Source organism: Streptomyces sp. NBC_01317 (assembly GCF_035961655.1).
In the GTDB taxonomy this organism is placed as follows: Bacteria; Actinomycetota; Actinomycetes; order Streptomycetales; family Streptomycetaceae; genus Streptomyces.
This window is the reverse complement of sequence record NZ_CP108393.1, coordinates 5,596,352-5,711,694: the sequence shown is the minus strand read 5'-3', so window position 1 is coordinate 5,711,694 and position 115,343 is coordinate 5,596,352. Positions and strand designations below refer to the sequence as shown.

Here is a 115,343-nt window from a genome sequence, read left to right as displayed (position 1 = left end):
GCGCTGGAGCCCCTCGTTGAGCCGCTGGACGTAGCCGTCGATGAGCTGGACGACGGCGGGCGAGGCCACGACGTCCTCGTACGCCTTTCCGGCCATCCCGTTCTCCGCCGCCCAGCCGAGGATGGTGGGTTCGTCGAGCGCGATCAGGGCCGTACAGAAGTTACGGTCCGCGCCGTGCACCAGGATGTTGGAGACGAACGGGCACACCGCCTTGAACTGGCCCTCGATCTCGGCCGGCGCGATGTACTTGCCGCCGGAGGTCTTGATCAGGTCCTTCTTGCGGTCGGTGATCCGCAGGTAGCCGTCGACGGACAGCTCGCCGATGTCACCGGTGTGGAACCACCCGTCGGCCTCCAGCACCTCGGCGGTCTTCTCGGGCAGCCTGTGGTAGCCGGACATGATCCCCGGGCCGCGCAGCAGGATCTCGCCGTCGTCGGCGATCCGTACCTCGTTGCCGGGCAGGGGCTTGCCGACGGTGCCGGTACGGTACGCCTCGCCCGGGTTGACGAAGCTCGCGGCGCTGGACTCGGTCAGTCCGTAGCCTTCCAGGATGTGGATCCCTGCGCCGGAGAAGAAGAAGCCGATGTCGGGGGCGAGCGCGGCGGAGCCGGAGATGGCGGCGCGCAGCCGGCCTCCGAAGGCGTCGCGGAGCTTGGCGTAGACGAGCGCGTCGGCGACCTTGTGCTTCGCGGCGAGGGAGACGGGGAGCGACGCCCGGCCCGTACGGCGGAAGTTGTCCTGGGAGATCCTGGCGGACTCGCGGGCGAGTCCGGCGGCCCACTGGAAGATCCTGTACTTGGCGCCGCCGCCGGCCCGCGCCTTGGCGGCGACCCCGTTGTAGACCTTCTCGAAGATCCTCGGCACGGCGGCCATGTAGGTCGGTCTGACCACCGGAAGATTCTCGATGATCTTGTCGACCCGGCCGTCGACGGCGGTGACGTGCCCGGCCTCGATGTGCCCTGAGGTGAGCACCTTGCCGAAGACGTGGGCGAGCGGGAGCCACAGGTACTGCACGTCGTCGGAGCGGATCAGGCCCGTCCCCACGGTGGCCTTGGCCATGTACGACCAGTTGTCGTGCAGGAGCCGTACTCCCTTGGGACGGCCGGTGGTGCCCGATGTGTAGATGAGGGTGGCCAGCTGGTCCGAGCGGATGGCGCCGAGCCGTTCCGTGACGGCGTCCGGGGTCCTGGCGAGCAGCTCGCGCCCGCGGCTCTCCAGGTCGGCGAGGGAGAGCACCCAGCCGTCCGGGTCACCCTCGGCGGGGACCGCGTCGGCCGCGTCGATGACCACCACGTGCGTGAGGTCCGGCAGCTCGGCCCGGCGCTCCCGCGCCTTGGCGAGCTGGGTGGCGTCCTCCGCGATCAGGATCTTGCTCCCGGAATCGGCGAGGATGTACGCGCACTCCTGGGCGTTGGTGGAGGGGTAGACCGTGGTCGTCGCGGCGCCCGCGCACATCACCCCGAGGTCGGTGAGGATCCAGTCGACGCTGGTGGCGGCGGCGAGCGCGACGCGCTCCTCGGGCCGTACGCCCAGCCCGATCAGGCCGGCCGCGACGGCGTACACCCGCTCGGCGGCCTCGGCCCAGGTCAGCGAACGCCAGTCGTCGGGGCCCTCGCCGGAGGCCGGGGGGACCGGGTAGCGGTAGGCCTCCGCGCCGGGCGTGGCCGCCACGCGCTCAACGAAGAGGACCGCCACGGAGGGCGGCCGGTTCCCGATCAAGTTCTGTGTGTCGCTCACGGCATCCTCCGGGCCCGTCCGCAGCGCCATGTGACGGACTGCTGTTCCAACTGTCGAGTAACTAACTCGCGAGTAACTACCGATCTGTGATCAGACTAGAGGCCGCCCGGCCGGTACGTAAGTGCCTGCGCGCCGCCGCTTCCCCGGAAAGCGGCCGGTGGGCCCGCACGCCGTGGCGTGGGGCCCACCGGCGGGGCGCGCGGGCCTATTTCTCCGGGCGCCGGCCTGCTTGTCCGGGCGGCCGGGCCACCTCTCCGGGCGGCCGGCCTACTTCTTCGCCTTGCCGCCCGACTCGTCGCTGGACAGCACCGAGATGAAGGCCTCCTGCGGGACCTCCACGCTGCCGACCATCTTCATCCGCTTCTTGCCTTCCTTCTGCTTCTCCAGCAGCTTCCGCTTACGGGAGATGTCACCGCCGTAACACTTGGCGAGGACGTCCTTGCGGATGGCGCGGATGGTCTCGCGCGCGATGACCCGCGAGCCGATCGCCGCCTGGATCGGGATCTCGAAGGCCTGGCGGGGGATGAGCCCGCGCAGCGTGGCGACGAGCCGCACGCCGTACGCGTACGCCGCGTCCCGGTGCGTGATGGCCGAGAAGGCGTCGACCTTGTCGCCGTGCAGCAGGATGTCGACCTTCACGAGCTGCGCCGACTGCTCACCGGTCGGTTCGTAGTCGAGCGAGGCGTACCCGCGCGTCTTGGACTTCAGCTGGTCGAAGAAGTCGAAGACGATCTCGGCGAGGGGCAGGGTGTAGCGGATCTCCACCCGGTCCTCGGAGAGGTAGTCCATGCCGAGCAGCGTGCCGCGGCGCGCCTGGCACAGCTCCATGATCGAGCCGATGAACTCGCTCGGGGCGAGGATCGTGGCCTTGACGACCGGCTCGTACACCGCGTCGATCTTGCCCTCGGGGAACTCGCTCGGGTTGGTGACGATGTGTTCCTTGCGGTCCTCCATCACCACCCGGTAGACGACGTTGGGCGCGGTCGCGATCAGGTCGAGGCCGAACTCCCGCTCCAGCCGCTCGCGGATCACGTCGAGGTGCAGGAGGCCGAGGAAGCCGACGCGGAAGCCGAAGCCGAGGGCCGCGGAGGTCTCCGGCTCGTACACCAGCGCGGCGTCGTTGAGCTGGAGCTTGTCGAGGGCGTCGCGCAGCTCGGGGTAGTCCGAGCCGTCCAGCGGATACAGGCCGGAGAACACCATCGGCTTGGGGTCCTTGTAGCCGCCGAGCGCCTCGGTCGCCCCCTTGTTCAGGGTGGTGATCGTGTCGCCGACCTTGGACTGCCGGACGTCCTTCACGCCGGTGATGATGTAGCCCACCTCGCCGACGCCGATGCCGTCGGCCGGGGTCATCTCCGGGGAGGAGACCCCGATCTCCAGCAGCTCGTGGGTGGCGTTGGTGGACATCATCCGGATGCGCTCGCGCTTGTTGAGGCTGCCGTCGATGACACGGACGTAGGTGACCACACCGCGGTACGAGTCGTAGACGGAGTCGAAGATCATCGCGCGGGCGGGCGCGTCCGCGTCACCGACCGGCGCCGGTACGTCCCTGACCACGCGGTCCAGCAGCGCGTCCACGCCGACGCCGGTCTTCGCCGACACCCTGAGCACGTCGTCGGGCTGGCAGCCGATGAGGTTGGCCAGCTCCTCGGCGAACTTCTCGGGCTGGGCGGCCGGCAGGTCGATCTTGTTGAGCACGGGGACGATCGTGAGGTCGTTCTCCATCGCCAGGTACAGGTTGGCGAGGGTCTGGGCCTCGATGCCCTGCGCGGCGTCCACCAGGAGGACCGTGCCCTCGCAGGCGGCGAGCGAGCGGGAGACCTCGTAGGTGAAGTCCACGTGGCCCGGCGTGTCGATCATGTTCAGGACGTGGGTCCTCCCCACGTCGTCGCCCGTGTTGGGCGCCCAGGGCAGCCGGACCGCCTGGGACTTGATCGTGATGCCGCGCTCGCGCTCGATGTCCATCCGGTCGAGATACTGGGCGCGCATCTGCCGCGAGTCGACCACACCGGTCAGCTGGAGCATCCGGTCGGCGAGGGTCGACTTGCCGTGGTCGATGTGCGCGATGATGCAGAAGTTGCGGAGCAGCGCCGGGTCCGTACGGCTCGGCTCGGGCACGTGGGTAGGGGTCGCGGGCACGCAGGGTCCTGATTCTTGAGACGCGCGGCGTCTCGTCTCGGGTCGACTCGGATCGATACGTAGCCCCTATCGTCCCACGGGTACGGGGCTGCGACCGGTTTGGGCCGCGTCGGCGGTGACTGGTAGCCTGAGCAGCTGTGTCCCGTGCCGTCTCGGTCCGGGACACTCACTCGAAGATCATCAAACCTGAAAAGGCTCATTCGTGGCGAACATCAAGTCCCAGATCAAGCGGAACAAGACGAACGAGAAGGCGCGCCTGCGCAACAAGTCCGTCAAGTCCGCGCTCAAGACCTCGATCCGCAAGGCTCGTGAGGCCGCTGTCGAGGGCGACGTCGAGAAGGCCACCGCGGCCGCTCGTGAGGCGTCCCGCCAGCTCGACAAGGCCGCCTCGAAGGGTGTCATCCACAAGAACGCCGCCGCCAACAAGAAGTCGGCGCTGGCGTCCAAGGTCGCCGCCCTCCAGGCCTGAGCACCCGCTCCACATGATGTGATCGCCGGAAGGGACCCAGCGGGCCCTCTCTACCGCTCCTGACCGGCGGACCCAGGATTCGCACACGACTGCGTTCGCCACGCGGGTGCGGATCCACCAGGTTTGACGTCGAAGGCCCCGGGGCCGTCCTCTCCCAGGACGGTGCCGGGGCCTTCGTCATGCCGCCGGCCTTCCGGAGTACCTTCCAGCCCGTCCGGCGATTGAGGACACAGCGAGGCCGCAGGCCGAGCCAGTCGCCCGACGGCCACGCGGACGCACACGCACACGTACACGGACCTCGCTACCGACCCGCCCGCGCCGCGCGGGCGATCGCGACGACCGCCTTCTCCAGCGCGTACTCCGGATCGTCGCCCCCGCCCTTCACCCCCGCGTCCGCCTCCGCGACCGCGACCAGCGCCGCCGCCACCCCGTCCGGGGTCCAGCCGCGCATCTGCTGGCGCACCCGGTCGATCTTCCACGGCGGCATTCCCAGCTCGCGGGCGAGATCGGCCGGCCGGCCGCCCCGCGCCGAGGAGAGCTTCCCGATGGCCCGGACGCCCTGGGCGAGCGCGCTGGTGATCAGCACGGGCGCCACCCCCGTCGACAGCGACCAGCGCAACGCCTCCAGCGCGTCGGCCGCGCGCCCCTCCACGGCACGGTCCGCGACCGTGAAGGAGGAGGCCTCCGCGCGGCCCGTGTAGTACCGCGCGACGATCTCCTCGTCGATCGTGCCTTCCACGTCCGCCGCCAGCTGCGAGACCGCGCTCGCCAGCTCCCGCAGATCGCTGCCGATGGAGTCCACGAGCGCCTGGCACGCTTCAGGGGTGGCCGAGCGGCCCAGCGCGCGGAACTCGGAGCGCACGAAGCTCAGGCGCTCCGCGGGCTTCGTGGTCTTGGGACACGCGACCTCCCGCGCGCCCGCCTTGCGCGCCGCGTCCAGCAGCGCCTTGCCCTTGGCCGCGCCCGCGTGCAGCAGGACCAGCGTGATCTCCTCGGCGGGCGCGTCGAGATATGCGTTGACGTCCTTGATCGTGTCGGCGGAGAGATCCTGCGCGTTCCGCACGATGACGACCTTGCGCTCGGCGAAGAGCGACGGGCTGGTCAGCTCGGCGAGCGTGCCGGGCTGGAGCTGGTCGGAGGTGAGATCACGGACGTCCGTGTCGGCGTCGGAGGCGCGGGCCGCCGCCACGACCTGCTGCACGGCGCGGTCGAGCAGCAGGTCCTCCTGGCCCACGGCGAGCGTGAGAGGGGCGAGCAAGTCGTCGGGGGAAGCTTTTCTGGTGGCCATCGCGAACCAGCATGGCACGCCCCACCGACACTCCCCCGCCCCCGGCCACCGACCACGCGCAGGCCGCCGGCCCACCCGCCACGGCGCCTGGCGCCCCTGCGCGGACACCCCCTAGGGCGCCTCGCGCCACCCGTCCCAGTCCGCCACGAACGCGTCCAGCTCGGCGGTGTCCAGGCGGGCCCGGGGGTCCTCCACGACCACGAGCCACTGCGCGTCCTCCGCGTCGTCCTCGCCGGCCAGGGCGTCCCGTACGAGCTGGGGCTCCTCGGTCACGGCGAACCGCTCGCCCAGCTCCCGCGCCACCTCCTCCGCGGCGTCGCGGTCGGGCAGCACCAGCACATGTCTCACGTCGCTCACCCCCGCATTCTCCCCGTTCCCCGTTCCCCGGTCGCCGGTCTCCCGCCTCCCCCGCTTCCCCCGCTACCCCTTGGGGACGATCTGGATGTCGAGGTCGATCTTGATGCTGGAACCGACCACCGCGATCCCCCGCGCCAGCATGGACTGCCAGTTCACCGTGTAGTCCTCCCGGTGCAGCTCGGTCGAGGCACGGACGGCGACCCGGGTCTCGCCCTCCATGCCGTTGCCCATGCCGAGGTACTGCGCTTCGAGGGTGACCGTACGGGTCACCCCGTGCAGGGTGAGCGCCCCGGTGATCGCCCAGTTGTTCCCGCCGCGGTGTGCGAAGCGGTCGCTGTAGAACTCCAGCGTCGGGTAGTTCGCCACGTCGAGGAAATCGGCCGACCGCAGATGGTCGTCGCGCATCTGCACGTTCGTGTCGATCGAGGCTGCGCCGATGATGACGTGCATCGCCGACTGCTCGATCGTCTCGCCGATCCGGATGGCCCCGGCGAAGTTGTCGAACCGCCCGTGCACCCGCGCGAGTCCGATGTGCCGCGCGATGAACCCGATGCGGGAGTGGGCCGGTTCGATCTCCCACTCGCCGGGGGCGGGCAGCGGGAGCGAGGGCGCGATCTGGAGGGTGATGTCGCCGAGCCCGGCGTGCTGGCCGTCGTCGGCGATCGAGACACTGCCCCGGTACGAGCTGAAGCTCTCGGCCGACACCGCGAGCCGGTACTCGCCGTTCGGGACCATCGCCACGATCGTCCCGAACGGATCGGTCTCCCCGCTCACGATCTTGCGCCCGTTCCCGTCGGTGACGGTGAACTCGGCCTGCCGGACGGGCTCGTTGACGGGATCGAGGACACGACAGGTGAGCAGGCCCGCACCGGTGGGCACCGTCAGTCCCGCGAGTGGATTGCTCTTCTGGTGAGCGGCCGTCCGTCGGCCGCGCAGGCGACTGATCATGCGCTACGTACCCCTGTGCGTTTTGGGCTCTGCGGGGCCGCGCACGGCAGTTCGTCCTCGGCAGGGCGGCGGCCCATGACGAATACGCATTCGATCACCCCTGCGTCGTTCGAGGCAAACGTACGCCGGAGTACGGAGTCCGGTATTACCAGCCGTTATTGAACCGTGTCCGATCAAGGTCCCCACACCCCTGTTCCCACCCCCTCGCCCCCTGTCACGTCTGGCCAACGGCCCCAGTCCCGTCCGGAGAGCCGCCGCGCCGGCCCCCGCCCCACCCCTGACCGTGAACAACGAGATCAAGACATTCTCAACGGCCCTCGCTACGGCCCACCACACCCGCATCCCGGTCCTCCTCCCCCGTCATCCCGTCATCCCGGCCGGTCCCTCGGGCCGCGTGGCACCGCACGCAGACCACGCCCGGTCCCGGTGACCGCGATCGCCCCGTCGGTGTCCGTACGGAGCACCGCCGCGCCCCCGGCACGCAGGGCACCGACCGTCCGGGGCGAGGGGTGCCCGTACGGGTTCTCCGCACCGACGGAGATCAGGGCCAGCCGTGGACGGACGGCCCTGAGGAGGCCGGGGTACTGGAAAAGGGAGCCGTGGTGGGCGACCTTGAGGACGTCCACCGGGGGCAGCGCCGGATGGTCACGCAACAGCCCTTGCTGTGCCGGGGGTTCGAGGTCCCCGAGGAGCAACAACGTCGGGCCGCCCGCGACGCGCACGAACAGGGTGACGCTGGCGTCGTTCGGCTCCCCCGCCACCGGATCCCCCCGGGGCCACAGCACCTGCCAGCTCAGCGGCCCGACCCGGCGCCGCTCGCCCTGCCCCGCCCGGACGACGGGGACCCCCGCCACGGCGGCGGTTCTCCTGACCAACGCGCTCTGATCCCGGGGTTCCTGGAGCCGCGTCGTCTGGATCGCGCCGACGGCGCGCCCCCGCAACACCCCCGGCAGTCCGGCGACATGGTCGGCGTGCAGGTGGGTGAGGAGCAGCAGAGGTACGCGCGTGACGCCGAGGTCCCGCAGACAGCGGTCGGCGAGGAGCGGATCGGGCCCGGCGTCCACGACCACGGCCGTACCGTCCCCGGCAGCCAGAACCGTGCTGTCGCCCTGGCCGACGTCGCACATCGCGATCGTCCAGCCCGGCGGCGGCCATCCCGTCACCAGCCGGGCCAGCGGCGGTGGCCGCAGGATCACGAGCAGCAGGAGCACCGCGCAGCCGGCGGCGGTCCAGGGATGGCGCGGGACGCGCCGGGCGGCGAGCAGGACGAGGACCGTCAGGGCGGCCAGCAGCAGCCCGCCCCACCACCCCCCGGGCCAGCCGGCCTCGGCGCCCGGCAGAGCGGCGCCGCGCCGGGCCACCGAGGCGATCCACCCCGCCGGCCACCCCGCGCACCGGGCCAGCGCCTCGGCGACGGGCATCGCCAGGGGCGCCACGGCGAGGGCGGCGAAGCCGAGGACGGTGGCCGGGGCCACAGCCAGCTCGGCGAAGAGGTTGCACGGGATCGCCACCAGGCCGACCCGCGCCGCGAACACCGCGACGACCGGCGCGCACACGGCCTGCGCGGCCCCGGCGGCGGCCAGCGCCTCGGCGAGCCGCGGCGGCACCCCGCGCCGCCCCAGCGCGGCGCTCCAGCGGGGCCCGAGCGTGAGCAGCGCGCCCGTGGCGAGGACGGAGAGCAGGAATCCGTAACTCCGCGCCAGCCAGGGGTCGTACAGCACCAGGAGCAGGACGGCCCCGGCCAGGGCGGGGATCAGCGACCTGCGCCGGCCCGTACCGATGGCGAGCAGGGCGATCGCCCCGCACGCGGCGGCCCGCAGCACGCTGGGGTCAGGCCGGCAGACCACCACGAAGGCGAGCGTGAGCGCCCCGCCGAGCAGCGCGGTCGACCGCAGCGAGATCCTCAGCCTCGGTGCCAGGCCGCGCCGTTCGGCCCTGAGCGCGAGCCCCGGCGGGCCGATCAGCAGGACGAGGACGATGGTGAGGTTGCTCCCGGAGACGGCCGTCAGATGGGAGAGGTCCGTGGCCTTGAACGCGTCCTGGAGGTCGGGCGGGATCCGTGACGTGTCGCCGACCACCAGCCCGGGCAACAGCGCGCGGGCGTCCGCCGGCAGCCCCTCGGTCGCCTCCCGCAACCCGGCCCGGAGCGCCCCGGCCACCCGCTGCGGCCGGGACGGCGGCCCGGTGACCCGGGGCGGCCCGGCCCCCTCCACGCGCAGCGCGGCCGCGTACCGGTCGTCCCCGTACAGCGGCGGTGAGAGCCGCCCGGTCAGCCGCAACCGCGTGGACGGCAGCACCCCCCGCCACCGCCCCGCGTGCGCGCCGGGCGTGGCGAGCACCAGCACCGGCGTCCGCCCCACGGTGACCACACCGCCGGGCGCCGTCACGCGCGTCACCTCCGCCTCCACCAGGAACGCGCCGCCGGACATCCGGTCGCCGAACACCCTGGGCCGGGTGGGCCGCGGATCAGAGGTGACGACCGCCTCGACCGTCACCCGCGCGTACCGCTCCGCGAGCCCCGCCACCGGCCCCCGCCGCAGATCGGCCCCGTACAACCCACCGGAAGCCGCCCCAGCGGCCCCACAGAGCAACACCCCGGCCAGAGCCACCCCATTGACCCGCCCCCACCGCCCCCGGGCCGAGCCGGCCCCGGAAACCTGCCGCCCCCACCACACCCCAGCCGGAACAACCCGGTTGAACCGCCCCCACGACGCCCCGGCCAAGGCAGCCCCGTTGCCCCGCCCTCGCCGGATCCCGGCCGCAGCCGCCCCATCGAGCCGCCGACGCACCCCGCCCGAGGCAACCTCGCTGAACCGCCCCGGCCGCACGTCCGCCGGAGCCGTCTCATCGAGCCGCCCCCGACGCCCGTCTGCCAAGGCACCCCCGTCGAGCCATCCCCACCGCACCTCCGCCGGGGCAACCCCGCCGAGCCGCCCCCGCCGCGCCCCGGTCGGAGCCACCCCGTCAGATCGCCTCCGCCGGGCATCCACTCCCCGGAGCGGGCCACGCCCGCTTCCCCGCCCCGCAGTCAGGCTCCGCGCGGCCTCCCGTTCTCTCCGGCCACCACCGTCCGTCCCCCGCATCGCCGTCCGGATCAGGGTCAGCCCGGCCGCCAGGAGGCAGCTGAGGGCACCCACAGCCGTCCAGAGACCCGGAGCGCCCAGCGCCAGGGCCGCGGCCGCCCAGGCCGCCACGGCGGGTGGCACCAGGCGGAGGTCCGCCGGGCCCTCCTGGTGGGGGTTCGCGGCCCCCAGCGGGTTGTCGGAAGCCGCGTGGACCGCCGGGCGCGCCGGACGGGTCAGGAGGGTCGGGCGCTCCGGGCGCCCGAGGCGCGTCACGGTCGGACCAGGGGGCGAAGGTCCGCGAAGCGGCGGTCACCGATCCCGTTCACCTCGCGCAGTTCGTCCACGGACCGGAAGCCGCCGTGCTCGGTGCGGTAGTCGAGGATGTGCCGGGCGAGCACCGGGCCGACCCCGGGCAGCGTGTCGAGCTGCTCCGCCGTGGCGGTGTTGAGGCCGATTGGTTCCGCGGGACGCGCCGGGCCCCCCGTCGGCGCGACCGCACCGGGCGGGGCCGGTACGCCCACCACCACCTGTTCGCCGTCCATCAGTACCCGCGCCCGGTTCAGCGCGGTCGTGTCCGCGCCCGGCTCGACGCCCCCCGCCGCACGCAGCGCGTCGGCCACCCGCGATCCCGCCGGCAGCCGCAGCACCCCGGGCCGCCTGACCTTGCCGCCCACGTCGACCACCACACGGTCCGTCGCCGTCGCCGCGCCCACCGCAGAGGGTGGTGACGACGGCGGAACCACCGCCGCCGCCCTCACCGTCTGCGGAGCCCGGACCGACCTCGGCCGCGCCGACCAGAAATGCTGGGCCGCCAGGACCCCCGCCACCACCAGGACCACGGCGAGCGCGGCGAGCGTCCTGGGCTCCAGACCACAGCGGAGCTGAAGCCACAACGGCAAGCGCTCGCCCACCGCCTGGGCCACCCGCTCCCGCCTCCGCCCCGTGGGCGGGGTCGGGAGCGGGAGATCCGGCGTCGCCGACGCCGACAGTTCGGCGGGGGTCGCTGACCCGGCAGGAGGCGGGACGCGTCGTGGTCGCGCCGCGACCTCCACGCCCTCCCCCGCACGCCCCGGCGGTGACAGTCCGCCACCCCTCGGCCCGTCGGCGAACAGCGCGTCCGCCCGCCGCCGCAGAGTCGTGGACGTCGTGGATGCCCTCGATGATGCCCTCGATGCCGTGGATCCGCCCCCGCGAGGACGCGTACGGAGACGGCGGGAGCGCCGCGCGCGGCTGTCGGAGCCCGGCGCCCGGCCCGGGCCACTGGTCGGAGAACTGGTCACGGAACGTGTTCGGAAGGTCATGCCTCAACACGTTAGGCACATCCGCCGAACCTCGCGGATCACCCTCAATTCCGGTGGACAACCAACCCGTTGTGGATAACTTCGTCACCCGTACGTGTCACGCACCCGGGTCAGCCACCCGAGCCGGCCACGTGTCAGCGCGGCGAGACCACAGCCCCCAGCAGCCCCGGCCCCGTGTGCGCCCCGATCACCGCGCCCACCTCGCTGACATGCAGATCCACCAGCCCCGGAATGCGCTCCCGCAGCCGCTCCGCCAGCGCCGTCGCCCGCTCGGGCGCCGCGAGATGGTGCACCGCGATGTCCACCTGGCCGGTCCCGGCCCGCTCCGCGACGATCTCCTCCAGCCGGGCGATCGCCTTCGACGCCGTCCGTACCTTCTCCAGCATCTCGATGCGCCCGCCCTCCAGCTGCAACAGCGGCTTCACCGCCAGGGCCGAGCCCAACAACGCCTGGGCCGCGCCGATCCGCCCGCCCCTGCGCAGATAGTCCAGCGTGTCGACGTAGAAGTACGCGGACGTCCCGGCGGCCCGCTTCTCCGCCGCCGCCACCGCCTCGTCCAGCGTGCCGTCCGCCTCCGCCACCTGGGCCGCCGCCAGCGCGCAGAACCCGAGCGCCATCGCCACCATCCCGGTGTCCACGACCCGTACCGGCACCGGAGCCTCCTTGGCGGCCAGCACGGCGGCGTCGTAGGTCCCGGAGAACTCGGCGGACAGATGAAGCGAAACGATCCCGCTCGCGCCGGCCTCGGCGGCCGTACGGTACGCGGCGGCGAAGACGTCGGGGCTCGGCCGGGACGTCGTCACGGAGCGTCGCTTCTGGAGGGCGATCGCCAGCGAGCGGGCCGAGATCTCCGTGCCCTCTTCCCACGCCCGGTCGCCGAGCACGACGGTCAGCGGGACCGCGGTGATGCCGTGCCGCTCCATCGTCTGGGGCGGCAGGTAGGCCGTGGAATCGGTGACGATCGCGACATGGCGGGACATGAGCGGGAGGTTACCCGCCGTCGCCCCCGGTCGGCGCCCCGGGACCGCCTCAATGATCGCTTGCGTCCGGACCGACGTCGAATCCGTCACTTACAGGTCCTGTATCCCGTCACTTCACGATCCCGGTCCCGGTCAGTTCGTGGTCTCCGGGCGGGCCTGCCTGGCCGGTTTCTGCCACGGGTAGACGTTCTGGCGGGGGTCCGGAGGCTCGATCGCCTCTGCCGGCCCCGCCGGCTCCTCCCCCTGCGGGTCCACCGTCGACCAGTGCCGCAGCGCCCCCGACTCCACGTCGATCTGCTCGCTCAGGGACGTCAGGTCGTCCTCCGCGAACTTCCGCGCCCGGTCCCGCGCCGCCCACCGCAGCGAGTCCGCCGAACGCGTGATCCGCTCCGTACGTTCCCGCAGCCCCGCCAGCCGCTCCGCGACCCTCGCCCGGTCCGGGTCACGCTCCATCTGCCTGAGGTCGTCGTCCAGCTCCCTGCCGTGCACGCTCAGACGCTCGAACAGGGCGACCGACTCCGACAGCGAGGCGTCCTCGGCCGCGCCCGCGTGCAGCGCGTCCTGCGTCGCCTTCATCGACGTACGCAACCGGACCCGCAGCTGCGCAAGCTCGCCCGGTACGCCCATCTGTCCCATGCTCCGCGCGCGCAGCGTGGTGTCCTCCACGGTCCTGCGGGCCTGCGAGATCGTACGGTCGACCCCGCGCTTGGCCGCCTTGACCGCCTTGACGCTCGCGAACACCCCCAGCGCCACGAAGGCGACGAAGAGTAGCGCCAGGATCAGGATCACGGCTTCCATGAGCGCCCCTCGGGGGTTGGGTCGGAAACATGTCGTTCGTCCGCTGTGGCTTCAACTGTGCTTCTTCCACCGTAAACGGAACGGGCAGGCAAAGGGTTCCGTAGGAACCCTCAACCTGCCCGTAAGGGGAAGCCCCAAGCGGCCCCGAGCCGCCGGACCCACGCCGTCACACGACGATGTTCACCAGCTTCGGCGCCCTGACGATCACCTTCCGGATCGTCGCGCCGCCCAGCGCCGCGACCACCGTCGCGTCACCCAGCACCAGGGCCTCCAGCTCCGTGTCCGAGATCGACGCGGACACCTCCAGACGCGCCTTGACCTTGCCCTTGATCTGCACCACACACGTCACGGTCTCGTCCACGACGTACGCCGGGTCGGCGACAGGGAAGTCCTGGTGCACCACCGAGTCGGAGTGGCCCAGCTTGCGCCACAGCTCCTCGGCGATGTGCGGGGCCAGCGGCGCGATCAGCAGCACCAGCCGCTCGGCGACCGTCCGCGACACCGGACCGCCCGCCTTCGTCAGGTGGTTGTTCAGCTCGGTGACCTTGGCGATGGCGGTGTTGAACCGCAGCCCCGCCATGTCCTGCGCGACCCCGTCGACGGCCTTGTGCAGCGCGCGCAGCGTCTCCTCGCCGGGCTCCGTGTCGACCACGGTGACCTCACCCGTCGTCTCGTCGACGACGTTGCGCCACAGGCGCTGCAACAGCCGGTACTGCCCGACCACCGCGCGTGTGTCCCAAGGACGCGAGACGTCCAGGGGGCCCATCGCCATCTCGTACAGGCGCAGGGTGTCCGCGCCGTACTCCGCGCAGATCTCGTCCGGAGTGACGGCGTTCTTGAGGGACTTGCCCATCTTGCCCAGCACGCGTGTGACCTTGGCGCCCTGGTACCAGTACCCGCCGTCGCGCTCCTCGACCTCCGTGGCCGGCACCGCGATGCCCCGGCTGTCCCGGTAGACGAACGCCTGGATCATGCCCTGGTTGTAGAGCTTGTGGAACGGCTCGACCGACGAGATGTGCCCCAGGTCGTAGAGCACCTTGGACCAGAACCGCGCGTACAGCAGGTGCAGTACGGCGTGTTCCGCGCCGCCCACGTACAGGTCGACGCCGCCGTGCGGCTGTCCCTCGCGGGGGCCCATCCAGTACTGCTCGATCGCCGGGTCGACCAGCTTCTCGCTGTTGTGCGGGTCCAGGTAGCGCAGCTCGTACCAGCAGGAACCGGCCCAGTTGGGCATGGTGTTGGTCTCGCGGCGGTAGCGCTTGACCCCCTCGCCCCGGCCCAGGTCCAGCTCCACGTCCACCCAGTCCTGCTTCCGCGACAGCGGCGGCTCGGGCTGGGTGTCGGCGTCGTCCGGGTCGAACGTCCGTGGCGAGTAGTCGTCGACTTCGGGCAGTTCCAGCGGCAGCATCGACTCGGGCAGCGCGTGGGCGGTGCCGTCCTCGTCGTACACGATCGGGAACGGCTCGCCCCAGTAGCGCTGCCGGCTGAACAGCCAGTCGCGCAGCCGGAAGTTGACCGTGCCCTCACCGATGCCCCGGGCCGCCAGCCAGTCGGTGATCTTCGCCTTGGCGTCGACCACGCCCAGCCCGTCGAGGCCGATCTCGTCGCTCGTGGAGTTGATGATCCTCGCGTCGTACGAGGCGAACGCGTCGTCCCACTCCGCCGGGTCGGCCGACCGGCCGTCGGACGGCTCGACCACACAGCGCATCGGCAGCTCGAAGGCGCGCGCGAACGCGAAGTCACGGCTGTCGTGCGCCGGTACGGCCATGATCGCGCCGGTGCCGTACCCCATCAGGACGTAGTCGGCGATGAAGACGGGCACGGGCTCGCCGCTCACCGGGTTGGTCGCGTACGCGCCGGTGAAGACACCGGTCTTGTCCTTGGACTCGGCCTGCCGCTCGACGTCGGACTTCGACGCGGCCTGCTTGCGGTACGCGTCGACCGCCTCGGCCGGGGTCGCGTGGCCACCCGTCCACACCTCGTGCGTGTCCGCGGGCCAGGCGGCCGGGACGATCCGCTCGACCAGCTCGTGCTCCGGGGACAGCACCATGTACGTGGCGCCGAACAGGGTGTCCTGACGGGTCGTGAACACCGTGATCGCATCGGCGTCACCGACCGGGAAGTCGACCCGCGCGCCCTCGCTGCGGCCGATCCAGTTGCGCTGCTGCGCCTTGATGGCGTCCGGCCAGTCCAGCGCCTCCAGGTCGGCCAGCAGGCGGTCGGCGTAGGCGGTGATGCGCATGTTCCACTGCCGCAGCTTCCGCTTGAAGACCGGGAAGTTGCCGCGCTCGGAGCGGCCCTCGGCGGTGACTTCCTCGTTCGCCAGGACCGTGCCCAGGCCGGGACACCAGTTGACGGGGGCGTCGGACGTGTACGCCAGCCGGTACTCGCCCAGCACGTCGGCGCGTTCGACGGCGTCCAGCGCACTCCAGGGGCGCCCGTCCGGCGTCGCGCGCCGTCCGCTCTCGAACCGCGCCACCAGCTCGTCGATCGGGCGCGCCTTGTCCGCTTCGTCGTCGTACCAGGAGTTGAAGATCTGGACGAAGATCCACTGGGTCCACCGGTAGTAGTCCGGGTCGATCGTCGCGAAGGAGCGGCGCGTGTCGTGACCCAGTCCCAGCCGGCGCAGCTGGACCTTCATGTTCTCCATGTTGGCCTCGGTGGAGGCCCGGGGGTGCGTGCCGGTCTGCACCGCGTACTGCTCGGCGGGCAGGCCGAAGGCGTCGAAGCCCAGGGTGTGCAGGACGTTGTGGCCGGTCATGCGCTGGTGGCGGGCGAAGACGTCCGTGGCGATGTATCCCAGCGGGTGCCCGACGTGCAGGCCCGCGCCGGAGGGGTACGGGAACATGTCCATGATGAACTTCTTGGGCCGCGCGACCAGCCCGGGATCCCCGGCCAGGTCACCCGTGGGATTCGGCGCCTCGTACGTGCCCTCGGCGGCCCAGAGGTCCTGCCAGCGTGCCTCGATGTCGGCGGCCATGGCAGCCGTGTAGCGGTGCGGCGCGGCCGTCTCGGTGGCGGCCGGGGCCGTCTCGGCGGCAGCGGAATTCGTCTCGCTCATGATCCTTCGAAGCTCCATCGATCGTCTCTGCCTGCGGCGAATGAAAAAGCCCCTCGCACAGGAGGGGTCAGCCGCGCCGATTCCGACCGGATCTTCCATCCGTCGGGACTGATCAGCGCGGCCCGCCGAGCAGAAGGCGTACGGCACGCATGGCGTCAGGGTACCGCAGGGCCCGGACGGCCCGCACCGGAGATCCGGCGGGCGGGTCGGCGGCGCCAAGAAGCGCGGTCGCGACGACCGGCGTGTCCGGAGGTCGGCGAACCTCGATCACTGGGCAGCACCTTACTCCGCGTATCGCCCCTATCCGGGGCAAGCTCAAAGTCGGTTACCTCACCTTCCCTTGGTTAAACCTGAGAATCGGTCTCTGCCTGGTATCGCTCCACTTAGCATGCGGCAACGGGACCGCTTTCCCGAGCCATTCGGAGTCGACCCCATGAACCCTTCTCGCAATCGCAGGATCAGTTCGTCGCCCGCGCTGGACCCCGGCATGAGCCGGCAGGTCCAGGGCGGGCTGACCGTCGCTGCACTGGTACTGGTACCCCTTCTCGCCGTCGCGACAGGCGACGCCTTCCGCGCCGCGCTCGATTTCGCAGCCGGCGTGCTTTCCCTCGTGTCCCTGACGGCAGCCGTCGCGTGGGGGCTGATAGCCACCGACCGGTTGCTGCTCTCCTCGCGGCACCGGTTGCTCGCGCAGGGCATCCACCGGGCGACGGCCGTGGCCTCGCTCGGCTTCCTGCTGCTGCACGTCACCGTCAAGGTGTCGCTCGGGCACGTCTCGCTGATCGGCGCCCTGGTGCCGTTCGGCCTGGGGATGACCGGTACGAACGGTCTCATCGGTTTCGGTTCGCTCGCCGGACTCCTGATGATCGTCGCCGCCACCACCGGGGCGATGCGCAGTGCGTTCGCCACCCCGGGCCGCATCGCCGGCCGCTGGCGGGCGATGCACATGCTCGCCTATCCGGCCTGGTGCTTCGCCCTGGTGCACGGCCTCTACACGGGCCGGCCGGCGGCGACCTGGGTCACCACGATGTACTGCGTCTCGCTCGTCGGAGTGGCGGCGGCCGTGTCCCTGCGGCTCCTCCCCCGCCCGGTCCAGAACCAGATCGCCGACCAGCTCATCGCACTGACCGGCGGGCAGCGCCGTACGACGGAGCCGGAGCAGTCGCTCCGGGACCTGTCGTCGGATCCGCTGCCCGGAGCGACGGGCCTCACCCCGCGGCCCGAGTACGAGCAGCTCCGCCGTGAGCCCTCCTTCTCGGCGCAGCCGCTGGGTGCCCCGCTCGGCCGGCCGCGGACCCCACCGCGGCTCGCCCCGCCGTCCCCGCCGCTGTACGAGGCGGAGCGGGCCCCCATGGGCCTGTACGCGGGCGGCTCAGGCGCCCCGGGCGGCGATTCGCTGTCCGACGCCTTCGCGGACCCGTTCTCGGGCCGCACCCCCGATCCGGTGTCCGGACCCGGAACCGGCCTCTCGGCCGGCTACCGCGCGGTCTCCCTGGGTACGGACCCGACCACCGTTCTCCCGGTCACACCGCCCTACGGCGCGGCGCCAGGATCCCCGTCCGGCCCGCTGTCCGGTCCCCCGTCCGGTGACATCCCGCTCGCCGAACGCATCCCCATGACCGAGGAACTGCCGATCATCACCGAAGAGTCCACCGGCCGTCCCGGCTCCTGGCCGGCGCCCTCCCCGCCGCCGCCCGGACAGGCCTTCGCTCCCCCCGCCCCGGCCCCCTCTCCGTACGACACGGGATCCGTCCCCTCGTACGACACGGGTTCGACGCCGGCGTACGACACCGGGTCCGTCCCGGCGTACGACACCGGTTCCGTCCCTTCGTACGACACGGGGTCGACCCCCTCGTACGACACCGGCTCTGTGCCCGTCTACGGGCCCAACGCGGCCTCCCCGTACGACACCGGCTCGATCCCCGCGTACGACACAGGCGCCCTCCCCGCCTACGACACGGGCAACCTTCCTCCGTACACGGGCCAGGCGCCCGCCTCCCCGGTCGGGCCTTCCTACGAAGGCACGACGTACGACGGAACAGGGCCCCGTCCCGGCAGCGAGCCCCCGCCGGGTCCGCTCTACCAGCCCCCGGCCGGGGAGCCCTGGAACGCACCCGCAGGAGACCGACCGTGAACGCCCCTCTCCCCGACGTCCCCGAAGTCCGCGTCGTCGGCCTGCCCCAGTTGACGCAGGGGTTCGACCTGGTCGAGCGGCTCGACCTGCCCATGCACCTGAAGGTGCACGGGCCGCTCCAGCCGATGACCGGTGAGCGGCTGGCGCAGCTCGCCGAGAACATCACCCTGCGCGGCCGCGGCGGCGCCGGCTTCCCCTTCGGCAAGAAGCTGCGGGCGGTCGCCCAGGCGTCGATCCGGCGCGGGGTCAGGCCCGTCGTGGTGATCAACGGCAGTGAGGGCGAGCCCGCGTGCCGCAAGGACACCGTGCTGCTCAACCGGGCGCCGCACCTGATCCTGGACGGCGCCCTGCTGGCCGCCGAGGCGCTCGGCGCCCGCACCCTGGTCGTCGCCGTCACCCGCAACTCCACGGAGATATCCATGCGGGCGGCGCTCGCCGAGCGCGGTCTGTCCGACCGGCGCGGCCAGCAGTTGCGCGCGCGGGTGGTCCGTACGCCCGAGCGCATGGTCTCCGGCGAGGCCTCGGCGGTGATCCGCGCCATCGGCGGCGGGCCCGCCCTGCCGCCGGGCCGCAGGGAACGCGCGGCGGAGTCCGGCGTCGGCGGAGCGCCGACCCTGCTCTCCAACGCCGAGACGTACGCGCAGTTGGCCGTCGGCGCCCGGATCGGCGCCCGCCGCTACGGCCACACCGGGCTGGAGGACGAGCCGGGCACCGTCATGCTGACCGTGTCGGGCGCGGTCGCCCGGCCGATGGTCATCGAGGTGCCGACCGGTGTGCCGCTGCGGTACGTCCTCCAGATGGCCGGCGCCCCGCCGCTGCCCCAGGGCGTGCTCACAGGCGGCTACCACGGCAACTGGATCGACGCGGTGGCCGCCCATGAGGCGGTCGTCTCCCGGGCGTCCCTGGCGGCCGTGGGCGGCTCCCTGGGCGCCGGGGCGATCCTGCCCATCGGCCCCGAGACCTGCCCGCTGGGCGAGGCCCTGCGGGTGGCCAACTGGCTCGCGGCCGAGACGGCCGGGCAGTGCGGCCCCTGCAAGCTCGGTCTGCCCGCCGCGGCCGGCGGTCTGTCCGACGTGATCAACGGGGGCGGCCCGACCGCCCTGGAGGCGCTGCGCGCGGTCACCCAGGCGGTCAAGGGCCGGGGCGCGTGCAAGCACCCCGACGGCTCCGCGCGCTTCTTCGCCTCCACCCTGTCGGCGTTCACCGACGACCTGGCCGCGCACATGCTGCACGGCGGGTGCGGGCGCGAGACGACCGGGGTGCTGCCGCTGCCGGGTCCCGGCTACCAGGAGGCGGAGGAGTCGATCCCGAGCGGCGAGAAGCTCGCCGTGGACTGGACGCTCTGCCAGGGCCACGGGCTCTGCGCGGACATCGTGCCCGAGCTGATCCGGCTGGGCCCCGACGGCTACCCGGCGCTCGCGGACGCGTCGGTCCCCGTGCACATGCGGGGCCGCGCGCAGCGCGCCGTGCGCCGCTGCCCGGCGCTGGCGCTCCGTATCGAGCAGCCCGAGCCGGAACGGCCCGCACGCGCGGCGCTGCCGCCCGGCGGCGGCCGCAAGGCCCTCGGCCCCGGCCGGGGTTGACCATGAAGAAGCGGGCCACCCGATCCGGGTGGCCCGCTTCTTGATGTGCTCTTCGTTGTGAAGGTGATGCGCTGTGGAGCTAAGGAGAATTGAACTCCTGACCTCTTGCATGCCATGCAAGCGCTCTACCAACTGAGCTATAGCCCCGCGCCGGGTCTCCCCTGCGGTGTCGCCAACATTAACGGTCCCTCCCGCCGAGCACCAAATCGATTCCCCTCCGTACGGAGACGCCCGGTACCGGGCGTCCTCCGCGACCGTCTCGCGAAGGACGTCGTCAGGCGGTCGCGAAGGAGTAGAAGCGTTTGAGCGTGCAGTGTTCGTCGAGGAGACGTCCGTAGATGGGCTCGCCTTCGAGCTCACGGTAGGTCTCGATCGGGTCGCCTTTTATGATCAGTGCCCGTGCGCACTCCTCGCACCAGTACTGGAAGTCGGCGTGGAGCGGATCCATGTCCCTGACGATCGGCGTACCGCTGCCGCACCAGTCGCACTTACGCCTGTGAGCACCCATCACTCAGCTCCGGCCGCGGCCGCGGACCTCCGTCGTGGCAGGCAGGTCATCGTCCCCCTCGACGCCGCTGGCGGACATGCGCGCTCTCCCTCCGGGTCCAGGCCGGCGTCCCCCTCCGGCCGTCCGATTCTGCCACGCCCGCGCAACGGGGTCAGCATGAAAAGGCCTGCCGGTGAAGGCTCATAGCGGACGTCAGCGCACGGTAGGGGCCTTTCGCCCGGTGACGGAACCGGCCGCCGCGCCCAGGACACTCGCGCCGGCGAGCGCGAGCATGCAGATCCACAGCGCGTCCGCGGCCGCGCCGGGTCCCGAGGCGTCCAGACGGTTCAGGAAGAGTGTCCCGAATGTCGCGACCCCGAGCAGCTGGCCGAGTTGGGTGACGGTGGCGAGCAGTCCGCTGGCGTCGGCCGCGTCCTCCTGGCGTACGGTCGCCAGCGCGCGGGCCAGTACGGGGCTGAAGCCGAGCGACAGTCCGCCGCCGAGGCCCATGAACGCGGCGTACATCGCGACACCGCCGTCACCGACGTCGCGCAGCACCCATCCCACGGCGACGGACGAGACGGCGGCCAGCGCGAACCCTCCCGGGACCAGGGCCTTGTGCAACCGCTGGGGCCAGGTGCGCCAGGTCAGGCCGATCACACCGAAGACCACCGCCGTCGGCGCGAAGGACAGTCCCGCGCGCAACGGGCTGTAGCCCAGGGCACCTTGGATGTAGAGGGTGAGGGAGAAAAGGAAACCGGCGTTGACGGCCATGACCAGCAGGATGCGCACGGCCGCCAGGGCCATCCCCGGAATGCGCAGCACACGCGGGGCGATCAGTGGCGCTCCGCCGTTGCGCGCGAGCCGGGACTCGAACACGAGGAAACCGCAGAAGAACACCACGGACGCCCCCAGTGACAGCCAGGACCACAGAGGCCAGCCCTCCTCCTGACCGAGCACCAGCGGTACGGTCAGCAGCGACACGGCCCCGGCCAGCAGCACCAGGCCCGGCAGGTCGAGCGAGCGCGAGCGTTCCGGTTCGCCGCGCCGGTCCTTGGGCAGCACCCGGGCACCGAGCACCAGAAGGACCGCCCCCACGGGCACGTTGACCAGGAAGACCGGCCGCCAGCCCTCCCCGAACAGGTCGGCGCTGACGAGCAGTCCGCCCACGACCTGCCCGGCCGCTGCCCCGGTGGCGAGCACGGCGGCGTACGCGCCGAGCGCACGCCCGCGCCCCTCGCCGGTGAAGTTGCGCTGGATGAGGCTGAGCACCTGAGGGATCATCAGGGCCGCGCCGGCGCCCTGGACCAGCCGGAAGGCGATCAACTGCCCCGTACCCGCGGCCAGTCCGCAGGCGAGCGAGGAGACGGTGAAGACGGCGAGCCCGCCGAGGTACATCCGCCGGTGGCCCAGCAGATCGCCCAGCCTGGCCCCGGTGATCAGCAGGACGGCGTACGAGATGGTGTAGCCGGCGATCACCATCTGCAACCCGGCGCCGGAGGCGTGGAGTTCGGTACGGATCGTCGGAGCGGCGACGTTGACGATGAAGACGTCGAGCAGCGCCATGAACTGGGCGGCGAGCACCACCGCGAGCAGCATGCCGGGCCGCTTGTCAGTGGTACCGGTTTTACTGGATCGAGCAGATCGAACAGATCGAACGGATCCACCGGGATGAGCGGAGGTCGTGGCTGCGGGGCTCGCGGCCGAAGGGGTCGTGGTCATGGCACCGAGCCTGCGGTGCTTCGGATACGGGTAACCAGAGCCCCTTGATGCTGGTACTGGCACCACCTGGCAGCGGCCTCTCCGGAAGCGCACGATGGGGGCGTGACAACGATGACCGTGCGGCACACCACCAGCGGCAGCCGGCGCAGGCCCGAGCTGGCGGCCTTCCTGCGCAGCCGCCGGGCCCGGGTGACCCCCGCCGACGTCGGCATGGCCCCGGGGCTGCGCCGCCGCACCCCGGGCCTGCGGCGCGAGGAGGTCGCCCAGCTCTCCGGGGTGGGTGTGACCTGGTACACGTGGCTGGAGCAGGGGCGCCCGATCAACGCCTCGGCCCAGGTGCTGGACGCCATCGCGCGCACGCTCCGCCTGGACCGTACCGAGCGGGAGCATCTGTACCACCTGGCGGAGGTGCCGCACGACCCGGATCCGGAGACGGACGCGCCGACCGTCACCCCCGAGGTCCAGGGCATCATCGACGCGCTCGACCCGCTCCCCGCGGTGATCTACAACGGGCGGTACGACATCCTGGCGACCAACGGGGCGTACACGGATCTCTTTGAGGAGATACCGCGCCCCGCCGGCCCGTGGAACGTGCTGTGGGTCCTGTTCACCGTGCCCGACACCCGCTGCCCGCTGGTCCATCCGGAGAGGGAGCTGCCGATGATGGTGGCGACCCTGCGGGCCACGTACGGACGCCATGTCGGGGAGCCCGTCTGGGAGTCGTTCGTCCGCCGCCTGGCCCAGGCGAGCCCGTACTTCGCCGAGCTGTGGGAGCGGGGGGACGTGGCGCCGTCGGGCGCCAGGACGAAGACCTTCCACCACAAGGAGGTGGGCGAGATACGGATGACGTCGGTGTCGCTGGCGATCGCCGGCCTGCCCGAGTGCCGGATCGTCGTCTACACCCCGGGCGACGAGGAGAGCCGCGACCGCACGGCGCTCCTGCGCGCACGACGCGCCCCGACACCCTGAGGCACGGCCGCCGCGAGGCCGGGAGGCGCCCTCTACTGAGCCGCGCGTTCCGCAACTACCTTCTACGAAAGGTGTCGTCGCCACAGGGGGGCTTGTGCGAAGAGTGCTGCGCGAATTGCTGGTTCTGCTGGTCGCCGGGGCGGGGCTGGTGCTGGCGGGGCCCCAGGCCGCGTACGCCCACGGGCCCGTCGAGATCCCGGCGAACGCGCCGGGCGGAGTCTCGGCCACGTTGACGTTCGGGGGCGCGGTCGTACCGCAGCCGTACACCCCGGACCCGACCGCCTACTTCGGCCCGAACAAGTGCCAGTTGATCTATCACGACTACAGCCCGACGCCGGGCTGCGGCGGATTCACGTTCCGTACGGAGCTGCATCACGTACGCGAACAGCCCGGCTTCGCCGAGGGTCTGGGCGGAGGGTCCTTCGCGGCGCACGCGGACACGGAGCGCACCTTCGGCTGTCTGGACGGCGCGGGTGCCTTCCGCTGGGACACCGCGTTCGTGGTGCGGACGGAGGAGACCCCGCTGGCGCCGGTCTACTACTTGACCGACATGAGCTACCTCCTCAGCGAGTTCCGCGCCACGGCGTCCGGGGATCTGGGGCCGCCGTACTTCCTCAACTTCGAAGCGGTCCCGTTCACCTGCCCCGCGGGCACGACACCGATCCAGTACGGCCTCAAGGTGACGAACCTGCGGCTGTCCGTGACCGGCTCGCCGGTCTTCGGGACCCAGTCGTGGACGGCCGCGGGCCCCTTCTACGGCTGACGCACAGCAAAAATCCCGTCCCCTGCGGGGGACGGGATCCTGATTCCGTGCGACTGATTGTGGAGCTAAGGAGAATTGAACTCCTGACCTCCTGCATGCCATGCAGGCGCTCTACCAACTGAGCTATAGCCCCTCGTGCCCTGCGCGCTCGCGCGCTTCGGACTAGAAGAACTTTAGCCTGCGACCAGCCCGAAAGTGAAATCAGACGTCGTCGCCGAGAACCGGCTCGGGAAGCGTGCCGGCGTTGTGCTCCAGGAGCCGCCAGCCCCGCGCACCCTCGCCGAGGACGGACCAGCAGCAGTTCGAGAGACCCCCGAGGCCCTCCCAGTGGTGCGCCTCCAGGCCGAGCAGCCGCCCGATGGTGGTACGGATCGTGCCGCCGTGGCTGACGACGACCAGCGTGCCGTCGTCCGGCAGCTTCTCGGCGTGCCGGAGCACCACCGGCGCGGCCCGGTCGGCGACCTCGGTCTCCAGCTCGCCACCGCCGCGCCGCACGGGCTCGCCGCGCTTCCACGCGGCGTACTGCTCGCCGAACCGCTCGACGATCTCCTCGTGGGTCAGCCCTTGCCAGTCCCCCGCGAAGGTCTCGCGGAGCCCGGCGTCGTACGCGATCTCCAGGCCGGTGAGGCCGGCCAGCTCGGCGGCCGTGGCCGCGGCCCGGGAGAGGTCGGAGGCGACGATCGCGTCGGGCCGCAGGGACGCCAGCAGCCGCGCGGACCGCCGCGCCTGGGCCACGCCCGTGGCGGTCAGCTCGATGTCCGTGGAGCCCTGGAAGCGGCGCTCCAGGTTCCAGGCCGTCTGGCCGTGCCGCCACAGGACGATGCGGCGTCCTCTGCCGCGTCCGCTGCCGTTCAGCTCAGCTCACCGTCCGTGTCACCGGCGATCCCGGCGGGCTCGGGGGCCTTCGTGCGGGTCTTCACGGCGTCCTCGGGCAGGGGCAGCTCGGGGCAGTCCTTCCACAGCCGCTCCAGGGCGTAGAAGACCCGCTCCTCGGTGTGCTGCACGTGGACGACGATGTCGACGTAGTCGAGGAGGATCCAGCGGGCGTCGCGGTCGCCCTCGCGGCGCACCGGCTTGACGCCGAGCTGCTTCTGGATCTGCTCCTCGATCTCGTCGACGATCGACTTGACCTGGCGGTCGTTGGGTGCGGACGCGAGCAGGAAGGCGTCCGTGATCGACAGCACATCGCTGACGTCGTACGCGATGATGTCGTGCCCGAGCCGGTCGGCGGCCGCCTGGGCGGCGACGGTGACGAGCTCGATGGAACGTTCGGTTGCGGTCACAAGCAGGCTTTCGTGTCGGCGGTCGTGGAGAGAACCAGGATCTCACGGACCGCCGACACCGGGCGCAGCTCGCCCGCCCCGGCCGGGTCGCGCGCGGCCGGGCCGGGTCAGGACTCAGTTCGGGGAGTAGTCCTGACCGAGGACGACCGACACGTCGGCGTTGGCGGCGGGTGTGCCCTTCTTCACCGCGTCGGTCGGCAGCCCGAGGGTCTTGGCGACCTCCACGGCCTGTTCCTTGATCGCCGCGTCACCGTAGATGACCTGCGAGGACGCCTCCGCGTCCGCCGAACCGCCGTCCACGTAGCTGTAGCCGCCATTGATCACGGCGGTACGTGCGGCCTCGGCCGCGCTCGTGCCGCCGCTGGCGTCCTCGACCCCCACGCGCAGGGCGCTGCCCTTCTCCGGGGCGCTCACCGAGCCGCCGAGAATGTCCTTCACCACACCGGCGACGGCGGAGTCGCTGAGGGTGCCGTCGGGCTGCACGGGCAGGAGGGCCGTCTTGTAGTCGCCCTCCTTCGCGTGCAGGGACAGCTTGGCGAGGGCGGCTCCCAGGTCGGCCTCGGTCAGGGACGGGTCGAGGATCTGCCCGAGGGTCTGCACGGTGACCGTCGCGGCCTTCGGGTCGTCGGACATCTTCCGCAGCACCCCCTGGAGGACCTGGCCGAAGCGCTGGAGCTGCTTGGCCTCGGGCTCGCCGGGTCCGCGGTACGTGGCGTACGCGACGGCCGCCTTGCCGCTGAGGGTCTGGTTCTCGCCCTTCCGCACCACCGGCTGGTCGCCCTTCTTCGCGCCGGGCACGTCCGTGTCGGTGGTCAGGTCGATGTTGCCGACGAGCTGGACGAGGTTGTCCAGGTACGGGGTGTCGAGCCGCCAGGTGCCCGAGATCTCGGTGCCGAGCAGGGTGCCCAGAGCCTTGCGGGTGGTGTCGGAGCCGTCGTCGTCCACGGACTTGCCGAGCGTCACGCCGGAGCCGTCGTCGCCCTCCACGGAGAGGGAGTTGGGCAGCAGGACGGTGGTGCCCTGGCCGGTTGTGGCGTTGTTGACGAGCAGCGCCGTGGAGGTGCCCTTCGCCTTGGTGTTGTGCAGGTGGACGACGATCACGTCACGCTTCTGCGCGCCGCCCGCCGCGGTGCTCCCCTTCGTGTCCGCCCCGGCGGAACCGGGCAGCTTGCCCGCGTACCAGAGGTAGCCGGCCCCGCCGGCGACGACGAGTACGACGGCGACGACCAGGGCCACCACCCGGGACCGGCCCCGGCGTTTGGCCTCCTCGCGCCGCTCGGAGCGGCTCTCGGTGAACTTGAGCCAGTCGATGACGTCCTCGGAGTCCTCGTCGGGCTCCTCCGTGAAAGCGAACTGTTCGTCGACGGCGGGGCGCCGCTGCTCGGGGACGGCGGCCTGGCCGGCCGCGGGGGCGGCCTGCCGCGGCCGCTGCGGCGACTCCTGCTGTGGCTCCTGCTGTGGCTCCTGCTGCTGCGGGATCCACTGCTGGGTGGCGTCGACGGCGACGGGCTGCTGCGCCTGCTGCTGCCCGGTGTCGTAGCCGTACGCGTCGTACCCGTAGCCGTCCTGCTGCTGCGGAGGAGGCTGAGGATGCTGCTGCCCGTAGTTCTCGTAAGGCTGCGGGGCCTGCGGCTGGGCATACGGGTCGTACGTCTGCCGCGGCTGGGCCTGTTGCTGATGCTGCGGCTGCTGCGGCTGTCCGTACGCGTCGTACTGCTGCGTCTGAGGCTGCTCGTACACCGGCTGCCCGTACTCGTCGTACCCGACGATCCGAGGCTGTGCGTAATAGGGGTCGTACGGGTCGTACGGCTGCTGCTGGTCGTTCACCGGTGTCCCTCTCCGTGACTCATTCGCCGCGGTACAACTGCCTCTTGTCGATGTAACGCACCACACCGTCCGGGACCAGGTACCAGACCGGATCGCCCTTCGCGACGCGCTCCCGGCAGTCCGTGGACGAGATCGCCAGCGCCGGGACCTCCACCAGCGAGACACCGCCCTTGGGCAGCCCGTCGTCCGTCAGGTCGTGGCCGGGCCGCGTGACCCCGATGAAGTGGGCCAGCGAGAACAGCTCTTCGTGGTCCCGCCAGCTCAGGATCTGCGAGAGCGCGTCGGCCCCGGTGATGAAGAAGAGGTCCGCGTCGTCGTTGCGGGAGCGCAGGTCCCGCAACGTGTCGATCGTGTACGTCGGCCCGCCGCGGTCGATGTCGATGCGGCTGACCGAGAACTGCGGATTGGACGCCGTGGCGATGACCGTCATCAGATAGCGGTCCTCCGCCGGGGAGACCACCTGACGACTCTTCTGCCACGGCTGTCCGGTCGGTACGAACACCACCTCGTCGAGCTGGAACCGTATGGCGACCTCACTGGCCGCGACCAGGTGCCCATGGTGGATCGGGTCGAAAGTCCCGCCCATCACGCCGAGTCGGCGCCTGCCCCGGCCGGGGGCCGCGACGGGGCCGGCGGGCGTCTGCTGCTCTCCCATGCGTGCAGAGCGTACTTGCACCGGGTTACGTACCGGCCTCAGCGGTCGCGGTTGAAGCGGGTGGTGATCCACAGCAGCAGGAGGAGGCCGAACAGCGCGCCGCCGCCCGTGAGGTACGGGCTGAGGCTTTCGTGGTTGCCGCCGCCGTGTTCGGCGCCCTCGGCGAGCGTGACCAGGTTGGCGGCGGTGCCGGTGAGGCTCATCTTCAGCAGGCCCTTTTCGTCGGGAGTCGGTGAGACGTCGCGCACATCGTATGCGGGCGCGTCGGGCACGCTCACGCCGACTCAGTCGTTGTTGTCCTTGTCGCGGTAACCGCGCAGCAGGAACCAGGCGAGCAGAGCGACTCCGACCAGGGAGACGACGAGCACGATCCGGATCGTATCGCCGGGCCCCTGCTGGTCGGAGGCCGCGGCGAGCAGTGTGGCGGGGAAGGGCATGTCGGCTGTGCTCCTAGCTGTTCTCGGGCTTCACGGGCCCCCGTCACACGGTAGACGCACCACCTAGGGTGGGGCTCGTCAGGGGGACGGGCCTTGGACTCGTACGAACAGGGGGCATCCATGACAGAAGAGATTCACGACAACGTGCCGAGCAGGCAGCGCAAGCGCTTCCCGGGCATCTCCTCACGCGCGTACGAACATCCCGCGGACCGCTCGGCGCTGGTGGCCCTGCGCAAGCTCACCGGTTTCGACACGGTGTTCAAGGCGCTGAGCGGGCTGCTGCCGGAGCGCAGTCTGCGGCTGCTCTTCCTGTCGGACTCGGTGCGCGTGAGCGAGGCCCAGTTCGCGCACCTCCACACGATGCTCCTCGACGCGTGTTACGTACTGGACCTGGCGAAGGTCCCGGCGATGTACGTGACGCAGGACCCGCGGCCCAACGCCATGTGCATCGGGCTGGACGAGCCGATCATCGTGGTGACCACGGGGCTGGTGGAGCTGCTCGACGAGGAGGAGATGCGGGCAGTCGTCGGCCACGAGGTGGGCCACGCCCTGTCCGGCCACTCGGTCTACCGTACGATCCTGCTCTTCCTCACCGGCCTCGCGCTCAAGGTGGCGTGGATCCCGCTCGGCAATGTCGCGATCATGGCGATCGTGACGGCGCTGCGCGAGTGGTTCCGCAAGTCGGAACTGTCGGCGGACCGGGCGGGACTGCTGGTGGGTCAGGACCTCAAGGCGTCGATGCGCGGCCTGATGAAGATCGCGGGCGGGAACCACCTGCACGAGATGAACGTGGACGCGTTCCTGGAGCAGGCGGAGGAGTACGAGGCCGGGGGCGACCTGCGCGACTCCGTCCTCAAGATCCTCAACGTCCTGCCCCGTACGCACCCGTTCACCACGGTGCGGGCGGCCGAGCTGAAGAAGTGGGCCGAGAGCCGTGACCACCAGCGGATCATGGACGGCCACTACCCGCGCCGCGACGCGGACAAGGACACGTCGGTCGCGGATTCCTTCCGCGAATCGGCCTCGCACTACGCGGACACGGTCCGCACCAGCAAGGACCCGCTGCTGAAGCTGGTCGGTGACCTCGCGGGCGGCGCGGGGGACCTGGGCGGCAAGCTGCGCGACCGCTTCACCGGCGGTACGGCGGGGCCGAAGACCCCGCCGAACGGCGAGGCGGCGGAGGGCCAGGCCTGACAGGCAGGCCCGCCGATGGATGGCGCGAGCCGGGCCGGGCCCTTCACGGGTCTACGGCTTCGGCTCCGCCCCCGTCGACAGCATGCCGCACAGGCCCGTCCCGATCGGGCCGGTGGCGAACGGGTTGGTGCCGGGCGGGCGCTCGGCCACCGTGGTCCGCGCCCCCGCCAGGAGGGGCCGCAGCGTCCTGGGCGGCGCGGCCGAGCAGGCCTGCGGCCCGACCTGGGCCTGGCTCAGCAGCAGCTCGGCCTGGTGCTTCGCCAGGTCGTTCTGGTCGAAGCGGAAGCGCAGCTCGCGCCGGACGGTGAACAGCGAGGCGTCCCGTACGGGCTCCGCCGACGACGTGGCGGGCCGCAGCGCGTAGACGAAGGTGTGGTCGGAGCTGACCTCCAGGATGCCCGGCCCCGTCTCCTCGACGCGCAGCGTGCCGTGCACGCGTACCTCGTCGGCGGCCGGGGCCACCTTCGCCGGGTCGAAGCGCACCAGCCACCCCGCAGGGACGTGCCGCCCGTCGTCCGCCGGCGTGCTGAAGCTCCGGTCGAACTGGGTCAGCTGGTCGGGGTCGAGCAGCGCCCGTACGGGCCGCACCGTGCGGCCCGCGAGGACGTCCGGGTCGAGCGAGGACGCCACGAGGTAGTCCTTGACGGTGGTCAGCGCGGCGACGACCTGGCTCTCGGTGAAACTTCTGGTCCCCCGCACACCCGGCAGGGTGATCCCGGAGGCGCCCGCGCGGAACTGCGCGGCCGGACTGTGCGCGAAGAGGTCGTCGGGGGTGCCGCCCGGCACCCGCCCGGCCGGGGCCAGCGGGATGACCGTCATCCGCAGCGCCTCGGCCGTGCCGTGGGTCGAGGGCCGGTACGGACTCCGTACGCCGAGGTAGATCGCGGTACCGAAGGCCAGGGCGACCACCAGGAGCAGGACGAGCGCCTGCCGGGGGCCGCGCATGAAACCGCGCCGCTTGCCCCGCCTGACGTGCTTGGGCGGCAGGCTGCGGACGGCCGCGTGGGCGTGGTCGCCGCCCAGCCGCTCCCGCGCCGAGTACTCCTGGAGCCGCGCAGCGCGGATGAACGATTCGTCGAACACGACGGACCGGTACTCGTCATCGCCGTTGGGGGAGCCCTCGGGTGCCCCTTCAGGTGGCTCTCCGCGCCCTGCCATACCTTCAGGGTAGGTCGGCGGGGGCGAACATAAACGCTCCGCCTCGGGGCGAGTTCCGCCGGACGGCGCTGGTCCGTTCGGGTGAGCGGGTCCCCGGATCACGGGCGAGCCGGCTCCCGGATCACCCCGGCGCGGCGCAGCGCCGGGCGGTGGTCAGGGCGTGTCCGGTACGGCCGTGGTCAGGGCGTGTGCGGTACGGCCGTGGTCAGGGCGTGTGCGGTACGGCCGTGGTCAGGGTGTGTGCGGTACGGCGCCGGTCGCCGGGGCCGTACGGTCCTGGTCCCGGTCCTGGGAGACCCCGCCCCCCGGCCCGATCACGGGACCGATGACCGGCGCGCCCGAACGGGTCATGTCCACCCCGGTCGTGGCCGGCGCGGGTGCCGGTTCCTGGCGGCCGCTCGCCGCCCCCCGGTAGACGGCGCTGAAGGCGAGCGCGACCATCCCGATGCCCAACAGCAGGGCGAGGAGCCAGGCGACGGGCCGGTGCCAGCGGGCGTTGCCTCGGTACGGGCGCAGGGCGCCGCCGTGCGGTCCGTACGGCCCCGCGTACCCGTCCGGGTCGTCGGGGTCGTATCCGTACCCGTCCTCGCGGTCGCATCCGCCGCCGGGCCCGTAGAACTCGTCGTAGAACTCGTCGTCCGGCGGGCCGCCCGACCGCAGGCGGGCCGCCTCCGCGGCGGCGCGTGCCTCGGCGGCGGCCAGCAGCCGCTCGACCGCGCTCGGTTCGTGGAAGGTGGCGGACTTGATGAAGGCCTCGTCGAACACCACGGAGGCGAAGTCCTCGTCCGCGCCTCCGCGGTCGTCGTCGGGCTCCCAGCCGTCCGGGAACGGCCTGCCCCCCACGTCGTCCGGCACGATCCCAGGGTAAACCGGGCGAGTCGTTTTGGGCAGGCGGAGTCCAAAGTCCGGGTCGTCACCTCACCTGGTGTGACCGTCGCCGGTCACGATGTACTTGGTGGAGGTCAGTTCGGGCAGCCCCATCGGCCCGCGCGCATGCAGCTTCTGGGTGGAGATGCCGATCTCCGCCCCGAATCCGAACTGCCCGCCGTCGGTGAAACGGGTCGAGGCGTTCACGGCGACCGTCGTGGAATCCACCAACTGGGTGAACCGTCGGGCGGCGGCCTGCGAGGTGGTCACGATCGCCTCGGTGTGGCCCGAGGACCAGAGCCTGATGTGGGCGACGGCGGAGTCCAGCGAGTCCACGACGGCCGCGGCGATGTCGTACGACAGGTACTCCGTCTCCCAGTCCTCCGCGGTGGCCGCCACGACGGTGGCCTTGGTGCCGCCCGCGTAGGCGAGGACCCGCTCGTCGGCGTGCACCGTCACGCCCGCGTCGGCGAGCGCGTCCAGCGCGCGGGGCAGGAACGCGGCCGCGATGTCCTGGTGGACGAGCAGCGTCTCGGCGGAGTTGCAGACGCTGGGCCGCTGCGCCTTGGAGTTGATCAGGATGTCGACGGCCATGTCGAGGTCGGTGTCGGCGTCGACGTACACATGGCAGTTGCCCGTACCTGTCTCGATGACCGGGACGGTGGACTCCTCGACGACCGTACGGATCAGGGAGGCGCCGCCGCGCGGGATCAGGACGTCGACCAGGCCGCGCGCCCGCATCAGCTCGCGTACGGAGTCACGGCCCTCGCCGGGCACCAGCTGGACGGCGTCGGCGGGCAGCCCGGCGCCTCCGACGGCGTCGCGCAGCACCCGGACGAGCGCGGTGTTGGAGGAGATCGCGGAGGACGAGCCGCGCAGCAGCACGGCGTTGCCCGACTTGAGGCACAGGGCGGCGGCGTCCACGGTGACGTTGGGGCGGGCCTCGTAGATGATCCCGACGACGCCGAGCGGCACCCGTACCTGCCGCAGGTCGATGCCGTTGGGCAGCGTGGAGCCTCGGACGACCTCGCCGACCGGGTCGGGCAGGGCCGCCACGTCCCGTACGTCGGCGGCGATGGCCCGCACCCGCTCGGGGGTGAGGGTCAGCCGGTCGATGACGGTCTCGGTGGCCCCCGCCTCCCGGGCGCGCGCCACGTCCTCGGCGTTGGCCGTGACGATCTCGTGGGTACGGACCTCCAGCGCGTCCGCGATCGCCAGGAGTGCGTCGTCCTTGGCCGCGCGCGGCAGCGGCGCGATGTCGGCGGCGGCCGCGCGGGAGCGGTAGGCGGTCCTGGCGACCGGGGAGAGATTGTCGTACGGCGAGAGCGAGGTCATGCCCGCAGGGTAGTGCGCGCCCTGCGGGCATTCCGCACCTATTCCGCACTCCGAGACACTTCACGGGACACGTGTGGGACACGTGGGACCGGGTGCGGCGGACGGGTCAGAACGGATGGACCCCCACGGGCGCGGCGGGCGGCGGCCCATACCCCTCCGCGATGCGCTGGTGGTACGTCTCGCGGTCGATGACCTCCAGGCCCACGATCTCCCACGGCGGCAGCTTCGCGCTGGACCGGTGCTCCCCCCAGAGCCTCAGCGCCACCGCGGCCGCGTCGTGCAGGTCCCGGGCCTCCTCCCAGTAGCGGATCTCCGCGTGGTCGTTCGCGTACCGGCTGGTCAGCAGGAAGGGATGGTCGTGGGCCAGCTGTTCCAGGCCACGTCTGACCTCCGTCAGCGGAGCCTCGGAGCCCGAGACGCTGAGTGTGATGTGCCAGAGCTTGGACACCTGGCGCTCTTCTCCCCGCGCTTCCTTTCCCGATCCGGCCTCCCTCTGTGGCTCGTCGTCGCCGCCGTCGCGGTCGAAGTCCTGTCCCGCTTCGACGCTGGTCAGGGTTCGTGTCTTCCCCGCCACCCGCCGGGCGTGGGCACTGCCGCCGTTCCCTCGGGGCACCGCCCCCGGGCGCGCTCGTCTCACCAGCGGCCTCCTGTTGTTGCTGCGTCGTCGTGCTGTTCCCCTGTGGACCGACCGGTCCTGCTCCCGGGGATCGCTCCTGGGATCGTCCCCCGGATTACCCCTGCGACAAAGTTGACCAGCCCGGGCGCCGACGTGGGGCGGTTTTCCCCAAGGTCCCTGTTCGACGGTGCCGGTTTCAGCCGTTTCAGGGCCGCGGGCCCGGGTGGAGGATCACCAGATCGTCTCTGTGTACGACCTCGCGTTCGTAGGCGGGGCCCAGCTCACGGGCCAGTTCGCGGGTGGAACGGCCGAGGAGCTGGGGGATCTCTTTCGCGTCGAAGTTGACGAGCCCGCGGGCGACGGCGCGGCCCGCCGTGTCCCGCAGTTCCACGGGGTCGCCGGCGCTGAACTCCCCCTCCACAGCGGCGATTCCGGCCGGCAGCAGCGAGGTGCGGCGCTCCACGACGGCCCGTACGGCGCCGTCGTCCAGGGTGAGGGCGCCCTGCGGGGTGGAGGCGTGGGCCAGCCAGAGCAGGCGGTCGGCCGAGCGGCGTCCCGTGCGGTGGAAGTACGTGCCGGTGTCGCGGCCCGCGAGCCCGTCGGCGGCGTGGCTGGCGGAGGTGAGCACGACCGGGATGCCGGCGGCGGCGGCGATCCTGGCGGCCTCGACCTTGGTGACCATGCCGCCGGTGCCCACGCCCGCCTTGCCCGCGCTGCCGAGGGACACGCCCGCGAGGTCGGCGGGGCCGCGCACCTCGGCGATCCGAGTGGTGCCCGGGGTGCTCGGGTTGCCGTCGTAGAGCCCGTCGACGTCGGAGAGGAGGACGAGGAGGTCGGCACGGACGAGATGGGCGACGAGCGCGGCCAGCCGGTCGTTGTCGCCGAAGCGGATCTCGTCGGTGGCGACGGTGTCGTTCTCGTTGACGACGGGGACGGCGCCCATGCCGAGGAGTTGGTCGAGGGTGCGGTACGCGTTGCGGTAGTGGGACCGGCGGCTGGTGTCGTCGGTGGTCAGGAGCACCTGGCCGACCCGTATGCCGTAGCGGGCGAAGGAGGCCGTGTAGCGGGCGACCAGGAGCCCCTGCCCGACACTGGCGGCGGCCTGCTGGCGCGCCAGGTCCTTGGGACGTCCGGTCAGGCCGAGCGGCGCCAGTCCGGCGGCGATGGCGCCGCTGGACACCAGGACGATCTCCTTGGGGCCGGTCTCGCCCGGCGCCTGCTCGCCGTTCCCGCCGCGCACCGTGGCCAGGACGTCCACGAGGGCGTCTACCCGGTCGGCGTCGAGCCCGCCGGAGGCGGTCGTCAGCGAGGAGGAACCGACCTTGACGACGATCCTGCGGGCCCCTGCCACCACGTCCTGCCGTACCGCTGCCACGTGCCTTGCCTCTGCTCTCACTGTCGAGCCGCCTCCCGGCCGGTCAGCGTACGCGCACCCGGGCGGCGGGCGCCGGGCCTTTTCAGCCGCTGAGACGGCGGCCGCGCAGCTCGCTCCTGAACGACACGCAGTCCTCGTACGCGGGCAGCAGGCCCTGCCGTTCTGCCTCGGCCAGGGTGGGCGCCTCGGCGTCCTTGGGAGAGAGCAGCGGGGGGATGTCGGCGGGCCACTCGACGGCCAGCGCGGGGTCGAGCGGGTGGACCCCGTGCTCGCGGGTGGGCGCGTACCCCTCGGAGCAGAGGTAGACGACAACGGTGTCGTCGGCCAGCGCGAGGAAGGCGTGCCCGAGCCCCTCGGAGAGGTAGAGCGCGTGGTGGGTGTCGTCGTCGAGCCGGACGATCTCCGACTGCCCGTACGTGGGCGAGCCGACCCGGATGTCCACGACGGCGTCCAGGACCGCGCCGCGCACGCACTTGACGTACTTGGCCTGGCTGGGCGGCACGTCGGCGTAGTGGATCCCGCGCAGGGTGCCGCGTCTGGAGACGGAGTAGTTGGCCTGGGCGAGGTCGAGGTCCTGGCCGGTCGCCTCCCGGAAGTCGGCGGCACGGAACCACTCGTGGAAGCTGCCGCGCTCGTCGGGGAACACCTTGGGTTCGTGGATCCAGGCGCCTTCGATGGACAGGGGTCGCATGATGTGTGGTGATTCCTCGCTGTGGCCGTACGGAAGCGGGCGTACGGAAATGGTCGGACGGACTTGGTCAAGCGGAAGTAGGCATGCGGACGGGGTCGGTCACAGGGCGGCCGGAGTCATCGCGCCAGGGCGCGGCGGACCCGGCCGAGCACACGCCGCAGCAGGGACCGCCGGACGGGAGCGCCCTTCGGTGCGGCGGCCTTCTTCCGCTTCGGCAGCGCGGTGGCCGCGACGACCCTCGCCACACCGTCGTCGGTGAACCGCAGGCCGACAGGCAGGACCGTCCAGCGGGGTGTGCCGCGCTTCGCGGACGGCAGTCCCAACTCGACGTGCCAGGCCCGGCCGGTGAGCGTGTCCACGGGCAGCTCCGACGAGAGGAGCGCCCCGTCGCCCTTGGGCACGAGCGTGGCGGGGCTCTCCGCCTTCGCGCCGCTCGTCGCGTCCGTCAGGCGCAGCGCCACATCTTCCGGGTCGGCGGCATGCAGCCGCAGCGGTACGGAGAGGCTGCCGTCGTCGTACGTCACGTGGACGGGGGCGATCCTCGCGACGTCGCGGTCGAAGCGGCTGGTGGCGTGGTCGACGTCCAGCGACAGATTGCCGTACGGCTCGGTCCAGTACGGCAGCACCAGCCGCCGGGGCGTACCGCTGAGGGTCCCCTGGCGGGCCGCGTCCACGGTGTCCGCGCGGACGGCTCCCAGCCGGGCCTCCTTGGTCCACCCGCAGGCGCTGATGCGGAAGTGGATGTCCCAGATGCCGGGGCCGAGGGGGGCGCGGTTGGCGGCGGTCCCGGGGTCCACGGCCGACTCGGCCCGCAGGACGAGCCGGAAGGCCCCGTCGGCTCCGTCGGCCGGCACCCGCTCGCGCGTGAACTCGACGGGCTGGTAGAACTCGGCGGCCGTGGAGCGTTCCCGTACGACGAGGTCGACCTTCGCCTGGTCCACCGGGGCGCGGGTACTGGCACCCGCCTCCCGGATCGCGGCGGCGGTCTCCTCGCCGAAGGGCAGGTCGAGGCGGGCCTCGCCGTCCTCGGTGAGGAACGTGAGCGGGGAGCCGGCCACCTGGTACTCGGCGGTGAAGCCGATCCGCAGCGCCCCGGTCTCCCAGCCGAGCGTCTCCAGCCGTCCGGTGGGCTTGATCCCGGCCTCCCACCGGGCCAGTTCCTCCAGGTCGGCGAACCGGTCGGCGGTCACCAGCGCGGCGACGACCTGCTGGGTGGGCTGGAGCCCGGCGGCGACCCCGGGGCCCATGCGCTCGACGACCACCCCGCGGATCTCGTCGTACAGCTCACGGCGGTAGTCCTCGGGCAGGGCCAGGAGCCGGCGCCCGCGCAGCCTCTCCACCATCTCGTTGCGCAGCCAGCGGCGGTAGAGCTTGTCGCGCAGCGCGCCCGGCTCGGTGTTGCGCTCGACGACATCCAGCGCCTCGCGGAGGTTCTTGAAATAGCCGACCGGGTCGAAGCGCTGGAAGCCGGCGTTCGAGGCGTCCTCACGCTTGACGTGGTAGTAGCAGAGATAGTCGCTCAGCACCGCGGTGTTCGAGGCGAGCAAGTAGGTCTCGGCGACAAAGACATGGTCTTCGAGGCGGCGCCGGCCTTCCTTGAATCGGATGTTGTTCCGGTCGAGGAATTCCTTGCGGAACATCTTGTGCGGGGTGAGGCTGTCGATCAGCGGGGCATTCCCGACGTTCGCGTGCGGCCGATTGACGCGGAACAGTTCCAGCGGGACCGGCCTGCCCTTGCCGGCCATCTTTCCGACGATCACATCGGCATTGTTCTCGACGCCGTATTCGTACATGCGCTCAAGGGCTTCGTCGCCGAGCCAGTCGTCATTGTCGACGAACATCACGAACTCACCCCGGGCCGCGCCGATCCCGACGTTGCGGGGCTTGCCGGACCAGCCGGAAGGCTCCTGGTGGATCACGTGCATGTGGGGGTGCTCGGCGGCGAGCCGGTCGAGCCGTTCGGGGGTTCCGTCCGTCGACCCGTCGTTGACGAAGATGGCTTCGTACGTGTCGTCAGGCAGGCTCTGGCGCAGCAACGAGGCAATGCAGTCCTCGATGTACTGACCGGGGTTGTACACCGGAATAACCACGCTGACCTTGACGGACATGCGATAAGCCCCACTGGTGAAAGCGCCCCGGCGTCTGGTCGCGGGACATCGGAAACCCACAATATCGTCTGGCCGTAAGGCAGCGGGATCGCCGTCCACAGCTTCGGCCGCCCGGTCCGTAAATCATTCCGGACCGGGCGGCCGGCGGTTCAGCGTCCGACGGCCTCGATCTGCTTGCGCAGCGGACCGAACGCGGAGCGCCCGCGGCGCAGGTCACGGGCGCGGGTCAGCTGACGCCAGAAGTCGGCGGTGAGGACGGTCTCGGGGGCGATCGCGTTCTTGCGCACGATCACCTCTTCCGGGACGGCCTGGGGGTCCGGTACGACGTACTCCTCGATGATCTTGTCGTACGCGTCCTTGAGGACCGTGCTCGTCGGGTCGGCGCCGAAGATCAGCACCACACCCGTCGGCTGCGTGTCGACCTCGACGACCAGCAGGTCGGGGCGGAAGCGGCGGAGCACGGTGGCGACCTTGTAGACGTCCCCGGTCCACGCGTCGGTGTGGCGGTCGCGGGCGGCCTCGTCGATGTTGCGGGGCAGCATGTCGTCGAGCACGATCACGCTGGACCAGCGCGCGTGGCGCTCGACGTTCATGAAGTCGCGCAGGGCGAACTCGAAGAGGTGCATGCCGTCGATGAACGACAGGTCGAGCTTGGGGTCGCCGCCGAACAGCGCGAGGGGGTCCTTGCGGGCCAGCGCGCGGAACGGGTTGCGCTGCGGCCGCAGGTGCAGCAGGGGGTCCTTGCGGGCGAAGAAGTCGTCGCTGGTCGCACGCACCAGATGGACGTCGCAGCTGATCGCCTTGACCACCTTGAAGGCGGGGTCGACCGCTACGGAGGGAACGCGGGAGAGAGCCAGGCTGCGACCGTCGTTGACCCCGATCTCCAGGTAGGTACGGGGTTTGTAGACGCGGTGCAGTTGACGCAGGAAGCCGTGGCGATCCACTGAGGGCCCTTCACTCAGAAGCAAACATTGGAGTCGTTAATTCCGAGTGAAGGTAGTCCCTCCGCCGACAAAACGTAAATGGCTACCGGTTGGTAGCAGCGCCTCCGCGCTCGCTCTCCAGCAAGGCGGGGAAGGCCTCCGCGAGAGCTTCACGCCACTCCCTCATCGGTCCGAACCCGGCCTCCTTCCACCGGTCGTGTCCCAGCACGCTGTACGCGGGGCGGGGTGCGGGCCGGACGAAGGCGTCGCTGGTCGTGGGGCGTACCCGGGCGGGATCCGCGCCCAGCAGCCGGAAGATCTCCCGGGTGAGGCCGAACCAGGTCGTTTCGCCCCCGTTCGTCCCGTGGTAGACACCGGCCGGCGCCTCGCCCCGCAGGGCGTGCCGGCCGAGGCCGGCCAGGCGCTCCGCGAGGTCCGCCGACCAGGTCGGCTGACCCCTCTGGTCATTCACCACATCGAGGGTGTCCTTGACACCCTCCAGCTTGATCATTGTTCTGATGAAATTGCCGCCGCCGGCACCGTAGAGCCACGCGGTACGGATCACGAACCCGGTCTCCGGGAGCGTCTCCAGCACGGCGCGCTCCCCGGCGGCCTTCGTACGGCCGTAGGCGTTGATCGGCGCCAGCGGGCTGTCCTCCGGGTACGGGTCCCCGGCGTCGCCCGCGAGGACGTAGTCCGTGGAGACGTGGAGCAGGAGGGCGCCGGAGTCCCGGCAGGCCTCCGCGAGGACCCGGGGTCCCGTGCCGTTGACCGCGAGGGCCGCCTCTTCCCCGGCCTCGGCGTCGTCCACCGCCGTCCAGGCCGCGCAGTTCACCACCACGGCGGGGCGGTGCTCGTCCAGGACGGCCCGTACGGACGCGGGGTCGGTGATGTCCAGGGCGGCCCTGCCGAGCCCCGTGACGGCCTCTCCGTCCGCCGTGAGCCGGGCCAGGAGGTCCTGGCCCAGCATGCCGCCCGCTCCGGTGACCAGCCAGCCGCTCACAGCGCCGCACGCTCCTTGAGGGGCTCCCACCACGCGCGGTTGTCGCGGTACCACCGCACCGTCTCGGCGAGGCCGGTGACGAAGTCCTTGCGCGGCTCGTACCCCAGCTCGGTACGGATCTTGGCGCAGTCGACGGAGTACCGCCGGTCGTGGCCCTTGCGGTCGGTGACGTACTCGACGCTGGTGTCCCAGTCCGCCCCGCACGCCTCCAGGAGCAGCCCGGTCAGTTCCTTGTTGGACAGTTCCGTACCGCCGCCGATGTTGTAGACCTCGCCCGCGCGGCCCTTCGTACGGACCAGCTCGATGCCCTGGACGTGGTCGTCGATGTGCAGCCAGTCGCGTACGTTCCCGCCGTCGCCGTAGAGCGGGACCTTCCCGCCGTCCAGCAGGTTGGTGATGAACAGCGGGATGACCTTCTCGGGGAAGTGGTGGTGCCCGTAGTTGTTGGAGCAGCGGGTCACGCGCACGTCGAGGCCGTGGGTGCGGTGGTACGAGAGCGCGATCAGGTCGCTGGACGCCTTCGCGGCGGAGTAGGGCGAGTTGGGCGCCAGCGGGTCGGTCTCGGGCCAGGAGCCCTCGTCGATGGAGCCGTAGACCTCGTCCGTGGAGATGTGCACGAAGGTCTTCACCCCGGCGCGGTGCGCGGCGTCGATCAGGGTGTGCGTGCCGACGACGTTCGTACGGACGAACTCGGCGCCGCCGTCGATGGACCGGTCGACGTGCGACTCGGCGGCGAAGTGCACCACCTGGTCGTGCTCGGCCATCAGCTTGGCGACCAGTTGCGGGTCGCAGATGTCTCCTTCTACGAAGGAGAACCCGGCGTGGTCGCGGACTTCGTCGAGGTTGGCCGGGTTGCCCGCGTAGGTGAGCTTGTCGAGCACGGTGAGGGCGACGTCACCGGGGCCCTGGGGACCGAGCACCGTACGGACGTAGTGCGAGCCGATGAAGCCCGCCCCGCCGGTCACCAGGATCCTGGTGGGACGGCCGGATGTGGCGGAAGTGGTCATGACGAGATCTGCACCTTGCTGTGGTCGCCGAGGACGAGGCGGTGGGCGGACGGGTGACGGGGGGCGGGGGTGACCTCGACGCTGCGGCCGATCAGCGACGCCTCGACCCGGCGTACACCGGTGATGGAGGCACCCCGCAGGATGATGGAGTACTCGATCTCGCTGTCCTCGATCGTGCACTCCTCCGAGACCGAGGTGAAGGGACCGATGTAGGCGTCGCTGACCACCGTGTCCGCGCCGATGATCGCGGGGCCGACGATCCGGCTTCCGGTCACCTTCGCGCCCTTCTCGATCCTGACCCGGCCGATGATCTCACTGTCCGCGTCGACGGTGCCTTCGCAGAACGGCTCGATCCGCTCCAGCACCGAGCGGTTGACCTCCAGCATGTCGGTGACGTTGCCGGTGTCCTTCCAGTACCCGGAGATGGTCGTGGAACGGACGTCCTTCTTCTGGTCGATGAGCCACTGGATGGCGTGGGTGATCTCCAGCTCGCCGCGCCAGGAGGGCTCGATGGACCGTACGGCCTCGTGCACGGCCGGGGTGAAGAGGTAGACGCCGACCAGCGCGAGGTCGCTCTTGGGCTGCTTCGGCTTCTCCTCCAGGGCCACCACCCGGCCGCCGACGTCGAGTTCGGCCACGCCGAAGGAGGTCGGGTTGGGCACCTGGGTGAGCAGGATCTGCGCGTCGGGCCGGTCGGCGCGGAATCCGTCGACCAGACCGGAGATACCGCCGACGATGAAGTTGTCACCCAGGTACATCACGAAGTCGTCGTCGCCCAGGAATTCGCGGGCGATCAGCACGGCGTGCGCCAGGCCGAGCGGGGCCTCCTGCTGGAGATAGGTGATCCGCATTCCGAATTGCGAGCCGTCGCCGACCGCTTCACGGATCTCGTCGGCGGTGTCCCCGACGATCACCCCGACCTCCGTGATGCCCGCTTCCGCGATCGCTTCGAGGCCGTAGAAGAGCACCGGTTTGTTCGCCACCGGTACCAGCTGTTTGGCGGAGGTGTGCGTGATGGGGCGCAGACGGGTACCCGCCCCGCCGGACAGCACGAGAGCCTTCACGTTTTCCCGACCTCACTGAAGATTGTTCCTGCGCGGGCTGATACGGATCAGCCCGATTTTACCCAGCGTTTCCCCTCAGGGCGGTACACGGCCACGTCCGGACACGCTGCCGGCGGCGCCGGGCACCCCGCCGTCCGGTCATCCCTTCGACGTCAGCTCGCGCATTGTCCTGCGCACTTTGCGCGCCGCCCGCCGTGCCAGCGACGCGGGTCTGCGGATGGTCCTGGCCGGTTCCACCCGCCGCTTGCCCGCCCAGTCGTTGACGGTGATCTCGTACGTCACGTCACGGATACCCGCCCTGCGGGACCCGAAATGCGGGTAGGCCAGATACGTCGTCCCCGTCCGGCCCTTGCGCACCACCTCGGGCGCGGTGCCGGCCCGGATGAAGGTGAGGACGTCGAGGAGGAGGTCGAGCCGCCCCCTGGCCACACACTCCAGGCGCAGCCGCTCGTTCACCTTCAGACGGGCCGCCAGACCCGGTGTCCAGTATTCGGCCATCAGGGGGGCGGCCAGCTCCATCTTGTGGCGCCGGACGTCGTCGGACTCCTTGAGGAGGTGCGGGGTGAACTGCTGGAGCAGGGTGACCGTGAAAGGTCTGGTCATCAGCTTGTCGCGCTTGGCACCCGGGGGTACGAGGTCGGCGATCAGCTTCATCAGGGCCCGCGCGGAATCGAACCGCAGGATGTATCCACCCGACTTGGTGACGTGTTTGCCGTCGTCGCGGCCGACGAGGTAATAGCACGTGTAGTCGGCCACGATGGAGACACCGGAGCCCCGCAGGAACACCTCCAGCGTGAAGAGGGCGTCCTCGCCCGTCCTCAGTTCCTCGTCGAAGCGCAGGTCCAGCCGGGTGAGCAGGTCGCGCCGGAAGAGCTTCTGCGCGCTGAGCGCGAAGATGGCCCGGGAGTTGAACACGTCGACCCGCTCGACGGTCTTCCCCCACATGGAGCGGGGGGCGGTGCGGTTGACGCCCTCGACCTTGCCGAGCACCACGTCCGTACCGGCGCGGTCGGCCATGGCGACCATCCGTTCCAGGGCCTCCTCGCCGAAGTAGTCGTCCGCGTCGAGGAAGAACACATAACGGCCGCGCGCCAGGGACAGCCCCACATTGCGGGGGCCGCTGGGTCCGCCGGAATTGGCCTGGCGCACCACTCTGGTCGGGACGGCGGACTCCGCGGCGAATTTCTCCAGATACTCCCCCGTGCCGTCGGTCGAACCGTCGTCGACGGCGACGATCTCGATTCTTCCGGCGCCCAGCGTCTGTTTCTCCACCGATTCCAGACAGCGGACGAGGTAGGGCATCGCCTCATACGCACCGACGATGACGCTCACATCAGGAACAGCAATGTTGTTCATCGAGTTTTAAGACAATCGCCGCCGAGCATCGGTTGCCTCGCCCTCATCACCTGGAATGTGACGTCCATCACGACTCATTTCCGCCGTACGGTACGACGCGAAAACCCGCGGAACACCGAAGGGTGTTCTGCGGGTCTTCGCTTCATCATGGAGAGAGCGGCGGGCGGGGATCAGCCGCGCAGGGACGGATCCAGATCGTTGTTCTCCGGCTCGACGAAGGCGTCCGCGGCCGTCTCCAGCCCTTCTTCCGCCCTGGCCTCCACCGGGGCCGAGTCGTCCGGCGCCCCCGCGTCGGCCACGCTGTCGGGCTCCGCGAGACGCTGCTCGACGCCCACGTTGCGCGACAGGGACTTGCCGGCCAGCGTGCGGGTGGCCGCGTTGAACTGCTCGATCGACGTGGGCTCGTCGGGGCCCAGCAGATACCGCTTCAGTTCGTGGCGCGCGGCCGACCTGGTGTCCCCGGCCGGGTCCGTCACCGTACGGAGCAACTCGTCCAGCTCCTCCGCGCTGTTGGACAGGATCACCGCGGCCCGTACGGCGGTGTTCTGCCGCTTGAACTCCTCGGCGCCCAGCTCCGCCGAGTCGGTGACCGCGTACGGCTTGCCGCTCGCGATGAAGTCCGAGACCACGCTGGAGATGTCGGAGACCATGGCGTCCGACTCGTTGAAGCAGTCGTACAGCCGCGGCTCGGCGCCGCTGATGACCCGGTGCTCCCACCAGCCGAAGGAACGCCAGTAGGCGGTGTTCCACTCGGCCCTGAGGCGGGTCAGCTCGGCCTGCCGTGCCGGATCGGCCTTGGCGTCACGCGACTCCTCGGCCTCGTCGCGGCTCGCGTCCGCCCCGGCCGTCAGCGCCGTGAGACGGGCCTCGACGCGGCTCAGCTCGGCCCGCGCGGCGGCCTGCTCCTCACGCTGGGCGGCGCTCACCCAGCGGGTGTCCGTGGCGCGCTCCGCCGCGGCCTTCCGCACCAGCGCCACGATGCGCTCGTGGACCGCCTTCGCCTTCGGGCTGCGGGTGCCGGTGAACGGGTGCGGCTTGTACAGGAGCCGTACCGGCTGCTCGGCGGCGAGCAGCCGGTTCACGATGTTCTCGCCGGCCAGCAGCAGCGAGGTGTTGCCCGGGTTGTCGTCCCAGCCCTCCCAGGTGGGCGCGTACAGCACGGTGGGGACGGGGTGGCGCGGTACGCCGGTCCCCGACTCGATGGGGGCCAGCTGCGGGCGGCCCACCTCCACGATGTCCTCGTCGCGGACGCCGACGTCGGCGAGCGCGTACCGGTCACGGCCCGCGCGGCCCGCGGTCCACACCTCGTCGTATGCCTTGCTGAACGGGTTGACGCTGGCGAGCTTGTCGCTGTCGCCGTGGCCGATGAAGACGTGCTTCATGGTCGGCACCCGCAGCATGTGGATGTTCTTGCCCACGTTCGCGGCGTACAGGGCGACCCGGACGGTCGACAGGTCCAGGTTCATCAGGTGCACCCCGCCGGGGACGCACAGCACCGGCACGGCCGTCGGCAGGAGCTGCTGGGCAATGACCCGCTCGCGCAGCAGGACCATCGGCCGGTCCTCCATCTGGTCCAGCGTCTCCAGCCACATGTTGACCTGGTACGCGGACTCCTTGGAGCCGGAGAAGTACAGGATCGTCGTCGGCCGGTAGGCGGCCAGCCAGACGTCCACGGCCTCCAGGACCTTCTCGGCGGAGGGGACGAGCCGACTGGGCCGCAGGTACGGCAGCAGCGCCAGCACGTACCCGACACCGAGGACCAGCGTCAGCGCGAGGCTCGCGTACCCGTACAGGTTCTCGTCCGTGGCCAGGGCGGCGATCACGCCCGCCATGGCGAAGAGGTCCAGGTGGAGCATCTTCTCCGCGGACCGGTGGAGCAGCCAGCGCGGCGGGGCGTCCGGGATCCGGATGGAGCCGAGATCGATGTTCCGTGTGACCACGGGGAGCCTGCGGCGCAGCCGGAGGAGGGTCACGACCGCGCCGTGGGGTGCCTGGAGGCCGTAGAAGACGAGGACCGTCACGACGGTCACGTAGAAGATGCGGTCCTGACCGAGCCCGGAGCGGGCGACGAGCAGCACGAGGAGCAGCTGCCTGATCAGGAAGCGGATGGAGAGACCGGCCCGCACTTTGGCGAGGCGGTTCACCAGATAACTGCCGCGGTGGTGCAGATGCGCGTCCGCGACATAACTGACGGCTGCCGCGACCGCGAACAGCCAAATGTCAGGAATTATCGCGGCGAGCATGATGCACGGGAAACTGAGCACCAGGAGAAGTGCCGCTGCCAGCTCTGATCCGCTGCCTACCCGGGCGAGGCGAATGGCCGTCGAAATCACGAAAAACCTGCTCCAGACCGTGCCGGCTGATGACCTTGCGACGAAAGTGTGAAGACGAAGCTTCACGAACTCGGGCCCCCGCGGTGCGCGTTTCCGCAACCGCGAAGGCCCATATCATGGATTGTCACGAATTATTACACATCTTCCTGACGGTCCAGGACGGCGGCCAGCGCCTGCTCGAAGCCGGAGGCCTCGGACGCGGTGCGTGTCGGGTCCTGCTGCCGTACGTCGATGACGTGGCCGGTCAGCTCGGAGAGCAGCACGTCGAGGGACGTCCTGGCGACCGCTTCGGAGGAGAGCAGGGACCCGGCGGGCTCCTGGCCGAACGCCTTGGTCCGCATGGGGGTCGCGGTGCGCTCGGGGTTCACGCAGTTCACCCGGATGCCGTCGGCGGCCCACTCGTCCGACAGCGCCTGGGTCAGGTTCACCATGGCGGCCTTCGTGGACGAGTAGAGGCTGTACTCCGCGCGGCCCCGCGTGTAGCTGGAGGACGTGTAGAGGAGCAACTGGCCCTTGGTCTCGGCCAGGTACTTGTACGAGGCCCGCGCGATCTGCACCGGCGCCAGGTAGTTGACGTTGAGCGCTTCCTGGATCGTCGTGTTGTCCGTCTCGGCCAGCTTGCCGATGCGCAGCACACCCGCGGTGTTGATCACGTAGTCGATGCGGCCGGTCTCCGAGTACGCCTTCGACAGGGCGTCGTCGACGTGTTCCGGGTTCTCGACGTGCGTACCGGTGGTGGAGCGCCCGAGCGCGTACACCGACGCGCCGTACCGCTCCGCCAGGGCGGCGATGTCCGCGCCGATGCCGTACGAACCGCCGAAGACCACCAGCGTGCGGCCGGAGAGCAGTTCGCGGTAGGCGGCCTCGTCGGCCTGGGCGGGGGCGGCGGTGGAGGCCAGCTGGAAGAGCTTGTCGGCGATGAAGACGTCGACGGGCTGGGTGACCTTCATGTTGTACTCGTCGCCCGCGACGACGTAGATCGGCACGTCGGGCAGGTACTTGAGCACCACCGAGCAGTCGTCCGTGGCCTGGAAGTTGGGGTCGCCGCCGGCGACGGCGTACGCCTTGCGGATCGTGGAGAGCTTGAAGGCCTGCGGGGTCTGGCCGCGGCGCAGCCGGGAGCGGTCGGGGACCTCGGTGATGAACTCGCCGTCGCCGCCGTGCGTACGGGTCACGATGATGGTGTCCGCGGAGGGGATCGCGACGTCGACGGCCTGGTAGCGGTCGAGCGCGTCCACGCAGTCCTGGATCACCCGCTGCGAGAGCAGGGGCCGTACCGCGTCGTGGAACAGGACGTTGGCGTCCTCGCCCTCCGCCAGGCCCTCGCCCAGCGCGGCGATGGCCCGCTCGGTGGTCTCGTTCCGCGTCGCGCCGCCCTCGATCACCCGGGTGACCTTGGTCAGCCCGGACTTGATGACGATCTTCTCCACGTCGGGGACGAAGCCCGGCGCCATGAGCACGATCACGTCGTCGATCGCGTCGGCCTGCTGGAAGATCGACAGTGTGTGCTCGATGACCGCCTTGCCCGCGATCTTCAGCAGCTGCTTGGGGATCGACAGGCCCACGCGCTGACCTGTACCGCCCGCCAGGACGACGGCGGTGGTGCGGGGCCTCGCGTTGGACGCGGAAGTTGCAGACACGTAACTGACCTACCTTGCGGACTCAGAGGATGAATCGATGGTCCCACCCACGGCAATCGTCCCGCAAGGCGGAGCACGGCTGTCAGCCACCCCCACGCAACCCCTGATTCACCTGGACAGGCTACTGCGGCACTGGTCATGACTCGATCGCCGGAGGGGCGGGAACCCACCCCTCCAGCGATCGAGGAGACGCCTGTCACATGTCCGTACGGCTAGAAGGGGTCGAACTCGTCGTACTCCTTCTGGACGTCGTCGCGCTCGGCGTCACGGTCCCTGCGGCGCTGCGACGCGGGACGGGGTGCCTCCAGGCGGTGGTCCTCGCCGCGGCGGCCCAGCATCTCGGCGCCCGCCATCATCGTGGGCTCCCAGTCGAAGACGACCGCGTTGTCCTCGGCGCCGATCGCCACACCGTCGCCCGACCGGGCGCCGGCCTTCATCAGCTGGTCCTCGACGCCGAGCCGGCTGAGCCGGTCCGCGAGGTAGCCGACGGCCTCGTCGTTGCTGAAGTCGGTCTGTCGCACCCAGCGTTCGGGCTTCTCGCCCCGTACGCGGTAGATCCCGTCCTCTTCCAGAGTGACGGTGAAGCCCGCGTCGTCGACGGCCTTCGGACGGATGACGATCCGGGTCGCCTCCTCCTGCGGCTTGTCGGCGCGGGCCTTGGCGACGGCCTCGGCGAGTCCGAAGGACAGCTCCTTGAGGCCGGTGCGGTCGACCGCGGACGCCTCGAAGACGTGGTAGCCGCGCTTCTCCAGCTCGGGACGGATCATGTCGGCGAGGTCCTTGCCGTCCGGGATGTCGACCTTGTTGAGGACGACCATGCGCGGCCGGTCCTCCAGGCCCCCGTACAGCGCCAGCTCCGCCTCGATCACGTCGAGGTCGGTGACCGGGTCGCGGTCGGACTCCAGCGTGGCGGTGTCCAGGACGTGCAGCAGCACCGAGCAGCGCTCGACGTGGCGCAGGAACTCAAGACCGAGGCCGCGGCCCTGGCTGGCGCCGGGGATCAGTCCGGGCACGTCGGCGATCGTGTAGACGACCGAACCGGCCGTGACCACACCGAGGTTGGGGATGAGCGTGGTGAACGGATAGTCCGCGATCTTCGGCTTGGCGGCCGAGAGCACGGAGATCAGCGACGACTTGCCGGCGCTCGGGTAGCCGACGAGCGCGACGTCGGCGACCGTCTTGAGCTCCAGCACGATGTCACCGCCGCCCCCGGGCACGCCGAGCAGCGCGAAGCCGGGGGCCTTGCGGCGGGCGGAGGCGAGGGACGCGTTGCCGAGGCCGCCACGGCCGCCTTCGGCCGCCACGTACGTCGTGCCCTGGCCGACGAGGTCGGCGAGGACGTTGCCGGCCTTGTCGAGGACGACCGTGCCGTCCGGGACGGGCAGGACCAGGTCCTGGCCGTCCTTGCCGGAGCGGTTGGCCCCGGCGCCCGGCTGGCCGTTGGTGGCCTTGCGGTGCGGCGTGTGGTGGTAGTCGAGCAGCGTGGTCACGTCCTGGTCGACGACCAGGATGACGTCGCCGCCATGTCCGCCGTTGCCGCCGTCGGGTCCACCGAGCGGCTTGAACTTCTCACGGTGTACGGAGGCGCAGCCGTGGCCTCCGCTACCCGCGGCGACATGCAGCTCGACGCGGTCCACGAAGGTGGTCATGGGGATTGCCTCCAGTACATACGGAAATGTCTCAACAACAACACGCGAAGGGCGGACCCGCTTCCCGATACTCCGGGAAGTGAGGTCCGCCCTCGCGAAGAAACCCGTTACAGGTGCCTGACGACCGATGGGGTCTCAGGCGACCGGAACGATGTTCACAACCTTGCGGCCACGGCTGGTGCCGAACTCCACCGCGCCGGCGCTCAGCGCGAACAGCGTGTCGTCGCCGCCACGGCCGACGCCGGAACCGGGGTGGAAGTGTGTGCCGCGCTGGCGGACCAGGATCTCACCGGCGTTGACGACCTGACCGCCGAAGCGCTTCACGCCGAGCCGCTGAGCATTCGAATCGCGCCCGTTCCGAGTGGACGATGCGCCCTTCTTGTGTGCCATGTCTCCTCAGTCCCTTACTTCGCAGCCGCGGGGATACCGGTGACCTTGATCGCCGTGTACTGCTGGCGGTGACCCTGGCGACGGCGGTAGCCGGTCTTGTTCTTGTAGCGAAGGATGTCGATCTTGACACCCTTGTGGTGATCCACGATCTCGGCCTGGACCTTGATGCCGTCCAGGACCCACGGGTCGCTGGTGACGGCGTCGCCGTCGACCACGAGCAGGGTCGAGAGCTCGACCGTGTCGCCAACCTTGGCGGTGGGAATCTTGTCAACCTCAACGATGTCGCCGACAGCAACCTTGTGCTGGCGGCCACCGCTGCGCACGATGGCGTACACGCGGAACTCACTCTCGCTCGGAACGGAAACCCCTGACGCCAGCCGCTCGCACGGCCCGGGGCCGTGACGATCCGAAAGGACGAGCGGCCTCCTCCGGCGAGGTGGAGCGGCGCCGGAAGGTGGGTGCTCAGGGATTGGCGCGTACATAAACACGCCGACGGCCAAGAGTACGGGCAGGCCACCGGGGGGGTCAAACCAGCCCGGTGGGGGCAACGGGCTGTGCCCCGCCCCGGGGAGTCCGGGGCGGGGCACAGGCCGTTCAACTGCCGTACACCGGGACGAGCCCGCCGGCTGATTCTGCCGGCGGGGCCGCTCGGCTCAGCTGTCCGTCGACGCCGTGACGGACGGTGCCGTCTGCTCGGCCGCCGACGTCTTCTTCGCCGCCGACTTCGTCGTCTTCTTGGCCGTCGTCTTCTTCGCGACCGTCTTCTTGGCGGCGGTCTTCTTCACCGCCGCCTTCTTGGCGACGGCCTTCTTGACGGTCTTGCGGGCCGTCTTCTTGGCCGGGGCGGCGTCCGCCTCCGGTGTCTCCGGCGTGTCCTGCGCCGCCTGGGTCTCCTGGTCGGACCCGGATGCCTCGGCCGGTACGGCCGCCTCCTCGGGCTTCGACGCGGCCACCACGACAACCGCCGAGTCCTCCGCGCCCGTCGGCGAACCGGCGGGGGCGGTGACCTTGCGGGTCGCCCTGCGGCGGGCACGCGGCGGGGCGGCGTCCGGGGTCGCCTCCGCCTCGGGGGCCGTGGTGGCCTCCGTGGACGGGGCCGGCTCGGGCACGGGCTCGTGCTCGGTCACCGGTACGACGACCTCGGCGGCGGCCTCCGCGTCGGCGGCCTTCGGCGAGCCGGCCGGGGCCGTCGCCTTACGGGTCGCCCTGCGGCGGGTACGGCCCGTGGGGGCCGCCTCCTCGGCGGGGGTCTCCCGCGCGGGCGCCTCCACGGACGCGGCGGTGTCCTCGGCGGGCACCTCCACGACCGGCGGGGCTTCCACCGCACTCACAGCGGGCGTCTCCACGACGATCTCCGCGGCCTCCGCCTCGGCCGCCCTCGGCGAGCCGGCCGGAGCCGACGCCTTGCGCGACGCCCGGCGGCGCGAACGGCCGCGTACGGACGCCTCGGCCTCCGCCACGCTGCTGAACAGCTCCTCGTCCGGCGCGAACTCCGCCACCGCGAACGGGACCGGTGTCGCCACCTCGGCGGCCAGTTCGGCCTCCGTCTCGTGCTCGGGCTCGGTCAGCACGTCGGCGTACTCGTGCTCGTGGTCGTGCTCGTGTCCGTCGTGACCGTGGTCCTGGTCCGTACCCGCCGAGCCGCCACGGCCGCGCTTCTTGGAACGCTTGCCGTTCCCGCTCACCGCGCCGTTGCCGTTGGCGTTGCTGTTCCCGCCACCGCCACCGGACGCCGTCGGCTGTTCCATGTGGACGATCACACCGCGCCCGTTGCAGTGGACGCAGGTCTCGGAGAACGACTCCAGCAGGCCCTGGCCGACCCGCTTGCGGGTCATCTGGACCAGGCCCAGCGAGGTGACCTCGGCCACCTGGTGCTTCGTACGGTCCCGGCCCAGGCACTCCAGCAGCCGCCGCAGCACCAGATCCCGGTTGGACTCCAGCACCATGTCGATGAAGTCGATCACGACGATGCCGCCGAGGTCGCGCAGCCGCAGCTGGCGCACGATCTCCTCGGCCGCCTCCAGGTTGTTCCTGGTGACGGTCTCCTCCAGGTTGCCGCCCTGGCCGGTGAACTTCCCCGTGTTGACGTCGACCACGATCATGGCCTCGGTCTTGTCGATCACCAGCGAACCACCGCTCGGCAGCCAGACCTTGCGGTCCAGCGCCTTCATCAGCTGCTCGTCGATGCGGTACGTCGCGAAGACGTCGACCTCGCTCGTCCAGCGGGTCAGCCGGTCGGAGAGGTCCGGCGCGACGTGCGCGACGTACCCGTGGATGGTCTGCCACGCGTCGTCGCCGCTGACGATGACCTTCGTGAAGTCCTCGTTGAAGATGTCGCGGACGACCCGGACGGTCATGTCGGGCTCACCGTAGAGAAGCGTCGGGGCGTTGCCGCTCTTCGACTTCTTCTTGATGTCCTCCCACTGGCCCTGGAGGCGCTCGACGTCACGGCGCAGCTCGTCCTCGCTGGCGCCCTCGGCGGCCGTACGGACGATGACACCGGCGTCGTCGGGGACGATCTTCTTGAGGATGGACTTGAGCCGGGAGCGCTCGGTGTCGGGCAGCTTGCGGCTGATGCCGGTCATCGAGCCCTCGGGCACGTAGACCAGGTAACGGCCGGGCAGGGACACCTGGCTGGTGAGACGCGCGCCCTTGTGGCCGATCGGGTCCTTCGTCACCTGGACGAGCACCGACTGGCCGGACTTGAGGGCGGTCTCGATGCGGCGCGGGCCGTTGGCCATGCCCAGCGCCTCGAAGTTGACCTCACCGGCGTACAGGACGGCGTTGCGCCCCTTGCCGATGTCGACGAACGCGGCCTCCATGGACGGCAGTACGTTCTGCACCTTGCCCAGGTAGACGTTGCCGACGTAGCTGGTGGCCTGTTCCTTGTTGACGTAGTGCTCCACGAGCACGTTGTCCTCGAGCACGCCGATCTGGGTGCGCTCGCCGTTCTGCCGTACGACCATCACACGCTCGACGGCCTCGCGCCGGGCGAGGAACTCCGCCTCGGTGATGATCGGCACCCGGCGGCGGCCCTGCTCGCGCCCCTCGCGGCGGCGCTGCTTCTTGGCCTCCAGACGGGTCGAGCCCTTGATGGACTGCACCTCGTCGGAGCCGCTGTGGATCTCGCGCTCGCGGTCCGTCTCCTTGGCGCGCCGCTCACGCGGCTCGCGGACCTTGACGACCGTACGCTCCGGGTCGTCCTGGCCGTTCTGCGCGCTCTCGGCCTCGGGGCCGCTGTCACCGCTGCGACGGCGCCTGCGGCGACGGCGGCGGCTGCTGGAGGAACCGGCGCCCGACCCGTTGTCGCCGTCGTCGTAGGAGGCCTCGTCGCTGTCGTCGTACGACCGCTCCGTCTCCTCCTCGGCGTGGTCGTCGCCGCGCGCGCGGTCGGCGGACCGGTCGGCGTGCTGGTCGGCGTGCCGGTCGTCCGACTGCTCGTCCTGGGTGTCGTCCGACTCCGCGGACTCACCGCGACGGCGGCGGCGGCCACCGCGGCGGCGGCGCCGCGACGGGCGGTCGCCGTACTCGTCGCTGTCGTCGAAGGGACCGTCGGCGCCCTCGGCGCCCTGGTCGGCCTCCGGCTCGCTGTCGTCGGCGTGCTGTTCCTGGGCGGCCGGCGCCTCGACGGCGCGCGGGGCCTCGGCGGGCTCGGCGGACTCACCGCGACGGCGGCGCCTGCGGCGTCCCGCCGGCTCGGGGGCGGCGACGGGCTCGGCGGGGGCCGCGTTCTCCGTCGTGTCCGTGTCGAACGTGTCGTGTGTGTCGTCGTCCTCGTCGATGTGGTCGTCGAGGTCGTCGTGTCCCCGCGTCCCGGCGGCGGCGGCCATCGCGGCGGCCGTCTCGGGGGTCTGGAACATCGGCTCGGTGAAGACCGGGGCCTGGAAGACGGCCACGGCGGGCCGCGCGGCGCGGCGGCGCGAGCGCTCGGGGGCCTCGGGCTCCTGAGCGGGCTCGGGCTTCCTGGTGGCCTTGACGGGCTGCGGCTCCGGCGTGGAGACGGGCTCGGAGGCGGCGGGGGTGGTCTCCGGCGCGGCGGCCCTGCGGCGCGTACGGCCACGGGTCGCGGCCTTGCCGGCCGCCTCGACCTGGGCCTCGTCGGCGCTGATCTGGGCGACGGCGTCCTCGGGCAGGCTCTCGCCGGCCACGGGCTCGTTCTCGTCGGGGACCGCTGCGGAGGGTGTGTCGACCGCGGCGTCGGGGGCCGGCGCACCGGCGGGCGCGGTGGCCCTGCGGGTGGCGCGGCGGCGCGGACGGGCGGCGGGCGCCGCGTCCTCGGCGGGAGTCCCGGTCTCGCTCCGCGCCGGGCTGTCGGTCGTGCTCGCGGCTGCTGTCTCTTCCGCCACGGCGGCCTCGTCCTGAGCGGCGGCGGCCTCGGGAGCGGCGACCTTGCGGGTCGCACGGCGGCGGGTGCGCGGCGCGGGCGCCTCGGCGGGAACCTCTGCGGGCGTCTCGGCCGGTGCCTCTTCGGGCGTCACGGCCGCCGCGGCCGCACTCTCCGCACCGTCCTCGGCCTGCGGCGGCCCGGCCGGCGCGGTCGCCTTACGGGTCGCACGACGGCGCGTGCGCGGGGCGGGCGCCTCGTCGGACGCCGCGACTGTCTCTTCCGCCACGGGGGCGGCGACCGGCTCCACGGGGGCGTCCGCCGTCTCCGTGGTCGTCTCGGGCGCGGCCACCTTGCGGGTGGCCCGGCGCCGGGTGCGCGGCGCGGGTGTCTCGTCCGCCGCCGGTGCGGCTGCCGCCGCGCCGTTCTCCGTACCGCCACCGCTCTCCGTACCGCTCACGGCTTCCGCCGTTTCGGCGGACTCACCGCCGGCCGACGGCGGGCCCGCGGGGCGGGACGCCGCGCGGCGCCTGCGCCGGGGGGGCAGCGTGTCGCTGGGTGTGTTGTTGTCTTCTTCGGTGGTCCCGGCCGTACCGGGTTCGTCGTTCTCAAGCATGCGGGGTTCTCCCGTCGCGTTCCCGGGCGCCGCGCCTGATTCCGGTCCGGCCGCGGCTCGCGCATCGCGCGATCGCCGCCGTCCGGGGCGCGGGCGCCGCACGGGAACTGTTATGTCTGGCTCGCCGGTTCCCTACGCGAAGTACGTACGGCCTGGCGAAAGTCTTTTTTGGTGGTACGCGCCGCCCGACCCAGGTGGCTCCCGAGTACCAGGGCTGCGCTGTGACGACCGCCTACGCGGAACCCGCACCTTCCGGCGCTTTCGCGGCGGCGGGTCCGGCGGCCTGTTTCAGGCCGGCCGTGGCTGCCTCGCGGTCGGGCGCGAGCGGGTCGGTCACCGTGCCGGACTCCTCGTCGAAGAGCCCCTGCGCCAGCCTGGTCACCGCTGCGGGGACCGGCGGCGCCAGGTCGGCCACAGCTCGGAGACCGGACAGGACGTCGTCGGGTCGCACGGCAGGTGTCACGTGCCGAACAACCAGGCGCAGTATCGCACAGGGCCCGTCCCCCGGCCTATCGGCCCGGGGCGGGGTGACCTCCAAGGAGACCACCGCGGCGCGTGTGTCGAAGGTCCGCACACCGTTCTTCATACGGCGCTCGACCTCGACCGATTCGGCGGTCAGGAAGACGGACACGGCGTGTCCGGCTTCCTCAGGACGTACGCCCTCCAGCCGCAGCTCCCACACGGAAGCGGTCAGCCGGTCGGCGAGTCCTGACGTACGGGCCTCGACGGCGTCGGTGATGTCGAGACCGGTGGGCAGCGACTCGTCGAGCAGCAGACGCAGCTTCTCCGGGTCGCGGTGCTCCACCAGGGCGATCTCCAGGAACTCGGCCTCACTGCCCGTGCCGGTGGGTGCGGCATTGGCGTACGACACCTTCGGGTGCGGGGTGAACCCCGCCGAGTACGCCATCGGCACCTCGGCACGGCGCAGCGCCCGCTCGAAGGCGCGCTGGAAGTCTCGGTGGCTGGTGAACCGGAGGCGGCCCCGCTTGGTGTAGCGCAAACGGATGCGCTGCACCGCCGGTGTGGCTGGCGGCCCCTCGGGCTGTCGCTTGCCCAGTGGTTCTTCTCCTCGGTGCGGGGCGGTACGCGCTCGCGTGCCGCCCTCGGGCGTCCGGGTGACCCCGGGTCCCCCGGCTCACCCCTGCTTGCGCAAGGAGATCTCAGGTGCGGGCACCGCGCCGGGGACAGTCGTTGTACTACCCAGAGTACGCGCCCGGTGCTCGATAGGTTCCCGGGGCTCGGTCATCCGTGACGTGCCCCGTGTCGTACCGACCAGTGCGCGCCAGGCGTCACGCCGTGTCTGCCGGAAGGTCTCCCGGGCGCTCTCGAGTGTTTCGCGAGCGACGCGGCGGATTTCGCGGGAGGCACGCGCGGCCGGGGCCAGCACATTGTCCCGCAGCCAGTGGCCCACCGGGGTGCACACGTTCCTGTAAGTCCAACGTCCCGGACGCCCCACCGCATTCCAGAGCAGCCAGGCGAGCGCCCTGCCGACGGCGCGCGAGAGGTACCCGGCGATCCGCCAGGCGACGGAGAACGCGGCGGCGATCTCCCGTCCTGCGGGGACGAGGATCCGCCGGACCACCCACCCGCCGGGCGCGACGACGAGGACGAGAGCGAGCCACACGACGGCGGCCCACAGGGCGCGGACACAGTAGAAGAGCCCGTGGCCGAGCCGGCCGAGGAGCCACACGACGCCGGCGCCGAGCGGGACCAGGGCAGAGCGCCAGACCCACACCGAGGGCACGACCACCCCGTACCGCACCAAGGGCACGACGACATACCGCCACGCCCCCACCACCGGCCACACCAGAGCCTTGCCCAGGGGCGTGAGCACGCTCCGACAAGCGGCCACCAGCAACCGGTCCAGCGCCCGCCCGAGCGGACGGAGCACAGCACGCCACACCCACACCACGGGCACCACGAACACCGCGGTGGCCACCCACCACAACGCCGTACCGACAGGTACGACCAAAGTCCTGTACGACCACACCAGCGGGAGGACCACCAGCACGCGCCCCAGCACACCGAGCGCCCGCCCCAGCCACTCCAGCCCCCACAGCAGCCCGCGCCCCAACGGCCGCAGCACCGTACGGTCCACCGCCCTGGCGCCGGCGGCCAGCAGGTCCCACACCACCCGTACGGGCAGGACGAGCAGCAGGACGACGATCCGCACCGGAATCCGGACGGCCACCGTCAGACAGCCCTCACCGCCATCGTAGGACGAGGGCACACCCCGCCCGCCGTGTTCCCCCGCCTTCTCCATGCCCCTGCCCATGTCGACCCCCTGCCCAACAGGACGCGTCAGGGGCCGGTTCGGATCCAGAATCGGAGTTTTCCCCCGCGCTGATCCTCCAGCACCCCGCCCACGGCCTCGATCACCTTCCGCGAGGCGGTGTTGGTGGTGTCGCAGGTGACCAGCACGGAACCGATCCCGATCCGCCGCGCCACGGGAAGCGCCTCGGTGAGCATGGCGGTCGCGTACCCCCGCCGGCGGGCGGTGGGCCGTACGGCGTACCCGATGTGCCCACCCAGCTCGCGCAGGAACGGATTGAGCCGGTGCCGGATCGCCAGCCGCCCGAGAAACGTGTCGCCCTCGACGTACCAGAGGGTGGTGTTGGGCACCCACCCCTCGATCCGAGGCGTCTCCTCCAACGGCTCGGCGTTGAGCTTCTCCACATACCCGGCGAACACCTCGGGCCGATGCCAACTGGCCGCGTACTGCTCCATCTCATGAGCGAGCAACGACCGCTCACCGGCCCCCTCCTCGACGAACTCCTCCATCGCGCCGAGAAACGAGGCATGAACACGGACGTCGGGAGCGATGAGCTGCGGCATCCGCCCAGTCTCCCACCGGGCGCGCGGGCGGGGCCGAAAGCGCCGGCCCGATGCTCGCGAGAGTCACGCACGCCTCGCCGTCCGGGTGGGTGTTGCCGCCGCACGCTTTCGCTCTGGCCGATTTCCTGTTCACGCAAAAGCTCGTCCCGGGTGCCCTCGACCAGGGCCCGCATATCGTCACCGGAAACGGCGGTTTCGCTGAAACCTTCAAACTTGGACACATACAGAGCGATGTCCCTGGGGTCCGTCATCACTGTTTCCGCATGGAGTCGGTCGTGTCAGCTTCACGGACTGTCTCCTCTACTTGACCACCGTGAGCGGCAGCAGTTTCTTGCCCGTCGGGCCGATCTGGATGTCCAGGTCCAGTTGGGGGCACACGCCGCAGTCGAAGCACGGGGTCCAGCGGCAGTCCTCGACCTCCGTCTCGTCCAGGGCGTCCTGCCAGTCCTCCCAGAGCCAGTCCTTGTCGAGGCCGGAGTCCAGGTGGTCCCAGGGGAGGACTTCCTCGTACGTGCGCTCCCTCGTGGTGTACCAGGCCACGTCCACGCCGAAGGCGGGGAGGGTCTTCTCGGCGGAGGTCATCCAGCGGTCGTAGCTGAAGTGTTCGCGCCAGCCGTCGAAGCGGCCGCCGGCCTCGTAGACCGCGCGGATCACCGCGCCGACGCGGCGGTCGCCACGGGAGAGGAGGCCCTCCACGATGCCGGGCTTGCCGTCGTGGTAGCGGAAGCCGATCGAGCGGCCGTACTTCTTGTCGCCCTGGATCTTGTCCTTGAGCTTCTTGAGGCGGGCGTCGGTCTCCTCGGCGCTGAGCTGCGGGGCCCACTGGAAGGGGGTGTGCGGCTTGGGGACGAACCCGCCGATCGACACCGTGCAGCGGATGTCGCCCTGGCCGGAGACGCGGCGGCCCTCGGCGATGACCTTGACCGCCATGTCACCGATCTGGAGGACGTCCTCGTCCGTCTCGGTGGGCAGGCCGCACATGAAGTAGAGCTTCACCTGGCGCCAGCCGTTGCCGTACGCGGTGGAGACCGTACGGATCAGGTCCTCCTCCGAGACCATCTTGTTGATGACCTTGCGCAGCCGCTCCGAGCCGCCCTCGGGCGCGAAGGTGAGGCCCGACCTGCGGCCGTTCCTGGTCAGCTCGTTGGCCAGGTCGACGTTGAACGCGTCGACACGGGTGGAGGGCAGGGACAGGCCGATCTTGTCCTCCTCGTACCGGTCCGCGAGGCCCTTCGCGATGTCGCCGATCTCGCTGTGGTCGGCGGAGGAGAGCGAGAGCAGGCCGACCTCCTCGAAGCCGGTCGCCTTGAGGCCCTTCTCGACCATCTCGCCGATGCCGGTGATGCTGCGCTCGCGCACCGGGCGCGTGATCATGCCGGCCTGGCAGAAGCGGCAGCCGCGCGTGCAGCCGCGGAAGATCTCCACGGACATCCGCTCGTGGACGGTCTCGGCGAGCGGCACCAGTGGCTGCTTCGGGTACGGCCACTCGTCCAGGTCCATGACGGTGTGCTTGGACACCCGCCACGGGACACCGGACCGGTTCGGTACGACACGGCCGATGCGCCCGTCCGGGAGGTACTCGACGTCGTAGAAGCCGGGGACGTACACCCCGCCGGTCTTCGCGAGCCGCAGGAGGAGTTCCTCGCGCCCGCCGGGGCGGTCCTCCGCCTTCCAGGCGCGGACGATGTCGGTGATCTCCAGCACGGCCTGCTCGCCGTCGCCGATGACCGCGCAGTCGATGAACTCCGCGATGGGCTCGGGGTTGAAGGCCGCGTGCCCGCCCGCGACGACGATCGGATGGTCGACCGTACGATTCTTGGCCTCCAGCGGGATGCCCGCGAGGTCCAGGGCGGTGAGCATGTTCGTGTAGCCCAGCTCGGTGGAGAAGCTCAGCCCGAACACGTCGAAAGCGGAGACGGGGCGGTGCGAGTCCACCGTGAACTGCGGGACCCCGTGCTCGCGCATCAGCTCTTCGAGGTCCGGCCACACGCTGTACGTACGCTCCGCCAGCACGCCCTCGCGCTCGTTGAGCACCTCGTACAGGATCATGACGCCCTGGTTGGGCAGCCCGACCTCGTACGCGTCCGGGTACATGAGCGCCCAGTGGACGTCACACGAATCCCACGGCTTGACCGTGGAGTTGAGCTCGCCACCGACGTATTGGATCGGCTTCTGCACATGCGGGAGCAGGGCTTCGAGCTGCGGGAAGACCGATTCGGCACGCATCAGGAAAAGTTCTTTCGTGGGCCGGCTGGATTGACCCACCAGACTACCCCGGTGCTCAGCCGGCCAGCGCCGCCCGCCATTTCCGGTCCGAGGACTCCGCCCACACCTCGGGCAGCTCACGCTCCCTGTCCTCCGCGTGTGCCTCCTCCTGGCCGTACAGGAGTCCCCAGGTGAACGCCGTCTCGCCCGCCGCGTGGGCCTTGACCGCGAGGGCGCGCAGGGCGTCCCGGGCCACCACGCTGTCCTGGTGGTCGCCGAGCACGGTCTGCACCGCCTTCATCCGGTCGGCGAACCGCTTGGCGGGCCTGCCCAGCACGGGCTTCGCCGCCTCGCCCGCGTACCGCGCGCGCTTCGCCGCCTTCCTGGCCTCGTGCAGCGCCACGTCCCGCTCCTCGCCGGGGCGCAGGGCCAGCGCGTGCTCGATGCGCCCGGCCAGCCGGCCGTAGTCCTTGAGGATCGCCTTGGGCAGCGCCTTGTCGGGCGGGCCGTCAGCGCCCTTGCGCAGGGGCGGGTCGGCGAGCAGCGCGTCGACCGACTTCAGCAGGGCGAGGTAGCGCTCGCCGTCGAGGACCGCGACGGTCGCGCTGCGCGAGTCGGTGCTCCCCGCCGCGTTCCAGATCTGCACCCGGGCGCGTACGGGTCCGAGGACCAGCGTCCCGGGCAGCGCGTCGAGCCGGGCGGTGATGCGCGCGGCGAGGACCTCGTGGTCGCGGTCCGCGCCCAGCTCCCCCGCCAGCCATTTCAGCTCGTCGGCGATCGGGTCGGTGACGGACCGGTCGAGGATTTTGCGGTACGTACGGAACACGGAGCGCATCCGGCGGGTGGCGACGCGCATCTGGTGCACGGCGTCCGGCAGGTCACGCCGTACGGCCGGGTCCTGGGCGGTGATCGCTTCGGCCTGCGCCCTGATGTACGCGAGGACGTGGTCCCCCGCGGTGAGCGGCTCGGGCCGCCCGGCGGAGCCGTCCGCGGCGCCCTCCGGGGCGGTCTCCGCGAGGGCCCTGCTGAGCTTGGAGGGGGCGGCGGCGGGCCGCAGGCCGGCCTTGCGGAGCTTCTTCTCGACGGCGTCGAGGATCGCGGGGTCGGCGCCGTCGGCCAGCTCCACCTCGACCTCGGCCCAAGCGGTGACCCGGCCGGGCATGCCGGTCAGGCGCTCGGCGCGGACGGTGTCGACGCTGACCTCGGCGAGCAGCTCGCCGTCCGCGCCGGACAGGTGGGTGATCTCGCGGGAGGAGCGCAGCTGGACGACGGGGATCAGGGCGGAACCCCGGAGCCGGGAGCGCAGCAGCGCGGCCAGCTCGTCGGGGACGGTGTCCGCGAGCGGGGCCTGGATCTCGTCGCGGATGCCCGTGGACACGGGGAACTTGAGGTGCCAGCCCGCGTCGGCCCCGCCCGTCCTGCGGCGCAGGGTGAGCTTGTCCGCCGCGAGGCGCAGGTCCGCGGTGTCGTAGTAGACCGCGTCGAGCTCCACGACGCCCCGGTCGAAGAGGGACGAGACCCCTGGGACCCGGGTCAGGTCCGGCAGGGCGGGCCGGGCGTCGTCACCGGCACGCACAGGGAGTTCGTACTTGCGTTCGATCTCTCGCTTGGTGTCCGCCATATAGGGAACCTATCCGCCAAAAATGTCCTCAATCGCCGGACGGGCTTAAAAAGCCCGTCCGGCCGCCTACGCGCTCAGAGGTCTCTGCACCCGGATCGACTGCAACAGCCCCACCGCGATCCACACCGCGAACATCGACGTGCCTCCGTAGGACACGAAGGGCAGCGGGAGCCCCGCCACCGGCATGATGCCGAGCGTCATCCCGATGTTCTCGAACGACTGGAACGCGAACCACGCGATGATCCCGGCCGCCACGACCGTCCCGTACAGCTCGGTCGTCTCGCGGGCGATCCGGCACGCGCGCCACAGCACCACCCCCAGCAGCAGGAGGATCAGCCCCGCCCCCACGAAGCCCAGCTCCTCGCCGGCGACGGTGAAGACGAAGTCCGTCTGCTGCTCGGGCACGAACTGCCCGGTGGTCTGCGACCCCTTGAAGAGCCCCGTCCCGGTCAGGCCGCCCGAGCCGATGGCGATGCGCGCCTGGTTGGTGTTGTAGCCGACGCCCGCCGGGTCCAGCTCCGGGTTGGCGAAGGCCGCGAAGCGGTTGATCTGGTACTCGTCGAGCACCCCGAGCGCGGCGATCGCGACCGCGCCGATCACCCCCGCCCCCACCAGGCCGAAGATCCAGCGGTTGGAGGCGCCGGAGGCGAGCAGGACGCCGAGCACGATGACGGCCATGACCATGACCGACCCGAGGTCCGGCATCAGCATGACGATCGCCATCGGCAGGACGGCCAGGCCCAGCGCCTTGGCGACCGTGCGGTGGTCGGGATGCAGCTGGTCCCCGGCGTCGACCCGGGCCGCGAGCATCATCGCCATGCCCAGGATGATCGTGATCTTCACGAACTCCGACGGCTGGAGCGAGAAGCCGCCGCCGATGACGATCCACGCGTGGGCGCCGTTGATGGTCGCGCCGAGCGGGGTGAGGACCAGTATCACCAGCAGGACCGACAGGCCGTAGAGCACCGGGACCGCGCCCCGCAGGGTGCGGTGGCCCAGCCAGATCGTGGCGATCATGAGGGCGAACCCTATGCCGGCGTTCAGCAGGTGCCTGAAGAGGAAGTAGTACGGGTCGCCGTGGTTGAGCGCCGTACGGTTCCTGGTCGCCGACCAGACCAGCAGCGAGCCCAGCAGGGACAGGGCGATCGCCGAGAACATCAGCGGCCAGTCGAGCCGCCGCGCCATCGAGTCGCGGGCCGCGAGCCGCGCCCACGTGCTCCGTTCCGGACCGTATCCGGAGACCGAGAAGCCACTTGTACCGGCCATGGCTCAGTCCCTCCGGACGTGCGGGGCGGCGCCGCCGGCGACCACCTGGGTGTCGGCCGGAGGCTTCTCCGGCATGTACGGCCTGACCTTCGGGGCGTCGATCGCGCCGTCGGGGCCGATCTTCGGCAGGGCGGTGGCGGGCTGGGGCATGAGCGCCTTCTTCAGGTTCTGCTTGCCCTTCAGGTCCAGCCCGTACATCGCCTCGTAGATCTTGCGGACGGCAGGTCCGGAGGCGCCGGATCCCGTACCACCCTGGGAGATCGTCATCACGATCGTGTAGTCCTTGGTGTACGAGGCGAACCACGAGGTCGTCTGCTTGCCGTAGACCTCGGCGGTACCGGTCTTGGCGTGCATCGGGATCTGTTTCTGCGGCCAGCCGCCGAAGCGCCAGGCGGCCGAACCACGCGTCGCCACACCGGCCAGCGCCTCGTCGATCTCGTCGCGCGTCTTCCGGTCGAACGGCAGCCTGCCGTGCGCCTTGGGCGCGATCTCCTCGACCCGCTTGCCGTCGGCGCTGATGATCGCCTTGCCGACGGTGGGGTTGAAGAGCGTGCCTCCGTTGGAGATGGCCGAGTAGATGGTCGCCATCTGGATCGGGGTGACGAGCGTGTCGCCCTGGCCGATCGAGTAGTTCACCGAGTCACCCGCGCGCATCCGGTCGCCTTCGAGGCAGCCTTCGTACGCGATCTGCTCGACGTACGTGCCGCCCTTCTTGCCCTGCTTGCACCAAGAGGCCTTGTTGGCCTTCCAGAAGTTCTTCTTCCACTGCCGGTCGGGCACCCGCCCGGTGACCTCGTTGGGGAGGTCGATGCCGGTCTCCTTGCCCAGACCGAACTGGTGGGCCGTCTTGTAGAACCAGTCGCCGGGGTTCTTCTTCGGCTTCATCCCCCCGTCCTTCTGCCACTCCTTGTGCGCGATCCCGTAGTAGACGGTGTCGCAGGAGACCTCCAGGGCCTTGCCGATGGTGATGCTGCCGTAGCCCTGGGACTCGAAGTTCTTGAAGACCTGACCGCCGACGGAGTACGAACTGGGGCAGGGGTAGCTGCCGTTGAAGTCGTACCCGGCGTTGACGGCGGCCGTCGAGGAGATGACCTTGAAGATGGACCCGGGGGCCGCCTGGCCCTGGATCGCCCGGTTCAGGAGCGGGAAGTTGGACTTCTTGCCGGTCAGCTTCGCGTAGTCCTTCGCCGAGATCCCACCGACCCACGCGTTGGGGTCGTACGTCGGCTGCGAGGCCATCGCCACCACCCGGCCGGTCCTCGCCTCCATCACCACCACGGCACCGGAGTCCGCCTTGTAGTTCACGCCGGTGTTGCGGTCGATCTCCTTGCGGGCGGTCTTCATCGCGTTGTGGAGTTCGTACTCTGCGACTGCCTGTACGCGCGCGTCCACGGAGGTGACCACGTTCGCGCCGGGCCGTGCCTCGTCGCTCATGGCCCGGCCGATGACACGGCCCAGGTTGTCGACCTCGTAGCGGGTCACGCCCGCCTTGCCGCGCAACTCCCGGTCGTACGTGCGCTCCAGGCCCGAGCGGCCCACCTGGTCCGAGCGCAGGTACGGCGAGAGGGTGTCCTGCGCCTTGGTGATCTCCTCGTCGGTGACGGGCGAGAGATAGCCGAGCACCTGCGAGGTGTTGGCGAGACCCGGCGCGGCGTAGCGGCGGACGGCCGTGGGCTCCGCGGTGATGCCGGGGAAGTCCTCCGTGCGCTCGCGGATCTGGAGGGCCTGCTGGGTGGTGGCCTCGTCGGTCACCGGGATCGGCTGGTAGGGCGAACCGTTCCAACACGGCTGCGGCGTCTTCGCGTCGCACAGCCTGACCTTGTCGGTCACGTCCTTGGGCCTGACCCCGAGGACGTCCGCGAGCCGGGCCAGGACGGCCTTGCCGTCGTCCCGCATCTTCATCAGTTCGGTACGGCTGGCCGAGACGACCAGCCGGGTCTCGTTGTCGGCGAGCGGCACCCCGCGCGTGTCCAGGATCGAACCGCGCACGGCAGGCTCGACGACCTGCTGGACGTGGTTGTTCTTCGCCTCGTCCGTGTACTCCTGGCCGTTGCGCACCTGGAGGTACCAGAGCCGGCCGCCGAGCGTGAGCAGCAGCGAGAAGACCAGGACCTGGATGACGATCAGCCGGATCTTGACCCGGGGGGTCCGGCCCGTCTCCGGGATGTTGCTCACAGGCGTTTCACCCCCTTGATCCGGCCCGCGCGGGCGGCGCGGCCGCGCGCTGCCTTGACCCGCAGCCCGCCGCGCTGGCTCCCGATCTTGAGGCCCGTACCGGTGGTGAGCCAGCCGGCCGCGACGTCACCGCCGCCGCCCCCGGCGCTCTGCGCCTCGGAGAGCGGATCGTTGTCGGCGCGTCTGGCCAGCCACATGATGAGCGGGACCGTGAAGGGCGCGAGCAGCAGGTCGTAGACGGCCGCGGTGAACAGCAGGCTGCCGAGGCCCACATGGCGGGCCGCGTTGTCGCCGACAAGGGCGCCGACACCCGCGTACAGCAGGGTCGAGCCGACGGCCGCGCCGACGACGACGGCCATCGGGCCGAGCGCCGATCTGATCTGGCCGTTCTCGGGACGGGCCAGGCCCGCCAGGTAGCCGATGACGCACAGCACCAGCGCGTAGCGTCCCGCGGCGTGGTCGGCGGGCGGGGCCAGGTCCGCGAGCAGCCCCGCGAAGAAGCCGATGAGGGCGCCGCCGACATGCCCGTACACGAACGCCAGGGCGAGCACGACGAGGAGCATCAGGTCGGGGACGGCGCCGGGAAGCTGGAGCCGGGCGAGGACGGTCACCTGGATGACCAGGGCTACCACGACCAGCGTGGCCGAGAGCAGCATCCGGTTGAAGCGCATGGGGATCAGCTCTACCTCTGCTCGTCGACAATCTGCCCCGCGTCGGCGCCTGCGGTCGGCGACGGGGTGACCGTGACGGTGACGGTGGGGGTGGGGGTGGGCTTCGGCTTGGCCGGCAGGACGGTGTCCCGCGGGTCCTCCCGGGGCGCCTGGACGACGACCCCGACGATGTCGAGCTTGGTGAAGCCGACGAACGGGCGTACGTACACGGTCCGGGTGAGGTCACCGCCGGCCGGGTCCACGCGCACGACCGTGCCGACCGGGACGCCGGGCACGAAGGGCTTGTCCTTGGCCGAACCGAAGGTCACCAGCCGGTCGCCCGTCCTGACCTTGGCCTTGCCGTTGAGCAGCTGGACGGCGAGCGGGCGGTCGCCCTGCCCGGTGGCGAAGCCCAGTTCGTCGGACTTCTCCATCCGGGTGCCGACGGTGAAATCCGGGTCGTTGGCGAGCAGGACGGTCGCGGTGCCGGGTCCCACGGTGGTGACGCGGCCGACCAGTCCGTCCCCGTTGAGTACGGTCATGTCCCGCCGGATGCCGTCGTCGGCACCGGCGTCGATGGTCACCGTCCAGGAGAAGCCCTGGGCCGCTCCTATGGCGATGACCTCGGCGCCCTTGATGCCGTACTGCCCGGTGCCCGCCTTCTTGAGCATGTTGTCCAGCTCGCGCACCCGGCTGCGGTTGCGGTCGTCGCTGCCGAGCTTCTGCTTGAGCGCGGTGTTCTCCTGCTGGAGCGCCGCGATGCGGTCGTGGCGCTCGCCGGAGTCCCGTACGGCTCCGATGGCGTTGCCGACCGGGTCGACCGCGGAGGCGACACCGTTCTCGACGGGACCGAAGACGGAGGCGGCTGCCTGCCGCGCGCCGTCGACCGGGGATTCCTCACCCCCGCGGATGTCCACCGTGATCAGTGCGAACGCGATGGCGATCAGCAGCACCAGGAGCAGCCGGCTCTCCTTTGTGTCCCTCACGTGCGGCGGCCGTGCCTTCCTCGTAGGAATGGTTGTGCTTGTGTGTCGACGATCAGCTGGGTCGGGGTTCCGCTTGGTCAACGAGCCGCCGTACGGGGAGAAGCGGGCTCCCGCCGCGGGAACCCCCGGACCCACGAGGGGCCGGGGGGACGCGCGTGTCCGGCGCGGTGTGTTCAGCGGCGCGGCTGGGCGTCCAGGACCTGCTGGAGCGCCTCGAACTCCTCGACGCACTTGCCGGATCCGAGGGCGACGGAGTCCAGCGGGTTCTCGGCGATGTGGATGGGCATGCCGGTCTCCCGGCGCAGCCGCTCGTCGAGGCCGCGCAGGAGGGCGCCGCCACCGGTGAGCACGATCCCGCGGTCCATCACGTCGCCCGACAGCTCCGGCGGGCACTTGTCGAGCGTCGTCTTCACGGCGTCGACGATCGCGTTGACCGGTTCCTCGATGGCCTTGCGCACCTCGGCCGCGGAGATGACCACGGTCTTCGGGAGCCCGGAGACGAGGTCGCGGCCGCGGATCTCGGTGTGCTCGTCCTTGTCGAGGTCGTACGCGGAACCGATGGTGATCTTGATGCTCTCGGCGGTCCGCTCACCGAGGAGGAGGGAGTACTCCTTCTTGATGTGCTGGATGATCGCGTTGTCCAGCTCGTCCCCGGCGACCCGGATGGACTGCGCTGTGACGATCCCGCCGAGCGAGATGACGGCGACCTCTGTGGTGCCACCGCCGATGTCGACGACCATGTTGCCCGTGGCCTCATGGACAGGGAGTCCGGAGCCGATGGCCGCGGCCATGGGCTCTTCGATGATGTGGACCTGGCGTGCGCCCGCCTGGGTGGATGCCTCGATGACCGCACGGCGCTCGACGCCCGTGATGCCCGAGGGCACACAGACGACCACACGCGGGCGGGCCAGATAGCGGCGCTTGTGGATCTTCAGGATGAAGTACCGCAGCATGCGCTCGGTGATCTCGAAGTCGGCGATGACACCGTCCTTCAGCGGCCGGACGGCAACGATGTTGCCCGGCGTCCGGCCGATCATCTTCTTCGCTTCGGCGCCGACCGCGAGAATGCCGCCCGTGTTGGTGTTGATGGCGACGACGGACGGCTCGTTGAGGACGATCCCCCGGCCTCTGACGTACACCAGCGTGTTGGCGGTCCCGAGGTCGACAGCCATGTCACGGCCGATGAACGACATGTTGTTCCCCATGAGGATGCGTCTGGCCTTCCCGAACGAAGCGTGTGACGGCTTTTCAGGAGGGCGAGGTGGGTGCTGTGGCTTGGAGGGTCATCGTAGTGCCGCCCGCACGCAGACGGCGCGGTGGCCCACCTCAGTAAAGGTGACGATGTTTCGCACCATTGCGTTCCCGGAATCGGCTCTCATATGCCGCAGGGCGACCGAATTCCTTCGGTCGCCCCAGGGCTTCACGGCCGTTTGGCTGACACGCGGTCAGGAAAGTCCGGGGAAGAAAAGCTTCAGTTCCCGAATGGCGGACTCTTCGGAGTCCGAAGCGTGGATGAGATTCTCCCGGACAATCGTGCCGAAGTCCCCCCGGATGGACCCTGGCGCTGCGGCGATCGGGTCAGTCGGCCCGGCGAGGGCGCGTACGCCTTCGATGACCCGCTCGCCCTCGACCACCAGGGCGACGACCGGGCCCGAGGCCATGAACTCGACCAGCGGCTCGTAGAAGGGCCGGCCCTTGTGCTCGCCGTAGTGCTGCTCCAGCGTCTCGTGGTCGAGCGTGCGCAGCTCCAGCGCGGCGATGGTCCAGCCCGCCTTGCGCTCGATACGGCCGATGATCTCGCCGACCAGTCCGCGGCGGACGGCATCGGGCTTGAGCAGGACGAGCGTACGGCTCACGGTACGGGCTCCTTCGGGTGCGGGATGCGGGTGCTCAGAGGCTACAGGGCTCCCGACAACCCCCATTACGCAGCGTCAGCCTCTACGGGGGACTCGGCCGCCTGGGCGGCCCACCGGGCCTTCGTCTCGTCGATGACCCTGCCGTAATGGACCGACGCCCACCACAGCGCGGTGAAAACCGGGCCGAGGACGAACATCGCCGGTACGACCACTCCGCCGGCGATCAGCGCGATGTGGAACGCCCAGCCGAGCGCCACTCCGCCGGGGCGGGTGATCAGACCGCAGAGCAGAACGGACAGGAGCATCGCGACCCCGCAGACCGTCCAGACCGTTCCCGTCGACAGATCGCCCGACTTCATCGCGACCAGTCCGGCGAATCCGATGACGAAGAATTCAGCGATCAGAGTGGACGCACAGAGCGTACGCATCGAATTCAGCGCCTTCCCAGAAGCAGCCGGGCCTCGCCCACCGTGATGACGGAACCCGTCACCAGAACACCGGCCCCGGCGAACTCCGCGTCGTCCTCGGCGAGCGTGATCGCCGCCTCCAGCGCGTCGTCCAGCCGCGCCTCGACCACCACCCGCTCGTCGCCGAACACCTCGACGGCGACCGCGGCCAGCTCGTCCACGTCCATCGCGCGGTGGCTGGAGTTCTGCGTGACCACCAGCTCCGTACAGATCGGCTCCAGCGCTTCGAGCACCCCGCGCACGTCCTTGCCCTCGCTCGACCCGACCACGCCGATCAGGCGGCTGAACCCGAACGACTCGGTGATGCCGTCGGCCGCCGCCCGCGCGCCCGCCGGGTTGTGCGCCGCGTCCAGCACCACCGTGGGCGAACGCCGCATCACCTCCAGACGACCCGGCGAGGAGACCGACGCGAACGCCTTGCGGACCGTGTCCATGTCTAGCGGGCGCGCGTGCTCGGCGCCGACCCCGAAGAACGCCTCCACGGCCGTCAGCGCCACCGCCGCGTTGTGCGCCTGGTGGGCGCCGTACAGCGGGAGGAACACCTGCTCGTACTCGCCCCCGAGGCCGCGCAGCGTCAGCAGTTGCCCGCCGACGGCGATCTCCCGGGCGACGATCCCGAACTCCAGGCCCTCGCGGGCCACGGTCGCGTCGACCTCGACGGCCTTCTTCAGCATCACCTGCGCCGCGTCCACCGGCTGCTGCGCGAGGACGACCGTCGCGCCCGCCTTGATGATCCCGGACTTCTCCACGGCGATCTCGCCGGGCGTCGAGCCGAGCCGGTCCGTGTGGTCCAGGTCGACGGGGGTCACGACGGCCACCGACGCGTCGATGACGTTCGTCGCGTCCCAGCTGCCGCCCATGCCGACCTCGATGACCGCCACGTCCACCGGCGCGTCCGCGAACGCGGCGTACGCCATGCCCGTCAGCACCTCGAAGAACGACAGCCGGTGCTCCTGCGCCGCGTCGACCAGCTCGACGAACGCCTTGATGTCGTCGTACGTCTCCACGAAGCGCTCGGCCGGGATCGGCGCGCCGTCGAGGCTGATCCGCTCGGTGACCGACTGGACGTGCGGGCTCGTGTACCGGCCGGTCCGCAGCTCGAACGCGCCGAGCAGCGCCTCGATCATGCGGGCCGTGGACGTCTTGCCGTTGGTACCGGTGATGTGGATCGTCGGGTACGCGCGCTGGGGGTCGCCCAGCACGTCCATCAGGGCCTCGATCCGCGCCAGCGAGGGGTCGAGCTTCGTCTCCCCCCACCGCCCGGCGAGCTCCTGCTCGACGGCGCGCAGCGCCTTGTCCACCTCGGGGTCCTCGGGACGGGACGGCACCTCGTCACCCCGCCGCGGGCCGGCCTGGGCGCGCAGGGTGCGGCTGCCTGCCTCGATCACCGCGAGGTCGGGGTCTCGGTCTGTCTCGGCGCCGACGATCTCGTCAAACTCGTCGTACTCACCGGGCTGGTCGGAAGGACGGTGCTCACTCACGCGTCCAGTCTACGGAGCGCGCCGTCCCCGTCCGCCGGACGGGCCGATTTCGGCCGTCCGGCGGACGGGAACAGGTGTGCTCAGCCCTGCGGCAGGCCCGCGATCTGCGCGGTGATCCGCTCGATGTCCGTCTCGGCCTTGGCCAGGCGCGTACGGATCTTGTCCACGACGTTGTCCGGCGCCTTCGCCAGGAACGCCTCGTTGCCGAGCTTGGCCGTCGCCTGCGCCTTCTCCTTCTCGGCCGCGCCCAGGTCCTTCGTCAGCCGCTTGTGCTCGGCCTCGACGTCGATCGTCCCGGACAGGTCGAGACCCACCGTCGCGCCCGCGACCGGCAGGGTCGCGGTGGCGTGGAACCCGTCGCCCTCCGGCTGGAGCCGGAGCACCTGCCGGATGGCCGCCTCGTGCGCGGCCAGGGACGTACCGGACAGGTCGAGCCGGGCCGGGACCTTCTGGCCGGGCTGGAGACCCTGGTCGGCGCGGAAGCGGCGGACCTCGGTGATCACCTGCTGGAGGTGCTCGATCTCCCGCTCGGCGTCCTGGTCGCGGAACCCGCTGTCGGCCGGCCAGTCGGCGATGACAACCGACTCCTTGCCGGTGAGCGTCGTCCACAGCGTCTCGGTGACGAAGGGGACGACGGGGTGCAGGAGGCGCAGGGTCACGTCGAGGACCTCACCGAGGACCCGGCCGGAGACCTTGGCCTGCTCGCCGCCGTCGAAGAAGGTGGTCTTGGACAGCTCGACGTACCAGTCGAAGACCTCGTCCCAGGCGAAGTGGAACAGGGTGTCCGAGAGCTTCGCGAACTGGTAGTCGTCGTAGTACGCGTCGACCTGGGCGACGGTCTCGCCGAGCCGCGACAGGATCCAGCGGTCGGTGGCCGACATCTGTTCGGGCGCGGGCAGCGGGCCTTCGACCGTCGCGCCGTTCATCATCGCGAAGCGGGTGGCGTTCCAGATCTTGTTGGCGAAGTTGCGGGAGCCCTGGACCCAGTCCTCGCCGATCGGCACATCGACACCGGGGTTGGCACCGCGCGCGAGTGTGAAACGGACCGCGTCGGAGCCGTACTTGTCCATCCAGTCCAGCGGATTGACCGCGTTGCCGAAGGACTTGGACATCTTCTTGCCGAACTGGTCACGAACCATGCCGTGCAGCGCGATGGTGTGGAACGGCGGGGTGCCGTCCATCGCGTACAGGCCGAACAGCATCATCCGGGCGACCCAGAAGAAGAGGATGTCGTAGCCCGTGACCAGAACCGAGTTCGGGTAGAACTTCTCCAGGCTCGGGGTCTGTTCGGGCCAGCCGAGCGTCGAGAACGGCCAGAGGGCGGACGAGAACCAGGTGTCCAGGACATCGGTGTCCTGGCTCCAGCCCTCACCCGTCGGCGGCTCCTCGTCCGGACCGACGCAGACCGTCTCACCGTTCGGGCCGTGCCAGACCGGGATCCGGTGGCCCCACCACAACTGCCGCGAGATGTTCCAGTCCCTGAGGTCGTCCACCCAGGCGAAGTAGCGGGACTCCATCTCCTTGGGGTGGATCGCGACACGTCCGTCGCGGACCGCGTCACCGGCCGCCTTGGCGAGCGAGGCGACCTTGACCCACCACTGGAGGGAGAGCCGGGGCTCGACGGTCGTCTTGCAGCGCGAGCAGTGGCCGACGGAGTGGACGTACGGGCGCTTCTCCGCGACGATCCGGCCTTCCGCGCGCAGGGCGGCGACGATCGCCGAGCGCGCCTCGAACCGGTCGAGTCCCTGGAAGGGCCCGGGAACGGTGATGACGGCCCGCTCGTCCATGACCGTGATGTTCGGCAGGTCGTGCCGCCGGCCGATCTCGAAGTCGTTCGGGTCGTGGGCCGGGGTGACCTTGACCGCGCCGGTGCCGAACTCGGGGTCGACGTGGGTGTCGGCGACGACCGGGATCGTACGGTCGGTCAGCGGCAGCCTGATCCGCTTGCCGACGAGGTGCGCGTACCGCTCGTCGTCCGGGTGGACCGCGACGGCCGTGTCACCGAGCATCGTCTCGGCGCGGGTGGTGGCGACCACCAGTGTCTCGTCGCCCTCGCCGTACTTGATCGAGACCAGTTCGCCGTCGTCGTCCTGGTACTCGACCTCGATGTCGGAGATCGCGGTGAGGCAGCGCGGACACCAGTTGATGATCCGCTCGGCGCGGTAGATCAGCCCGTCGTCGAACAGCCGCTTGAAGATGGTCTGGACGGCCTCGGACAGTCCCTCGTCCATCGTGAACCGCTCACGGGACCAGGCGACGCCGTCACCGAGCCGCCGCATCTGCCCGGAGATCTGGCCGCCGGACTCTTCCTTCCACTGCCAGACCCGCTCGACAAAGGCCTCACGGCCCAGGTCCTGCCGGGACTTGCCCTCTTTCGCGAGTTCGCGTTCGACAACGTTCTGCGTGGCGATACCGGCGTGGTCCATGCCGGGCTGCCACAGCGTCTCGTACCCCTGCATCCGCTTACGGCGGGTCAGGGCATCGATGATCGTGTGCTCGAAGGCATGCCCGAGGTGCAGGCTGCCCGTGACGTTCGGCGGCGGGATCACGATCGTGTACGGAGGCTTCTCGCTCTTCGCGTCCGCTTCGAAGTAACCGCGTTCTACCCAGCGCTCGTACAGTTTCCCCTCCACCTCGGCCGGCGCGTACTGGGTCGGCAGTTCGGGGGTGCTGGCTGGCTGCGGGTGCTGAGCGTTCTCGGTCACGGGCCCAGTTTAGAGGTGTCACGGCCGTGTCCTGAAACGAGATGTTCCGTAACGGTGCCGCCCCCGGCGATCCCCAGGGGTGACCCTTCCGTCAGGATGTTCGCATCGCATAAAGCATCTGGAGGGGACAGATCACATGAGCTACAACCAGCCGGGCCCGTACGGTGGGCAGCAGCCTCAGCAGCCAGGACCGTACGGTCAGCCGGGTCCCTACGGCCAGCAGCCGCCGCAGGGTCCGCCGCAGCCCGGCTACGGTTACCCGCAGCAGCCCGGGGTCCCGCCGCAGGGCCAGCCCCAGCCGGGGTACGGCTACCCGCAGCAGCCGGGCCAGCAGCCAGGACCGTACGGCCCGCCCGGACAGCAGCCGGGGCCGTACGGGCAGCCGCCGCAGCAGCAGCCTCCGTACGGCGGCGGCCCCTTCCCGCCCCCTCCGGGCCCCGCGCCCAAGAAGCGGACCGGGCTGATCATCGGGGTGGTCGTGGTGGCTCTCGCGGTGATAGCCGGGGGCGCGTACTTCGTGACGCGGGACAGCAGTGGCGGTGGGTCGTCCGTCGCCGACGACGGGGCGCACAAGCTCAGCGCCCCGGAGACCGTGATCGGCGGGACGTACAAGAAGGACAAGGCCCAGAGCGGCGACACCGGCATGAGCGAGAGCGACCTCAAGGACGCCGAGACGTGGGGTGTCAAGAACGCCAAGGACGCGAGCGCCAGTTACAAGTCGGGGGACGAGGCGAACCCGCTGGCCGGCAAGGTGCTGACCTTCAGCGGCGCCTACGGTCAGATCGCCGACCCGGAGAAGACCGTCGACGCGATGTTCGCGTACCTGAAGACGCAGTCCGAGAAGGACGCGGACACCAGCTCCATCGGCACGCTCGTCGGCAGTCCCAAGGCGTTCACGCCGGCCGGGCTCGACAACGCCGTCATGAAGTGCCAGGAGATCAAGGTGAAGACCAGCGACTCCGGCGACGCCGCCGGCGGGCCCGCGGAGATCTCCTTCCCGATGTGCATCTGGGGCGACCACAGCACCGTCGCCTCCGTCACCTATGTCGAGGTGGCGAACGCGGTGACCGGCAAGAGCGCGCCGCTCCAGGACGCCGCCGCCATCGCCGCCAAGCTGCGGAACGACGTGCGCGTCAAGCTCTGACGGACTTCCGCCACATGACAGGGGCGCCCGAACCGGTGTGAACCGGTCGGGCGCCCCTGTCGTGTACCGGGTGGCCGCTGCCGCGCGTTACGCGGACTTCTCGTGGCGGCCGTCGTTCTTGACGATGCGCGGCTCCCGCGGGACCAGCGTCGGGTTCACGTGCGAGAGGACCACGTCCTCCGTGATGACCACCCGCGCCACGTCCTTGCGGGACGGCACGTCGTACATCACCGACTGGAGGACCTCTTCCATGATGGCGCGCAACCCCCGCGCGCCCGTGCCGCGCAGGATCGCCTGGTCGGCGATCGCCTCCAGCGACGGGCGGTCGAAGTCCAGCTCCACGCCGTCGAGTTCGAAGAGGCGCTGGTACTGCTTCACCAGCGCGTTGCGCGGCTCGACCAGGATCTGGAGGAGCGCCTCGCGGTCCAGGTTGTGCACCGACGTCAGGACCGGCAGGCGGCCGATGAATTCGGGGATCATCCCGAACTTCACCAGGTCCTCCGGCATGACCTCCTGGAACTGGTCGCTCGCCTCGATCTCGCGCTTCGAGCGGATCGTGGCACCGAAGCCGATGCCCTTCGCGCCGGCCCGCGACTCGATGATCCGCTCCAGGCCCGAGAACGCGCCGCCCACGATGAACAGGACGTTCGTGGTGTCGATCTGGATGAATTCCTGGTGAGGGTGCTTACGGCCGCCCTGCGGCGGGACCGAGGCCGTCGTGCCCTCCAGGATCTTCAGCAGGGCCTGCTGGACGCCCTCGCCCGAGACGTCGCGCGTGATCGACGGGTTCTCGCTCTTGCGCGCGACCTTGTCGATCTCGTCGATGTAGATGATCCCGGTCTCGGCCTTCTTGACGTCGTAGTCGGCCGCCTGGATCAGCTTGAGCAGGATGTTCTCGACGTCCTCGCCGACATAGCCGGCCTCCGTCAGCGCCGTCGCGTCGGCGATGGCGAACGGGACGTTCAGCATGCGCGCCAGCGTCTGGGCGAGCAGCGTCTTGCCGGAGCCCGTGGGGCCCAGCAGCAGGATGTTGGACTTCGCGAGCTCGATCGCGTCGTCGCGGCCGGCCCCGCCGCCGTTCTCGCCGGCCTGGACGCGCTTGTAGTGGTTGTAGACCGCCACCGAGAGGGCCTTCTTCGCGGGCTCCTGCCCGACGACGTACCCCTCCAGGAACTCGTAGATCTCACGAGGCTTGGGCAGTTCCTCCCACCGCACCTCGGAGGTCTCCGCCAGCTCCTCCTCGATGATCTCGTTGCAGAGGTCGATGCACTCGTCGCAGATGTAGACACCGGGACCTGCGATGAGCTTCTTCACCTGCTTCTGGCTCTTCCCGCAGAACGAGCACTTGAGCAGGTCGCCGCCATCACCGATGCGTGCCACGAGGTGCTTCCCCTTCGCCTGGGAGCAGCTTGGTTCAGCGGCTCCTGTGCCTCATATCCGACGGTACCTTGCCCGGGCCCCCGTTCGGGCCCCCCTTGGCGCGGTTCACAAGGTCGTGGGACTCCGCCGTACCGTACGCGGCGTCCGATCGTGACCCGTGCGACCCGCGCCGAGGGCGCCGGGAGCCTCAGGCGGCCGCAGCGGCGGCCGTCGTCTTGCGGGTCGACACGATCTGGTCGACCAGGCCGTACGCGAGTGCGTCGTCGGCGGTGAGGATCTTGTCGCGCTCGATGTCGTCGCGGACCTTCTCGATCGGCGTCGTCGAGTGCTTGGCCAGCATGTCCTCCAGCTGCGCGCGCATCCGAAGGATCTCGTTGGCCGCGATCTCCAGGTCGGAGAGCTGCTCGCGGCCGGTCTGGCTGGACGGCTGGTGGATCAGCACGCGCGCGTTCGGGAGGGCCAGTCGCTTGCCGGGGGTGCCGGCGGCGAGCAGCACGGCGGCGGCGGAGGCGGCCTGTCCCATGCACACGGTCTGGATGTCGGGCTTCACGAACTGCATCGTGTCGTAGATGGCCGTGAGGGCCGTCATCGAGCCGCCGGGGCTGTTGATGTAGATCGAGATGTCCCGGTCCGGGTCCATCGACTCCAGGCACAGGAGCTGTGCCATGACGTCGTTGGCGGACGCGTCGTCGATCTGCACGCCGAGGAAGATCACGCGCTCCTCGAAGAGCTTCGCGTACGGGTCGTACTCACGCACGCCCTGCGAGGTGCGCTCCACGAAGCGCGGGATGACGTAGCGGTTGTCCACCTGCGGGCCGGTGTAGAGGCCGCTCGCGGAGTAACTCGCGGGATTGTTGTTCATGTGGGTGTTCACCATCCTGGTGGCGTTCGCTGGGCGGGGCTGCGGGGGCTGGTCCGGGGCGGGGGCCGTGGGGCTCAGGCCCCGGTGCCGCCGCCGCCCGGAACGTGCGAAGCGGCGGTGATGATCTCGTCGATGATGCCGTAGGCCACGGCCTCCTCGGCGGTGAACCAGCGGTCGCGGTCACCGTCGCGGATGATCGCCTCTTCGGTCTGGCCGGTGTGGCGGGCCGTGATCTCGGCCATGCGCTTCTTCGTACGGAGGAGCTGCTGGGCCTGGATCTTGATGTCGGAGGCCGTGCCCCCGAGGCCCGCGGAGCCCTGGTGCATGAGGATGTCCGTGTTGGGCAGCGCGAAGCGCTTGCCGGCCGTGCCGCCGGTCAGCAGGAACTGGCCCATGGAGGCCGCCATGCCCATGCCGATGGTCACCACGTCGTTGGGGATGTACTGCATGGTGTCGTAGACAGCCATGCCGGCCGTCACGGATCCACCCGGGCTGTTGATGTAGAGGTAGATGTCCTTCTCGGGCTCGGCCGCGAGGAGGAGGAGCTGCGCCGTGATCTTGTTGGCGATGTCGTCGTCGACCTGCTGGCCGAGGAAGATGATCCGCTCTCCGAGCAGCCGGCTGTAGACCTGGTCGCCGAGGCCACCACCGAGGGACGGCTCACCGGCGGCGTAAGGCATCAGATTCGTCACGTATCCACCTGCTCGTCTCTGACGGCTGCGGCCGTCTCAGCGTCTTCGTTCCGAGGGTCGGGGGACTCCCCTGCCCTCGTATTCATGGACCCTAACGCGCTGGTCGGCGAGGGCCATCCCGCTTCCGTGACTGTTCGCTGGGAGCGCAAGGCAGTTGGGGCTCCGTACGGCTCTGAGAGGGCCTGGGGGGCGCCCGGGCCCTCGCCGTGCCTCCGGGGTTCTCCGGGGGCCGCCAGGGGCGCTCCGGGGCGGGCGGTGGTGGGTGTCCGCCCGGCGGAAGGGGCGGGCCCCGGGCGCGTGTCGCGTCCGGGGCCCGTCCTCAGTGCGGCCTGCGGGGCGGATCAGGCGTCGGTCTTGTCGGCCTTCTCGGCCTTGCCCTCGTCGTCGCCCTGGTCGGCGGCGGCCGTCTCGACGGCTTCGGCGGTCTCGCCGGCCTCGGCGACTTCTTCTTCGTCGTCGTCCAGCTCGACGGTCTCACCGTTGGTGTCGATGACCTTCGCCGACTCGACCACCACGGCGAGCGCCTTGCCGCGGGCGACCTCGCCGACGAGCATCGGGACCTGGCCGCCTTCGACGACCGCCTGGGCGAACTGGTCCGGGGACATGCCGGAGGACTGCGCGCGGCGCATGAGGTGCTCGGTGAGCTCCTCCTGGCTGACGTTCAGCTTCTCCTTGTTGACCAGCTCGTCGAGGATGAACTGGGTCTTGATGCCCTTGACCGCCTGCTCCTTGGTCTCCTCCTCGAACTCCTCCTCGGTCTTGCCCTGGATCTCCAGGTACTTCGCGAGGTCGAGGCCCATCTGACCGAGCTGGTGGTGCTCCAGGTTGTGCTTGCGGGTGTTGATCTCGTCCGCGAGCAGCTTCTCCGGGATCGGCACCTCGGCGAGCTTCAGCAGCTCTTCGAGGACGCGCTCCTGGGCCTGGGTGGCCTGGTCGTACTGCTTCATGTTCTCGAGGCGCTTGCGGCTGTCCGCCCTGAGCTCTTCGAGGGTGTCGAACTCGCTCGCCGTCTGGGCGAAGTCGTCGTCCAGCTCGGGAAGCTCGCGGGCGGAGACCGTGAGGACCTTGACGGTGACCTCGGCGGGCTGGCCCTCGGCGGCGCCGCCCTTCAACTCGGAGGTGAAGGTGGCCTCGCCGCCGGCCTCCAGGCCGATGACGGCCTCGTCGATGCCGTCGAGCAGCTCGCCGGAACCGATGGTGTACGACACGTCGCTGGCCACGCCGTCGGGCAGCACCTCGCCGTCGACCTTGGCCTCCAGGTCGATCGACACGACGTCGCCCTCGGCGGCGGCGCGCTCGACCACGTTGGTCGTCGCGAAGCGGTCGCGGAGCTGCTCGACCGACTTGTCGACGTCCTCGTCGGTGACCTCGACGGCGTCCACGGTGACCTCGATGCCGGAGTAGTCCGGGATCTCGATCTCGGGGCGGATGTCCACCTCGGCGGTGAAGGACAGCAGCTCGCCGTCCTTGAGCTCGGTGATGTCGACCTCGGGCTGGCCGAGGACGTTCAGCTCACCTTCGTTGACGGCCTCGGTGTAGAACTTCGGGAGGGCGTCGTTGACGGCCTCCTCCAGCACAGCACCACGGCCGAACCGCTGGTCGATGACCCGGGCCGGGATCTTGCCCTTGCGGAAGCCCTTCACCGTGACCTGCTGGTTGATCTTCTTGTACGCCGCGTCGAGGCTGTCCTTGAGCTCCTCGAAGGGCACCTCGACTGTGAGCCGAACCCGAGTCGGGTTCAGGGTCTCCACGGCGCTCTTCACGGTTCGGTCTCCTTGGTGGCTGATTCTGGGGTTCTGCTGCCTCCGCCGCACTCGCGGCGGCCACAGCGGATTCGGCCCGGCTTCGTCAGATCCTTCAGAGACTCTTCAGACACACAGGCACGCAGCTTGCATAGTAACCGCAAGCGGGAAGGGCCCCACAACGCGATCTTGTTCGTGCTTGTCCGTGCGGTCGGGCCACGGGCGGTCGGGCTACTGGTCGGGGTGGCCGGATTCGAACCGACGACCTTCCGCTCCCAAAGCGGACGCGCTACCAAGCTGCGCCACACCCCGTTGGTGCGACACGTAGGGTACATGCCCGAAGGCGCTCCGTTCGCCTTTTCCGGCCGTGCTGACGGGAAGGGCGGGAGAAGGGGGACGGGGAGCGGTGCGCCGCACCGGCGCCAAGTGATGTGCGGGGAGCGGCGGTGACCCGCTACGATGCTGTTCGTGCCACGGTCACCGGACCGGCGGCGCGCGTTGTGCGGGCGTAGCTCAATGGTAGAGCCCTAGTCTTCCAAACTAGCTACGCGGGTTCGATTCCCGTCGCCCGCTCCACAGCTTCGGCCCGGCCCGTGTGCGCAAGCCACCGGTCGGGCCGTTCGCGTTCACCGGCCGACTCGGCGTCAGGACGCCGGCCCCGTCAGAACGTGATGTTGCTGATCGTGTCCGCTATCGAGTTGAGCGTCCGGTTCACCGCCGGCGCCATGTTCGTGGACGCGAGGAAGAAGCCGAACAGCACGGCGACGACCGCCGGTCCGCCCTTGAGGGAGCCGCCCCGGATCAGCACCACGAGGATGATCGCCAACAGCACCACCACAGACAGTGAAATGGCCACAACTGATCACACCCTCCGTCGGTCCGCCTCGCTCCGACCATCGTGCCATCAACGGCCTTGTTGATGTTGCCCCGTGACGAAACATCGACGTCAAGTTCTCGCCAATCGCGCGCCCCGCGCGCCGGATCGCGTCCCACTCCGCCACGCCCGGCGGGAGATGAATACCCGTGCGAATTCGGTCCGACACCCGGCCGTGCGCACATTTAATCCACAGCTCATTTTCCTGTCACTCGCGGACGGTTCGCGGAGTGGATCAGTTGGCATTTGACGCGGCGCCACCTCGGGCCCCGCGGAGTTGATCAAGGTTGCCCCTATGCCCCCTTTAACGCTGATTAATTGGGGCATAAGGGGCAGTTGTCGGTGGTGTCAGACGTGCGCCCATTCCCGCCCCCGAGCAGGTCGGGAAGGTTTTACGAATCACTTTGCGCGCGGCTAGGGTGCGGCAGATGTTCCAGGCTCCCCACGGTTATGACAGGACCCCACTCCCTCAGACCTCTCCGGCACCAGAGCCGAAGTCCCCCACCGGAACTGATGCTTCCGCTGTGGCCGACACGCCGAGACCCGCCCAGCGGGACGCCTTCTTCGACAACGCCAAGTACCTGGCCATCGTGCTCGTGGCCGTCGCGCACGCCTGGGAACCGGTCATGGACGGCAGCCGCGCCACCAAGGCGCTGTATCTGGTCGTCTACGGCTTCCACATGCCGGCCTTCATCATCGTCTCCGGGTACTTCTCCCGGAGCTTCACCGGGCGCCCGCACCAGGTCAGGCGGCTGCTGACCGGCATAGCCGTGCCGTATGTCGTGTTCGAGGCGGGCTACTCCCTCTTCAAGCGGTATGCCGACGACACTCCCGGCCACCCCGTCAGCCTGCTCGACCCCTGGTACCTCACCTGGTTCCTGGCCGCGCTGTTCATCTGGCGGCTGACCGCGCCGATCTGGCGCGCGCTGCGCCACCCGCTGCCCGTCGCACTCGTGATCGCGGCGCTGGCGTCGCTGGCCCCGGACATCGGCGACGACCTCAACCTCCAGCGCGTGTTGCAGTTCCTGCCGTACTTCGTGCTGGGCATGAGCCTGCGGCCGGAACACTTCCAGCTGGTACGGCGGCCCGAGGTGCGGAAGTTGGCGGTGCCGCTGTTCGCGGGCGCGCTGGTGTTCGCGTACGCCGCGGCGCCCCGGATGCGGACCGGCTGGCTCTACCACAGCACCAGCGCCCAGCAGCAGGGCGGCCCGTGGTGGGCCGGGCCCGTGATGACGTTCGTCCTCTTCGGCTGCTCGGTGGTGCTGTCGGCCGGTTTCCTGGCCTGGGTGCCCCGGCGCGGGATGTGGTTCACGGTGCTGGGCGCGGGCACGATCTGCGGCTATCTGCTGCACGGATTCCTGGTCAAGGGCGCGGTGTTCGCCGGGCTCTTCGACACGTACCCCTGGCTGTCCGATCCGGCCGGGGAGGTGGTCGTGTCGCTCGTGGCGGCCGTGGCGGTGACCCTGCTGTGCACTCCCCCGGTACGGCGGCTGTTCCGCTTCGCCATGGAGCCGGAGATGACGTGGGCGTTCCGCCGGGACGTCGTGGCGGCGGGCGGGGCGGGCCCGGTGGGCGGGAAGGCCGCCGCTCCTACCGCGTCAGGCCGAGCAGGTGTCGTACGGTCGCGTACTTCTCGGTGAGCCGGGTCCGGGTCGGCTCGTCCAGTACGGCGAGCCGGGCCGGGTCGGCGTTGTGCGCGAGGTCGGACTCCTTGACGAGGAGCGCGCCCGGTGTGGCCAGGATCCGTGCGGTGTACGTACGGAGGTCCTCGCCCTTCACCTTCGTGAGCGCGAGGACCATGTCCTTGACCGGCCGGGGCAGCGGGGCGGCGGCGAGCCACTCCCGTGACAGCGCCTCGTCCTCGACCGCGTCGTGCAGCCAGGCGGCGGCGATCTGTTCGTCGGACCCGCCCCTGGTCCGTACCCCTTCCGCGACCGCGCCGAGGTGCTCGGTGTAGGGGCGGCCGGCTTTGTCGGTCTGGGTGGCGTGGGCCTCGCGGGCGAGGGCTTCGACCTCGGGCAGGGTCAGGTGCGGCATGGCCGGACTGTACCGGCCGTACCCCGCCGCCGGGCAGGTCTCAGGCCGCCGCACCCGTATGGGAGAAGGCCGGTGCGGTGAGGGAGATCATGCGGGCGGCGATGCGGGCCGCGTCGGCGCGGGGCAGGCTGTCCGCGATCAGCCCGTCGGCGAGGAAGAGGACACGGTCGGCATAGGCGGCCGCCGCCGGGTCGTGGGTGACCATGACCACCGTCGCGCCGAGGGAGTCCACGGCCGTACGCAGGAGCGACAGGATCTCGGCCGCCGTGGAGGTGTCGAGGGCGCCGGTCGGCTCGTCGGCGAAGACGACGTCCGGCTGGTTGACGAGGGCGCGTGCGATGGCGACGCGCTGCTGCTGGCCGCCGGAGAGTTCGGCGGGGCGGCGCCCGGTCTTGCCGGCGAGGCCGAGCCGGCCGAGGATCTCGGCGGTACGGCGCCGGTCGGGGCGGTGGCCCGCGAGGCGCGTGGGCAGCTCGATGTTCTGGCCGACGGTCAGCGCCGGCAGCAGGTTGAACGCCTGGAAGACAAAGCCGAGGCGGGTACGGCGCAGTTCGGTGAGCCGGGTCTCGTTCATGCCGGTGATGATCGTGCCGCCGAGCCGGACGGAGCCGGACGTGGGGTGGTCGAGACCGGCCGCGCACTGGAGGAACGTGGACTTGCCGGAGCCCGAGGGGCCCATGACGGCCGTGAAGCTGCCGCGCGGGAGGGCGAGGTCGATGCCGCGCAGGGCGTGGACGGCGGCGGGGCCGCGGCCGTACTGGCGGCGTACGTCGCGGAGTTCGACGGCGATGCCGTGCTCTCCGCCGCCGGTGCGGGGGTCGCCTTCACTGTTTCGCCGGGTGCGTGTGCGTCGTAATCCCATGGCGTCCGCCCTTTCCAGTCCGTACCGCCGGTCCGTACCGCCGGTCACTGCCCTCCTGACGCTAGTGAGCGGGGGTGGGGGCGGGCCATGGCGGTGCCCGGCGGCCCGGGGGTGGGGGTAGCCCTACCGGGGCGCCGCCGGGCAGGAAAAGTTGCTTGTTAAACTCTTTGGTAAAGTAACTAGTGACGATTCCTTGACCTGCCCTTGACTCAAGCCGACGGAGGAAAGCCCATCGGACACGCGGAGACCCTCATCGCCATGGGCGGCGCGTTTCTCGCCGCCGCCCTGCTCGCCCGCCTCGGCAGCCGGATCGAGCTGCCGACGATCCCCCTGTTCATCCTGGCCGGGATCCTCCTCGGCCCGCACACCCCCGGCATCGTGCTCGTCTCCGACCCGCACGACCTGGAGATGCTCTCCGCCCTCGGCCTGGTCCTGCTGCTCTTCTACCTGGGCCTGGAGTTCCATCTGGACGACCTCAAGGCGGGCGGCCGGAAGATGGCCCTCGCCGGGGGCGCGTACCTGGCGCTGAACGTCGGCGCGGGGCTGGGCTTCGGCTTCGCGCTGGGCTGGGGAACGTCGGAGGCGCTCGTGCTCGCCGGGGTGCTCGGCATCTCGTCGTCCGCGATCGTCACGAAGGTCCTGGTCGACCTGGGCCGGATCGGCAATCCCGAGACGAAGCCGATCCTGGGCATCATCGTGGTCGAGGACATCTTCCTGGCGCTCTACCTCGCGGCGCTCCAGCCGATCCTGTCCGGCGCGGACAGCGTCCGGGCGGCGCTGCTGGACGGCGGGAAGGCCTTCGGGTTCCTGCTGCTGCTCGCGCTGGCGGCGCGGTTCGGGACGAAGGTGGTGGGGCGGCTGATCGACACGAAGGACGACGAACTGCTCGTCATCTCCTTCCTGGGCGCGGCCGTGTTCGTGGCGGGGGTCTCGGAGTGGTTCGGGGTCGCGGACGCCATCGGCGCGTTCATGGTGGGCCTGATGCTGGGCAGTACGTCGTCGGGGGAGCGGATCCGGAAGCTGGTCCATCCGCTGCGGGACGCGTTCGGCGCGATCTTCTTCTTCGCGTTCGGCCTGTCGATCAACCCGGGCGATCTGCCGACGGTGCTGTGGCCGGTGCTGGCGGCGGTGGCGGTGACGCTGGTGATGAACGTGATCGCGGGGCTGGCGGCGGCCCGTATCAACGGCTTCGGCGCGGGGCCGGCGGCGAACATCTCCACGACGCTGCTGGCGCGCGGCGAATTCGCCCTGATCCTGGCGACGATGGCGGCGGGGGCCGCGCTGGACGAGCGGCTGGCGCCGTTCATCGCGGGCTATGTGCTGGTCCTGGCGGTCCTCGGGCCGCTGGCGGCGGGCCGGTCGCACTGGCTGGCGCGGCTGCTGCCGGGCGGGCGGGCGCCTGGGGCGGCGGGCGGGAGTGGCGGGGCGGCGGCGGTGCGGGAGAAGGAGCCGGTGGGCTGACCCGGGCCCCTGGTGGCCGGGGGTGTGGGCGATGCGGTACGACTGGGTCCGCAGCGATCACGCCACAGTGATCGCGGCGATCACGGGGATCACGGGAGGCAACGCGTGTCACGTCCGGTCACCATCGTCACCGGGGGCAGTCGGGGGATCGGCGCGGCGACGTGCGTCCGGCTGGCGGCCGATGGGCACGACCTGGTCCTCGGGTACGTCAGTGACGGCGCCGCCGCCGGGTCGACGGCGCTCGCCGTGCGGGCGGCCGGGGCGCGGTGTGTCACCGTACGGGCGGACACCGCCGACGAGGCGGACGTGGAGCGGCTGTTCGACGTCGCCACGGCCACGCTGGGGCCGGTGAACAACCTGGTCAACAACGCCGGGGTGACGGGCCCGCTGGGCCGGCTCGCCGACACGCGCACCGCCGACCTGCGGCGGGTGCTGGAGGTGAACCTCCTGGGCTACCTGCTGTGTTGCCGCAGGGCGGCCCGGGACATGGGAGCGAGGGGCTCGGGCGCGATCGTCAACGTCTCGTCCACCGCCGCCGGGCTGGGCAGTCCCGGCGAATACGTCCACTACGCGGCGACGAAGGCGGCCACCGACTCCCTGACGGTCGGCCTGGCGAAGGAACTCGGCCCCGAGGGCATCCGCGTCAACGCGGTCGCGCCCGGCATCATCAACACCGAGATGCACGCGACGATGGGCGACCCCGACCGCCCCGCCAAGGCGGCCCCCACGATCCCCCTGGGCCGCCCGGGCGAACCCCACGAAATCGCCGCCGCGATCACCTGGCTCCTCTCCCCCGACGCCTCGTACACGACGGGCACGGTGCTACGGGTCGCGGGCGGGCGGTAGGAGGGCCATGGACGAGAACCAGGCGCACGCGCCCCGGGGGCCGTTGGCGGTTCCCCCGCCCGGCGGCGGGCTGGTGCTGCGGGAGTGGACCGAGGACGATCTCCCTGTGATGGTCGAGCTGTTCGACGAGCCCGGCGTGGCCCTTCGTACCCCGCTCGCCGCGCCCTTCGACCTCGCCGCCGCCCGCGCGTATCTGCGCCGGGCCCGGCGGGCGCGGGAGGAGGGCAGGGCCCTGCACCTCGCCGTCACCGTCGACGGGGGCCGCGCCCTCGGAGAGGTGCTTCTCAACCGCCGTACCGGCGGCATCGGTTACGCCGTCGGCGCCGCGCACCGGGGGCGGGGGCTCGCCGTGCGGGCGGTGCGGCTCGTCGTCGCGCACGCGCTGGGCGTGGCGCGGCTGCCCCGCGTCGTGCTGGAGATCGAGCCGGACAATCACCCGAGCATGGCGGTGGCCCGCGCGGCCGGGTTCCGGCTCACGGACGCGCCGCCGGAGACCGTCACGGACAAGGGGCGTACGTACACGCTGCTCACCTGGGTGTGTGAGGCCCCCGACACCGCCTGACGTGCCCGCCGCTCACCGGCGCGTGCGGCCCCGGATGCGCCAGGCCTGGTAGAGGAGATACGCGCCCACCAGGACCACCAGGGCGCCCAGGAACGCGTACTGGCTCTTGCCCGACATGCCCGAGCCGCTCACCGCGCCCGTGCCCTGGGCGATCCAGAGCGCTCCCAGCACGCACAGAATGACCCCGCCGACTCCGCGAACCACCATGTTCTGTTCCATTCCGGGTTGCCCGGTCCGCGCGGGTACGCGCGTGACCGCCCCAGCTTCGCCCTTCGGAGCCCCGCCGGAGGCCGGGAAAGTCTTACGGAAGGGGAACGTCACGCCTCGCGGCAGATCAGCAGCAGCGCCCTGTCGTCGTTGACGTCCTTCGCCACCGCCTCGATCAGATGCCACGCCGCCCCCTCGAACCCGCCCGCCACATACCGGTCGGCCTCGCCGGTCAGGCGGTCGATCCCCTCCGCGAGATCGCGGCCCGGGGCCTCCACCAGACCGTCCGTGAACAACATCAGGACGTCACCTGGCCGCAACGAGCCCTTCACCGGGTCGAACTGCGCCGCGTCGTAGACACCGAGCAGCGGGCCCTCCCCCGACATCTCGTCCCAGCGGCCGCTGCCCGCGTGCAGCTGGAGGGCGGGCAGGTGGCCGGCGGAGAGCAGTTCGTAGTCGCCGGAGTCCAGATCGAGGACCAAGTGGATCGAGGTCGCGAAGCCCTCGTCCCAGTCCTGGCGGAGCAGATAGCCGTTGGCCGCCGGGAGGAAGCCGTGCGGAGGGAGCGACCCGAGCAGGCCCCCGAAGGCACCGGACAGCAGCAGCGCCCGCGAGCCCGCGTCCATCCCCTTGCCGGACACGTCCGTGAGGACCACTTCCAGCGTGCGCCCGCCGTGCGTACGGGCCGCCACGACGAAGTCCCCGGAGAAGGACTGCCCGCCCGCCGGGCGCAGCGCCATCTCGTGGTGCCAGCCCTTGGGCAGCTGCGGCAGCGCGCTCTGCACGCGGATGCGTTCGCGCAGGTCGAAGAGCATCGTCCCGCCGCGCCGCCACGGCACCCCGACCCGGGCTCTGAACTGGGCGATCAGCAGGCCGAAGAGCCCGCAGGCCGCGACGACCAGGACCACGCCGGGGGTGACCCGGCCGGTGCCTTCCGTGTACGGGCCGAGGACGACCGACTCGACGATCAGCGCGGTGGCCGCGGCGGCGTACAGGCCGAGCAGGCTGGCGGGCCGCAGCAGCAGACCGCCGGCCACGATGGGCAGGACGAGGGTGGAGGGCGCGCACCAGACCGGGACCGCGACCGTGACGACGGCGATGACCGGAACGGTGAGCAACAGCCCCACGAGGGCGATCCAGTCGGACCCGTCCCCGCGGAAATAGTCGACCCCTGATTTGCGCAGGGCGATACGGCCCCGGTGCAGCGTTCTGCGCATCCGGGCCGTGAAGGAGTCCGTTCTCGCGTTACCGGCCATTGTTGTGGACCCTATCCATCCGCCTGCCCCACGTGCAGGGGGACCCCCGTGACATTGTGTTCGAAATCGGGTCGCCCGATCGTCGTACCCCTGCTACTCATGGCATATGACGACTGATCTGCGCGAGCTGGTGCCGGCCGACTGGAACCGCTGGTACACCGTGCTCGAACACGCCTTCGGCGGTGTCTCCGAGATCTCCCAGGAACGTGCCCTGTGGCGGGACCTCACGGAGTTCGGGCGCTTCATCGGCGCGTGGGACGAGGACGAGTGCGTCGCGACGGCGGGGGCGTTCCGCTTCGGTCTCACGGTGCCGGGCGGCGCGCGCGTGGACGCGGCGGGGGTCACGATGGTGAGCGTGGCGCCGACGTACCGGCGGCGCGGGGTGCTCTCGGCGATGATGCGGCGCCAGCTGGACGACGTACGGGCGTGGGGCGAGCCGCTCGCGGTGCTGACGGCGTCGGAACCGGCGATCTACGGGCGGTTCGGGTACGCGGCGGCGACGCAGGAGCTGTCCGCGGAGATCGACACGGCACGGGTACGGATTCCCCCGGCCGCCCCCGCCGGGAACGCCGGCCGGGTCCGGCTGCGGCAGGTCAGGCCGAACGACCCCGCCGTACAGGCCGCGTGCGAGAAGGTCTACGCCTCGCAGGTCCCGGTACGGCCCGGCATGATCGCCCGCGGGCCCGGCTGGGAGCGGCTGCCCGTCGTCAACGGCGAGCGCGAGCAGGACGGGATGTCGCCGCTCCAGTGTGTGCTGGTGGAGAGGGACGGCGAGGTGGCGGGGTTCACCCTCTACCGCGTGAAGCCGGAGTGGGACCGCTCGGGCCCGAAGGGCACGGTCGAGCTGCGTGAGCTGTACGCGCGCGACGCGGAGGCGTACGGCGAACTCTGGCGTTTCCTCTTCGGCATCGACCTGACCTCGACCGTCCGGGCGCGCAACCGGCCCCTGGACGATCCCTTCCAGTACCTGGTCTCGGACGTGCGGCGCTGCGGTCTCCAGGTCAGGGACGCGCTGTACGTACGGCTGGTGGAGGTGGGCGCGGCGCTGGAGGCACGTACGTACCGGACGCCCGTGGACGTCGTGGTGGAGGTCAAGGACACCTTCTGCCCCTGGAACGAGGGGCGTTGGCGGCTGACCGGCGACACGAAGGGCGCGTCCTGCGTCCGTACGGCGGACCAGGCCGATCTGGCCCTGTCGGTACGGGAGTTGGGCGCGGCGTATCTGGGCGGGGTGTCGCTGATCTCGCTGGCGGGCGCGGGCCGGGTGACCGAACTGCGCCCGGGCGCGCTGGCGGAGGCGTCGACGGCCTTCGGCTCGGACGTCGCCCCGTGGCTGCCGCACGGCTTCTAGCACCCCCCGGCTAAGAAGAAGCGGGGTCGGCGCTCTGGCAGCGCGGGCACCAGAAGAGGTTGCGGGCGGCTAGCGGTGCCGTACGGATCTCCGTACCGCAGAGGAGGCAGGGCAGCGCCGCCCTGCGGTAGACGTAGACCTCGCCGCCGTGGTCGTCCACGCGGGGCGGCCGGCCCATGGCCTCGGGGGTGTGCGCGGGGCGGACGGTGTCGATGCGGTTGTTCCGTACGCCCTCGCGCATCAGCTCCACCAGGTCCGCCCAGATCGCGTCCCACTCGGCGCGGGTGAGGTCCTTGCCGGGGCGGTACGGGTCGATGCCGTGCCGGAAGAGGACTTCGGCGCGGTAGACGTTGCCGACCCCGGCGATGACCTTCTGGTCCATGAGGAGGGCGGCGACGGTCGTACGGGAACGGGAGATCCGGGCCCACGCCTTCTCGCCGTCGTCGCCCGGGCGCAGGGGGTCCGGGCCCAACCGGTCGTGTATCGCCCGCTTCTCGGGATCGGTGATCAGGGCGCAGGTCGTGGGACCCCGCAGGTCCATGTACGCCGTGGCGGAGACGAGGCGCAGCCGGACGGTGTCCGTGGGCGGCGGGGCGGGCGCGTCCCCGAGGGCGACCTTGCCGAACAGGCCGAGGTGGATGTGGACCCAGCCGCCCGGTCCGAAGCCCAGGAAGAGGTGCTTGCCGTGGGCGTCCACCGTGTCGAGGACCTGGCCGTCGAGCAGGGCCGCGCTGTCGGAGAACTTGCCCTGCGGGCTGCTGACCCGTACCGGCCGGCCGCCGAAGCGGTCGAGGTGGTCCTCGGCGAGGCGGTGGATCGTATGCCCCTCGGGCACGGTGGTCTCCTCGGAAGTGCTGTCGGCATGACGGTGCCGCCGGGCGGCCGTTCAGGGGTGCCCGGCGGCACAGGGGTCGTGGGGTTCTGCCGGCCTTGCTAGTCCTGCCGCGGGTGGTGCGGCGGGATCGGCGGCAGGACGTGGGTGCTCTCGTACTCCGCGAGCATCTCGATCCGGCGCGCGTGCCGCTCCTCGCCCGAGTACGGCGTGGTCAGGAAGGTCGCGATGAAGGAGGTCGCCTCCTCCTCCGTGTGCATCCGGCCGCCGACGGAGATGACGTTCGCGTTGTTGTGCTCACGGCCGAGCGCCGCCGTCTGCTCGCTCCAGGCGAGGACGGCCCGTACGCCCTTGACCTTGTTGGCCGCGATCTGCTCGCCGTTGCCGGAGCCGCCGATCACGATGCCGAGGCTGTCCGGGTCGGCCGCCGTACGCTCCGCGGCGCGCAGGCAGAACGGCGGGTAGTCGTCCTGGGCGTCGAAGATGTGGGGCCCGCAGTCGACGGGGTCGTGGCCCTGGGCCTTGAGCCACTGGACGAGGTGGTTCTTGAGTTCAAAGCCGGCATGGTCGGAACCGAGGTACACGCGCATGCTCCGAGTGTGGCACGGGTGTCGCAGGGTGACCGTCATCGGGGGCCGGGACGGTCCGTGTCAGCCCCGGCGGCCGGCCAGCTTCCACGCGGCGGGCAGCGCGCCCATCGCCAGCGCGGCCTTGAGCGCGTCGCCCAGCAGGAACGGCACCAGGCCGGCCGAGACGGCGGCGCTCAGCGACATGTCCGCCGACACGGCGAGGTACGGGACGCCGACCGCGTAGATGATCGCGGAGCCCAGGACCATCGTCCCGGCCGTCCTGACGACGGACCGGTCGCCGCCCCGGCGGGCCAGTGCGCCGACGACCGTCGCGGCGAGCAGCATCCCGAGGACGTAACCGAGGGTCGGGAAGCTCACGCCGGAGGCGCCTTCGGAGAACCACGGGAGCCCGGCCATGCCGAGCAGCGCGTACAGGGCCAGGGAGAGGAAGCCGCGGCGGGCACCGAGGGAGACGCCGATGAGCAGCGCGGCGAAGGTCTGTCCCGTGACCGGCACCGGTGAGCCGGGGACCGGCACGGAGAGCTGGGCCGCGACGCCGGTGAGGACGGCGCCGCCGACCACCAGGGCGAGGTCGCGCGCGCGGGCGCGGTGGGCCGGGAGGAGATCGGCGAGGACCACTCCGGTACGGGGGGCGGGGGCGGCGGTGCTCATGGGGACTCCGGCGGTCGTCAGGGTGCGCCGGGCAGGCCGTGGCGTGTTCCGGGCGGGGGGACAGCCCGACCGTAACCCGGCCGGCCTGGCCCGATCACCGTCGGACGCCCACAAAGAGGAGGTCAGCGGCTTGTCGGGGGTGTCACAAGGCACCTGCCCGCATCGGAGTCCTCTTGCTGTTAGCGTGCACTTGCATAAGATGTGCAATAAGAGTTTCGGAGGGCTTGGACATGGCCGTTTACACACTTCCCGAACTTCCGTACGACTACGCGGCGCTCGAACCGGTGATCAACCCGCAGATCGTCGAGCTGCACCACGACAAGCACCACGCGGCCTACGTCAAGGGCGCCAACGACACGCTCGAACAGCTCGCGGAGGCGCGGGACAAGGAGTCGTGGGGGGCTGTCAACGGCCTGGAGAAGAGCCTGGCGTTCCACCTCTCCGGCCACATCCTGCACTCGATCTACTGGCACAACATGACCGGTGACGGCGGCGGCGAGCCGCTCGCGGCGGACGGCGTCGGGGAGCTGGCCGACGCGATCGCCGCGTCGTTCGGGTCGTTCGCGGGCTTCAAGGCCCAGCTGACGAAGGCGGCGGCGACCACGCAGGGGTCGGGGTGGGGCGTCCTCGCGTACGAGCCCGTCAGCGGCCGGCTGATCGTGGAGCAGATCTACGACCACCAGGGCAACGTCGGCCAGGGCTCGGTCCCGATCCTGGTCTTCGACGCCTGGGAGCACGCCTTCTACCTCCAGTACAAGAACCAGAAGGTGGACTTCGTCGAGGCGATGTGGCGGGTCGTCAACTGGCAGGACGTGGCGAAGCGCTACACGGCCGCCCGGAAGAACGCCAACAACCTCCTGATCGCCCCCTGACGGGGGGCCTCCCCGCGCGGGAGGCCGCACACGTCCTGCTCGTGATCGTCTTCTCACCCTTCACGGCGGGCGGATGGAACGGACGGCCCTCGCGAGGACATGACTCGCGGGGGCCGTCCTCCGTCCACGTCTCCGTACACGTGCCGAAACAGTCGTCCTAGTCGAAGCTCGGGGCGGCGGTCCGGGTCCGCTTGATCTCGTAGAAGCCCGGGATCGACGCGACCAGCAGCGTGCCGTCCCAGAGCTTCGCCGCCTCCTCGCCCTTGGGGGCCGGGGTGACGACCGGGCCGAAGAAGGCGACCTGCTCGCCGTCCGCGCCGGGGACCGCGATGACCGGGGTGCCGACCTCCTGGCCGACCTTGTCTATGCCTTCCTTGTGCGACGCCCGCAGCTCCTTGTCGTACGCGTCGGAGTCGGCGTACTCCAGCAGGTCGGCCGGCAGGCCGACGTCGTCCAGGGCCGAGGCGATCGCCTCACGCGTGGGGCCCTCGCCCCCGTTGTGGATGCGGGTGCCGAGCGCGGTGTAGAGCTTGCCGACGACCTCGTCGCCGTGCTTCTGCTGGGCGGCGATGACCACACGGACCGGCTCCCACGCCGTCGTCCGCATCATCTCCCGGTACTGCTCGGGCATCTCGTCGATCTTGTCCTCGTTGAGGACGGCGAGGCTCATCACGTGCCACCGGACGTCGATGTCCCTGACCTTCTCCACCTCAAGGACCCAGCGGGACGTCAACCAGGCCCAGGGGCACAGCGGGTCGAACCAGAAATCGACGGGAGTCTTCTCGGACATGTCTCTCCTCTGAAACGGGCGTCCCGGCTACCCGCGGGCGCCCGACGGACCTCGACGCCTCAACGTTCCAACCGGATGGCCGCATTCCCGGCTGACCGCCCACAGCGGCACATGCGAGGATCGTCACTGTTTCGAACGACCCACGAACGAGTCACGAAGGAGTGCCCGTGCCCGGTGAGAACCTGTCCCGCGACGAGGCCCGTGTACGGGCCGGCCTGCTGTCCGTAGACGGGTACGAGGTGGACCTCGACCTGCGCTCGGCGGTCGGTGAGGCGCCGGACGGCCCCGGGCCCCGTACCTTCCGCTCGGTGACGACCATCCGCTTCCGCTCCTCGGAGCCGGGCGCGGCGGCCTTCGCCGATCTGATCGCCCCGAGTGTGACCGCCGTCACCCTCAACGGCCGCGCCCTGGACCCCGCCACCGTCTTCGACGGCTCACGGGTCACGCTGGACGATCTCCGCGCGGAGAACGTGCTGGTGGTCGACGCCCAGTGCGCGTACAGCAGGTCCGGCGAGGGCATGCACCGCTTCGTCGACCCGGAGGACGGCGAGGTCTACCTCTACACGCAGTACGAGCCGGCCGACGCCCGCCGCGTCTTCGCCAATTTCGAGCAGCCCGACCTCAAGGCGCCGTACCGCTTCCAGGTGACCGCGCCCGAGGGCTGGCTGGTCTGGAGCAACGGCGCGGGGACCCTGGGCGACGACGGGGTGTGGCGCTTCGCGGAGACGAAGCCGATCTCGACGTACATCACGGCGATCCTCGCGGGCCCGTACCACCACGTCACCGACTCCTACCGGCGTACGTTCGACGACGGCACGGTCCTGGAGATCCCGCTCGGCGCGATGTGCCGCAAGGGGCTCGCCCGGCACTTCGACGCGGACGACGTTTTCCTGCTGGCCAAGCAGGGCCTGGACTTCTTCCACGACCGCTTCGACTACCCCTACCCCTTCGGGAAGTACGACCAGGCGTTCGTGCCCGAGTACAACCTGGGCGCGATGGAGAACCCGGGCCTGGTGACCTTCCGCGAGGAGTACATCTTCCGCGGCAAGGTGACGCGGGCGTCGTACGAGCACCGGGCCAACGTCATCCTGCACGAGATGGCGCACATGTGGTTCGGCGATCTCGTCACCATGACCTGGTGGGACGACCTGTGGCTCAAGGAGTCCTTCGCGGAGTTCATGGGGACCTTCGCGCTGGTCGGGGCCACCCGCTTCGAGGACGGCTGGATCACCTTCGCCAACAACCGGAAGTCCTGGGCCTACCGCGCCGACCAGCTGCCGTCCACCCACCCGATCACGGCCGACATCCGTGACCTGGAGGACGCCAAACTGAACTTCGACGGGATCACGTACGCCAAGGGCGCGTCCGTCCTCAAGCAGCTGGTCGCGTACGTGGGGCAGGACGCGTTCCTGGAGGGCGCCCGGCGCTACTTCAAGCGGCACGCGTACGGGAACACCCGCCTCGGCGACCTGCTCGCCGTACTGGAGGAGACGTCCGGGCGGGACATGGCCGGCTGGTCGCGCTCCTGGCTGGAGACGGCCGGGGTCAACTCCCTCACCCCGGAGGCCGTCTATGACGCCGAGGACCGGATCACCGAGCTGGCCGTGATCCAGGAGGCCGCCCCGTCCCACCCCGAACTGCGCCCGCACCGGGTGGCGGTCGGGCTCTACCGGCGCACGGCCGACGGGGATCTCGTACGGTACGCGCGCGGCGAGACGGACGTCGCCGGGCCCCGGACGGTCATCACGGAGCTGGCGGGCGCGGAGAAGCCGGACCTGATCCTGGTCAACGACGAGGACCTGACGTACTGCAAGATCCGCTTCGACGCGGCCTCGCTGGACACCCTGCGCACGCATCTCGGCTCTCTCACCGACCCGTTGGCGCGTGCGCTGTGCTGGTCCGCGCTGTGGAGCCTCACCCGTGACGCGCTCATGCCGGCCCGGGACTTCATCGGCCTGGTGCTCACCCACGCGGGCCGTGAGACGGACATCGGGGTGCTCCAGATGCTGCACGCGTGGGCGCGCGGCGCGCTCACCCTCTACGCGGTCCCGGAGTGGCGCGAGGAGGGCGGGCGGCTGCTCGCCGAGGGCGCGCTGCGGGAGCTGCGGACGGCAGGGCCCGGCGGTCAGCACCAGCTGACGTGGGCGCGCTTCTTCGCCGCGGTCGCCACGACGGACGCGGACTTCCAGTTGCTCCAGGGACTGTTGGACGGGACGGCCAAGATCGACGGGCTCGACGTCGACCAGGAGCTGCGGTGGGCCTTCCTGGAGCCGCTGACCGCGCACGGCCGCGCGGACGAGTCCGCCGTGGCGGCCGAACTGGCCCACGACGACACGGCGTCGGGCAAGCGGCACGAGGTGCGCTGCCTGGCGGCCCGGCCGTCGGCGGCGGTGAAGGCGCAGGCGTGGGTACGGCTGGTGGAGTCGGACACGCTGTCGAACGCGCTGGTCGAGGCGACGATCGCCGGGTTCGCCCGGTCGGACCAGCGGGAGTTGCTGGCGCCGTACTCGGAGAAGTACTTCGAGGTGATCGAACGGGTGTGGGCGGAGCGTTCGATCCAGATCGCCATGCATGTGGTGCGCGGGCTGTTCCCGGCCGCGCAGGGCGACCGTTCGACCCTGGAGGCGGCGGAGGCGTGGCTGGCCTCGCACGAGGAGGTGGCTCCTGCGCTGCGCAGGCTGGTGCTGGAGGCGACGGACGACCTGGCGCGGTCGCTGCGGGGGCAGGCGTGCGACGCGGCCGCCGCGGGGCGGTGAGAAGCGGGCGTTACGGCGTTCGAACGGTGAGCGGCACATGATCGGCAGTCGAATGCCCTTACTTTAGGGCGAGCTTGTCCGGTTTTGCCGACGAACGTGTAACAACGGGTTAGAAGGTGGTCACAGGACGGGCAGACCCCGGGACATGAACAACAACACCCCGGTCACCCCCCGCCCCCTCCGTCACCTCGGTAACGACGTGCGGCACCGCGTCCTCTCCGCCGCGCAGCTGCGCGAGCACGGGGTCGCGGCCGCGCGCGCCGCCGCGCAGTGCCGCCCCGGTGGCCCCTGGCAGCAACTGCTGCCGGGGGTCTACCTGTTGCACCCGGGGCCGCCGACGAGCGAGGAGCGGCTGCACGCGGTGCTGCTGTACGCGGGACGCCCGGGCCCCGAGGCGGCGAAGGGCGTTCCGGCGCAGCCCGGCTCCTCCCCCGGCGGCCGCCCGGGGTCCTCGTCCCGGTCGGCGCCCCCGGCCCGGTCGTCGGCCCGGCCGTCGTCCCCGTACGGCGGGGTGATGGTCACCGGTCTCGCCGCGCTCGCCCTCCACGGCTTCGGGTCCACCCCGGGGCTGCGGGAGCTCGACCTGATCGACGTGCTGGTGCCCCGTACCCGCCGGCTGCGGTCCACGGCGTTCGCCCGGCTGATCCGCGCCCACGCCCTGCCCCGGCCCGAGCTGGTGACCGGGGTGCCGGTGGCGCCGGTGGCCCGCGCGGTGGCCGACGCGGTCGCGGAGCTGTCGGACGCGGCTGCCGTACGGGCGCTGCTGACCGAGGCCGTACGGGGCGGGCACTGTGAACCGGCCTCTGTCGTACGGGAGTTGAGCCAGGCACGGCTGCTGGCCCGGCCGCATGTGGTCGACGCGGTGGACGCGCTGCTCGCCGAGGGGCGGTCGCTGGCGGAGGGGCGGCTGTACGAGATGGTGCGGACGTACGCGCTGCCCGAGCCGGTCTGGAACGTCGACCTGGCGCTGCCGGGCGGACCGCACCTGGGCGGGGTCGACGCGTACTGGCCGGAGCAGGCGGTGGCCGTGGAGCTGGACACGCGGGCGCCCCGGCTGGGCGGGCCGGGAGGCCCGCAGGACGACGACGCGGTCTGGACGGAGTACGCCCGCAAGCGGGAGCACCTGGAGCGGCTGGGCGTCACCGTCCTGCATCTGACGCCGAGAAAGCTGCGGGAGTCCCTGGAGCAGCAGGCGATGGTGGTCGGTACGGCGCTGGCGGCGGCGGACGAGAGGGATCCGGCCGCGTATGTGGTGGTCCTGCCTCGGTGAGACGGGACCGGGGGCACAAGGAGAGGGGGCGGGCGCGGCCCGCGCCCGCCCCCTCTCCGGGTCTCCGCTCAGCCGCAGAACTCCGCCTCCACGACCCGCCCCGGGTCACCGGCCCAGTCGGCGTTGAAGTTCAAGGAGAGCGAGTGGGTGCCGTCGGCGGTGGTGAAGGCGCCCGTCGAGGAGCCGTGGATCCCGCCGCCATGGCCCCAGACGACCGTGCCGCAGGACAACCGGGTCTTCTCCAGCCCGAGTCCGTAGCCGGCGGCCTCGCCGTCCTCCCCGTCCTCCCCGCTTCCGAGCGCGACGGTGGTCTTCATCTCCTTGAGCTGGGCCGGGGGCAGCAGCCGGCCCGTGAGCAGCGCGCTGAAGAAACGGTTGAGGTCGGCGGCGTCGGAGATCATGCTCCCGGCCGCCCCCGCCATCGTCGCGTTGAGTTCGGTGACGTCGTGGACCGTCCGCTCCGGGTCGTCGGCGAGGACGGCGTACGCGCGTCCTGAGGGCCGCGGCAGCCGGGGGTCCGTACCCGGCAGGCGGGTGCCCGTCAGGTGCAGGGGCCGCAGGATGCGGCGCTCGATCTCCGTGGCGTACGAACGTCCCGTCACCTTCTCCACGACCAGGCCGGCGAGCACGTAGTTGGTGTTGGAGTAGTTCCAGTCCGTGCCGGGGGCGAAGTCCGGCGCGTGCGTCATGGCGATCGCGACGAGGTCGCCCGGCTGCCAGGTCCGGTAGCGGTTCTTGAGGAAGTCGGTGGTGAAGACCTTCTGCTGGAAGCCGGGGTCGGCGGTGTAGCTGTAGATGCCGCTGGTGTGGTTGAGGAGCTGACGGAGGATCACCCGGCGTCCGTCGTGTCCGTTGCCGCCGACCACGCCGGGCAGCCAGTGGTCGACGGTGTCGTCCAGGTCGAGCCGTCCCTCGGCCTCCAGTTGGAGCAGGACGGTCGACACGAAGGTCTTGGTGACGGAGCCGACGCGGAAGCGGTCCCGTGCCCCGCGCTCGCGGCCGGTGGCCGTGTCGCCCAGCCCCGCGGTGCCTGACCAGGTGCCGGTACGGCTGTTCACCTGGGCGAGGACGCCGGGCACACCGTCCGCGACGGCGGCGTCGAGGGCCCGCTGCGTGGCGGAGTGCCGCGCTCCGCCGGCCTCCACGGCGGAACCCGCCCCGCCGGAACCGGAACCCACCACCGGCGGACCCGCCACGGCGGGACCGGCCAGCGCGGTGGACGCGAGGGCCGCCGCCGCCAGCGCTCCGGTCCAGGCGAGACGGGCGCGTCGCCCGATGCGGTGAGTGGGGGCCGTACGTGCCGACATGGGGAACTCCTCCGTGCGTGAGGTGCGGTCGGCGGACAGGACCGCGGAGGGGCGCGGGGAGTTGCCCGGCGCGGCGGGGTTGATCGTGTTCCGGTCGTTCGGAAGCGGCGGCCGCAGAATACGGGAGGGCCGCCTCCGGCCGCGTACTACGCGCGTCACTGTGTCCGCAGAGCGGACGGAATCGCTCCGCCGCGCCGCCGAACGACCGCGCGGGCCGGGCACGTTCGCCGGTTTGGGCCGGTTCCTCCTCCGTGGCGGGTGAGTCGCGTTGGCGGGTGTACGCCATGACCGAATCCCGCCTCCGGCAACACTCCACAAACCCCTGTTATGTACGAAAAGCTGAGCGGTCACCGGTACCGAAATCCGGACCTTCTCTTCCACACCACAGGGATGCTGATGACCTCCGAATCCGCAGGCTCCATATCCGGGCCGAGACGCGTGGCCAGGATCGCGGCAGCCGCCGGCCTGGTGGCCGCGCTGATCGCCACGGGCGCCGCCCCCGCGTTCTCCGAGACGGGCACCGACGACCCGGCCGCCACCGCCGCCGTGAAGTCCGACCGGTCGTCCGACAAGCTCGGCGCCGTGGACGCCCAACTGCTGTCCCAGGCCGAGGCCGAGGGCGCGAAGACCGTCACGCTGATGGTCGCCACCGCCCCCGGTGCGACCGAGCAGGTGGCGGGCCAGCTGAACGACGTCGCGGGTGCGACCGTCGGCAAGACGTACGACAAGCTCGGTTACGTACGCGCCACGCTCCCGACCGCCAAGGCGGACGCGGCGATCAAGGCGGCCGCGAAGCTCTCCTCCGTCCACGGCATCGATCTCAAGCAGGAGATCCAGCTGGACGACCCGACGCCGGCGGCCGACACGGTGGCGCACGCGAAGGGCTCGAAGGGCTCCGCCGTCCAGAAGTACCCGGCGCCGAGCAGCAAGACCCCGGCGAAGAACCCGTACAACCCGTCCTTCGAGACCGGTGCGGTCGACTTCGTCAAGCAGCACCCGAAGGCCGACGGCCGCGGTGTCACCATCGGCATCCTGGACTCCGGCGTCGACCTGGGCCACCCGGCCCTCCAGAAGACCACCACGGGCGAGCGCAAGATCGTCGACTGGGTGACCGCGACGGACCCGGTGTCCGACGGCGACGGCACCTGGCTGCGGATGAACGGGGCGGTCAGCGGTCCCACGTTCACGGCGTCGGGCCGGACCTGGACGGCGCCGGCCGGCGCCTACAAGTTCCTCCCCTTCGCCGAGCGGGTCACGGTCGGCGGCGACATGGCCGGTGACCTGAACCGCGACGGCGACACGACCGACGTCTGGGGCGTGCTCTACGACCCGGCGAACGGCACCGTGCGGGTCGACCTGAACAACGACGGCAACTTCACGAACGACACCGCGCTGAAGCCGTACAAGGACGGCTTCCAGATCGGCTACTTCGGTACGGACAACCCGGCGACCCCGATCGTCGAGCGCATCCCGTTCGTCGTCGAGATCCGCAAGGACGTCGTCTACAACGGGTCCGGCGCCACGTCGGACTACGTCAACATCGGCGTCATCGAGGGCGAGCACGGCACCCACGTCGCCGGCATCACCGCCGCCAACGGCCTGTTCGGCGGCAAGATGAACGGCGCCGCCCCCGGCGCCAAGCTGGTCTCCTCCCGCGCCTGCACGTGGAGCGGCGGCTGCACCAACATCGCCCTGACCGAGGGCATGATCGACCTCGTCGCCAACCGTGGCGTCGACATCGTCAACATGTCCATCGGCGGCCTGCCGGCGCTCAACGACGCCAACAACGCGCGCGCCCAGCTGTACACGCAGCTGATCGACGTGTACGGCGTGCAGCTGGTGATCTCGGCCGGCAACGACGGCCCCGGCACCAACACCATCAGCGACCCCGCCGTGGCGGACAAGGTCATCTCCGTCGGCGCCTCCATCTCCAAGGAGACCTGGGCCGCCAACTACGGCTCCGGTGTGACGACGAAGTACGGCCTGCTGCCGTTCTCGGCGCGCGGCCCGCGTGAGGACGGCGGCTTCACGCCGACCATCACCGCGCCCGGCGCGGCGATCAACAGCACGCAGACCTGGTACCCCGGCGGCCCGGTCGCCGAGGCGGGCTACACCCTGCCGCCCGGCTACTCGATGCTCCAGGGCACCTCGATGGCGTCCCCGCAGGCCACCGGCGCGAGCGCGCTGCTGATCTCGGCCGCCAAGCAGAAGCACCGCACGCTCACCCCCGCCGACCTGCGGACGGCGCTCACCAGCAGCGCCGACAAGATCCCCGGTCTCCAGGCGCACGAGCAGGGCGCGGGTCTCATCGACGTCGTCGGGGCGTGGAAGGAGATCGAGCGCGGCGCCACCGCGCACGAGTACACGGTGAAGGCCCCGGTCGACACCGCGATCGACTACGCGCTGGAGACCCCCGGCTTCGGTACGGGTCTGTACGACCGCGAAGGCGGCCTCCAGACCGGCAAGAGCCGGACGTACGACGTCACCATCACCCGGACCACCGGCCCCAAGGGCGCGGTGGAGCACCGGCTGGACTGGAAGAACAACGACGGCACGTTCCGCCTGCTCGGCAGTGGCAAGGTCAAGCTGCCGCTGAACCAGCCGGTCACCGTCACCGTCCAGGCCCGGCCCTCCTCGGCCGGCGTGCACAGCGCGATCCTGGAGGCGGACGACCGTCGTACGGAGGGTGTGGACAAGCAGATCCTCGCCACCGTGGTCGTCTCCAAGGAGCTGGCGAAGCCGTCGTACACCTTCAAGGCGACCGGTTCGGTGCAGCGCAACAGCTCGAAGTCGTACTTCCTGACGGTTCCGGAGGGTGCGAAGACCCTGGAGGTGGCGCTCGGCGGACTCGCCAAGGACAGCCAGACCCGGTTCATCTCGATCCACCCGTACGGTCTGCCGGTCGAGGACAGCTCGACGATCTTCTGCTACCCGAACTACGAGAACCCCTCCAACACCTGCCGCCCGGACCTGCGTTCGTACGTGGACCCGACCCCCGGCGTGTGGGAGATCGAGGTCGAGGCGCGTCGTACCTCGCCGCTGCTCGACAACAAGTACACGCTGGACGTGTCGCTGCTCGGCGCGACCTTCGACCCGGCGGTGACCACGCTGCCCGAGGCGAAGATCGGCACGCCGACCCCGGTCCAGTGGACGGTCAAGAACAACTTCGCCGCCATCGACGGCAAGCTGGCGGGCGGCTCGCTGGGCTCGGCGAAGATCGAGCGGCCGACGATCGAGGACCAGGGGCAGCTCGTCTCCACGATCGTCGTCGGTGAAGGCGTGACCCGCCTGGACGTCGCCATCGGCAGCACGTCCGACACGTCCGCGGACCTCGACCTGACGGTCGCCCGGGGCAACGTGGTCGTGGGGCAGTCGGCGGACGGCGACTCCGAGGAGTCGGTCAGCCTCGTCAACCCCGCCGCCGGTACGTACACCGTGACGGTGGACGGCTATTCGGTCCCGGCCGGCACGACGGAGTTCGACTACCGCGACGTCTACTACTCGCCGTCGCTGGGCTCCATCAAGGTCGACGACACCAAGCCGGTCAAGCTGGCCAACGGCGCGTCGGCGCAGGTCACGGCCGATGTCGTGGTGAACAGCGCGGCTCCCGAGGGACGTCAGTTCTTCGGCGACGTGCAGCTGCTGAACGCACGCGGCACGTCCGCGGGCACCGGCAGTGTGGTGATCGCCAGCGTCACGCCGTAACGGCGCGGTACTGCTGAGGAAGGGGCGGGCGTCCGTACGGGCGCCCGCCTCTTCCGCTGTCCGGCCGCTGTCCGGCCGCCGTCCGGTCCGCCTCCTGGACAACCGACTGGACAACACGGGCATGCTGATACGCATGATGGAGCGGCACCCATGCCGCTCGTACATGAGCTCGTACATACGGAGGAGACCCCGTGAAGGTCGGAATCGTCGGAGCCACCGGTCAGGTCGGCACAGTCATGCTCAGGATCCTGGCCGAGCGGAGCTTCCCGGTCACCGAGCTGCGGCTCTTCGCCTCCGCCCGGTCCGCGGGGTCCACCCTCGACTGGCGGGGGACGCCGGTCACGGTCGAGGACTCCGGTACGGCGGACTGGTCCGGGCTGGACATCGTGATCTTCTCCGCCGGGGGTTCGACCTCGAAGGCGCTGGCCGAGAAGGTCGCCGCGCAGGGGGCCGTCGTGATCGACAACTCGTCCGCGTGGCGGCGTGACCCCCAGGTCCCGCTGGTGGTCTCCGAGGTCAACCCGCACGCGATCAAGGACCGCCCCAAGGGCATCATCGCCAACCCGAACTGCACCACGATGGCCGCCATGCCCGTGCTGCGCCCGCTGCACGACGAGGCGGGTCTTGCCGCGCTGGTCGCCACCACCTACCAGGCGGTCTCCGGGTCGGGCCTCGCCGGGGTCGCGGAGCTGCACGGCCAGGCGAAGCAGGTCGTCGCCGACGCGGACAAGCTCACGCACGACGGCGGGGCGGTCGAGTTCCCCGCGCCGGCCGTCTACCAGCGCCCCATCGCCTTCAACGTGGTGCCGCTCGCGGGCAGCCTGGTGGACGACGGCTCCTTCGAGACGGACGAGGAGCAGAAGCTCCGTAACGAGTCCCGCAAGATCCTGGAGATCCCGGAGCTGAAGGTGTCCGGGACGTGCGTACGGGTGCCGGTGTTCTCGGGGCACTCGCTCCAGGTGAACGTACGGTTCGACCGCCCGATCAGCGTGGAGCGGGCGTACGAGCTGCTCAAGGACGCGCCGGGCGTCGAGCTGTCCGACATCCCGACCCCGCTCCAGGCGGCGGGGAAGGACGCGTCGTTCGTGGGCCGGATCCGGGTCGACGAGACGGTGGAGAACGGTCTCGCGCTCTTCGTCTCCAACGACAACCTGCGCAAGGGCGCGGCGCTGAACGCGGTCCAGATCGCGGAGCTGGTGGCGGCGGAGCTGGCGGGCTGAGCCGGACGCGTGTGAGGGCCCGGCCGAGAGGTCTGCCGGGCCCGCCCGTCGATCGGACAGGCATCACCTCGGCGCATCGCTCAGGGCGGTTTCCTCGGCAGTCTCGTGATGTGTCAGGGTCATCGCGGCGCCTCCTTCCGCGGTCAGCGTAGGGACGGCGCCCGTCCTCCCCGCCACGGTAGCCCGAGGTCCCCACGATCGGGTGAACGCGACCCGCCGTGGAAGGATGGGCCGAAACGCCCTATACCGAGGAGATGACCGGGTGCCTGGCACAAATCTGACCCGCGAGGAGGCGCAGCTGCGTGCGCGCCTGCTCACCGTGGACTCGTACGCGATCGATCTCGATCTGAGCGGCGCGCAGGAGGGCGGCACCTACCGGTCCGTGACCACGGTGCGCTTCGACAGCGCGGAGGCCGGGGCAGAGACCTTCATCGACCTGGTGGCGCCCGCCGTCCACGAGGTCGTCCTCAACGGCACCCCGCTGGACGCCGCCGCCGTCTTCAAGGACTCGCGGATCGCGCTGGCCGGCCTCCTGGAGGGCCCGAACGACCTGACGGTCGTCGCGGAGTGCGCGTACACGAACACCGGTGAGGGCCTGCACCGGTTTGTCGACCCGGTCGACGAACAGGCCTACCTGTACACGCAGTTCGAGGTCCCGGACGCCCGGCGCGTCTTCGCGTCGTTCGAGCAGCCGGACCTCAAGGCGACGTTCCAGTTCTCCGTACGGGCCCCCGAGGGCTGGACGGTCGTCTCCAACTCGCCGACGCCGGAGCCGAAGGACAACCTCTGGCACTTCGCGCCGACGCCGCGCGTCTCGACGTACATCACCGCGCTGATCGCCGGTCCGTACCACGCGGTGCACAGCTCGTACGAGAAGGACGGGCAGTCGGTGCCGCTGGGCATCTACTGCCGGCCCTCGCTGGCCGAGTTCCTGGACGCGGACGCGATCTTCGAGGTCACGCGGCAGGGATTCGACTGGTTCCAGGAGAAGTTCGACTACGCGTACCCCTTCGCCAAGTACGACCAGCTGTTCGTCCCGGAGTTCAACGCGGGCGCGATGGAGAACGCGGGCGCGGTGACCATCCGCGACCAGTACGTCTTCCGCTCGAAGGTGACGGACGCCGCGTACGAGACGCGCGCCGAGACGATCCTGCACGAGCTGGCCCACATGTGGTTCGGCGACCTGGTCACCATGGAGTGGTGGAACGACCTCTGGCTGAACGAGTCGTTCGCCACGTACACCTCGATCGCCTGCCAGGCCGACGCGCCGGGCTCGCGGTGGCCGCAGTCGTGGACGACGTTCGCCAACTCCATGAAGACCTGGGCCTACCGCCAGGACCAGCTGCCCTCCACGCACCCGATCATGGCGGACATCCGCGACCTGGACGACGTGCTGGTCAACTTCGACGGCATCACGTACGCCAAGGGCGCCTCGGTGCTCAAGCAGCTCGTCGCATACGTCGGCCAGGACGAGTTCTTCCGCGGGGTGCAGGCGTACTTCAAGGCCCACGCCTTCGGGAACTCCCGCCTCTCCGACCTGCTGGGCGCGCTGGAGGAGACGTCCGGGCGCGACCTCAAGGCCTGGTCGAAGGCGTGGCTGGAGACGGCCGGGATCAACATCCTGCGCCCGGAGATCACCCTCGACGCGGCGGGCCACGTGGCGTCGTTCTTCGTCACGCAGGAGGCGCCCGCGCTGCCCGCCGGCGCCAAGGGCGAGCCCGTCCTGCGGCCGCACCGGATCGCGATCGGGTGCTACGACCTGGACGGGAACGGCAAGCTGGTCCGTACGAGCCGGATCGAGCTGGACGTCGACGGGGAGCGCACGGAGGTGCCGTTCCCGCAGAACACATCGCGCCCGGCGGTGGTCCTGCTCAACGACGACGACCTGTCGTACGCGAAGGTCCGCCTCGACGAGGAGTCGCTGCGGGTCGTCACCGCGCACCTCGGGGACTTCGCGGAGTCGCTGCCGCGCGCCCTGTCCTGGGCCTCCGCCTGGGACATGACGCGGGACGGCGAGCTGGCGACGCGCGACTACCTGGCGCTGGTGCTGTCCGGCATCTCCAAGGAGACGGACATCGGCGTCGTGCAGTCGCTGCACCGCCAGGTGAAGCTGGCGCTCGACCTGTACGCGGCGCCGGTGTGGCGCGAGACGGGTCTGACGCAGTGGACGGAGGCGACGCTGGCGCACCTGCGGGCGGCGGAGCCGGGCAGCGACCACCAGCTGGCGTGGGCGCGCGCGTTCGCGTCGACCGCCCGTACGCCGCAGCAGCTGGACCTGTTGCAGGGCTTGCTGGACGGTACGGAGACGGTCGAGGGCCTGGCCGTCGACACCGAGCTGCGCTGGGCGTTCGTCCAGCGGCTGGCGGCGGTGGGGCTGCACGACACCGAGGAGATCGCGGCGGAGTACGAGCGCGACAAGACCTCGGCGGGCGAGCAGCACGCGACGGCGGCCCGCGCGGCGCGGCCCTCGGCCGAGGCCAAGGCGGAGGCGTGGGCGTCGGTGGTGGAGAGCGACAAGCTGCCGAACTCCCTCCAGGAGGCGGTGATCGGCGGCTTCGTCCAGACCGACCAGCGTGAGCTGCTCGCGCCGTACACGGAGAAGTACTTCGCGGCGGTCGCGGAGGTGTGGGAGTCCCGTTCGCACGAGATGGCGCAGCAGGTGGCGGTCGGGCTGTACCCGTCGCTCCAGGTCTCGCGCGAGACGCTGGACGCGACGGACGCGTGGCTGGCCTCCGCCGGCCCGAACGCGGCGCTGCGCCGGCTGATCTCGGAGTCGCGCGCGGGCGTGGAGCGCGCGCTGCGCGCCCAGGAGGCGGACGCGGCGGCGGCGCCTGTCGTCTAGGCCTTGCCTGCCGGTCCCGGGGGTCCCGCTGTCTTGGACGGCGGGGCCTCTTCGGGGTCACTTCGGGATGTCGGCGGCCTTCTCCCCGAGGGGATTCGGGTACGCGAAAGCGCCGCACGGCGGCCGTGCGGCGCTTTGCCGTTTGCGTGGGGCGGGTGGTCAGCCCTGCTTCGGCTTGGTGACGCGGTGGGACGGGTGGGACTTGTCCAGGACCAGCACCAGGCCGGTGATGACGGCGAACAGCAGCAGCGGGATGCCCACGAACAGGCCGAGGGTCTCCACCACGCTCAGGCCGGGGCCCGGGTCGTCACCGTCGTCGCGGCTCAGTGCGAGCGCCGGGGACGTCATGAGCAGCATCATCAGCGTCGTACCGGCCGCCAGGGCGCCCGCGCGCATCGCGTTCTTCTTGTCCACGGTGCAAACGTAGCGAATGGCCGGGTCCGCCGCGCGCGCGGGGTCCCGTACAGCTCCGCGCCGCTCCCGTACGGCCCTGTCGCGCCGTCACGGTCGCAGTACGTCCATCAGGCGGTGCAGCCGGGGAGACGCGGCCAGTTCCTCCAGCGTCATCGGGCGGCCCGTCGCGTCCGCCACCGGCAGGCGCCAGTTGGGGTACTGGTCCCACGTCCCCGGCAGGTTCTGCGGCCTGCGGTCGCCCACCGCGTCCGGCAGCCAGACCCCGACCATCCGCGCCGGGGTGCGCAGCAGGAAGCGGTAGACCGCGCGGATCTCCTCCTCCTCGTCACCGGGCCCCCCGGGCAGCAGCCCCAGGCGCCCCAGGTACGTGAGCCACTCCCCGACCTCCGCGCGGTCCTCGGCCTGTTCCCGGTCCAGCGGGCGGGTGAGCAGGCCCAGCCGGTGGCGCAGTTCCACGTGCTCACCGGTCAACCGGGCGGCGGTGGACGGCAGGTCGTGGGTGGTCGCGGTGGCGACGCAGCCCTCGCGCCAGGTCCCGGGCGGCAGGGGCGGCTGTCCCGGCCCCTCCCAGTCCCGTTCGAACCAGAGCACGGACGTGCCGAGCACCCCGCGCCGCTCCAGCGCCTCGCGCACCCCCGGCTCGACCGTGCCGAGATCCTCGCCGACGACCGGGGCGCCCGCGCGGTGCGCCTCCAGGGCGAGGACGGCGAGCATCGCCTCGGCGTCGTACCGTACATACGTTCCCTGGGTGGGCTGCTCGCCCTGCGGCACCCACCAGAGCCGGAACAGCCCCATCACATGGTCGATCCGCAGCGCCCCGGCGTTCCGCAGCAGGCCCTTGAGCAGGCCGCGGTACGGGGCGTAGCCGGACGCGGCGAGGACGTCGGGGCGCCAGGGCGGCAGGCCCCAGTCCTGGCCGAGGGCGTTGAAGGCGTCGGGCGGGGCGCCGACCGACATGCCGGCGGCGAAGGCGTCCTGCTGGGCCCAGGCGTCGGCTCCGCCGGGGTGCACGCCGACGGCCAGGTCGTGGACGATCCCGACGGCCATGCCCGCGTCCCGCGCGGTGCCGGACGCGGCGGCGAGCTGCTGGTCGGTCAGCCAGGCCAGCCGGCGGTGGAAGTCGACGCGGTCGGACAGGTCATGGCGGGCCCGGGCGGTCTCGGGCGAGCGCGGGTCGCGCAGCCCGGCCGGCCAGTCGTGCCACCCCGGTCCGTGCGCCTCGGCGAGCGCGTACCAGGTGGCGTGGTCCTCCAGGGCCTGCCCCTGGGCGGCGAGGAAGTCGCCGTACTCGGCACGGCGGCCGGGGCCGAGGGGGACGGCCGCCAGGATCTCCAGGGCGGCGAGCTTGAGGGCCCATACGGCGTCGCGGTCGATCAGCGCGTCCTCGCCGAGGACGGACGCGCGCAGGGCGGCGGCCTTCTCGCCGAGGGCGTCGAGCTGCTCGCGGTCCGCGCCGCGCACGTACGCGTACTCCGGTACGGCCTCGATCCGCAGGTGGACCGGGTCGGGGAAGCGGCGCGAGGAGGGGCGGTACGGCGAGGGGTCGGTCGGGTCGCCGGGGACGGCGGCGTGCAGCGGGTTGATCTGGACGAAGCCCGCGCCGAGGTGACGGCCCGACCAGGCGGCCAGCTCGGCGAGGTCCCCGAGGTCGCCCATGCCCCAGGAGCGCTCGGAGAGCAGGGAGTAGAGCTGCACCAGGAAGCCGTGGGTACGGGGCGGGGGCTGCGGCACCTGATGGGGGGCGGCCACCAGGGTGACGGTGGCCGTACGCCCGTCGGGGGCGCGCGCGGTGAGCCGGTGGACGCCGAGGGGGGCGTGGGCCACGACGGCGGCGGGGTCGGTGGCGGGGTCCGCGGGCAGCGGCGTACCGCCGTCCTCCGGCTCCACCTGGAGGGTCGTCCCGGGCGGCAGCCCCGTCAGGGCGGCCGGGACCTCGGGCCGCTCCCCCTCGGGGGCGCTCCACAGCACCACCGTCGGGGGCAGCAGCCGCTCCGCGGCGGTGGCTTCCGCGCGGGTGAGCGCGTCCGTCACCGCCGCGGGGGTGGACGCGTCGACCCCGAGCGCGGCGAGCACCGCCACGACGGTGTCGTCCGGGACCTGGACGGTGACGTCGGGCGAGGGGGCGTACGAGGTGGCGACACCGTGCAGTGCGGCGAGCCTGGCCAGGCCCATTCAGACTCCTGGGGACTCCGTGCCCCCGGCGGTGCCGGGAGCTGTCGGTTCGCTGGTGAGCGGGGCGGTGTCGGCGAGCGGGGGCTCGCTGGTCAGCGGTTCCGCGTCGGCGAGCGGCGGTTCGCTGGTCAGCGGACCGGGCGCGGACCGCGCGGGGCCCGGCACCGACGGTCGGGGGATCGGCTGTTCGGAGGGGCCGGGGAGCAGGCGCGGTGCGGGTGCGGCCATGGCGGCTTCTCCAAGGGCTGGGCAGACAGGACACAACAGCCCTACCCAGCGTAGGCGGAGGCAGGCACGTACGGAGGGTGAACCTGTGCCGGTGAGGAGGTGTCGGGTCTCCGTCCGTCTCCCGCGTGTCACGATCCCTCCCCCGCCCGGCAGTTGGTACCCCTGCCTATCACAACGGGCAAAGGAGACACAGCGGCCACGCGCATTGACACCCCGACCACGGGGTGGTGGGCTCGTCCCCGCTTGACGCGAATCCTCGCGGCTCTTCGCGAATCCTCGCGGCTCTTGGGGGGACCAGGACACACGAGAGGAGCACGGCGTGCGGCTCGGGCGTACAGGACGGACGGCTACGGCGGTTGCGATGGCCGTGATCGGCGGGCTTCTCGGCGGGGCGCCGGGCGCGTACGCGGCGCCGCACGACCCGGGTTCCCCGGTGGCCGCCACGCCCGGCCCCGAGGGCCAGGCGGACGTGCCGGACGTGTGGCCCAGACCCCAGACGATCAAGGCGGCCGGGCGGGCTGTCCCGCTCGGTGACCTGGTCACCGTCGTGGCGGGCGAGGGCGCCGACCCCGTCGCCGTCCAGGCGCTCACGGACGCGCTGCGCGCCGCCGGTGTCCGTACGGTCGGCCAGGCCTGGGCCACGGATCCGCCCGGCGCGGGCACGGTGGTCCTGGCGGGCGGCACCGGCGCGCGGGACGCGCTGCGCGCCCTGCGCGCGCCCGAGAGCGCCGACCTGCCGTCCGGCGGGTACCGGATCGCGGTGGGCCGGGTCGCGGGCCGCGACACGATAGCGCTGGACGGGGTGGGCGAGGACGGCCTCTTCCACGGCGCGCAGACCCTGCGCCAGCTGATCGTGAGGCCGGGCGTGAGGCCGGGTGCGAAGCCGGGCGTGAAGCCGGGCGCCAAAGCGACCGTCCCGGGCGTTGTCGTACGGGACTGGCCCGGCACGCTCGTGCGCGGCACGACGGAGGGCTTCTACGGGGAGCCGTGGACGCACCAGGAGCGCCTGGCGCAGCTCGACTTCATGGGGCGTACCAAGCAGAACCGCTTCCTCTACGCGCCGGGTGACGACCCGTTCCGGCAGGCGCGCTGGCGCGATCCGTACCCGGCGGCGGAGCGTGCCCAGTTCCGCGAGCTGGCCGAGCGGGCCGGCCGTAACCATGTGACGCTCGCCTGGGCCGTGGCCCCCGCGCAGTCGATGTGCATGACGTCGGAGAAGGACCTCGGGGCGCTGAACCGCAAGATCGACGCGATGTGGGCGCTGGGGGTGCGGGCCTTCCAACTCCAGTTCCAGGACGTGAGTTACAGCGAGTGGCACTGCGACGCGGACGCCGACACGTTCGGCTCGGGGCCCGAGGCGGCGGCGAAGGCGCAGGCCCGGGTCGCGAATGCGGTGGCGGTTCATCTGGCGGAGCGGCACCCGGACTCCGAGCCGCTGACGGTCATGCCGACCGAGTACCACCAGGACGGCGTCACCGCGTACCGCACGGCGCTCGCCGGGCAGCTCGACGGCGGTGTCCATGTGGCGTGGACGGGGGTCGGGGTCGTCCCGCGCACCATCACGGGCCGTGAACTGGCCGACGTGAAGGCCGCGTTCGCGCATCCGATGGTGACGATGGACAACTACCCGGTCAACGACTACGAGCCGGAACGTCTCTTCCTCGGCCCGTACACCGGCCGCGAACCGGCCGTCGCCGGCGGCTCGGTGGCGCTGCTCGCCAATGCCATGGAGCAGGCGTCGGCGTCCCGTATCCCCCTCTTCACCGCCGCCGACTACGCCTGGAATCCGCGGAGCTACGTGCCGGAGGAGTCCTGGCGGGCGGCCGTGGACGACCTGGCCGGCGAGGACACGGCGACCCGCGAAGCCCTGCGCGCCCTCGCGGGCAACGACGCCTCGTCCCTCCTCGACCCGTCCGAATCCGCCTATCTCAAGCCGCTGTTCACCGCCTTCTGGGCGTCCCGCGCCACGTCGGACGGACGCGCCAGGAGCCGCGCGGCGGCCGGACTGCGCGCCGCCTTCACCGTGATGGCCGGGGCGCCGGAGCGTCTCGCGGGGACGGCCGGGGGCCGGCTGGACGACGAAGTACGGCCGTGGCTGGACCAGTTGGCGCGCTACGGGCGCGCCGGGGAGCTGGCCGTCGACATGCTCACCGCCCAGGACCGCGGTGACGGCGCGGACTCGTGGCGGGCGTCGCTGGCGCTGGAGCCGCTGCGCGAAGAGCTGCGCACGAGCGAGGCCGTGGTGGGCGAGGGCGCCCTGGACCCGTTCCTCGACCGGGCCGTCGAGGCGGCGGCGGGGTGGACGGGCGCGGCCCGCGCCACCGGCGGGGACGTCGCCCAGGACGCCCGGTCCTACACGGTCGGCCTGGGCCGGGCGAGACCGGTCACGGCGGTGACGGCGATGACCGAGCCGGGCACGGGCGCCGGGGCGAGCGTGGAGGTGCGGGTGCCGGGCGAGGGCTGGCGTCCGCTGGGACCGCTGTCGACGAGCGGCTGGACGCAGTCGGACGCGAAGGGCCTGCTCGCCGACGCGGTACGGATCGTGTGGCCGGGCGCGGGTCCCGGTTCCGGCATCTCGGGACCGGGCGCGCCCGCCCCCTCCGTACGGCATATCGTGCCCTGGTTCGCGGACGAGCCGGGGGCGCGGCTGGACCTGGCGCCCCGCGAGGCGGACGCCCAGATCGGCGGGAAGGCGGAGACGGTCGAGGCGCGGCTGGCGGGGCGGCGGCCCGGCGAGGTGCGCGGGTCGCTCACCGCGAAGGCGCCGTCCGGCATCCGGGTGACGGTGCCCAAGGAGACGACCGTGCCACGCGGCGCCCTGACGACGGTCCCCATCGAGGTCAAGGTGAAGGCGGGCACCCCGGCCGGTTCGTACGACGTGCCGGTCGCCTTCGGCGGCGAGCGGAGCACGCTGACCGTGCGGGCCTCGCCCCGTACCGGCGGCCCCGACCTCGCGCGTGGCGCGACCGCCTCGTCCTCGGGCGACGAGACCCCGGACTTCCCGGCGTCGGCCGCGATCGACGGGGACCCCGCCACCCGCTGGTCGTCCCCGGTGGAGGACGGCGCCTGGTGGCAGCTGGAGCTCCCGGCGGCGGCGCGGGTCGGGCAGGTGGTCCTGACGTGGCAGGAGGCGTACGCGAGCCGCTACCGCGTCCAGGTCTCCGCCGACGGCCGCACCTGGCGGACGGCTGCGACCGTCTCGGACGGCCGGGGCGGGCGGGAGGCGATCGGGATGGACGCGAAGGACACCCGGTTCGTACGGGTCCAGGGCGACGCCCGCGCCACGAAGTACGGATACTCGCTGTTCTCGGCCGAGGTCTACGCGGTCGCGCCCTAGCGAGGCAAGGCCGGGCAAGACCGGGCGACGCCACCGGCCCCCGCGCACGCCTCCGATCCCCCCGGCGTACACCCGCCTGACCAGGGGGAACGACAAAGGCCCGGATCTCAGGCTGAAATGCCGTCGATCCGGGCCACCGCGTCCTCCGCGCCGTACGGTTGCAGGTACGGCATCCAGCGCGGGTCACGGTGTCCGGTCCCGATGATCCGCCAGGCGAGCCCGGACGGTGGAGCCGGTTGTTGGTGCAGACGCCAGCCCAGCTCACGCAGGTGCCGGTCGGCCTTGACGTGGTTGCACCTGCGGCACGCGGCCACGACGTTGTCCCACGCGTGCTGGCCCCCGCGGCTGCGGGGGACGACGTGGTCGACGCTGGTGGCGGCGGCGCCGCAGTACATGCAGCGGCCCCCGTCCCTGGCGAAGAGCGCACGACGGGTCAGTGGAACGGGCCCCCGGTAGGGGACCCGCACGAACCGCTTCAGCCGTACGACGCTGGGGGCTGGGACGACGCGGGTCGCGCTGTGCATGAAGGCGCCGGATTCCTCGAGGCTGGTGGCCTTGTTCTCCAGGACGAGGACGAGCGCGCGGCGGAGCGGTACGACGCCGAGCGGCTCGTACGACGCGTTGAGGACCAAGACATGCGGCACGGATGCCTCCTATTACGCCGGCGGCGCGTGGCTCGCGCCGGGACGATCTGCTCCAGTCTCTCCTCATGCCTGGTCGAAACGCCACCACGTCCAGGTAACGGGCTCGGAGTGTTTTCGACCACAGGACGACCACGGGACACCCGCCCGCCCCTCCTCCCCGGCCCAATACCGCACCCGTACCGCGTGAGGAGTGTCTCTCCGCCCCCTCGGGGCGGCGGAGGCCGTCCACTGCCCCGTTAGTGTGGTTGGCCAGCCCGCCCCCTATCCGGAGGTTTCCGTCGTGTCCTGGTCCGCCCTGCCGGCCGCAGCCCCGCCGTCCGGTCCCGGCACCCTCGACGAGGCCGGGAACCGGGCGAACGACGCGGCGGGCTGGGTGGAGGACAACTGGTCCACCTGGCTGAGCGTGGGCTTGCGCATCCTGCTGATCCTGGTGATAGCCCTCGTCCTGCGCCATGTCATCCGCCGCGCGCTCACCAAGCTCATCGAGCGGATGAACCGCAGTGTGCAGGCGGTGGAGGGCACCGCGCTGGGCGGCCTGCTGGTGAACGCGGAACGCCGCCGCCAGCGCTCCGAGGCCATCGGTTCCGTGCTCCGCTCCGTGACGTCGTTCCTGATCCTCGGCACGGCCGCGCTGATGATGCTGGGCGCGCTGAACATCAATCTGGCGCCGCTGCTGGCCTCCGCCGGGGTCGCCGGCGTGGCGCTGGGCTTCGGTGCCCGCAACCTCGTCACCGACTTCCTCTCCGGCGTGTTCATGATCCTGGAGGACCAGTACGGCGTCGGCGACAGCATCGACGCGGGGGTGGCCACCGGCGAGGTGATCGAGGTCGGCCTGCGCGTGACCAAGCTGCGCGGCGAGAACGGCGAGATCTGGTACGTGCGCAACGGCGAGGTGAAGCGGATCGGCAACCTCAGCCAGGGCTGGGCCACGGCCGCCGTCGACGTGATGGTCCGGCCGTCCGAGGACCTGGAGAAGGTCCGCGCGGTCATCAAGCAGGTCGCGGAGACGATGGCCAAGGACGACCCGTGGGCGGAGCGCCTGTGGGGCCCGATCGAGGTGCTGGGCCTGGACGCGGTCCTGCTGGACTCGATGACCGTACGGCTCTCGGCCAAGACGATGCCCGGCCAGGCGCTGAGCGTGGAGCGCGAGCTGCGGTGGCGGGTCAAGCGGGCGTTCGACGAGGAGGGGATACGGATCGTCGGGGGTGTCCCGCTCCAGGCGGACGAGGAGCCCGTGGACCTGTCGGCGGGCGTGTCGGCCCCCTCGGCCCTGTCCAGCCCCACGTCACCGCAGTCCCAGGCCGCTTCCCCGCTGACCCCGCAGGTGCCGCCGCCGGGCTCACCGGGCCAGGGCAAGTGACCGTGCGCGACGACGGGCTCGCGGGGACGTCTCCGTACCGGTGAGGTCTCCGTACCGGTGACGTCCTGTGTAACAAGCACCGACCGCCCGTCTTCTCCCGCACCCCCGCAGGTAACGCTTTGGTTGCCTCGGGGGTGCTTTGTGCCGGGGGGTATTGACTGATTCCTGACGCCGGGCCTACTTTCCTCGCATCCCAATAGGAAACTTTCCTAACAGTGTCACTGACGTGCCACGAGGAGAACGAGCAGAGACAAGGCAGGTGTCCGGTCAGTGTCAGGATCATCCACTCCGTCACCGGGGACACCCAGCGTCCTGCGGGCCATGAACGACCGGGCCGCGCTGGACCTGCTCATAGCCCACGGACCGCTCACGCGCACCAGGATCGGTGAGCTGACCGGCCTCTCCAAGCCCACCGCGTCCCAGCTGCTGACCCGGCTGGAGAGCGCGGGCCTGGTCCGTACGACCGGCAGCCAGAGCGGCCGGCCGGGACCCAACGCCGTGCTGTACGAGATCGACCCGCGCGCCGGCCACGTGGCGGCGCTCTCCGCGGGACCCACCGGCATCGACGCGGTGGTCGCCGACATCACCGGCGCCGTCGTGGGCAGCTGCCGGGTCGAGGCGGAACCCGCCACCAAGGACGTGGGCCACCGCACCGCCCAGCTGGTCGCCGAGGCCGTGGACGGCGCGCTGCGCGCGGCCGGGCTCGGCCACGACGACCTGCGCTGCACGGTGATCGGCACCCCCGGCGCCATCGACCCGCACACCGGCCAGCTGCGGTACGCGCCGCACCTGCCGGGATGGCACTCCCGTACGCTCCGGGCCGATCTCGCGGAAGTGCTGGGCACCCCGGTCTTCATCGAGAACGACGTGAACCTCGCGGCGATCGCCGAACAGTACGAGGGCGCGGCCCAGGACCACGACGACTTCGTGCTCGCCTACCTCGACGAAGGGGTCGGCGCCGCGATCGTGCTGGGCGGCACCCTGCTCAGGGGCGCCACCGGCGGCGCCGGGGAGATCGGCTACATGCCGCTGCCCGGCGCGCCGCTCGCCCGGGGCGGGGTCCGCGACTGGGCCGGGGACGACGCCGGCGGCGGATTCCAGAGCCAGGTCTCCACCCCCGCCGTACGGAAACTCGCCGGCGGGGTGCCGCTGGCCGAGGCCCTCGCCGACGAGGGCGTACGGGACCAGGTGGCGGCCATGCTGGCCACCGGCCTGGCGGCCGTGGTCGCGGTGGTCGACCCCGAGCTGGTCGTGCTCTCCGGCGCGGTCGCGGAGGCCGGCGGGGAGGCGCTGCGGGAGCGGGTCGAGACCGAGCTGACCGGGCTCATCCTGCCCAGACCCCTGCTGCGGATCAGCGACCTCGACGGCGACCCGATCCTGACCGGGGCGCTGCGGTCGGCCCTGACCCAGGCGCGCGACACCGTCTTCGACACCACCTGACACCGCGCCGCCGCGGACCGGCGCCTCGCGCGCCCGTACCCCCTTGTCCCATACCGCTCCTGTCCCGCACCCGTACCCGCACCGGTGTGCATCCCCCGCCTTCCCCGCGACGCCCCCGCGTCCCCTCAGAACCCACCCGCCGCCGTTTTCCCGTACCCCTCCCCCGTAAAGGAAGTCCGCCATGGCGCGATGGCGTATACGCACCTGCGTGTCCGCGGCGCTCGCCGCATCGGCGCTGCTGTTGTCCGGCTGCGCGAATCCGAGCACCGGGAGCGACACCGACGACCCGACCAAGCCGGTCACGCTGAAGTTCTGGCACGGCTGGTCGGCGCCCGGCGAGGTGAAGGCGATCAACGCGAACATCGCCCGCTTCGAGAAGCTCCACCCGAACATCAAGGTCGTCTCCACCGGCAACGTCGGCGACGAGACGATCAACCAGGCGCTGCGCGCCGGCGGCAGCAAGGCTCCCGACGTGGTGACCTCGTTCACCACCAACAACGTCGGCCAGTACTGCTCGTCCGACATGTGGGTGGACCTCGACCCCTTCTTCAAGAAGAGCGGGATCGACAAGGCGGAGGTCTTCCCGAAGACGCTGCTGGACTACACGCAGTACCAGGGCGTCCAGTGCGCGGTGCCGCTGCTCGCGGACGCGTTCGGCATGTACTACAACAAGGACGCGTTCAAGGCCGCCGGGATCGCCTCGCCGCCCCGGACGATGTCCGAGCTGAAGGCCGACGCGGTCAAGCTGACCGAGAAGAACAAGGACGGCTCGGTCAAGCGCGCCGGCTTCATGCCGAACTACCAGCTCTACCAGAACGCGCCGGACCGGATGTTCGCGCAGTGGGGCCCGAAGTACTTCGACGGCAACGGCAAGGCGCAGCTCGCCGACGAGCCGAAGACCGAGGACTTCTTCACGACGATGAAGTCCATCGCGGACGCGCAGGGCGGGTACGCGGCCATGGAGCGGCTGCGCCAGACCTTCGGCGACGAGTACTCGAACGGCAACGCCTTCCTGAACGGCAAGCTCGCCATGCACCTGGACGGTGAGTGGCGCGGGCTGATGCTGGACGACGAGAAGGCGAAGTTCGACTGGGGCGTGGCGCCGCTGCCCGTACCGGACGACCAGGCGGACACGTACGGGCGCGGCTACCTGACCGGCACGGTCGCCGGGATCGCGCACAGCAGCATGCACCAGAACGCCGCGTGGGAGCTGGTGAAGTTCCTGACGGTCGACACCGACTCGGTGGTCAGCTTCGCCAACGCGATCCACAACGTGCCGTCCACGAACGAGGCCCTCAAGTCCCCGAAGCTGGACCAGGACCCGGCGTTCCAGGAATTCCTCAAGATCGCCCAGAACCCGTACAGCCAGGCGGTCCCGCCGTCCAACAACGGCGGCCAGTACATCAACTCGTTCGGTGACTTCTCGCAGTCCGTCGAATCGGGCAGGACACCGCTCAAGGACCTGCACGGCGCTCTGAAGGAACTCGACGACCAGATCGACGCCGACAACGTCCAGTCGGAGAACTGAGGAGCCGGGTCATGGCACTGTCACTCACCACCTCGGCGAAAGCCGCCAGGTCCGGGGCGGCCGGGGCACCGCGCAACACCCCGCTGCGCCGCAAGCAGAACCGCGACCGGATGCGCGTCCTGGGCTTCCTGTCCCCGTGGCTGATCGGTTTCTCGGTCTTCTTCGCCTATCCGCTGATCGCCACCGTCTACTTCTCGTTCATGCACTACAACC

Annotated in this window: 91 protein-coding genes and 4 tRNA genes (2 of these 95 running past the window's edge); 24 read left to right on the top strand and 71 right to left on the bottom strand. The window is 71.1% G+C overall.

Annotated elements, in window-relative coordinates; all coding sequences use genetic code 11:
* Together OG349_RS24805 and lepA are read right to left on the bottom strand one after the other, a co-directional pair.
* A protein-coding gene (locus tag OG349_RS24805; protein ID WP_327236688.1) for an AMP-dependent synthetase/ligase crosses the window boundary here: on the bottom strand, positions 1-1,737 show its 5' portion. The gene continues 153 nt to the left of window position 1, outside the view; the window shows 1,737 of its 1,890 coding nt (coding positions 1-1,737); it begins with the start codon at positions 1,735-1,737; the stop codon falls past the left edge of the window.
* Positions 1,738-2,004: 267 nt separating this feature from the next.
* Positions 2,005-3,873 carry a translation elongation factor 4 gene (gene lepA, locus OG349_RS24800; RefSeq protein ID WP_327236687.1) on the bottom strand — a complete coding sequence of 623 codons (1,869 nt, stop codon included), beginning with the start codon at positions 3,871-3,873 and terminating at the stop codon, positions 2,005-2,007.
* A gap of 202 nt (positions 3,874-4,075) precedes the next feature.
* On the opposite strand from lepA, the gene rpsT reads away from it, so the two are divergent.
* The gene (gene rpsT / locus OG349_RS24795; protein WP_161312545.1) at positions 4,076-4,342 is read left to right on the top strand and encodes a 30S ribosomal protein S20; all 267 of its coding nucleotides are present in this window, start codon (positions 4,076-4,078) and stop codon (positions 4,340-4,342) included.
* A 301-nt stretch (positions 4,343-4,643) separates the two neighbouring features.
* Here the strand turns inward: rpsT and holA are convergent, their stop codons facing one another.
* From holA to leuS, 8 genes are all read right to left on the bottom strand, one after another.
* The gene (gene holA, locus OG349_RS24790; protein ID WP_327236686.1) at positions 4,644-5,630 is read right to left on the bottom strand and encodes a DNA polymerase III subunit delta; all 987 of its coding nucleotides are present in this window, start codon (positions 5,628-5,630) and stop codon (positions 4,644-4,646) included.
* A 111-nt stretch (positions 5,631-5,741) separates the two neighbouring features.
* A complete protein-coding gene (locus OG349_RS24785; RefSeq protein WP_327236685.1) occupies positions 5,742-5,987 on the bottom strand; it encodes a hypothetical protein in 246 nt (81 codons plus the stop codon).
* Positions 5,988-6,050: 63 nt separating this feature from the next.
* Positions 6,051-6,935 carry a YceI family protein gene (locus OG349_RS24780; protein WP_327236684.1) on the bottom strand — a complete coding sequence of 295 codons (885 nt, stop codon included), beginning with the start codon at positions 6,933-6,935 and terminating at the stop codon, positions 6,051-6,053.
* A 368-nt stretch (positions 6,936-7,303) separates the two neighbouring features.
* Positions 7,304-9,544 (bottom strand): ComEC/Rec2 family competence protein, encoded by a 2,241-nt coding sequence (locus OG349_RS24775; protein ID WP_327236683.1) that lies wholly within the window; start codon positions 9,542-9,544, stop codon positions 7,304-7,306.
* A 725-nt stretch (positions 9,545-10,269) separates the two neighbouring features.
* Positions 10,270-11,301, bottom strand: coding sequence for a helix-hairpin-helix domain-containing protein (locus OG349_RS34890; RefSeq protein ID WP_442806305.1), 1,032 nt, complete (start codon positions 11,299-11,301; stop codon positions 10,270-10,272).
* Positions 11,302-11,435: 134 nt separating this feature from the next.
* Positions 11,436-12,281: a DegV family protein gene (locus OG349_RS24765; RefSeq protein WP_327236681.1), complete on the bottom strand. Its 846-nt coding sequence runs from the start codon at positions 12,279-12,281 to the stop codon at positions 11,436-11,438.
* A gap of 132 nt (positions 12,282-12,413) precedes the next feature.
* Entirely contained in the window at positions 12,414-13,079 is a 666-nt protein-coding gene (locus OG349_RS24760; protein ID WP_327236680.1) for a hypothetical protein, read from the bottom strand.
* Between the two features lie 166 nt (positions 13,080-13,245).
* Positions 13,246-16,140, bottom strand: a complete 2,895-nt coding sequence (gene leuS, locus OG349_RS24755; RefSeq protein WP_327236679.1) for a leucine--tRNA ligase — start codon at positions 16,138-16,140, stop codon at positions 13,246-13,248.
* A 433-nt stretch (positions 16,141-16,573) separates the two neighbouring features.
* Here leuS and OG349_RS24750 point away from each other — a divergent pair, with 433 nt between their 5' ends.
* Both OG349_RS24750 and OG349_RS24745 read left to right on the top strand, forming a co-directional pair.
* A complete protein-coding gene (locus tag OG349_RS24750; RefSeq protein ID WP_327236678.1) occupies positions 16,574-18,274 on the top strand; it encodes a ferric reductase-like transmembrane domain-containing protein in 1,701 nt (566 codons plus the stop codon).
* Complete coding sequence (locus tag OG349_RS24745; protein WP_327236677.1) at positions 18,271-19,857, top strand: ferredoxin; 1,587 nt, start codon at positions 18,271-18,273, stop codon at positions 19,855-19,857. Before OG349_RS24750 ends, OG349_RS24745 begins: the two co-directional genes overlap by 4 nt.
* Positions 19,858-19,931: 74 nt before the next feature.
* On the opposite strand, the gene OG349_RS24740 is transcribed toward OG349_RS24745, so the two are convergent.
* The 3 genes from OG349_RS24740 to OG349_RS24730 form a co-directional block, all read right to left on the bottom strand.
* Positions 19,932-20,004 (bottom strand) — tRNA-Ala (locus OG349_RS24740).
* A 127-nt stretch (positions 20,005-20,131) separates the two neighbouring features.
* Positions 20,132-20,365 carry a hypothetical protein gene (locus OG349_RS24735; RefSeq protein WP_161312004.1) on the bottom strand — a complete coding sequence of 78 codons (234 nt, stop codon included), beginning with the start codon at positions 20,363-20,365 and terminating at the stop codon, positions 20,132-20,134.
* 192 nt (positions 20,366-20,557) lie between these two features.
* Positions 20,558-21,943: an MFS transporter gene (locus OG349_RS24730; protein ID WP_327236676.1), complete on the bottom strand. Its 1,386-nt coding sequence runs from the start codon at positions 21,941-21,943 to the stop codon at positions 20,558-20,560.
* A 234-nt stretch (positions 21,944-22,177) separates the two neighbouring features.
* Between OG349_RS24730 and OG349_RS24725 the strand changes: the two genes are divergently transcribed.
* Both OG349_RS24725 and OG349_RS24720 read left to right on the top strand, forming a co-directional pair.
* Positions 22,178-23,035 carry a helix-turn-helix transcriptional regulator gene (locus OG349_RS24725; RefSeq protein ID WP_327238707.1) on the top strand — a complete coding sequence of 286 codons (858 nt, stop codon included), beginning with the start codon at positions 22,178-22,180 and terminating at the stop codon, positions 23,033-23,035.
* A gap of 94 nt (positions 23,036-23,129) precedes the next feature.
* Positions 23,130-23,798 (top strand): hypothetical protein, encoded by a 669-nt coding sequence (locus tag OG349_RS24720; protein ID WP_327236675.1) that lies wholly within the window; start codon positions 23,130-23,132, stop codon positions 23,796-23,798.
* Between the two features lie 60 nt (positions 23,799-23,858).
* On the opposite strand, the gene OG349_RS24715 is transcribed toward OG349_RS24720, so the two are convergent.
* The 7 genes from OG349_RS24715 to OG349_RS24685 form a co-directional block, all read right to left on the bottom strand.
* Positions 23,859-23,931, bottom strand: a tRNA-Ala gene (locus OG349_RS24715).
* 68 nt (positions 23,932-23,999) lie between these two features.
* Entirely contained in the window at positions 24,000-24,653 is a 654-nt protein-coding gene (locus tag OG349_RS24710; RefSeq protein ID WP_327238706.1) for a histidine phosphatase family protein, read from the bottom strand.
* Positions 24,650-25,081, bottom strand: a complete 432-nt coding sequence (gene rsfS, locus OG349_RS24705) for a ribosome silencing factor (protein ID WP_327236674.1) — start codon at positions 25,079-25,081, stop codon at positions 24,650-24,652. Before rsfS ends, OG349_RS24710 begins: the two co-directional genes overlap by 4 nt.
* A gap of 114 nt (positions 25,082-25,195) precedes the next feature.
* Complete coding sequence (locus OG349_RS24700; protein ID WP_327236673.1) at positions 25,196-26,908, bottom strand: LCP family protein; 1,713 nt, start codon at positions 26,906-26,908, stop codon at positions 25,196-25,198.
* Positions 26,909-26,927: 19 nt separating this feature from the next.
* Entirely contained in the window at positions 26,928-27,563 is a 636-nt protein-coding gene (gene nadD / locus OG349_RS24695) for a nicotinate-nucleotide adenylyltransferase (protein ID WP_161312009.1), read from the bottom strand.
* Between the two features lie 38 nt (positions 27,564-27,601).
* A complete protein-coding gene (locus tag OG349_RS24690; protein WP_327238842.1) occupies positions 27,602-27,841 on the bottom strand; it encodes a hypothetical protein in 240 nt (79 codons plus the stop codon).
* A 6-nt stretch (positions 27,842-27,847) separates the two neighbouring features.
* Entirely contained in the window at positions 27,848-28,000 is a 153-nt protein-coding gene (locus tag OG349_RS24685; RefSeq protein ID WP_202534241.1) for a hypothetical protein, read from the bottom strand.
* 120 nt (positions 28,001-28,120) lie between these two features.
* Here OG349_RS24685 and OG349_RS24680 point away from each other — a divergent pair, with 120 nt between their 5' ends.
* Positions 28,121-29,194 (top strand): M48 family metallopeptidase, encoded by a 1,074-nt coding sequence (locus OG349_RS24680; RefSeq protein WP_327236672.1) that lies wholly within the window; start codon positions 28,121-28,123, stop codon positions 29,192-29,194.
* Between the two features lie 51 nt (positions 29,195-29,245).
* Here the strand turns inward: OG349_RS24680 and OG349_RS24675 are convergent, their stop codons facing one another.
* The 32 genes from OG349_RS24675 to OG349_RS24520 all read right to left on the bottom strand — a co-directional run bounded on the left by OG349_RS24675 (position 29,246) and on the right by OG349_RS24520 (position 71,896).
* Complete coding sequence (locus OG349_RS24675) at positions 29,246-30,352, bottom strand: SCO2583 family membrane protein (RefSeq protein WP_327236671.1); 1,107 nt, start codon at positions 30,350-30,352, stop codon at positions 29,246-29,248.
* A gap of 231 nt (positions 30,353-30,583) precedes the next feature.
* Positions 30,584-31,207 carry an SCO2584 family spore wall biosynthesis protein gene (locus tag OG349_RS24670; protein ID WP_327236670.1) on the bottom strand — a complete coding sequence of 208 codons (624 nt, stop codon included), beginning with the start codon at positions 31,205-31,207 and terminating at the stop codon, positions 30,584-30,586.
* 63 nt (positions 31,208-31,270) lie between these two features.
* Positions 31,271-32,554 carry a glutamate-5-semialdehyde dehydrogenase gene (locus OG349_RS24665; protein ID WP_161312013.1) on the bottom strand — a complete coding sequence of 428 codons (1,284 nt, stop codon included), beginning with the start codon at positions 32,552-32,554 and terminating at the stop codon, positions 31,271-31,273.
* A 106-nt stretch (positions 32,555-32,660) separates the two neighbouring features.
* Positions 32,661-33,191 carry a hypothetical protein gene (locus OG349_RS24660; RefSeq protein WP_327236669.1) on the bottom strand — a complete coding sequence of 177 codons (531 nt, stop codon included), beginning with the start codon at positions 33,189-33,191 and terminating at the stop codon, positions 32,661-32,663.
* 184 nt (positions 33,192-33,375) lie between these two features.
* On the bottom strand, positions 33,376-34,521 hold the full coding sequence (gene proB, locus OG349_RS24655) for a glutamate 5-kinase (protein ID WP_161312018.1): 1,146 nt from the start codon (positions 34,519-34,521) through the stop codon (positions 33,376-33,378).
* Positions 34,522-34,627: 106 nt separating this feature from the next.
* On the bottom strand, positions 34,628-35,236 hold the full coding sequence (rfbC, locus tag OG349_RS24650) for a dTDP-4-dehydrorhamnose 3,5-epimerase (RefSeq protein WP_327236668.1): 609 nt from the start codon (positions 35,234-35,236) through the stop codon (positions 34,628-34,630).
* Positions 35,237-35,352: 116 nt separating this feature from the next.
* Entirely contained in the window at positions 35,353-37,344 is a 1,992-nt protein-coding gene (locus OG349_RS24645) for a glycosyltransferase family 2 protein (RefSeq protein ID WP_327236667.1), read from the bottom strand.
* A 149-nt stretch (positions 37,345-37,493) separates the two neighbouring features.
* Positions 37,494-38,288 (bottom strand): class I SAM-dependent methyltransferase, encoded by a 795-nt coding sequence (locus tag OG349_RS24640; protein WP_161307623.1) that lies wholly within the window; start codon positions 38,286-38,288, stop codon positions 37,494-37,496.
* An 82-nt stretch (positions 38,289-38,370) separates the two neighbouring features.
* Entirely contained in the window at positions 38,371-39,237 is an 867-nt protein-coding gene (rfbD, locus tag OG349_RS24635) for a dTDP-4-dehydrorhamnose reductase (protein WP_442806415.1), read from the bottom strand.
* A 29-nt stretch (positions 39,238-39,266) separates the two neighbouring features.
* Positions 39,267-40,277: a dTDP-glucose 4,6-dehydratase gene (rfbB, locus tag OG349_RS24630; RefSeq protein WP_327236665.1), complete on the bottom strand. Its 1,011-nt coding sequence runs from the start codon at positions 40,275-40,277 to the stop codon at positions 39,267-39,269.
* Entirely contained in the window at positions 40,274-41,341 is a 1,068-nt protein-coding gene (locus OG349_RS24625) for a glucose-1-phosphate thymidylyltransferase (RefSeq protein ID WP_327236664.1), read from the bottom strand. Before OG349_RS24625 ends, rfbB begins: the two co-directional genes overlap by 4 nt.
* 138 nt (positions 41,342-41,479) lie before the next feature.
* A complete protein-coding gene (locus OG349_RS24620) occupies positions 41,480-42,697 on the bottom strand; it encodes a glycosyltransferase family 2 protein (protein WP_327236663.1) in 1,218 nt (405 codons plus the stop codon).
* Between the two features lie 170 nt (positions 42,698-42,867).
* Positions 42,868-44,940: a hypothetical protein gene (locus tag OG349_RS24615; protein ID WP_327238705.1), complete on the bottom strand. Its 2,073-nt coding sequence runs from the start codon at positions 44,938-44,940 to the stop codon at positions 42,868-42,870.
* Between the two features lie 224 nt (positions 44,941-45,164).
* Entirely contained in the window at positions 45,165-46,670 is a 1,506-nt protein-coding gene (locus OG349_RS24610) for a bifunctional cytidylyltransferase/SDR family oxidoreductase (protein ID WP_327236662.1), read from the bottom strand.
* Positions 46,671-46,882: 212 nt separating this feature from the next.
* Positions 46,883-48,319 (bottom strand): GTPase ObgE, encoded by a 1,437-nt coding sequence (gene obgE / locus OG349_RS24605; RefSeq protein WP_161307629.1) that lies wholly within the window; start codon positions 48,317-48,319, stop codon positions 46,883-46,885.
* 135 nt (positions 48,320-48,454) lie between these two features.
* On the bottom strand, positions 48,455-48,709 hold the full coding sequence (gene rpmA / locus OG349_RS24600; RefSeq protein ID WP_161307630.1) for a 50S ribosomal protein L27: 255 nt from the start codon (positions 48,707-48,709) through the stop codon (positions 48,455-48,457).
* 14 nt (positions 48,710-48,723) lie between these two features.
* Positions 48,724-49,044: a 50S ribosomal protein L21 gene (rplU, locus tag OG349_RS24595; protein WP_161307631.1), complete on the bottom strand. Its 321-nt coding sequence runs from the start codon at positions 49,042-49,044 to the stop codon at positions 48,724-48,726.
* Between the two features lie 318 nt (positions 49,045-49,362).
* Entirely contained in the window at positions 49,363-53,649 is a 4,287-nt protein-coding gene (locus OG349_RS24590; RefSeq protein ID WP_327236661.1) for an Rne/Rng family ribonuclease, read from the bottom strand.
* Between the two features lie 232 nt (positions 53,650-53,881).
* Positions 53,882-54,664 (bottom strand): TIGR03936 family radical SAM-associated protein, encoded by a 783-nt coding sequence (locus tag OG349_RS24585; protein ID WP_327236660.1) that lies wholly within the window; start codon positions 54,662-54,664, stop codon positions 53,882-53,884.
* Between the two features lie 120 nt (positions 54,665-54,784).
* Complete coding sequence (locus OG349_RS24580; RefSeq protein ID WP_327236659.1) at positions 54,785-55,924, bottom strand: hypothetical protein; 1,140 nt, start codon at positions 55,922-55,924, stop codon at positions 54,785-54,787.
* Positions 55,925-55,950: 26 nt separating this feature from the next.
* A complete protein-coding gene (locus tag OG349_RS24575) occupies positions 55,951-56,484 on the bottom strand; it encodes a GNAT family N-acetyltransferase (protein ID WP_327236658.1) in 534 nt (177 codons plus the stop codon).
* 300 nt (positions 56,485-56,784) lie between these two features.
* The gene (locus OG349_RS24570) at positions 56,785-58,710 is read right to left on the bottom strand and encodes a TIGR03960 family B12-binding radical SAM protein (RefSeq protein ID WP_327236657.1); all 1,926 of its coding nucleotides are present in this window, start codon (positions 58,708-58,710) and stop codon (positions 56,785-56,787) included.
* A gap of 55 nt (positions 58,711-58,765) precedes the next feature.
* Positions 58,766-60,310 carry a CYTH and CHAD domain-containing protein gene (locus OG349_RS24565; protein WP_327236656.1) on the bottom strand — a complete coding sequence of 515 codons (1,545 nt, stop codon included), beginning with the start codon at positions 60,308-60,310 and terminating at the stop codon, positions 58,766-58,768.
* Between the two features lie 66 nt (positions 60,311-60,376).
* Positions 60,377-61,576 carry a rod shape-determining protein RodA gene (rodA, locus tag OG349_RS24560; RefSeq protein ID WP_327236655.1) on the bottom strand — a complete coding sequence of 400 codons (1,200 nt, stop codon included), beginning with the start codon at positions 61,574-61,576 and terminating at the stop codon, positions 60,377-60,379.
* 3 nt (positions 61,577-61,579) lie between these two features.
* Positions 61,580-63,751, bottom strand: a complete 2,172-nt coding sequence (gene mrdA / locus OG349_RS24555) for a penicillin-binding protein 2 (RefSeq protein ID WP_327236654.1) — start codon at positions 63,749-63,751, stop codon at positions 61,580-61,582.
* Positions 63,748-64,422 carry a rod shape-determining protein MreD gene (mreD, locus tag OG349_RS24550; protein WP_327236653.1) on the bottom strand — a complete coding sequence of 225 codons (675 nt, stop codon included), beginning with the start codon at positions 64,420-64,422 and terminating at the stop codon, positions 63,748-63,750. Before mreD ends, mrdA begins: the two co-directional genes overlap by 4 nt.
* A gap of 11 nt (positions 64,423-64,433) precedes the next feature.
* Positions 64,434-65,387, bottom strand: coding sequence for a rod shape-determining protein MreC (mreC, locus tag OG349_RS24545; protein WP_327236652.1), 954 nt, complete (start codon positions 65,385-65,387; stop codon positions 64,434-64,436).
* 173 nt (positions 65,388-65,560) lie between these two features.
* Complete coding sequence (locus OG349_RS24540; RefSeq protein WP_041996374.1) at positions 65,561-66,580, bottom strand: rod shape-determining protein; 1,020 nt, start codon at positions 66,578-66,580, stop codon at positions 65,561-65,563.
* Between the two features lie 252 nt (positions 66,581-66,832).
* On the bottom strand, positions 66,833-67,243 hold the full coding sequence (ndk, locus tag OG349_RS24535) for a nucleoside-diphosphate kinase (RefSeq protein ID WP_327236651.1): 411 nt from the start codon (positions 67,241-67,243) through the stop codon (positions 66,833-66,835).
* Positions 67,244-67,308: 65 nt separating this feature from the next.
* A complete protein-coding gene (locus OG349_RS24530; protein WP_327236650.1) occupies positions 67,309-67,671 on the bottom strand; it encodes a DUF4233 domain-containing protein in 363 nt (120 codons plus the stop codon).
* A 5-nt stretch (positions 67,672-67,676) separates the two neighbouring features.
* On the bottom strand, positions 67,677-69,191 hold the full coding sequence (gene folC / locus OG349_RS24525) for a bifunctional tetrahydrofolate synthase/dihydrofolate synthase (protein ID WP_327236649.1): 1,515 nt from the start codon (positions 69,189-69,191) through the stop codon (positions 67,677-67,679).
* An 80-nt stretch (positions 69,192-69,271) separates the two neighbouring features.
* The gene (locus OG349_RS24520; protein ID WP_327236648.1) at positions 69,272-71,896 is read right to left on the bottom strand and encodes a valine--tRNA ligase; all 2,625 of its coding nucleotides are present in this window, start codon (positions 71,894-71,896) and stop codon (positions 69,272-69,274) included.
* Positions 71,897-72,032: 136 nt separating this feature from the next.
* Here OG349_RS24520 and OG349_RS24515 point away from each other — a divergent pair, with 136 nt between their 5' ends.
* Positions 72,033-73,040, top strand: coding sequence for a hypothetical protein (locus tag OG349_RS24515; RefSeq protein WP_327236647.1), 1,008 nt, complete (start codon positions 72,033-72,035; stop codon positions 73,038-73,040).
* An 87-nt stretch (positions 73,041-73,127) separates the two neighbouring features.
* On the opposite strand, the gene clpX is transcribed toward OG349_RS24515, so the two are convergent.
* From clpX to OG349_RS24490, 5 genes are all read right to left on the bottom strand, one after another.
* Positions 73,128-74,420: an ATP-dependent Clp protease ATP-binding subunit ClpX gene (gene clpX / locus OG349_RS24510; protein WP_161311458.1), complete on the bottom strand. Its 1,293-nt coding sequence runs from the start codon at positions 74,418-74,420 to the stop codon at positions 73,128-73,130.
* Positions 74,421-74,607: 187 nt separating this feature from the next.
* Entirely contained in the window at positions 74,608-75,297 is a 690-nt protein-coding gene (locus tag OG349_RS24505; protein ID WP_327236646.1) for an ATP-dependent Clp protease proteolytic subunit, read from the bottom strand.
* 59 nt (positions 75,298-75,356) lie between these two features.
* Positions 75,357-75,962 (bottom strand): ATP-dependent Clp protease proteolytic subunit, encoded by a 606-nt coding sequence (locus OG349_RS24500; protein ID WP_327238704.1) that lies wholly within the window; start codon positions 75,960-75,962, stop codon positions 75,357-75,359.
* Between the two features lie 353 nt (positions 75,963-76,315).
* A complete protein-coding gene (tig, locus tag OG349_RS24495) occupies positions 76,316-77,737 on the bottom strand; it encodes a trigger factor (protein ID WP_327236645.1) in 1,422 nt (473 codons plus the stop codon).
* A 214-nt stretch (positions 77,738-77,951) separates the two neighbouring features.
* Positions 77,952-78,028: transfer RNA gene (locus OG349_RS24490), tRNA-Pro, on the bottom strand.
* 190 nt (positions 78,029-78,218) lie between these two features.
* Between OG349_RS24490 and OG349_RS24485 the strand changes: the two genes are divergently transcribed.
* A tRNA-Gly gene (locus OG349_RS24485) sits at positions 78,219-78,292 on the top strand.
* 85 nt (positions 78,293-78,377) lie between these two features.
* Here the strand turns inward: OG349_RS24485 and OG349_RS24480 are convergent.
* Entirely contained in the window at positions 78,378-78,572 is a 195-nt protein-coding gene (locus OG349_RS24480) for a hypothetical protein (RefSeq protein WP_161311462.1), read from the bottom strand.
* Between the two features lie 446 nt (positions 78,573-79,018).
* On the opposite strand from OG349_RS24480, the gene OG349_RS24475 reads away from it, so the two are divergent.
* A complete protein-coding gene (locus OG349_RS24475) occupies positions 79,019-80,230 on the top strand; it encodes an acyltransferase family protein (protein ID WP_327236644.1) in 1,212 nt (403 codons plus the stop codon).
* On the opposite strand, the gene OG349_RS24470 is transcribed toward OG349_RS24475, so the two are convergent.
* Both OG349_RS24470 and OG349_RS24465 read right to left on the bottom strand, forming a co-directional pair.
* Positions 80,181-80,627, bottom strand: a complete 447-nt coding sequence (locus OG349_RS24470; protein ID WP_327236643.1) for an HD domain-containing protein — start codon at positions 80,625-80,627, stop codon at positions 80,181-80,183. The genes OG349_RS24475 and OG349_RS24470 overlap by 50 nt on opposite strands.
* A gap of 40 nt (positions 80,628-80,667) precedes the next feature.
* Positions 80,668-81,489, bottom strand: a complete 822-nt coding sequence (locus OG349_RS24465) for an ABC transporter ATP-binding protein (RefSeq protein ID WP_327238703.1) — start codon at positions 81,487-81,489, stop codon at positions 80,668-80,670.
* Between the two features lie 258 nt (positions 81,490-81,747).
* On the opposite strand from OG349_RS24465, the gene OG349_RS24460 reads away from it, so the two are divergent.
* The 3 genes from OG349_RS24460 to OG349_RS24450 all read left to right on the top strand — a co-directional run bounded on the left by OG349_RS24460 (position 81,748) and on the right by OG349_RS24450 (position 84,358).
* Positions 81,748-82,950, top strand: coding sequence for a cation:proton antiporter (locus OG349_RS24460; protein ID WP_327238702.1), 1,203 nt, complete (start codon positions 81,748-81,750; stop codon positions 82,948-82,950).
* A gap of 105 nt (positions 82,951-83,055) precedes the next feature.
* Complete coding sequence (locus tag OG349_RS24455) at positions 83,056-83,796, top strand: SDR family oxidoreductase (RefSeq protein WP_327236642.1); 741 nt, start codon at positions 83,056-83,058, stop codon at positions 83,794-83,796.
* Between the two features lie 7 nt (positions 83,797-83,803).
* Positions 83,804-84,358, top strand: a complete 555-nt coding sequence (locus OG349_RS24450; protein ID WP_327236641.1) for a GNAT family N-acetyltransferase — start codon at positions 83,804-83,806, stop codon at positions 84,356-84,358.
* 12 nt (positions 84,359-84,370) lie between these two features.
* Here OG349_RS24450 and OG349_RS24445 read toward each other — a convergent pair whose 3' ends face one another.
* On the bottom strand, positions 84,371-84,565 hold the full coding sequence (locus OG349_RS24445; protein WP_327236640.1) for a hypothetical protein: 195 nt from the start codon (positions 84,563-84,565) through the stop codon (positions 84,371-84,373).
* 110 nt (positions 84,566-84,675) lie between these two features.
* Complete coding sequence (locus OG349_RS24440; protein ID WP_327236639.1) at positions 84,676-85,821, bottom strand: PP2C family protein-serine/threonine phosphatase; 1,146 nt, start codon at positions 85,819-85,821, stop codon at positions 84,676-84,678.
* 106 nt (positions 85,822-85,927) lie between these two features.
* On the opposite strand from OG349_RS24440, the gene OG349_RS24435 reads away from it, so the two are divergent.
* Positions 85,928-87,172, top strand: a complete 1,245-nt coding sequence (locus tag OG349_RS24435; protein WP_327236638.1) for a GNAT family N-acetyltransferase — start codon at positions 85,928-85,930, stop codon at positions 87,170-87,172.
* Between the two features lie 10 nt (positions 87,173-87,182).
* Here OG349_RS24435 and OG349_RS24430 read toward each other — a convergent pair whose 3' ends face one another.
* From OG349_RS24430 to OG349_RS24420, 3 genes are all read right to left on the bottom strand, one after another.
* The gene (locus OG349_RS24430) at positions 87,183-88,007 is read right to left on the bottom strand and encodes an Fpg/Nei family DNA glycosylase (RefSeq protein ID WP_327236637.1); all 825 of its coding nucleotides are present in this window, start codon (positions 88,005-88,007) and stop codon (positions 87,183-87,185) included.
* A 98-nt stretch (positions 88,008-88,105) separates the two neighbouring features.
* Positions 88,106-88,594 (bottom strand): ribose-5-phosphate isomerase, encoded by a 489-nt coding sequence (locus OG349_RS24425; RefSeq protein WP_327236636.1) that lies wholly within the window; start codon positions 88,592-88,594, stop codon positions 88,106-88,108.
* A gap of 60 nt (positions 88,595-88,654) precedes the next feature.
* Complete coding sequence (locus OG349_RS24420; protein WP_327236635.1) at positions 88,655-89,245, bottom strand: biotin transporter BioY; 591 nt, start codon at positions 89,243-89,245, stop codon at positions 88,655-88,657.
* Positions 89,246-89,475: 230 nt separating this feature from the next.
* On the opposite strand from OG349_RS24420, the gene OG349_RS24415 reads away from it, so the two are divergent.
* The gene (locus OG349_RS24415; protein ID WP_327236634.1) at positions 89,476-90,117 is read left to right on the top strand and encodes a superoxide dismutase; all 642 of its coding nucleotides are present in this window, start codon (positions 89,476-89,478) and stop codon (positions 90,115-90,117) included.
* A 157-nt stretch (positions 90,118-90,274) separates the two neighbouring features.
* On the opposite strand, the gene OG349_RS24410 is transcribed toward OG349_RS24415, so the two are convergent.
* The gene (locus OG349_RS24410; RefSeq protein WP_327236633.1) at positions 90,275-90,907 is read right to left on the bottom strand and encodes a mycothiol-dependent nitroreductase Rv2466c family protein; all 633 of its coding nucleotides are present in this window, start codon (positions 90,905-90,907) and stop codon (positions 90,275-90,277) included.
* A gap of 167 nt (positions 90,908-91,074) precedes the next feature.
* Between OG349_RS24410 and pepN (OG349_RS24405) the strand changes: the two genes are divergently transcribed.
* A complete protein-coding gene (pepN, locus tag OG349_RS24405) occupies positions 91,075-93,663 on the top strand; it encodes an aminopeptidase N (RefSeq protein WP_327236632.1) in 2,589 nt (862 codons plus the stop codon).
* A 145-nt stretch (positions 93,664-93,808) separates the two neighbouring features.
* Positions 93,809-94,933, top strand: a complete 1,125-nt coding sequence (locus tag OG349_RS24400) for a hypothetical protein (protein ID WP_327236631.1) — start codon at positions 93,809-93,811, stop codon at positions 94,931-94,933.
* 68 nt (positions 94,934-95,001) lie between these two features.
* Here OG349_RS24400 and OG349_RS24395 read toward each other — a convergent pair whose 3' ends face one another.
* Complete coding sequence (locus OG349_RS24395) at positions 95,002-96,240, bottom strand: serine hydrolase domain-containing protein (RefSeq protein WP_327236630.1); 1,239 nt, start codon at positions 96,238-96,240, stop codon at positions 95,002-95,004.
* Positions 96,241-96,630: 390 nt separating this feature from the next.
* Between OG349_RS24395 and OG349_RS24390 the strand changes: the two genes are divergently transcribed.
* From OG349_RS24390 to pepN (OG349_RS24380), 3 genes are all read left to right on the top strand, one after another.
* Positions 96,631-99,945: a S8 family serine peptidase gene (locus tag OG349_RS24390; RefSeq protein ID WP_327236629.1), complete on the top strand. Its 3,315-nt coding sequence runs from the start codon at positions 96,631-96,633 to the stop codon at positions 99,943-99,945.
* Positions 99,946-100,136: 191 nt separating this feature from the next.
* A complete protein-coding gene (locus OG349_RS24385) occupies positions 100,137-101,165 on the top strand; it encodes an aspartate-semialdehyde dehydrogenase (protein WP_327236628.1) in 1,029 nt (342 codons plus the stop codon).
* Between the two features lie 262 nt (positions 101,166-101,427).
* On the top strand, positions 101,428-104,007 hold the full coding sequence (gene pepN / locus OG349_RS24380; protein WP_327236627.1) for an aminopeptidase N: 2,580 nt from the start codon (positions 101,428-101,430) through the stop codon (positions 104,005-104,007).
* Between the two features lie 159 nt (positions 104,008-104,166).
* On the opposite strand, the gene OG349_RS24375 is transcribed toward pepN (OG349_RS24380), so the two are convergent.
* The 3 genes from OG349_RS24375 to OG349_RS24365 form a co-directional block, all read right to left on the bottom strand.
* On the bottom strand, positions 104,167-104,421 hold the full coding sequence (locus OG349_RS24375) for a hypothetical protein (protein WP_327236626.1): 255 nt from the start codon (positions 104,419-104,421) through the stop codon (positions 104,167-104,169).
* A gap of 87 nt (positions 104,422-104,508) precedes the next feature.
* The gene (gene malQ / locus OG349_RS24370; RefSeq protein WP_327236625.1) at positions 104,509-106,593 is read right to left on the bottom strand and encodes a 4-alpha-glucanotransferase; all 2,085 of its coding nucleotides are present in this window, start codon (positions 106,591-106,593) and stop codon (positions 104,509-104,511) included.
* Positions 106,594-106,821 (bottom strand): hypothetical protein, encoded by a 228-nt coding sequence (locus OG349_RS24365; protein WP_327236624.1) that lies wholly within the window; start codon positions 106,819-106,821, stop codon positions 106,594-106,596.
* A 319-nt stretch (positions 106,822-107,140) separates the two neighbouring features.
* Here OG349_RS24365 and OG349_RS24360 point away from each other — a divergent pair, with 319 nt between their 5' ends.
* On the top strand, positions 107,141-110,158 hold the full coding sequence (locus OG349_RS24360) for a beta-N-acetylglucosaminidase domain-containing protein (RefSeq protein WP_327236623.1): 3,018 nt from the start codon (positions 107,141-107,143) through the stop codon (positions 110,156-110,158).
* A 107-nt stretch (positions 110,159-110,265) separates the two neighbouring features.
* Here OG349_RS24360 and OG349_RS24355 read toward each other — a convergent pair whose 3' ends face one another.
* The gene (locus OG349_RS24355) at positions 110,266-110,802 is read right to left on the bottom strand and encodes an HNH endonuclease (protein ID WP_161306982.1); all 537 of its coding nucleotides are present in this window, start codon (positions 110,800-110,802) and stop codon (positions 110,266-110,268) included.
* Between the two features lie 280 nt (positions 110,803-111,082).
* Between OG349_RS24355 and OG349_RS24350 the strand changes: the two genes are divergently transcribed.
* The 4 genes from OG349_RS24350 to OG349_RS24335 form a co-directional block, all read left to right on the top strand.
* Positions 111,083-112,162 (top strand): mechanosensitive ion channel domain-containing protein, encoded by a 1,080-nt coding sequence (locus tag OG349_RS24350; protein WP_327236622.1) that lies wholly within the window; start codon positions 111,083-111,085, stop codon positions 112,160-112,162.
* A 321-nt stretch (positions 112,163-112,483) separates the two neighbouring features.
* Positions 112,484-113,602 (top strand): ROK family transcriptional regulator, encoded by a 1,119-nt coding sequence (locus tag OG349_RS24345; protein WP_327236621.1) that lies wholly within the window; start codon positions 112,484-112,486, stop codon positions 113,600-113,602.
* Positions 113,603-113,783: 181 nt separating this feature from the next.
* Positions 113,784-115,130 carry an ABC transporter substrate-binding protein gene (locus OG349_RS24340; RefSeq protein ID WP_327236620.1) on the top strand — a complete coding sequence of 449 codons (1,347 nt, stop codon included), beginning with the start codon at positions 113,784-113,786 and terminating at the stop codon, positions 115,128-115,130.
* 11 nt (positions 115,131-115,141) lie between these two features.
* On the top strand, positions 115,142-115,343 hold the 5' portion of the coding sequence (locus tag OG349_RS24335) for a carbohydrate ABC transporter permease (protein WP_327236619.1). It continues 797 nt past the right edge of the window; only the first 202 of its 999 coding nucleotides appear in the window; it begins with the start codon at positions 115,142-115,144; its stop codon lies off the right edge, out of view.

Bases quoted from the DNA above. Each gene is read 5' to 3' on its own strand.
- rfbD (WP_442806415.1), bottom strand. From the start codon at position 39,237: ATGCTGGGCCAGGACCTCCTGGCCCGGCTCACGGCGGACGGAGAGGCC.
- OG349_RS24415 (WP_327236634.1), top strand. From the start codon at position 89,476: ATGGCCGTTTACACACTTCCCGAACTTCCGTACGACTACGCGGCGCTC.
- leuS (WP_327236679.1), bottom strand. From the start codon at position 16,140: ATGAGCGAGACGAATTCCGCTGCCGCCGAGACGGCCCCGGCCGCCACC.
- OG349_RS24570 (WP_327236657.1), bottom strand. From the start codon at position 58,710: ATGCGTGCCGAATCGGTCTTCCCGCAGCTCGAAGCCCTGCTCCCGCAT.
- OG349_RS24540 (WP_041996374.1), bottom strand. From the start codon at position 66,580: ATGTCGTTCATCGGCCGTGACATGGCTGTCGACCTCGGGACCGCCAAC.
- OG349_RS24590 (WP_327236661.1), bottom strand. From the start codon at position 53,649: ATGCTTGAGAACGACGAACCCGGTACGGCCGGGACCACCGAAGAAGAC.
- OG349_RS24580 (WP_327236659.1), bottom strand. From the start codon at position 55,924: ATGGGCAGGGGCATGGAGAAGGCGGGGGAACACGGCGGGCGGGGTGTG.
- OG349_RS24440 (WP_327236639.1), bottom strand. From the start codon at position 85,821: ATGGCCGGTAACGCGAGAACGGACTCCTTCACGGCCCGGATGCGCAGA.
- OG349_RS24565 (WP_327236656.1), bottom strand. From the start codon at position 60,310: ATGGCGGACACCAAGCGAGAGATCGAACGCAAGTACGAACTCCCTGTG.
- OG349_RS24475 (WP_327236644.1), top strand. From the start codon at position 79,019: ATGTTCCAGGCTCCCCACGGTTATGACAGGACCCCACTCCCTCAGACC.
- rpmA (WP_161307630.1), bottom strand. From the start codon at position 48,709: ATGGCACACAAGAAGGGCGCATCGTCCACTCGGAACGGGCGCGATTCG.
- OG349_RS24435 (WP_327236638.1), top strand. From the start codon at position 85,928: ATGACGACTGATCTGCGCGAGCTGGTGCCGGCCGACTGGAACCGCTGG.
- OG349_RS24645 (WP_327236667.1), bottom strand. From the start codon at position 37,344: ATGTCCGTCAAGGTCAGCGTGGTTATTCCGGTGTACAACCCCGGTCAG.
- OG349_RS24450 (WP_327236641.1), top strand. From the start codon at position 83,804: ATGGACGAGAACCAGGCGCACGCGCCCCGGGGGCCGTTGGCGGTTCCC.
- mreD (WP_327236653.1), bottom strand. From the start codon at position 64,422: ATGCGCTTCAACCGGATGCTGCTCTCGGCCACGCTGGTCGTGGTAGCC.
- OG349_RS24780 (WP_327236684.1), bottom strand. From the start codon at position 6,935: ATGATCAGTCGCCTGCGCGGCCGACGGACGGCCGCTCACCAGAAGAGC.
- OG349_RS24470 (WP_327236643.1), bottom strand. From the start codon at position 80,627: ATGCCGCACCTGACCCTGCCCGAGGTCGAAGCCCTCGCCCGCGAGGCC.
- OG349_RS24675 (WP_327236671.1), bottom strand. From the start codon at position 30,352: ATGGCAGGGCGCGGAGAGCCACCTGAAGGGGCACCCGAGGGCTCCCCC.
- OG349_RS24665 (WP_161312013.1), bottom strand. From the start codon at position 32,554: ATGACCTCGCTCTCGCCGTACGACAATCTCTCCCCGGTCGCCAGGACC.
- OG349_RS24345 (WP_327236621.1), top strand. From the start codon at position 112,484: ATGAACGACCGGGCCGCGCTGGACCTGCTCATAGCCCACGGACCGCTC.
- rfbC (WP_327236668.1), bottom strand. From the start codon at position 35,236: ATGCGACCCCTGTCCATCGAAGGCGCCTGGATCCACGAACCCAAGGTG.
- obgE (WP_161307629.1), bottom strand. From the start codon at position 48,319: ATGACCACCTTCGTGGACCGCGTCGAGCTGCATGTCGCCGCGGGTAGC.
- OG349_RS24730 (WP_327236676.1), bottom strand. From the start codon at position 21,943: ATGCTGCTCGCGGTGGTGCTCGCCGCCCAGTTCATGGCGCTGCTCGAC.
- nadD (WP_161312009.1), bottom strand. From the start codon at position 27,563: ATGGGAGAGCAGCAGACGCCCGCCGGCCCCGTCGCGGCCCCCGGCCGG.
- OG349_RS24390 (WP_327236629.1), top strand. From the start codon at position 96,631: ATGCTGATGACCTCCGAATCCGCAGGCTCCATATCCGGGCCGAGACGC.
- OG349_RS24685 (WP_202534241.1), bottom strand. From the start codon at position 28,000: ATGCCCTTCCCCGCCACACTGCTCGCCGCGGCCTCCGACCAGCAGGGG.
- OG349_RS24445 (WP_327236640.1), bottom strand. From the start codon at position 84,565: ATGGTGGTTCGCGGAGTCGGCGGGGTCATTCTGTGCGTGCTGGGAGCG.
- OG349_RS24760 (WP_327236680.1), bottom strand. From the start codon at position 13,079: ATGGAAGCCGTGATCCTGATCCTGGCGCTACTCTTCGTCGCCTTCGTG.
- OG349_RS24680 (WP_327236672.1), top strand. From the start codon at position 28,121: ATGACAGAAGAGATTCACGACAACGTGCCGAGCAGGCAGCGCAAGCGC.
- OG349_RS24420 (WP_327236635.1), bottom strand. From the start codon at position 89,245: ATGAGCACCGCCGCCCCCGCCCCCCGTACCGGAGTGGTCCTCGCCGAT.
- OG349_RS24515 (WP_327236647.1), top strand. From the start codon at position 72,033: ATGAGCTACAACCAGCCGGGCCCGTACGGTGGGCAGCAGCCTCAGCAG.
- OG349_RS24500 (WP_327238704.1), bottom strand. From the start codon at position 75,962: ATGCCTTACGCCGCCGGTGAGCCGTCCCTCGGTGGTGGCCTCGGCGAC.
- OG349_RS24725 (WP_327238707.1), top strand. From the start codon at position 22,178: ATGACCGTGCGGCACACCACCAGCGGCAGCCGGCGCAGGCCCGAGCTG.
- OG349_RS24750 (WP_327236678.1), top strand. From the start codon at position 16,574: ATGAACCCTTCTCGCAATCGCAGGATCAGTTCGTCGCCCGCGCTGGAC.
- OG349_RS24460 (WP_327238702.1), top strand. From the start codon at position 81,748: ATGGGCGGCGCGTTTCTCGCCGCCGCCCTGCTCGCCCGCCTCGGCAGC.
- OG349_RS24465 (WP_327238703.1), bottom strand. From the start codon at position 81,489: ATGGGATTACGACGCACACGCACCCGGCGAAACAGTGAAGGCGACCCC.
- OG349_RS24735 (WP_161312004.1), bottom strand. From the start codon at position 20,365: ATGGGTGCTCACAGGCGTAAGTGCGACTGGTGCGGCAGCGGTACGCCG.
- OG349_RS24765 (WP_327236681.1), bottom strand. From the start codon at position 12,281: ATGTCCCGCCATGTCGCGATCGTCACCGATTCCACGGCCTACCTGCCG.
- OG349_RS24575 (WP_327236658.1), bottom strand. From the start codon at position 56,484: ATGCCGCAGCTCATCGCTCCCGACGTCCGTGTTCATGCCTCGTTTCTC.
- OG349_RS24530 (WP_327236650.1), bottom strand. From the start codon at position 67,671: ATGCGTACGCTCTGTGCGTCCACTCTGATCGCTGAATTCTTCGTCATC.
- OG349_RS24410 (WP_327236633.1), bottom strand. From the start codon at position 90,907: ATGTCCGAGAAGACTCCCGTCGATTTCTGGTTCGACCCGCTGTGCCCC.
- OG349_RS34890 (WP_442806305.1), bottom strand. From the start codon at position 11,301: ATGACCTTCCGAACACGTTCCGTGACCAGTTCTCCGACCAGTGGCCCG.
- malQ (WP_327236625.1), bottom strand. From the start codon at position 106,593: ATGGGCCTGGCCAGGCTCGCCGCACTGCACGGTGTCGCCACCTCGTAC.
- OG349_RS24425 (WP_327236636.1), bottom strand. From the start codon at position 88,594: ATGCGCGTGTACCTCGGTTCCGACCATGCCGGCTTTGAACTCAAGAAC.
- OG349_RS24365 (WP_327236624.1), bottom strand. From the start codon at position 106,821: ATGGCCGCACCCGCACCGCGCCTGCTCCCCGGCCCCTCCGAACAGCCG.
- rodA (WP_327236655.1), bottom strand. From the start codon at position 61,576: ATGGCCGGTACAAGTGGCTTCTCGGTCTCCGGATACGGTCCGGAACGG.
- OG349_RS24615 (WP_327238705.1), bottom strand. From the start codon at position 44,940: ATGCTCGCCGCGATAATTCCTGACATTTGGCTGTTCGCGGTCGCGGCA.
- OG349_RS24505 (WP_327236646.1), bottom strand. From the start codon at position 75,297: ATGGTGAACACCCACATGAACAACAATCCCGCGAGTTACTCCGCGAGC.
- OG349_RS24400 (WP_327236631.1), top strand. From the start codon at position 93,809: ATGAACAACAACACCCCGGTCACCCCCCGCCCCCTCCGTCACCTCGGT.
- OG349_RS24620 (WP_327236663.1), bottom strand. From the start codon at position 42,697: ATGAACAACATTGCTGTTCCTGATGTGAGCGTCATCGTCGGTGCGTAT.
- OG349_RS24340 (WP_327236620.1), top strand. From the start codon at position 113,784: ATGGCGCGATGGCGTATACGCACCTGCGTGTCCGCGGCGCTCGCCGCA.
- OG349_RS24395 (WP_327236630.1), bottom strand. From the start codon at position 96,240: ATGTCGGCACGTACGGCCCCCACTCACCGCATCGGGCGACGCGCCCGT.
- rfbB (WP_327236665.1), bottom strand. From the start codon at position 40,277: ATGACCACTTCCGCCACATCCGGCCGTCCCACCAGGATCCTGGTGACC.
- holA (WP_327236686.1), bottom strand. From the start codon at position 5,630: ATGGCCACCAGAAAAGCTTCCCCCGACGACTTGCTCGCCCCTCTCACG.